Raw genomic sequence first — 114,644 nt, 5'->3', positions numbered from 1 at the left:
ATTAGAAAAACGGTAGAGCATCGATCCGTTGCGATGCGAGAACAACGCTACCGAGGCTCACCCACGAAATTCTCCAGGCGACGGAGATCCTGCTCGATTGTTGCAGTAGTTTCAGAACCGAAGGTCGAAGCGACTTCCGTTTGACGCGACAGGAACGCGTTGAAAACCGACTTCGCTTTCCAGAAATAAGACTGTGCGTGATTAGGATCGATTCGCAGAAAGTCTTCGACGTTGCAAAAACGATCGGCCAGTTTCACTACGACAGCTTCGATAGGCGTTTTCCCCTCGTCCTGAAAACTGGCCAGGTAAGCTTCCTTCGATTCCTGTTGCGGATCGAACGTCAGCACAACGACCAAATGCGTTGCATACTCACCAATCAACGGCACTAAGGAATCCGGGGTTGCTTCGGTGTCCTCGATCGCGTCATGAAACAAGGCACTCGTCCAAGTATCGCGATGTTGTCGCCGATCGATTCCCCATTCACTTAGGCGCTGCACGACCTGCAAGGGGTGAATCACATACGGCACGCCACTTTGCTTTCGGACCTGCCCGGAGTGTAGTTTGGCGACGGCAGCCGTAAGCATGCCAAAATCCTGATCCCAGTCCATGCCGAGTTCTTTCTTCAGGGTGTGTTATAGCAATTGCAAGTGTCCCGTGATTTCGTCGATCTTTTCCGCCAGGTCAGGGCCAATCGCCAGACAAGTTCGCGTAGGCTGCCCGTGAAACTCGGTTCGGCCGCTATCGGTAATCAAATGCACTTCTAGGCCAGCTGCGACTGCTTTGTCGTGTATCTCCATCAATTCGTCCTCGCTGTCGATCCGGCAACACACTTTGGCAAATGCAGCCGAAAGCCAGGTTCGTTCGACCTCAGAAAAATCGTCAAGCGAAATCGCCCCCTTTTCGCGCAGGCGATCGCTAAGGAATGCCATCGACGCATGTGCTCCCTGAGCGATCTGCTTCCCGCGTCGCATCTTCAAATCATGCCGCATACAAATGACTTGCTTAATGCGGGTCGGTCCTTCGTTGTGCATCTTGTTAGCGTCCCCTTTGATTTCAGCGGTCTCGGCAAAATCATCTGGTCATTTGTTTATCAGAAAGCGTCGAGACGCACGTTACGAATCGCTGCTTCGGATTTGGGAATATATACTCGCGCTATCGGTAACAGTAGGTCTTGCTTTCGTCCCATTTCCAGATATTCACGTTGCTGGCAGACGAACGTACTCATGTCGATAATTTCCAGGCAGGCATCATTCCCATATCTCTCAAGCAGTTCACTTCGCAGCCCCAGCTGAATGGCCCGACGTTCGCATTTGTCGCCAGTTGGGGTGTGATCCGGGTCCCATTGAAGGCGAACGTCCGATCGACGCACGGCCGCTTGCCATGCCGCGCGATCCAGATACAGCTCGCGGGAGTACGAGGAAGGAACGGCTTGTTCCAGGAGTGAGTCAAAGAACTTTCGAGTCAGTCTCACCCCTAGAACCTTTTCCTGCCCCTCGGAAGTGCCCCAACTACTGCGATACATCATCCACAGAAAATTGGGTTTGATCCAACTCATTCGGCTGTATTTAAAATCACCACCGAAATAGCCGTGGTTGATTGCAAACTCGCCAATGTCTGGACGATAGGCTTGATAGACGACAATCGATTCGTCGTCGAAGTGCGCCAAAATATGGCGTCCGGATGACGGCCATGTTGATTGCTGTTCGACGTAAGGGTTTGTTGGTAAATCCATTCAGTGTTTCATTCAAACTTTCGTTTCTCGACCTGTCCATTAGTTAAACGGCTACTCTGTCGAGAGATTCGGTCTTTCCATTAGAAAGACACGCGTTGCTACCGAGAAGTTCTCGGCGATCATTTCACCGGTAGCGCGATCGACGTAAAAGAGAGGGTGATACGACTTATTCTTGAAACTTCCTTGATTCAAGTTCGAGCACCACTCCAAGCCAGAGGTTCGCGGTAGTTTTTCCACTCAGCCGGTATTCCCTCTGGGCCAACTCGCAGTGCGACGATTCCACCAATGATGGCACAAGTGGTATCGATATCGCCGCCAACTCGCGCGGCGTTCCACATCGCTTCTTCATAGTCGTCCATGAAAGCAGCCGCCATCCACAAGCAATACGGCACCGTATCTTGACTGCTGATTTCTAGTCCGTAACCAACCTGCGAAGCAACGTTAAACGGCCACATATCCAGCGGAAACTTCGCGGCGATTTCCAAACGGCGACGCACCTCGCAGGCTTCGAGATGCGAGATCACCCATGGAATCAGTTCCTCGGCAGGTTCATCTTCCCAACGGAACGCCCAACCAGCGGCAAGTGCGACAGCAATTGCACCAATCGATGCTTCACGGTGGGCATGCGTTACTTCAGCTGAAAGGGCAGCCTGCTCGATCGTTTTTTGCACATCATCTGCGAACCATGCGCCAAGTGGAGCAACTCGCATCGCCGCTCCATTGCCGTAGGACCCGCCGCCACCGAACATCTCTCGGCTTAATTCTTGCCACGAGCCGCCGCTGGAGATGCCCGTCAATAATTGCCTCGCTCCAGCACCGTAGCCTCGATATGGTTCGGCCTCGTGACGCTCGGCGAAGTGCCGCGCGAGGACGTCCTGATCGACTGTCTCACATTCTCGTAGTGTCTGAGTCAGGGCAATCGCCATTTCCGTATCGTCGGTGTAGCCCCAAGGAGCCGGCGGAAGCTGACCAGGCCTAGCGGACGATGCGACATGGGGCATGAAGAATTGCTGCCCGAATGCATCCCCGATCGAAAGCCCTTCCAACGATAGACAAGCTCTCAAAAATCGATCTTTCGACATCCGATTCTCCTTCTGTTGCGATGCGGTTTTGCTGCCGCATTCTAGATGAGAATTGTACTCCTGTCGCAGATTGTGTCAATTTTACAATAAGTCATCACCGGGCGACTACATTTCGAAGTACAAGCATTCGGTTCGCCCCCCGCTGAAACTCATAATTTGTTGGCACGACGTCCGCTGTGCAACCAATCGATTCTGCCATTTGGACAACTTGATTTAAGTAAGGACTAAGACGCCGATCGAGCGTTAACAAAGGGAAAATACGAACTTCCTGGGCAACGCGCAACAAACTGGCCACCGATTGTCGATGAAAGTCTAAACCTAACGTGTCGTAAGGAAACAAGAAGTGAGAGCAGAGTGCCAAGTCAAAAGCACCGTCACGGAAGGGGAGGTCAGGCAACTCGGCCGCCACATACCTTCCGGCTGATCGCCCGATTGGCAGATCCTTCAGGAAAGCATCCATCGCCTGACGGCGGATTTCACCTAACGCTTCGACGCTCGGTATCGTTTCACTCCAGACGAAACCGTCGGCGTTGTTGCGCGTTTGCCTCAGAACGAGCTCAAAACACTCGTCAATCCGTGCCTGAATCTCAGTGGGCGAGTATCCGTAAAGCGGATCGCACGACATGATTTGCCCACCACGATGGGTAAGCTCGACATTAAAGGCCGCCGGTCCATCGGCACACCCCAGGATGCGCTGGCCTAGCTGCTCGTCACGCAGATCAAACATCCGTACATATTCATCATAGGACCTGCCCCAAGGGACAACCCGATTCAGTTCAAAGGGCATGACCTACAACGCCTCCTTGACCAGTTCACGCGCATCTTCATCCGCATCCCTTTCAACTTCTTCTATCAACCACTTCGGAGCCTGCTTCCGCTGGAGAAGTACTTTGGTCGCGGCATTTCGACAGATCGTGCAAGGCGTGTGAAAATAGATAACTTGACCTAGCAAGACGACATCGGCAGGCGTGTTTTCTTCAATCACGTCTAAAATGTCGATCAACAAGCCATGTCGATCATCGCTGTCAGCGGGAATCTCGATCGCATTGATGATAAGCTGCTCATCACCCGAACGAAAATTCTTGGCGAAAAGCTGCAACGAATACAGATAACTGCCTGAAGTTAGTTGCTCGATAGCAAACGTACGTACACTTGGATGCCCATTGTTTGCCGAAGCTCTAAGGGCGAGTCTTTTTATCTCTTCGTCCTCATGTTGGCATAAGTCAAGTAGCCTCGTATCAAACTCTGGCATCGCGCGTCGAGCGAATACCCACAATAATCGCCGTATCACTTCCGGATTGTCAATTTGCCACATGGCCTCGGCGACTTTCTGAACCTCGCTGTCACTGGCCTTGAATCCCCATCGCTGAATCCAGCGGCAGTTGTCCGTCGATAACAGCCCAGATCTCGCCCACTGCCATGCTCGTCCTAACCCTTTTTGCAGGGCATCGCTTTGGTCTTCTGTTGAGGGAATTGAGAGGGGGAAAAGTCGGAAAGTTCCATCCTGCTCCTTGATTCGTGGCTGCTTATCTAAGACGACGGACAGCTATTTTAGCAGGCAGGTTCACGTTCGTTCGCTATATGAATGGCGGCTTCTCAGTCCTTTTACGTTTCCACTAATTTGCGAACGAAACAATGGAGACGCACAAACTATGAAGATCGTAACATGTTGATAGACAACGCCTTAATGCCGCCAGAAAAGCAATTAGGACGCTAGGGATTCTCTCTTGTCTCAATTGCCAAACCAGAATACGATAACGAAACGGACGGACGAGTCCGTTTTATCAATAGGAGAAACCCAACGATGTGCCAGCAACCAGAACCGACGACCAAAGCCGCCAAGAAACAAAACAGCATCCTGACAAACGCCATGATGGTGTTCGCCAAGGAAGGCTTTCGTAATACCGATGTGCAAATCATCGCCGACTTGGCTGGCGTTGGGAAAGGGACGGTTTATCGGCACTTTGGGAACAAAGAGCAGTTGTTCCTCGCCACGGCTAAGTTCTGTGTCGAACGTATGAGCGATTACGCTCGCCGAAAGGTTTTGCAGGACCAAGAGATTCCCAATCTGATCGAAGCGAACGGAGTACCTCAACTGCTACGGAAAATCATGCTGGCTTGTGCCGAGTACTACCAGAAGCATCCGCAGTCGATCGAAATCATGATTCAGGAGCGTGCCGAGTTCCGCGAGTCGGTCTATCCGACTCACTTGATGTTCCGCGAAGAAAACCGCTCTGGTCTCGATGGCATCATGCAAGCCGGCATCGATCGAGGTGAGCTTCGCGCGATTAATGTGATGCAAGCTTCCGATGCGTTTACCGACCTTTTGTTTGGCTGCATGATCAGCGGCTGCCTTCAAGGGCAGAAGGGAAAGTTGGTCGAGCGAGTTGAAAGCGCGATCGATCTCTTGTTGAACGGATTGGTTGCCACTGACCAACCTTCGAAAACCTAGTTACTTTAGGAAAAGCACCATGTTGCGAAGCGGGATCGCTTTGTTTTTGATAACGGGAATGATGATCTCAGTGAACGGATGCTCGCAAGAGAATTCCGCCAGCGACGATCAATCGACTTACAAGCCGCGCGTCAAACCGACGGAAGTGGAAGTCGCCACGACGCGCTATCAGCCCATTCAAACCGAAATCAAGTTCACCGGCAGTCTGTTGCCGCGCCGCATGACGCGTGTCGGTTCTGACGTCGAAGGAGTAGTCGCCGAGATTCCCCAAATCGGGGCCAAGGTCGACGTTGTGGTTGACGGGAAGCATTACTCGGAGCAACTGGGCATTTTATACGGTCAAGCGATTGGTAAAGGGGAATTGCTCGTCCGGCTGGATACTCGCGAAGAGGAAGTGGCACTTCGAATTGCTGAAGCAAAATTACAAAAGGCGAAGGCGGATCTTACCAACCTGAAAGCCTGGGAGCGTCCCGAAGAAATCAACCGCTTAAATGCTTTACGCGAAGAGGCGATAGCGCGCCTCGAACAATCAAAGCAAAACTTTCAGCGAATGGAACAGCTTCACCAGCGGAAGGCGATTTCCAGTAGCGAATTCGAGAAAGCCGTGACCGAAGTCAGCACAGCGAAAGCAACCGTCGCCGCGGCTGACGCCGTCCTCGCCAAAGCCCAGGCAGGACCAACCCACGAAGAAATCGAGATCCAGAAAGCACTCGTTGCTCAAGCCGCTGCGGAGGTCGAACAGTGTCGTCTCGTCATCGATAAGGCACAAATTAAAGCTCCTTACGATGGTGTCGTCACCGCGTTTCATGTGGAAGTGGGTGATCGCGTGTCACCGAACGGAGATCCAGTCGCCGAGATCATGGATCTGAGATTCTTGATTGCCGAGATCGCCGTACCCGAAGCTAACATTAGCAACGTGCACCTACAAGATCGTGCGACTGTGCAAGTGGCTGGCGTGCAAAAACCCGTTACGGGGCTTGTTGTGGCGGTGAACGACATGGTCGATCCGCAAACGCGAACGTTTAGCGTGCGAATCGCTATCGACAATGAGTCGCGTAAGTATAAAGCAGGTCAATTTGCCAACGTTCATCTAATATTCGGTGATGAGAAAAGCGAACGGTTAGCCATCCCGAGTCGCGCGATCGTCCTGATTGAAGGGACACCTCACGTCTTTAGAGTCAACGGAAACCAGGTCGAGTCGACACCGATCGAACTGGGACTGGCAAACGATTCAATGACAGAAGTGGTACAGGGGCTTTCCACCGGCGATCTAATCGTCGTTGACGACCCGAACTTACTGGCCGATGAGATGATGATCTCGATCAAGAACTCCGTGGCCGACGTCGCATCGCGTTAGCACACCTATTTTTGTCGCCTGCATGGACGGACGAGTCCGTTTCCTAAATAGCGAATTAGGAAAGTCATGAAGCTTTCAGAAACAGCCATCCGTCGCCCCGTCCTTACGACGATGGGCTTTGCCGCCCTGATCGTATTCGGTTTGATCGCCTACGGCAGTATGGGAATGGCCCTCTATCCGGACGTCGACATGCCAATGGTCACTGTCACGGTCCAGTACGAAGGGGCTTCACCCACCACGGTTGAAACCGAGGTGACCGAGGTGCTCGAAGAATCACTCAGCACGATTAGCGGCATCAAATCGATGCGGAGCGAAACCAGTGAAGGAGTTTCGCAGGTCTTTCTCGAGTTCGAGCTGTCACGCGATGTCGATATCGCTGCTCAAGATGTCCGAGATAAGATCGCAGCGATTCGTGGCGAGCTTCCCAACGATTCTGAGGCACCGGTGGTCGAAAAATTCGATCCTGATGCCGCACCGATTTTAGGTATCGTGTTAGCTGGTAATGCCTCAATCCGCGATCTGACGATCTTCGCCAAAGACACCTTGAAACCACGGATCGAATCGGTCAACGGTGTGGGCGGCGTCCAGCTATCTGGGGCCCGAGAGCGAGAGATCCGGGTTTGGCTACGAGTCGACGATCTGGTCGCCCACGGAATCTCGGCGCAGGACGTAATCGATACCCTCCGAAAAAGTAACATCGAGCTTCCTGGTGGTCGTATTGAAACAGGCAAGAGCGATCTGGTCGTAAAGACGCGCGGTAAAGTGCAATCGATCGAGCAATTTCGTCGACTGGTTGTGAAAGAGTCGAATGGCAAAGTGGTTCGTTTGGAACAGGTCGCCAATATCGAAGATGGATTGGAAGATCAAAACAGCATGGCTCGGTTGAACGGGCAGCCGGCTATTGCACTGTCGGTTCGCCAACAATCAGGCACTAACATGGTAGGCGTGGCGAAGCAGGTTAAGGAAGAACTGGCCAAACTTTCCGCGGACTTGCCGGCCGGCTACGAGCTTCTGACCGTGCAGGACAACTCCAAGTTCGTTGAATCGAGCACGGAGGAAGCGCAGGGAGAACTCTTACGAGGTGGTGGCCTGGCAGTGCTGGTGATCTTGCTGTTCCTGCGAAGCTTGCGAGGATCGCTTGTCGCCGCCGTCACCATTCCGGCTACGATCATCTCGACCTACGCGTTTATGCTGGCGTTTGGATTTACCCTGAACACGATGACGTTGCTCGCCCTTACCATCTCGGTCGGCATGATCGTCGACGACTCGATCGTGGTGCTTGAAAATACATGGCGGCACATGCAGGAAGGAATGACGCGGATCGAAGCAGCCATAGCTGCGATGAACGAAATAGGCTTCGCTGTAGTTGCGACTTCGCTTTCGATCGCAGCAGTGTTCGTACCGGTCGCATTTATGGATGGCTTGATCGGACAGTTCTTCTACGAATTCGGCATGACGGTCACGTTTGCTGTAATTGTGTCAACGCTGATCGCCCTGTTCCTATCGCCGATGCTCTGCTCACAGATTCTGGTACTTAGTAATTCCGAAGGGCGATTCTACAAATTTACGGAAAGCATCCTGGTTAACCTCGAACGCGTTTACGGAAGTGTGCTCGCGTTTTCGCTTAGTCACCGGCTAATCGTTGTCGTCGCATCGATCGGCGTGTTTATCGGTAGTGCCATGCTACTTCCCTTTATTGGTAAGGAGTTTACCCCCGCGGCCGATGAAGGTCAGTTTCAAGTTCAAATCGAAGCACCTACCGGTTCGTCGCTTGGGCAGACATCAAAAATCGCCCAGGAAGTCGAGCTGGCCATGGCCGATCTTCCTGCAGTGAAGGATATCTATACGACGGTTGGTGGCCAGTACGATGGCATGACGACGGTCGCCAATGTGATGGTCAAGATGACCGACAAGTCGCAGCGAAACGTTTCGCAAGCGGAAGCGATGCAGATGGCGCGCGAAAGTCTACAGCGTTTCTCGCACATGCGAATCAGTGTCGATGCCGTTGCCCGTTTGGGTGGTGGCGGAATGCGATCGGCTCCAATCCAGTACAACTTGCGTGGGGATGACCTGGAAGTACTCGACCAGACAGCTTCCGAGATCGTCAGACGAATGAAAGAGGTCCCTGGCCTCGTCGACGTGAACACCACCATGCAATCGGGCAAGCCCGAACTTTCGATCGAAATCGACCGCAACCGAGCCGCAGACCTGGGTGTAAACATCGATGGCTTAGGGCAAGCTGTCAGCACGCTGATCGGCGGTCAAAAAGTATCGACCTATGAAGACGCCGGCGAGAACATCGATGTTCGCGTGCGGTTGGTAGGCACTCAGCGTGATCAGGCAAAGTCGCTGGCGACCCTGCCAGTTCCGATGAAGAACGCTCAATTAACCGAGCTACGCAACGTTGCTCAGGTCAACAATACATTCGGACCGGTTTCGATTGAACGTCAAGGACGCCGCCGTCAGGTGACGATCCTCGCCAACCTGGCTTCCAGCAAACCGTTAGGGGAAGCTATTGAAAACGTTGAATCGATTGCTCAGGACGTCGGACTTCCAAGCGGCGTGCATGCGGTTTTCACGGGAACGGCCGACATGATGGCAGAGACGTTCGCCAGTATTATCTTCGCGTTGGTCTTAGCAATTGTGCTGACCTATATGGTCCTGGCCGCACAGTTCGAGAACTATCTGCACCCGTTGACGATCATGTTCTCGTTACCCCTGTCCGTCGGTGGAGCATTCGCTGGCTTGGCGATTACCGGGCGCACGCTTAACATCTTCAGCATGATCGGCATGGTGATGTTAATGGGTTTGGTTACCAAGAATGCGATTCTGTTGGTCGACTACACCAATCTTCTTCGCAGCCGCGGCATCAAGCGAAATGAGGCCCTTCGCCAAGCCGGACCGACGCGACTACGACCGATTCTGATGACTGCTTTTTCGACGATCGCTGGGATGATTCCAATCACCCTTGGCCTCGGCGATGGTGCGGAAAGTCGAGCCCCGATGGGTGCTTGTGTGGTGGGCGGCATGCTGACGTCGACGATCCTGACGCTGGTTGTCATCCCCGTGGTCTACAGCTTGATCGACGACGTGAGTCTGTTTTTCGCCCGATTATTCGGGTTAACAAAGAAGGAGATCGCTTCCTCAGACGTCACGGAAAAATTGGAAAGCACGCTATCTCCGCAGGCCGGGCAACGCGATGGTGAGATGAGTCCCGCTGTAAATCCAACAGCTGCTTAACTCACCCATGTCCGTAGTGCAAATGATGCGTTAAAAAGACCTATTACAAAATGTAAGAAAGCGCAAAAAGGCGGCGGGCCGCGTCGACTTTTACCCGCGTGTTAAGAGCGTGCCGTATGAACTTTGACACTGATGATAATGAACTCGAACCGATCGGATGGGACGCAATCGACGGTGCACTTCGGCGAATCTATTGCGACCGTGAACCGAAGCATTTCGGTACTATCTTGCCGATGAGTTTAGGTGGAAACGCCCCGCTACAAGGTATTAGTGTTTACAAGAATTTAGCGCCACAGCCTCATTACCATTACGTGACTTATGGCTTTTCTGAGTTGTACGAAAAGGAAACGGACGATCCAGAATTCAGTGGATACGGCTTCGAGCTAACCTTTCGACTTGCATGTTCACTGGATGCTCCAGAAGATCCTCCGGTTTGGCCGCTCAATTTTCTCCAGAATTTGGCAAGGTATGTATTTTCCTCTGGAAACATTTTCGACGAGCGGCACCACTTACCGTTCAACGGCCCCATCGCGATGAACGAGGTCACGGATATCACGGCTGGGTTCTTCTTCCTCGACCCTGAACTGGACGTAATTGATACGCCTAATGGGCAAGTGAAGTTTCTCCAACTTGTAGGACTGGCTACCGACGAATATGACTTGGTGCAGAAAGGTTACTTCCGCCCGATTGCGGCACGCGTCACGGCTTTAACACCACTAGCGATTACCGATATTTATCGCGTTTCAATTCTGGATAACCCAGCCGTATTAGCTGCGATCACCTCAGTCGATCCCCAGAGTCAGCAGAACCAAGTATTTGGCACTCTTGCTCAGTGGCGGGAGGTTGACGGACGACTCGAAATCGAAATCGGGGCGACAGTCGTTTCTCAACTGAAAACCATGATCAACTCAGTTTTGCAGCAAGATAAGCCGGTAATCGTTTACGGTAAGAACACGGCGGTCCTTTTCACAGTAGACGAGTCACTGAAATGGGGCGTCGACGACACGAGCCTCGAAGTCACCTTGCCACCGGAATCGATAATCCGTTTGGGCCAGTCACTGCAGCCCATTCGTGGCGAGTATACAATCTCGGACTTTCCTGCGATCGTACTCAAAGTGATTCCGGTCGATATCAAGGACGGTGCGGGGAACATCATCTCCACTATTGGATAACCTTCTAAGCAGATTCTGCCATGATGGATGAACCTGATTCTTCCGACGCAATTCGTATGACCTTTGAAGAGTTGTCGCGTCGCTGGATTGACGAAAGCAAACGATACGTCAATGCGATCAACCATTATGTTCAACTCGGCGAAGAGGCTGGCTGGGAAAACTTTCAAGAACAACAACCGGAGGATACGCGGCAGTCGCTTGCCGAAGGAATACTTCAAGCAATTCGCCGAGCCAATGAAACCGACGCAACAGATAACTTAGGCCAACGTTTTCCCCGGGCACACGGGCCTTTCATCGACATGCTTGATGAAAATGGTCAAAGCTTGCCAACCGTTTTCTGCTTGGACGATGACAGAATTATCGTGCGAATCGGTGCTTCCTATGAAACTGGGAAGGTAATCATCATCGATGACAAACAGATTTCACCAGTTGCATCGGACGTGATCACGATCGGTCGATCTCCCAATCGAAACTTCTTTGCTGTTGCGCGAGAGGATGGAGTGACGATTAGTCTCGGTTGGGAAGGGACCGAAAGCGTCCACTTGCGTTGGCCAACCGGTCGGGAAGGAATTCCAGATGGTTTTGAAACTGATTCGATCGATGGGCCTCCGATAATCACGCAACTCATTCCCTTTGACACGGGCGATAGGGCATTGCTAGTAAGCCCTGACGGAGTATTCGTCATGACGGAAGACGAAACGATTAGACTGCTCCCTACGCTGGAACAGCTTGAAGAGCACTTTCAGTGGTTGCAAGAAGAGTATCCGGACGATACGCCCTCGTACGACCTTTCAATGGAACATGCCTGCCTGTCGCCAGATGGAAGATTGATAGCAGCCGGGCACCAGTCGAGCCTGCATTATGTATTTGATGCCCAGACGTACAAACTGATTTCGGAGGTTGGCCACTTAAGCGAGTACCCGCATTACGCGGTATTCAGTTCCGATGGAAATATGGTCGCGTTCAATTCGTGTCACTTCTACAACGGGATAACGATTGGCGTTCCCACCCACTTATTGCCTGGCCTTCAAACCGAGCCATATCAACCGGACAAACGCCTAACCACGCTGGAAGAGGGCTCGCGTGTTTACGCAGCGGTCGCAAGAGACGACGAGTTCATTATCGGCGATGCCAGCGGCTACTTGCGTGCTTTCGATTTGAAAGGTAACGCCAGGTGGCGACACTTCCTAGGCTCTACCATTGGCAACATGGATCTTAGTGCCGACGGGAAACAGTTGATCGTTACGACCTACGCCGGATTCCTCAGTATACTTGACCTAGACCAAGCAAGCCCGGATCCCATGGTGATCGGGAACTCAAAACACCATGAATCTCGCCGGTGGCTCTTTTGGAAGCAAGAAGAGAAACCGCTGATCTGGTAAGATACGCTGCTTGGTGGTTTACACGATGTTCGCTTTTCGCTCTTTCTGCGAACGAATCATGGACTCTAGATCTAGTCGCAAGTTCGCAACTTGCGATTACATTTCAGGATTGAACTGATGCCTCAGATGCCCCTTCTTGGTGCCCACATGTCGATCGCTGGCGGATATTATAAAGCAGTTGATGCGGCGGCCGATGTTGAGATGAATTGTGTTCAGCTGTTCTGCAAGAACAACAATCAATGGCGGGCCAAGGCGATTTCGAATAAGGATGTCGACCTGTTTCAAAACGCCTTGGCCGAACGGAAGGTGGAAGCACCGCTGTGTCACGCTTCGTACTTGATCAATCTAGCCTCGCCCAAGGACGAGTTGTGGGAGAAGTCGGTCGAAGGGCTGAAGGTCGAGATGGAGCGTTGCGAGAAGTTGGGCATCCCGAATCTTGTGTTTCATCCGGGTGCCCATGTCGAAGCGACTCTGGAAGAAGGAATCGAGCGGATCATCGTGGCGATCGATCGTCTGCACAAAGAGCTTCCCGACTGTCCAGTGACGCTGCTCTTGGAAACAACCGCGGGGCAGGGAACATGCATCGGCCACAAGTTCGAGCACTTGCAATCGATTCTACAAGGCGTGAAGGACGGAGAACGCGTGGCCGTGTGCCTCGACACCTGTCACATCTTCGCTGCGGGCTATCCAATATCCGACGAGAAGGATTTCAAAGCGACGTTCAAGGACTTCAGTAAGTTGATCGGATTCGATAAGTTGCGCGCAATCCACCTGAACGATAGCAAGAAAGACCTGGGGAGCCGGGTCGATCGGCACGATCACATTGGTGAAGGTAAGATCGGTCCGGAAGCGTTCGGCCATCTTCTAAATGATCGCCGATTTAAGAAGATTCCGATGTATCTGGAAACGCCCAAAGGGGAAGAAGACGGCGTTTCATTCGATGCAAAGAACTTGGCGACACTTCGCTCGTTGATTAAATGATCGTCAGACGACCAGAACAGGATCCACATTGCATGGATCCTGTTCGATCAATCGAATGAATTGGCACTAAACCGATTCGATGTAAACACCGCGTCGATCTCGTTCAGCCTGGCGAGCATCGTCGATCATCAGCGCGACTTTACGCACGTCCTTGATTCCGTGTAAGCGAAGCTCTGGGTGGGTACGATCGCTCGAGGTGATCTTGATAGTACCGACATTGAACATCCGGTCCATAATTCCCTGTTCAATTGTCACGTCGTCGACGTCGATAACTTCGATGCGATCAGTGGTTCGACTAATCACGCCCGATTCGTGAATGAAGCGACGATTGGTCAGCTCGTACGCCACGCCCATTTTGATCCACCAAACGCGGACCAACTGAATGATCCAGAGCACTGGGATGGCGATTAGAACGAGTGGGAAGAAAATACCACCAGCGATTAGGCCGATCGTTATCAGCCCTAAGATCATGAAGCTGCCACTTTGATCGACGGCTGAGTAACCGCCTCGCCAGATTGTTTCGTCTGGGCCACGTTCTCCCCGCTTATGGGTTGCGGAAAACTTTTCGGCGGGATTTGGCTGTCCTGCGTCTTGTCCAGGATCCGTGGCAGCATCACCGGCATCGTGTGGTTGGCTGGCGTCCATCGCTCAACTCCTTATGGTTGTTCGGGGCAGGGGTTTCGGCCCGTATGGTTGTTGATAAGATAAACTCTGCGTATCGAACTGTTCGCAAAAACGAGACCATTCTTGCCGAAAATCTTCGTGCATTATAAGGCTTGGGCGGCTGCAAAAAAGCCGCGGATCGAATGACTTTTGACGAATGGCTCGTTCGGACCGATGTACGGAAATACAGGTTATCTTCTTTGTAGTTCCATACTTAGCTTGCTCAATTCGCTAGTTCAGGCCACACTATGAAGATTCAAGCCGTTTCCTTGGTGAACGTGGCGAAAATTTCTCGGCCTGTTCTCCTGTTATCGAGTAAGCCTTATGCGATGCCCGTTTTGTCGAGCGGATCACGACCGCGTGATCGATTCTCGCGCCAGCCAAGACAGTTTCTCGATCCGCCGCCGGAGGGAATGTCTGGACTGTAAGCGTCGTTACACGACCTACGAACGGGTCGAAGAGCTTGATATCAAAATTGTCAAAAAGGATAACGTCCGCGAGCCATTCGCTCCTGAGAAAATTAAGCGAGGCTTGGCGCTGGCCTGCTGGAAACGGCCCATCAGCGAAGCTCAAATTGAAGCGATTGTGGCGGCGGTCGAAAGCGAGATTTACTCGCAGTACGAAGGGGAAGTCGAAAGTCGCCAGATCGGCGAAATGGTGATGCAGCATTTGCATGCCATCGATCAAGTTGCCTACGTCCGGTTTGCAAGCGTCTATCGTGAATTCAAAGACGTCCGTGACTTTGTCGATGAACTTCAACCGATGTTGAAGAAATACGCTCCGAGTGTGCCGAAGCCTTCCTCTTAGTCCTTTACCTCTTAAACTTGACGATTGTTAGACTGGCTCGTAACCACCACGTCTGCTTCCGACGGTAGCGCTGATTCGCCCAGATTACCTGTGCCTTCGTGGTGGATGGTCTTGGTGGCGTTCGTGGTAATTGGGTTTGCCTTTCCCACTTCCGCCTATTTTCTGGGGCATTGCCTCCTGGCAACACATACGATTCGCGTCACGACTGACTTGGCCTATTCCCTCTGGTTTCTGGTCGTCGCTGTCTGCCAATATCTGGCAGTCGTCCATCGAAGTCGATACGCAACGTTCGTCTTGACGACTCAATTGATCGTGATGGGGATCGTGGTACTCGTTGTCTGCGTACTCAACTTTGCGAACGGCTGGACAGATCTTGATGCTGAGTTGATCGTTACCTTCTCAATCGGCTTGGCAAGTTTGGCGTTCGGCCTTCTGACTTTCGTCTGGCTGCAAGGCCTTCGCCGAGCCTGGAAACAGGGCGCGATGATAACGAAGATTCGTCGGTACTCACTGATTCACATGATCGCGCTGGTGATCATTTGCGCGGGCTACGTCGGGATCGCTGCATTCCATATCCGTGCGAATACGAAAGAACGCGCGATTGGTATTAATCGCGAAGAAGCGCCGGTCACCCTACCGATAGATGCCTCCGATGTCAGTTACCAGACAATCGGCCCCAATTACTTGGACTGCGATTTCGCGACTTCCGAATCGGCATTTCGCGAGTGGTTCCATGCAGGCATGCCCGACAAACTGAAACCAACCAGCAACATCTCTTTGGACGAGATCAACGATACCGTCAAGGTCGCACGTTACTACACAAACGCACCACCCGCACCCATTGGAAAACCTCGTAGCCCAGGCCGGGGCTACGGAAGAAGGCAACAGGAGGTTTTTAATGGCCTACATGCTCAGTGGCGAATCGGAAATAACCAGTACGAAGTCACCTTCGATCGTCTAGCCGGCCGAGGCTTTTACCGCCGACAAACGGCCCATGACTAATCGGCCTCGTATCCCCGCCACATCCAAACCAGCGTATCGGCCAGGGTCAAATCGTAGACATTGCCGTCGCAATGGCGAGTCGCTTTGCTGAAGACGAAGCGATAATCGTAACCTTTCTTTTTCAATGCTTCCGCCGTGCGATAGTTGGCCATAACCCAATTGTGATAGGTCTCTTCAGGGTCTTTCGCGCGGTTGTCGTTCTCGGATACGTGCGTGAAGATGCGGAGTGGCTTTTTCTCGGAATTCTCGATCAGCTTCATGCCCGAGTGATATTCCCACGCGCCCAGTGGGTACTCGTTTTCTTCCGGTGCGTCATCATCCTGTTGATCGACAAATGTTCCAGAGTAGGTGATGATGCGGCGGAACAAATCGGGCCGGAACCAGCCTGCGGTGAGGGCCGCTGCTCCGCCGGAACTGCATCCCATGATTCCCTTGCCCCAAGGATCACTCGTGAAAGCGATGTTCGGGTAGGCAGCTTTGATTTCGGGATTGTTGAGTACGGCAGGCAATACTTCGTTGTTAATAAACCGTGCGAAACGATCTGACATGGTGTCGTATTCCAAACCGCGTTGACTTCCTTTGCTATCGTCACCGCCATTCTCAACACCAATCGCGATGAACGCAGGTAAACGGCGAGCTGGATCCTTTGAGATCGTCAGATTATCCAGGGCGTTTCGCACCAGATTCATCCGACTAGGCCCATCTAACATGACCAAGATGGGTGCTTTGGTTCCGTCTTTGTACTCAGCCGGAACGTAAACGAAGATCTTGCGTTCTGCTCGTACCTTCTTCTTGGGATTTAGCGTCGAGTCTTTCCCGTCGAAGATCTTGCTCTCGGCCAGTGGCATCGAGAACTGGAAGTACTTTCCCTTGGGATTGCCCTGATCAGTCAAAGCCGGGTCGACCTTGTATTCTGGTCCGACAACGAAGTCACCGTTGCCTTCCGGCCCAGGGTTTTCGGCCAGAGCAAATGACAAAGATCCAAACAGAAAAGTAGCGCAAATCAAGCTGAAAGCGAGAGGTTTGGCAGTGGATAGCATGGTGGGTCTCTTGCAAGGAAAAGAGGGCATGAGGGACTAATTAAAGCATAACTGACGAGGTGACCGAAACAATCAGGGACTTTCTATCCGCATTGGTAGTGGCATTCAATTCCCTCGAAACGCCCCTGTTGTAGAGCGGAGGTGTCAACGTAGAACGTCAATTCACCGCCGTCGCCCCAGGCCATCGTTGTGTTGCCATCGCTGCCGATCTGAATCAACATCCGTTTGTCAGTACCGACTAGATCCTCGGGATACTCCTGCTGGAACATCGCATAGCCCCCCACCAGCGAATGCGTGGCCAGGGCGCTTACATCATTCAGATAATGTCCCCACAGAATGCTACGAAAGTCGGCCTGCATTCTGTCGAACGTTTCCCAAGTATCATCGTCCCAGCCCAATGCTGCCACTTCGGGCTCTTCCGCATGATTCGGTAACGACAAGACCGGAATCATCTCGATCGGCGCGGGATGAAAGAGAAACAGTTCGTCCGGTGGTTCACGCCGCGACAGAGAGGATGCAGCTGGTGTGTGGAGCATGACCGTCCAGCCAGGAGCATTCTCTGGTCCCTCAGGGAACTCGGGATCGAACTCTTCCTCGGTAATCCATCCCCAAACTGAAAACAGCGAAAGCAACCCCGACTTAGGAAGGCCGGAAAACGCCTGGGGACAGTCAGCGGCTTCTGCGAGATCGAATTGTCCGAGAAACGCCAACGGCTTTTCGTCTCCTTCGAGTTCAAACGTCGGCCAATCAACGGCATCAGGCAGATCTGGCAATCCACCAAGCTTCGAGGCACCGAGAGGGATGACCTCGTCTCCTTCAACCATCCGAGATCGCAGTAAGATCGCCGGCCTTATGAGCGTCGCGATTTCTGAATTTCGCATAGACAATCCGAGACGCTCCGTCAACTCGCGGATAAGTTGATGCTGATCGCCTGGAACGGCTATCCGTTCAATAAGAAACCTTCCCCGATCATCCAACTTGTCAGACACAATTTGGTAGGCATCATCTATCCACGTTTGAATCATTTCCGCCGGAACACTCCCATCGGTCGGTACGCTCATATAGATGTGCCCATCGCGTGGTGCCCATTGAGCATCTTGAACTGTGGAAAAGGATTGAATGTGTTCGGCTAGACGCTCTTGCTTCACAGGTATTTCCAGCACGAGTCCATCGTCGGACTCTCCCACGTTCAGCACGGTTCCCCATGATACGGTTGGCAATTCAACACAGAGTTGAGCAATCACTTGGGGATACTTCTGAACCATCTCCATGGTGAGTGAGTTCATCAGAAGTGTACCTGGTTTCTGCAACGCGTATTCGGCTAATCCGAGGATCAAATCTTGCGGGGGCATGCACTTAACCTTGAAAACAAATGGGATGCTTCGTTTGGGGGAGGGCATCAAAATGACGCAGCGCACACCCGTTGTCAAATAATTCTTCACACAACTGCTTCTGCGAACGATCGTGATTGATTCCATCCGTCTTCGATGTCACTTCCCTTCGCCGATAGGCCGAGTACTATGGATGGCCTTCATCTTGCAGTAACATCTGATTAGTGTCTCACCCAAGAGCAAGGTGGCGCCCCCCGGCGAAAGATCACCCTCCACCGGAATAAGGATCCCACGCAGATGACAATCGAAAGTCAGGACGACATGAATGGGGTGCTGAATACCGGTAAGGTAGTCGCCTATGTTCGTGATGCCATGCTCAACGCGATCGAAGCTGGGATGACGACCGCCGAATTAGATCGGCTCGGTAGCGGGTTGCTGGATCGAATGGGCGCGAGATCGGCACCGCGTGTCACGTACGACTTTCCGGGGGCAACCTGTATTAGCGTGAATGAAGAAGCCGCGCATGGGATTCCTGGCGAGCGGGTCATTCAAGCGGGCGATTTCGTTAACGTCGATGTTTCCGCGGAGTTAGATGGCTACTTCGCAGACACGGGCGGAACGATCGTGGTCCCACCTATCACAGATTTTAAAGCCCGACTCTGTTACGCAACCCAGATAGCTCTTCAAGATGCCATTGTCGAAGCCAAAGCAGATGCCCCAGTCAACCGAATTGGCCAGGCAATTGAACGTATCGCGAAGCTGAATGGATTTCAAACGATTAAGAATGTCGGCGGTCACGGAATTGGACGGAGCCTGCACGAAGAACCGGAAGGAATTGCAGGCTACTTCAATCGGTACGATCAACGTCATTTGAAACTAGGCCAGGTGATCGCTATCGAGCCGTTTCTGTCTACGCGAAGCACACGACTAACCGAGGCGAAAGATGGTTGGACGTTGATCGCCCATCCAGAGAATTTGACCGCTCAGTTCGAGCATACGGTTATTGTGACACGCGGCGCACCGATTATTGCCACCCTATCGGCTAACGCTCGGTAGCATCCCGCATTAATAGCAGCGTTTGAGGACGAACTCGGCTAGTTGCCGTAATGCAGCGGTCGCGTCGTTGTCAGGCCACTGCGAAACCGCCGCTAGTGCCGTTTCGACATATCGAATCGCGGTTTCGCGGGCATAGGCGGCGCTGTCAAACTCTTCGAGCCAAGCTTGAATTTGACCGGGCGCTGGATCTTCTGACGCCAAGACAGAAAGCATTTTGGCCTTGGTCGCCACCGGTGCGACTTTCAAGGCATGAATTAACGGGAGCGTTGGCTTCCGCTGGGCCAAGTCCGTTCCCAAAGTTTTGCCAGTCTGGTCGGTGTCTCCTTCGATATCCAGTAAGTCGTCGACGATTTGGAATGCAATTCCCAGGCAACGACCGTATTCGGCAGCTTGCTTACCGGCGTCCTCCGGGCACTCGGCATAGATCGCCCCAAGCTCGCAAGCACATTCACAAAGTGCCGCGGTCTTGGCTTCGATAATCGACAGGTACTCGTCTTCGCTCAGGTCGAAGCGGCCCTTCGTCGTAATTTGACGCAGCTCTCCCTCACAAACGACGTTGGTCGCCTGACCGATCTTCCGGGCAGCGAGAGTCGTTGGAAGGGTGCTGGCCAAATAGAATGCATGCGTGAAGAGGAAGTCGCCCACGAGAACACTTGATTCAGTTCCCCAGCGATGATGGATCGTTTGCAGATGTCGCCGTGTCTCTGCGCCGTCGAGTACATCGTCGTGAATCAACGTTGCCGTGTGCACCATCTCGAGGACGGCACCGAGCTTGTGATGGTCTGATGAGACATTGCTCCATGCCTGACCGCAAAGCAGCACCAGGGCAGGGCGAAGGCGTTTGCCACCGAGCAGATAACCGTACGAGACGATATCGCTGACGGCAGGGAACTTAGAAGACATTTCCCGCTTCAGAATCGCTTCAACTTGTGCAAGATCGGATTCGATCCCGCCATAGCAACGCATCAATGCCCCGGCCTCGGGAGCAGACGAAGTTTGATTAGTAGCGGGATTCACGTTCAATTCGACTTTCGTCAAGTTATCAGTGTTCAGTTCTCAATATTCGGTAAGAAGGAAATGCTCAATTGACACCTTCTCTGATGGAAGACTGAAAACGGAAGACTTCAAACTACCTCCTAAGGTTTGACATCTCGCTGGTAGGTCCCTGACTTGCCGCCTGACTTCTTTATCAAACGGATGTGTCGAACTTCCATCCCGCGATCAATGGCCTTACACATGTCGTACACAGTTAGGGCAGCAACGGAAGCGGCCGTCATAGCTTCCATCTCGATGCCCGTCTTCGCGGTTACACGAGCCGTCGCCGTGATTCGCAAGGTTGTCGGGTCTTCGAAAGCAAAGTCGACGTCGATACTTTCCAAGGGCAGCCCGTGGCAAAGTGGGATCAGCTCGTCGGTTCGCTTTGCGGCCATGATTCCAGCTAAGCGAGCGACCTGGAGGACTTCACCCTTTTGGTTTTGATTGTCGCGGATCGCCTTGCCGGTCTCGACTTTCATGGTGACGTACGCCTCGGCCACGGCCTCACGTGCCGTGGGTTTCTTTTGTCCGACATCGACCATGCGGGCCGCGCCGGAACTATCGAGATGCGTAAAATCGGCCATGAAATGAGCGCCAATCGAAATCCGCGAAACCCTCCATATTAAGTCGATATCGCCTTTTCCAGTAGGGGCGTTATGAGGATTTCCTGCCCCACTTCAGAGACTGGCCCATCTGGGGTGTCGACAATTGTCGGTCAAGGCCTCCTTCTGTGGGGAAAAACCGCATTGAAAGTGATACCGTTAACCTGGAAATCTTGAGGCAAGCCACAAAAAAAAGACGCCGCGAAATGCATCGCGGCGTCTTTTTAAGCTCGGATTGTGGTAACCCCGAAGGCTTGGTCTTAGACCAGTTCCTTCTTAGCACCGATCAAGGTTCGTAGGCGTTCTGCCAGCAAAGCCGCGTCAAACGGCTTCTTGAACGTCTCATTGATCGTGGATCGATCGAAGCTCATCGAGCTTCCATCGTCGGGTAGCAAGGCAATCAGAATCGTTTCCGAGAAATCGGGATTCCGACGCAGATTCTGGCAAATCTGCAACGCCTCGATACGACCGATCGAGAAGTCCACGATAATGCAGTCCGGGTGAAAACCTTCGGCTTGAATTCCGGCCTCAAAACCACTCGCGGCCACGCAGACCTTGAATGCTTTTTCGAGCGGAAGTTCGCGACGCAGATTTTCCACCAATACTTGGTCCTGAGCTACGATCAGCACCTTGGCCATGGCTTCATCTTCCAGGTCACCAAGGGGCATTCCGTGTTCTTTCAGGAACTTGATCAAATATTCCCGCGGGATTCGTCGGTCCTGGGATCCAGGAATACGATACCCCTTAAGTCGGCCCGAATCGAACCACTTGCTCACAGTGCGGGGGGCCACTTTGCAGATCTTTGCGACCTGTCCTGTTGTGAAGACCTTCATCACAGGCTCTCCATTACTCTTTCGTTGAGTTGACCTCCACAGTGTTTCCGGTTCTGGCGGAAACACGAAAATCGCCCCTCATCTTCGCCTTGGACTCTTCTGGCGATCCCTCGCACGCGGCTATGGGAGAGTCTCAATTCGTCAATGTCTGGGTCAGGGCGCTACAAACGCTGCTTCTCTCGTGGCTCGTACTCAGATCCTTCTGAACCGTGCCGTTCAAGCGGAAACCAAGAGCCACTACACACGATTTGATTCATCAAGACATTCTTGCGAACGTTCCCGATTCACCTATCTCGCAGCGGTTCGGCGATACGGTGACCAGTTGGAGAACCCAAACAGAACAACTGTCGTCACGAGTGAGGTCACACCCATGGCGCAGTAATAGCTTGTTAAAGATTCCCCCCTTGGCCGGCTGTTAACTCAAGCCAACTGCAACAGGTGCTGCAACTGGCAAGTGTGTAACAGTCCTTCCGAAGGTTAATTTCGAAGTTTCGGGGGTACTTTCTTTAGCATCTTTCCGATCTGTTTGGTGCGATCTTCAAAATCACACCCAACGACCCGCGCCGATTGGAGGAGTTGTTCCGACTTTGACGGCATAACGAGGAGCTAGCGGATTATCCTTACGTTTAGAATTATTCGCGCTGGACGTACAAAAGGCCACGGTGGTTTCCGCCAGATACGACCGCGGATGTCCGAAACGGAGACGTCGAAACACCTTGCAAGCAGCCGTCGCCATTTGTGAAGTGGTCACCACAGCTATCTCGTTGGTTCGAACTCTTCGCGCTAGTTTCATTTTCCTTGCGGTTGCTAGCAGCGATCGATATTCTGACTTCATGGATGAGAAAGCTGATATCTCCGAACGACAAACTGACTTTATTGCCACTCGTCCTTCATAGTCACTTGTCGCGGTCTCGGTTCTTTCGATCGCTTTATGCTTGTGGTTTGCGGGCTGGTTGATGGCACTCGCTACCACGCTTTCAGCTCGAGAAGGTTCGGCAATCGGATTTCTGGCTGCCTTACTGGGACCAGGACTCGTAGCCGCGCAACAATATCTGGGAACCTTCCGAACGAGCATGTTTGGGGCGCGTTTCTGTACTTGGTTCTTTAGTGTCACGGCCCTGCTTGCCGGGCTGCCGATGATCACGCTGGGGAATCAGTTGTATCGTGGTCAATCGATCGGGGCGGAAGCTGTCACTGCGTTTGGGCCCTTCGTGGGCGTCTCTGTATTTGCAGCGATCTCATCTCTCTTGAACTACTGCCGCTGGAGGAAACTTGTTCAAGCCGAACGAGCATTGCTTCCCAGGCGTAAATCCCGAAGAGTCACCTTGTTGGAAGTGATGGCCATCATGCTTGGATTCGGCCTGGTTCTGGGTGGCGCCGCCTTCTTCTCGCATCAACAAGCCTCCCCCAATTAGTTGCGAATGCCATCTGAGGTAGCTAGATTGGCGACTAGCACTCATGGCCTAATCGTTGGAAGGAGCCCAATCATGGTACGACGCTGCGGATTCGTGGTCTTCGTTTTCTCTTTTCTTGTCGGTCACTTGTCGGCGGACGAAACGAATCTAAGACTCGACCTGGCAGAATGCCCAGAACGTGTTCAGGCGTCCATCCGACGCGAACTGCACGACTTAGAGATTCCCGAAGTCGAACTGATTGAAAACGAAGAGGACCAGACGTATCGAGTTGTTTACAAGATCGAGGACCGCTGGTACGAGACCAAAGTTCATGAAGACGGGATTCTGGTGAGTAAGCTTCTCCAGAAGAAGCTGCGCCAAGAAGCAATGCAGGGCGGGGCAGAATTGTACTGGGTTGAAATCACCCTCGACGGACAGCCGTACGATCTGTGCGTAAGCCAAGATGGCAAGTTCTTGAGCAAACGTCGTCGTGAGTTGCCGAAGGAAGTGGAACAAACCAATGAACAAGGTATTCCCGACGAGATCGCTCTGCCTCAGCGCATGCCTCGTCCCATCGAGCAAGTCGTCTCACGCGAATCACGTGGTGGCGAGGTCACCGGCGTACCTCTCTTAGCCGACAAGAATCCCCGTGTCCCGCACACAACGTTTAGTTTCAACTGGAGCTCCAGCACCAAGGAAGGGACGAAGTTCGATATCAAGATCGATCGAACCCCCGCTGTGAAATGACCGAGATGGAAATCAGTGAAATAGACACTCCCACAGAGATGATCGCCGCGCCGCCTCGCCCTTCGCGGCTGCTGATCTCCGTCTCACTACTTAATATGGCAATCGGCGGGATCACTGCTGGCGTCGGTGCAGTGGGGGTGGAATTGGTCTGGCCGACTTCTCCCTTCACCGCAATCTTCATCGGGACTTTCCTATTCGGCTTGGTCACCACAATCGCTCAGTATCTGGGCACCTTCCACGGAAGCCGATTCGGAGCCGGTGCCGCATTGAGTGGAGGATTCTTGTGCTGCAAATATCTTTTTATCGCAGGGGTGATCAGCCCCTTCCTGCTCGCACTGGGGGGCCCTGGACAATTTCCCGAGCCTCCATCATTTTCTCACGCTGCGGCCATCCTCGCCTTGGCAGGAATCGTTGGACTTACCATCGCAGGTTTCAATTGGTGGTGGATCTCGAAATTAAATGCGTACGTGAAAGCGTGCCCTGAGAGGCCACGTCTTTCTTTCTCACTACGAGAAATCTTGGCCTTCTGCATTCTTGTCGCGATTATCATTGCTCCCGCCACCTATCGGGCTCACACCAATCCTTCCCTCTACTTATCTGATGTCTCGGCCGCAGATGTCCCTTTATCGCTTCCCGCCGAGGCACAGCATATCGACTACCAACGAACTCGCCACGCCATCTCCCGAGCAAAATTCCAGATAGCCGAAGCACCGCTCCGTAAATGGCTAAACGCCAGCAAGCAAGGCGATGGGCTACGAATTCAAGAGTTCGCAAAGCCTGTCGATGTCGATCTTCCCGAGCGAACCCAGACGCTGCTAGGAACAACACACTCGGTTGCCAAAGGATTTCGTGCGATCTGGAATGGGGACCACGTTTACTATTTCCTGGTGTATGATCGCCCCCAGGGTACAGCTTATTATTTCGAGCTTGCCTATCTCGATGAAGATTGATGTTTGTGGACGAAATCGCATACGAACAACCGCGCCGCTTCTTCTTGATTAAAATGGCGGCATGACTTCGTCCCACGTTCAACCTCTCCCGCAACGTTCCTGGCTGCACTTTGGGCTATCGGTGATCGTCATCATCGTCAGCTTAACGTCATTCGCATTACTAATCTCGCTCTTCTTCCACGCACGATTAGCCACGGCTGTGTTGCCGTTTCCATTTCTTCTGGTGGTCATCATGCTGGGGTGGACGCAGTATAGCGCGACGTTTCTTTGCAATAGCAAGTCGGCCGAAGTCGCAATCTGGCTCTGTGGCGGCTTGGGAGCAATCAGTGGCTTGATGCTTTTCATGTCTCTTCCTCACATCGTGAGAGCGTTCGACGCTGAACCGTACCGAGTTATTCGAATAGTTCCCGTCGTTGCGTTTTGGCTGCTTACCACGTCATGTGGCATCTCAAACGTCTTCTGGTGGAAAAAGCTTACTTATTACCCGGTCGAAGAGTTCACGGTGCGTCGCCGTTTTCGCTTCTCGCTAAAAACCATGCTACTCGCGTTCACGGCGTTGACCTACGTGATTGGGATTACTTCTCTGTTTTGTCGCAGCGAGTTTCTCGCTCGTACATTTTAAAATGGCCAATTGTTAGCAAAACGCGTTACAGGTTCGTATCGTAAGAGGATGGACGGTCCACGACGAACTTACGGTCAATTAGTCAGCGCAACATTGACGATTTTGGTTGCGATCTGGTTTGCCGGTATTTTGTTAAGCTGGATTCCACGGATCAATGAGAACCCTCTTAGTATGGTTGTCGTCGCCATTATCGGGCCTGGCTTAATCGCTTTTCAGCAATATCGCTCAACGTTTCGGGCCAATCTTTCGGCAGCTCGCTTTTGCATGGTATTGACCTGCTTTAGTAGCGTTTTCGTTGCATTGATATTCGTAATCGCGATTTGCATCACGGCTTTTACCTTCCTCACGCAGCGGCAGCCGTTTCCCCTTGTTCCTATGGTGATATTCCTTGCTTCATTGACCACGCTCGGTAGTGTCGCTTCATCCAACTTGCGATGGTGGTTGGAACTTCAAACCTGGTACGAAAGAGACTGGCAACCGCCTGTCGCCCGTCAGTTCTCGCTGAGCGATACGCTTCTGTTGACGTTGGCGGTTGGCATTGCGTTTGGTGTCGCTAACCACTGGTCGACGACTTATCGATGAGCAATTTGCGAAAGCGATGTTTCTTCGAAGCGAATGAAAAAGAAAGCAACTTGGTGGAAACGAACACAATAACGACCGAGTTTCCCAAGCCACATCTCGTACATCAGCTCGCAGCAGCCGTTTCTATTCTGGTTTCGCTTGCTTTCATAGGTACGCGTATCCCAGGACTCGTCTACCTAGAACCCTGTTTTACCTTTACCTTGATTATTTTTGTTCCCTGGCCCATCTATCATGTTATTCAGCAGTACCGCGGAACCTTTCGCCGAAATGCAAAAGCGGCGACGATGGCCATTGGCTGGCCAGCATTTTGCTCAGTCATCACCGGAATCGCATTGTTCGGAATTCTGGGTAATATGCCGATCGGCCTGTTTTTCACGATCGCCTCATTTTCGCTGGCAAGTTTGCTGATCAGCATTATCAATTGGCATTGGCAGCGAAGGCTACACGCTGCCATCGCGGATGGTCTGATTTTTGTCGGCAAACGTGGTTTTACGGTGAAAGAGCTACTACTGATCGTTGCTTCGATCTCGATTGTATTGGCATCTGCAGTACCCAGTTTAAAGCCACTTCGGGGACATCTAGTATCCGCGAAAGACGCTCCCTTTTTCATTCCGGCCGGTGCCAGTGACATTACGTACAACTACATGTCGCACAGTATCCGTTACGAATGCACCATCGACGAACAGGCATTCCTCGATCATTTCGCCGAAGAAGAGGGGATCGAGCAATTTTCCGGTGGTCGCCTTGTTCAGACTTTCATCGATTGCTCGACCGTGCCCTATAAGCTTGGCGATCGCCGTGTCTTTGAAGGCTGGACCTACTCGCGGCAGGAGGAAGACCGAGGACGTTATTTCACCTACGATCGTCCGACACAGCGGCTTTACTATTATTCCCACAGCCGATAATGTTCGCGAATGAATCGAGTTGTGGCTAAACTCATCCCAAGGGCGAGGCGATCCACTCCTTAACACGAGTCCAACGCGTTACTGGCTTCCGTGACGAGAGCCAGATAACGGAATATTTTTTGGTTAGCACGGGCTGGCAGTACGACCGGAGCGATGACGTTCGCTGGATTCAAATCACGTACGACCGAGATAATAAGCGAATGTACTTTACTCGATAGACAGTTGACCATTTTACGTCAATAATTCGCGACGCGAGCAACCATTGAATACTCAAGACCCGCTGCCAACGCCCGATCATTTCGAGGTCTCGGTCTTCGTAATTGCCATCGGCCTAGTAATGACGACCGTGGGGCTACTCTCTTTACTGAGCCCTAGTTCGCTCTTACTAGGCCTCGTCATTGCCGGCTGGGGTAGCAGTGGGGTATGGCTTCAATACTTGGCCACATTCCGCCGAGACGTACGTGCTTCGCTGCTGATCAGTTGCAAGGGCAGCATATCACTTTTGGCCATGATCAGCTTGCTGGGACTCCTACTCGTATGGCAATTTCAGCAGGGCGGGATGCAAGCCGTGTTTGATGTCGCGACCTCGTTGATGTTTCTCGGAGCCATCATTTTGTACTTTCTGTGGACCACTCAGGCCAACTGGCGTTGGTATTTTCAACTTCGCAAGGCAACCCGATATGGCTTGACTTCGCCTCCTTGGCGGCAGCTTTCCGTTAGCGATCTGTTTGCCTTGGTGGTAATGATTGGCTCGGTACTAGGCATGATGAGCTTCTTGTTTCGCAACGCGGGAAAATGAGCTCTTGTTCGTCTTTGATTATCGACGTTAAGAAGCGAAAATGTTCTTCGCGGCAATCGTCATGTTTTGGTACAACTTTCGACATCGCACTCGCTCTTTTCCATTCTTGAAATCCGCATGATCCAGCAGCTCGCCATCGCCGGATATCGTTCGATCCGCTCGATTATCTTGAAGCTGGGGCAGCTGAATGTCGTCACCGGAGCCAATGGATGCGGTAAGTCGAATCTTTATCGGTCACTACGCATGCTGGCCGACGCGGCCCATGGTGAGTTGGTCCGGTCATTAGCTCGTGATGGCGGATTTTCGTCGGTTCTCTGGGCTGGGCCAGAAATGATCACGGAAGACGCCGAAGCGTTATCGGCTCCGATGAAACGTAAGAAGCCTGTTAGTCTGCGGCTTGGATTCACTTCGCACGAGTACAGCTATGCACTCGATCTCGGCGGACCGGTACCTCGCAAGTATCTCGATCCGGCCGCCGGGATGCAATTGTCGACGTTTCGAAATGATCCCGTGATGAAGCGTGAATGTTTATGGCGTGGCAATCGAATGCTGCCGAGCTATCTCTGTGCAGATCGTCGAAACGAAATGCTTCGCTGTCGTAATGCTGAGGGGGCCTGGCGCGAGGTCGGCGTTCCTCTTTCCCTTCAAGCCAGCATGCTGACCGAATACTCCGACCCCTTCGAAGGTCCCGAACTGATTGTCATGCGTGAGATCATCCGCTCGTGGCGGTTTTACGATTCGTTTCGGACCGATCCAGACGCACCGGCAAGACGCGTGAATGTCGGTACCTGGACTCCGGTACTCGGCAACGACGGCAGCGATTTGGCAGCCGCACTGCAAACCATCCGCGAGATGGGCAACGGGGGCCCGCTGGTCGAAGCAATTGATGATGCTTTTCCTGGTTCACTGCTGAACATCACGAATACACACGTCGGCTTGCAACTGACATTGGAGCAGCCCGGCATGATGCGTGAACTGACTGCCGCAGAACTATCGGATGGGACGCTTCGTTATTTGCTGCTCGTCGCCGCTCTTTTGACGCCGCAACCGCCGAAGCTGTTGGTGTTGAACGAACCGGAAATGAGTCTACACCCAGATTTGATACCAGCCTTGGCGCGTTTGATCTTATCCGCCGCTGGGCAAAGCCAAGTCATCGTGGTTACGCATAGCGAGAAACTCGCCGAACATTTGGCTGAGTGGGATTTATGCCGCCGCATTCCCCTGGAGAAATGCAGCGGCGAAACCATCTTGCAAGGAGGAGACCTCTTAGATCAAGTAGGGTGGAAATGGCCGAGCCGGTAACCCAGTATCCGATTATGTCAAATAGCGGAACGATGTGGAGCAATCTTTGTGACCGATAACGAAAGCCTTTCTCGACGAAATCGTGTCGATTCGATGGTTGACGCCGATACTGCGATCACGACGGTCGCAATCATGACGCTTGGCATTCTAATCGCAATCTTAGGCACGGCCGCGGTCAGTAAGAGTTCCGGTAGCGGAGGCGGGCTCATTCTGCTGGGCATCGGAGGAACGTTGATCGTCGGCCAATACGTTGGCGTTACGCGTCGTATCCCCTTTTACCTGGCGTTGGTGAACGGGATACTCATTGGGTTTTCATTGCTGTCAGGCCTCTTGAGTATAATACTGCCTCCGATGATTGCGATATCTGCGATTACTGCAACGATGTTATTCATGAACTGGCATCATCGTGCGACGATGGCTGAACAAGACCAGGCTGGCGTCCCCAAACCTGAATTCGGACGCGTGACGATGCGAGAAATCTTGGGAGCCTTCGTGGTATTGGCCTTGATCCTTGGCCCTGCGACTTTTGTCAGCCGCTGGCTGCAGCCATAACTCGATGATGACCAATAGAAATCGAATGCCGCGACGCTACTTTTCCTACGAAAAGCCTTCCGCTCTGTTGATCGGGTTCACCTTCCTGACGATGGGGCAGGGGATTGTCATGGCAATTATGGGTCTGGCGATCGGTTCTCGCGTCGATTCTGTCGAACCGGGATTCGCGCTGGCGTCATTTGGAATGGTGCTCATCGTTACGCAGTACGCCAGCACCTTTCGGCGAAATGTCTACTGCATGTGGCTGGCAACCGGTCAGCTAACGTTATGTAGCATCCCGTGTGGACTGGCACTGATCGTCGGTGGATGCGTCGCTGCCATTCCGTTATTCATCTCAGGAACGACGGCCTTGTTGAACCTCTACTGGGGAATCTCCGTCGTCGAACAACATTCCATCATTCCAGACGACCAATCCCCGGAACAGATTTCCTTGATCGAGATCTTCTTAGCAATCCTGATCGTCGCTTTGATTCTGGGGCCGGCGACCGTGTTCTATAGATAATTTTTCACTCGGATCTACTCACGGCCATTCTGTTCGTATTAAATTCGCCTCTTGCGGCGTCAGGACCTTCGGATCGACTTCCATCCAGTAGGTAAATACTCGTCGGCCATGTTTCTCTTCTCTCTCCAGATGGCCAGGCATTTCTTTTTGAGGCCACTGCTCGTGGAAGAAACTTAGCAATTCGTCGTAGTTCTCGATGACATCGCGGATACTTTCTACTTGCATGGGCAGAAGGTCGCCGTAATTCCCATAGCGACCGAGCTCCAACGAATCGTTACGAAATGTTTGGGGAATCATTCCTTCGGTCAAGTAGGCACCCTCATCGAAGAATCTACAGTCACCTAACTGGATGAGTTGAAGCCTATCAAGCGGTTCGTCGACGTGGCAGTCGTCAAACTCAAACTTTGAACACATCGTAATCAAGGATCCTGGCTTCCCTTTGATCGTAAAACAGACCGCTCCTACGTACCAAACTCCTTCGTAATCGTAGCCATCGATAACGACATCGGTTACGTCTTCCATCCCCTCGAACTTCAGCACAATCTGATCTCGGTCATGGTAATATGCCGCATTGTTGCTAATCGCAAATGCAATAGCGCCGGCCACGATGGGTATGAAGAACACAACCAGTACCAGACCGAATTTTAAACGGCTTATTGGAGGAAGACCTTTCGACAACTCGGCAATCATCAAAGCAACCACCGCAAGTCCGATCGGCGAAAGCATCATGAGGTAAAGAACTGGACGAGCCTCATGCCAGGCCGCCGGGAGGATGAAAAGTGTGGATGCCACCGCCAAACCAATACTCCCTTTCGCCAACCAATTTGCCATGTTGACTTGACGTAGGAAAGCCAAAAGGATCGCCAGCAATCCTCCTGAAAACCCTAGCAGCAAGCAAAATAAAATCAGGGGAACATACTCCATGCCAGGCATATTCTGGGCTAGTAGCATCAGCAGCACCTTGAAAGAAAACCGAGCGGATTCAAGGACTATTCTAAGCGACCGAGATATCGCCGTCGCCTGTTTCATTGACATCGTCGAAGCGGACGCTGACTCGTTTCGAGATGCCTGATTCCTGCATCGTCACGCCGTGCAGGGTTGTCGCAGCCGACATCGTTGCTTTCGAATGACTGACGATGACGAAGCGAGTCCAATCGAGAAAACCATTGAGCACGTCGACGAAGCGGCCAATGTTCGCCTCATCGAGCGGGCCGTCGACTTCGTCCAAAATACAGAAGGGGCTGGGACGGAATTGGAAGATCGCCAGCAGCAGCGTCACGGCGGTCAAAGCGCGTTCGCCACCGGAGAGCAGCGAGATATTGAGCGAACTCTTGCCAGGCGGCGTAGCAATCACATCGATCCCGGCCTCCAGAATGTCGACGCCTTCCTCGATGATGATATCAGCCGAACCACCACCAAACACGCGGCGGAACATCACCTGGAAGTTACTCCGAACGGTCTCCAACGTTTCCTCGAAAAGGCGACGGCTATCGACATTAATCTTGTTGATGATCTTCTCGAGCGATTCCTTCGCTTCGGTCAGGTCTTTCAGTTGCCCATCGAGCTGCTCGAAGCGAGTCTGAAACTCGTCCAACTCCTGAAGGGCCTGCATGTTTACGGAACCGATGTTGCTAATCTTGCGGCGCAAATCGGCGATCTCTTCATCGACAGCAGCTCGGTCACCAGGAAGTTCAACCGTTTCCAAATCGATCTCGACTTCGGAGATTTCGATCGCATAATCGTCACGGAGCCGACGTTCGAGCGTACTCCGCTCGTGCCGGAGGTCGGTGAAGGAAAGTTCCTTACGGTGCAACTGATCGTCGACAGTTCGCTGCTTTTGCCGAGCTTCGACCAGCTTCGAGGTATTCTCCGACTTGGCCTTTTCCAAATGCTTGCGGCTGGCACGATCGGTCGCCAAAGCATCATTCGATTCGGCCAGTTTTAGCATTGCCGATGCGTATTCGCTCGTTCCACGTAAGATCTCAAGCTGCTGGTTTTGAATCTTAGTGGAATTTTGGGCAATCGATTGCCGAACGTCGGTGATCGCCGCGCGGCGTTCGTCCAAGTTCTCTTGCAGGCGTTGGCTACTTGCCTCGTGCGACTCCACCTGCTGCTCGGCTCGGGCCAGTTCGACTTTCAGTCCGGTGATTTGCCCACGGCTATCGCTCAAGCTGGCCTCGAGCTCGCCGAGGGTTTGCGTGAGGTTATCACTTTCAACTTCTAGCTGGGCGATCGCTTCGCGCGTGGCTGCGAGCTCGACTTCCTGTTCTTTGAGCTGCTTCTCGTCACTGTCAATTCGTGCATCAATGGTTTCGCGTTGCTCGAGACGCTTTTTTAGTTCCGTGTCGGCGTCTGCGATTCGTGATTCCAGTCGCTGCTTCACCAAGCGATGCTCGGTAAGCACGGACGAAGCTTCTTGCTGCTGGCCCACTAGGTCTTCCAAGGCCTGCTTCTGCTCGGCGATCGATTGCTGCACCTCGGCTAGAACCGCTTCCTTTTTCTCGAAAGCTTGTTCAAGCTTGGTGACTTCATTACGCAGAGCACGAAGTTCACTTCGCCGCGAGATGATACCGCCGACATTCGTGGTCGGTCCGGCATATACGCGTCCATCCGCCTCCAGCAATTCACCATCGCGAGTCACAAAACGAAGTCGCTCGGAATACTTCTTCTTGAGCTCGATTGCAGAGCGCGCATTATCGACAAACCAGATATCGCCCAGAAGGAATGCTGCGACCGGCAAGAACTCCTCTTCGGCTTCGACGAAATCGAGTGCATTGCCGAGAACACCAGGTTCGTCACGAAGTCCGTCCGGCTCTTCATTCTGTGACTTCGGCAGTGACTCGATATCTAGCAAGCCGACTCGGCCTGGGAAGATAACCTCGCGTTCCAACACTTGCTGCAGAAGATCGCCGGTTTCGAGAAGCACCAGTTGGGCTGCATCGGCCAGCGAGATTTCAATCATCCGAGCATATTCAACGTCAACCCGCACGACATCTGCCACGAGCCCGATCACGGATTGAAATAGCGGTAGTCTTTCGACACGGGCCCGCGAAAGGATTTCTTTCACCCCCGAGTTCACCCCTTCGCTGGTACGCTCTAATTCATCGAGAACGGATGCTCGCTCGGCGGCTACTGCCTTACGGCGGGAGAGGGCATCGAGATCGGCCTGAATATCTGCCGCCTCTTGTTCTTGAATACGTAACGCTCCTTTAGCGTCGGTCACGTCGGCCTGAGCGGTCGAAAGGTGTTCGACCAACCCACCTTCGTCCTCGGTAAGCTGCCCCAACTCGCTGCGATGCTCTTCCAAGCGAGCTTCGTCCCGTTCGATCGCTTGCTCAATCGCAGTTAACTGATTGCGATCGCTTTCGATGCGGGCCTTAACCGCGCCGAGAGCGTTGTCGAGCGTAGACACATTCCGCAGCATTTCTAAATGCTTTTGACGGTTTGCTTCTCCCTGCTCGCGTTTCGCTTCGATCTCGGTTTGAACTTCCTCAGTGGCTGCTTCCACACTTTCCAGGTCAGCCGAGACGACATCGCGCTGTGTCATGGCTTTGGAAAGCTGCTGCTTGGCAGCGGCCAAATCCGCCGTCAGCGTTCGCAACGAGGCAATATTCCGGGCCAGATTGATCGCTTGCGACTTGGCTTCCTGCTCAAGATCCTCCAAAACGCGGAACTGCATCCCTGAGGCGGAATGGATCGTTGCCAATCTCTGCGCAACTTTCGCGTGCTGTTCCTCTTTCTGGCTCAGCAACGATTGCAACTCGAACAGCTTTGCTTCCGCGCTTTCGAGCCCTTCCTCCGCTTGAACGATGATTTGCTGAGCTTCAGCCTGCTCTTGGCGAAGGAATTCGAGTTCGCTTGAGTATTGCTCGACGCGGGTCGAAAGACTGTTCCAGTCCTGCATCCCAACAACGGTTCGCAACAGCTTCAAACGCTCGGTATATTCACGATACTTCTGTGCCTTGCCAGCCTGAGCTTTGATGCTGCGGTAACGAGAACCGACCTCTTCCACGATGTCGGATAGGCGGACCAGGTTTTGATCAACACGATCCAACCGCCGCTGTGTTTCCAGCTTCTTTGCTTTGAAGCGGCTAATCCCGGCGGCTTCTTCGAACACCGCCCGTCGATCACGCGGCGAGGCCTGCAGTAGCGTATCGACTTTACCCTGTTCGATGATGCTGTAGGCGTCCGTACCGATACCGGTACCACGACAGAGGTCTTTCACGTCGCGCAAACGGCAAGGATGCCGGTTGATCAGATATTCCCCTTCGCCACTCCGGAAGACACGTCGTGTGACGTGTACCTCTGGGGCATCGATCGGTAAGGTGCCTTCGGCGTTGTCGAACACGATGGTCGCCTCAGCGGCGTTCATCGGTTTGCGTCCATGGGCGGCCGAGCCCTTAAAGATGACGTCGGCCATTTCCTTACCACGAAGGCTCTTGGCGCTTTGTTCCCCGAGAACCCACTTGATTGCGTCGACGATGTTCGACTTTCCCGAACCATTGGGACCAACGACCACCGTGATTCCCTGCGGGAATTCCAGGCGAGTCTTATCAGCAAAACTCTTAAAGCCGTGAAGCTCTAAGGCCTTCAGCATGGTCAGCTCCGAAGGGGCGACGGATTAAAGGAACATCGTGTACAAACACTTTAGAGTCCTCTAATCGAACGTCGGGATCAAGGTACCATCCCCTGCGGTAGAGGTGGATACTTCGGAAGACTCTTCGGTTTTGGCAGATTCTCCGGTTTGGGTGAAGTTATCGGCTAGCATTTCGCTCGATTCGACGCTGTTTTCTTCCTCTCCTGAAGACTTGATGTAGCTTCGATCCGGTCGTGGCATCGCGTTCACCTCGACACGCACCGACATGTAGCCTTCGTTTCGCAGGCCGAACAGCGTTCGTACGACCTCGCCATATTTGCAGTCCATTTCTGTCAAAGTGCGGATTAACTGAACGACTTCGGTTGAGCATTCGCGAACTTCTTCTTCGCCACCAGCCGAGAACCGCATCACTTTCAACTTGCGATGACCCGAGCTACGAATCGTGAGTCCGTCCTGGCCAATGAAGATCACATCGCCCTGGAGCCGAACATCAGTACCGAAGACGGCGATTTCTGCACGGTCTTTCAGACGGAAGTGAACCATGGGAGCAGCTGCTGACCGAATCGCATGCAATTGAATACCGTTGCTCAACGTGGTGCCGGCAATCGAAGGCAACTCGCTGGAACGCTTCTTTAGTTGATCGAACGCCCCGTAACGAGCTTCAGCACTCTCGGCGTTGAGTAGGCCTTCTAAGGCATCAATCACGTCCAAGTCGTCGAACGACCCCAACGCCAATAAGGCACGGTATCGGAAACCGTTGTTGCGGCGGGCAGCATCGGCGAGCGGTTCAATACACTCAGGTTCGTTCAAGTAAGCCAATGCTTCGGCAGCACAAAAGCGGACCAACTCGTGATTGGAGTCGAGCCCTTTTTTGAGCGACTCAATCCCCTCTTTGCCAACCGCTTCCAGCTTCATCGCACCGACTTGGGTCGACTCTTGGTCTAACAGCATTGCCTCGGCTTCGGCGATGTATTCCAACCGGGCAGGCGTGGTGACCGCCATCGGAATGTGGCGAATGACTCGCATGTAGCGAGCGATGTTGTCTTTGTAGCGAGGATGAACAGCAAGTTCGATGTATTTGTCCGACTGGGGATTAGCGACCCCTTGCTTCGATCCGTCACGGAACATGTAGAATCGCTTATTGATTACCGAGCCGACACGACTACTGGCAGCGATCGAGACGTGATCTTTCACCAAACCGAGGCCCAGTGGGCGTTCTTCCAACAGCCGCGCACCACCGAGGACGTGTCCTCGCTTTTGATTCGCTTCGGTTACCGTGCCATCGACAACGCTGTCGAGAACAATCGGCCCTGCCGCGATGGCGATATCATGACCTTTCCGCATCCGACCACCAAGCATTGCCATGTCGGTCAGGCGAGTCTCAGGCATCCAGCCATATTCCAGACTGGTTGTATCGGTTTCGGGAGGAACGATGACTCGTACGTCGACAATGTCATTCTTCTGTGCGCCGGCAGGGATGACTGCTTCCGCGAAGATGACCCCGGTGTTCGTCGAGGCCAACCATTGACTTGGATTTTCGATTTGACGCGTTCGCATCTCGCCGAGCACCATATTTCGAGCTTCGCCCGGCGGGGGATCGCTTCCGGTTCCCTTAAGCATGGTAACTAGGGTAATAGCCCGAATGGTCGCAGAGTTCATCCCGACAACACCCGTTAAATCGCCCACCGTCTTGACCTCGTCCCAATCATGGGAAGGGGCGGATGCTTGGGGGTCTTTGCTAGTCCACGGGGCGATGCAGCCGAGCGTGGAAATCTGCCCTGATATAAGGAGACAGGCAACAAGAATGCGAGCCGTGTTCGAGCGTCCGTGCCGTAGCATTGGGTTGTTGATCCGCCGAAGTAGTGCCGGTTCGGTCCGAGGAACTCCCTTGCCTCTGGACCAGATCGGTCGAAACAGTAGGCAAATCTGATAGCACGATCAATAGCAATTTCTTGGCCCACCTAATCTTACGGCGGATCGAATCCACTGCGACAAAAGGGATTACAGCGTAAAATCCGCCAAATCCCACGCACAGCCCCCGAAATTGGGCCGTATTTGCGTACCGCTTGAATGAAATAATTGCTGCAAGTTGGCTGAAACCGGCACTGTTGCCCGACAATCGGGCTAAGCGTGTACTGATAACAGCGCACCAGAAAAATCATCGTTTCCGATAGCAAGGCCCGGCCGGCCTGATATAAGAAGTTCATCGCTGGCCGCCGTTTCCAGACGTAGGCTTATCGTTGCTGGCGTGATTTCTCTTCCACTTCCTGGCCGCACGGTGGGCCAGTTGCACCAAGCCGTTTTCCAATGCTCCGAAGGTCGGATGCTGCTTCGACTGGGGTAGGACGATCAGATCGAAGCCATGCGGCAACTTGCTCCGATTCAAGCGAAATGCCTCACGAAGCCGACGCTTCCACCGGTTGCGTTGGACGGCGTTTCCAATCTTCTTCTTGGAGACGACCAAGCCCATCCGCGATTCATTACCCACGTTCCGGGCAGCATAGACGACAAGCCACCCGTTTCCGGCGGAAGAACGCCGGGTAAATACCGCGTCGAATTCGCCTGGCTTCTTCAAGCGGAGAGTTGCCGGAAATCGCTGCGACTGATCGGTCACGCTGCCACCCTCATGTTTACCAACGCAGATCTTTGCGTGGGTTTTCATCTGGATGGCTCTCGGCGAACGATTGAACCGCTGCTTTTAGCTCATCCGTAGCGTTCTCAGGCAAGGCGACTTGCAGCACAACGTAAAGGTCACCCGCATCTCCCTTGTTGCTTGGTACGCCCTGACCTCGCACGCGGAGGCGTCTCCCACTGGAGCTACCTGGCGGAATCTTCATGGTGACCGTTCCTCCCGGGGTGGGGACGTCCACCGAACCGCCGAGCAATGCTTCGGCGAGCGTGACGGGCACTTGAACTTCGAGATCTTTGCCGTTGCGTTTGAAGTACTTGTGAGGCTCAATATGGATGCGAATCAGCAAGTCGCCGTTCGGACCTCCGCCTGGGCCAGGATCGCCTTGGCCACGCAGTCGGATCTTCTTGCCGTCTTCGATACCAGGAGGAATCTTGGCCGTTAGCCGATCCATCTCGCCGTTGGGTCGACGAACATTGAGATTGATCTCGCCCCCTTCCATCGCTTGTTTGAAGGGAATCTTGGTATCGTGCTGGATGTCCTGGCCACGCATCGGTTGAGCATGGCGGCGGCGCGAACCACCTCCTCCACCAAAACCGAACATATCCGAGAAGCTCTGGGCACCGCCGGCCCCGCCGCCAAAGATGTCCCCCAGATCGAATTCAAACTGCTGGCCGCCTCCTGGGCCACCCCCAGCGGATCGCCACTGGTTGAAACCACCCGGTCCACCACCAGGACCTGGACCGGCCCCCATGTTTTCGAAGTTACTGCCGAACTGGTCGTACTTCTTCCGCTTCTCTGGGTCGCCAATCACATCGTAGGCGTTTTGAATCTCTTTGAATTTGGCTTGAGCATTCTTGTCATCCGGATTGAGATCCGGGTGATGCTTCTGGGCCAACTTTTTGTAGGCCTTGCGGATCTCTTCCTGGGATGCGGAACGTTGAACACCCAAGATTTGATAGTAATCGTCAGCCATGAACTTTTCGATTTTCGTCTAATTCTTTACCTGGAAACAACTTCTGACGCACGATCTGTCTCTAGATTGTCCCTATTCGGTCCTGGGATCGTGGTAACTGCAAGCTATTCTATACTTTGAGGCCGTAAAAAGTGGAGCGGCCCCATTATCCCAAAATTTGACTACCTACGACACGCATCCATCAACGGAAATCTTCCGCCATCATGCCGTATTCCTACTTATTCGCACGAATTCTGGCTTGCTTGGCCTTGGTCGCCGTGCTGAGTATTCCTTCGTCAGTCTGGGCCGCCTACGCCAACTACGAACTTCGAGTGGTCGACGCGAAGACCAATTTGCCATGCGCCGCCAAGATCCGCATCACCGATTCGCGAGGCAATCCGAAGCGAATTAAGGGTGCGTTGATGATCAATGGAACGGCCTACATCACGGGCAGTCTTAAGATGGAACTTCGTCCAGGACAGTACCAGTTCCGTCTGGATGCCGGACCGGAATATCCCTTCATGGAAGGGAACTTCATCCTCAACTCGGGCGACTCCGATAGCCGAACCATCGAGCTGAAGCGGTTTATCGACATGACCCAGGAAGGTTGGTACCCCGGTAATGTCGCCATGTCAGGCGACACATCCGACCTGGAAACCATCATGATGGCAGACGATTTGTCTCTGGGAAACCACATCACCTGGGACAACCGATTGAATCAGTGGGCAGGTAAGCCAATTGGCGCAGCGATCGACGAATTCGGAGGCGACCGATATCTGCTTCAGCTTGGCGGAGAGGATGACCGAGCTGGAGGCAAACTGTGGTTCTCCCGTTTGACTTCGCCCCTTCCAGTTCAACGCTTATCGGATGAGTATCCGGCGGCAACCTTTTTTCAATCTGATCTGAAAAATGCCCACGTTACCGCTCGCAGCCCGCTGGAACCCGACCTGCCGCTATGGGTTTCCCAAGACCTTCTCGACTCGATCTGCATCCTCAGTCCCGAAATTGAAACTTACGAGTTTTCCGAAAAACATCCATTAGCTGAGCAAGCCAAGCAGATCCGAAAGGGAGACGTGACTGGAAACTCGCGTCTTGCTCTGAATACCTATTACAAGCTGCTTGAGACCGGCGTTCGCCTTCCTCCCGTGGCGGCTAACGGCACTGCCACGGAAGAGCAAACCTCGCGTCTCGACCGAGTTTATGCCCGTGTCGAGGGTACATTCACTCCGGACACTTGGTGGAAAGCAGTCCAAGAGGGACAGACGTTTGTCACCAACGGCCCGCTTCTACGGGCCAATGTTGAAGGAAAACCACCGGGTCACGTCTTTCCAATTAACATTGGCGAGAAACACGAATTCCAGATCGCACTGAGCCTCGCGACGCGGCAAACGATCGTTTACCTTGAAATCATTAAGAACGGCGAAAAGGACATCGAGGTCTCACTGGAAGAGTATAAAAGCCGACAGGGAGTATTGCCGGCGGTCGAGTTTACCGACTCTGGCTGGTTCTTAGTGCGAGTTGTTACCGAGGAGTCCGGCTACTTCCAGTATGCGATGACCGCACCTTTCTATGTAGAAGCCAACGGTCAGCCACGCGTCAGCAAGTCGGCCTCCGAATTCTTTCGCGACTGGGTCTTCCGACGGGCGATGAGCATCAATTTGCCGGACGGAGATCAGCGAAACGAAATCATCGACCAGCAGCGGGAGGCACGCGACTTTTGGCAGAAACGCGCCAAACAAGCAAACGCTCCGTAAACATCACGACCAAAGGTTGCCAACAGCTGCCCCATGAAACGGATTGTCTACCTCGCCTTGGCATTGATTGTGGTCACATTTGGATTGGCTTCGCGCCGGTTTCGCAGTGAGTTGCCAACCTTCGTCGGCGATTACAGCGGTGACGTCCTGTGGGCATTGATGATGTATTTGCTGGTCAGTGCAGTGTTACCGCGCATGCGAATCATCAACCGAGGATTTATAGCGCTAGGATTGGCCTATCTGGTCGAGATCAGCCAGTTGTACCACGCCCCTTGGATTGACGCGGTACGTCAGACAAGACTCGGTGGCTTGGTCTTGGGTTTCACGTTCGTTTGGTCCGACTTTGCTTGCTACACGGTCGGTGTCCTCCTTGGTACCGCGATTGAATCTGGCTCTCACTTTCTCGGCGAATCACGGAAACCACCGGAAGAATCGCAATAAACCGAGTATCTAACGAGACGTCGTAATACGCTGTCACGCCGGATCAAATCGAAGAGGCAATCATTAACGATTCTTCGTTCCCCCGCTGCCAGGCAATCTCAAAACCTCTTCCAGCAGGCTGTCGTCGTGCGGGCAAATCTATTCTTAACGGCTGGATTGATGGTTTCACCGGCGGCGGAAGAAAATCCGAGCACTTGCTGGCATTCAGTGCCAGCACTCGGTACGTGGTTTCCGATGAACTGCGAATGAGACAGGGGCAATCTTGATGACCCTTCTCACGTCATCAGGGATTTCGATGTCACACTCATTCGCAGGGAAGCATATGCCGTATGAACGTTACATTTTGCTGGACCACACTAGTCGTCGTGGTCCTCAGTTCGATCAGCAGTCTGGCCCACGCTCAGACTTATCCTTTCAACTCGGTTCAAAATCCCGCTACGAATCAGCGTCGTAACTCAGACTATTTTGCTCCGGCGGCCAAAGCTTCCTGGGCATCGTACAAGTACGACCAACCAGACCAATCTTCACCATCTGGCCTGGCTCAAGGACCTCCTTATTCTACGCCTGCCGGACCTATGGGATCTCTTCCTTCGTCCGATGCTTACAGCTTGACGGACATCAGTTGCGGCTCGGCTACTTGCGGCCCCGTACTTTGCGCCCCATGTGATTCGCGTTGCGGATGGTTCGCATCGGCAGGCGGCTTGGTGATGACTCGGGACGACGAAAACTTCCTACCGTTTAGCTATGCCACCGGTAACGAAGCCGTTCAACTGGTGACAAACCGAGACGCAGACTTTTCAGCGGCAGGTGGCGTCGAGGCACGTTTAGGTCGCTACTTTTGTTGTGGACAGTCCTCGTTGGAGTTTGTTTTCTGGGCCGTGATTCCGGGATCTCAAAGCTATCAACTGCTGGGCTCTGATGTCGTTGGTGATCTCAACGGCATCTATAACTGGGATCAATTGGATTACAACGGTGGCACTGCTGATGCGTTCGTGAACAACGCGATGGTCCATCGGATCCAACGTGACTTCGAGTTTCAGAATTACGAGATCAACTGGAACACATACTTGCTTCCGCCAGGTTGCGGAGCCTTACAGGTGCAAACAATCGCCGGCTTTCGTGTCTTCCGTTTCGGTGAAACGATCGACTTCGGAGCCGATACGGCCGACACCGTATTCACCGGTGCTGCGGACGAAATCCATTACAACATCAACGTCGACAACCGCTTGTACGGCTTTCAACTGGGAACGCGCAACGAGTACCGCTTCTCGCAACGCTGGTCGTTTACGGCTCGGATTCTAGCAGGTATTTTTGCCAACGACGTTTATCACCAATCGCGAATTGGTGGCGCTGCTGGCGACGCAGTGGTGAACAATGGCCCGAACAACGGGCAAGCGTTCAATGTTTCTGGTAGCGGCACGAATCTTTCGCTTTTAGGAGAACTCGATTTCGGCTTGATGTTCCGTCCGACTTACAACTGGCAGATTAGTGGCGGTTACCGAGCGATGGGAGTCAGCGGATTAGCCCTGGCCTCGAATCAGCTATACCACGATCTACGTGGCGTTAATGACGTGCAAGACATTGAAGTCAACGGCGACTTGATCCTGCACGGTGGTTATTTCCAGCTATCGTATAACTACTAACAACTTGGGTCTGCAGCTTTGATCGAATCGGTAAAGGCCAGGGCATCGATTGAACGTGCCCTGGCCTTCTTGTTTTGAAATCCGTCCGATTCGCGACGTGCGAACGCGATGGACTCTGATCGTCGTTTTGCAACAATTTGACGAGTTGCCAGATGTGACGAATATTTTGACAGTCAATCTTCCATCGTCGTTCGATCCCCACCGGCGAGAAACAAGGCTTCATTCACTTCGGAGAATTGAACCATGGCGATACTCAACGCGATCCTGGGGGCTATCCTGCTATTTTTCGGCCGAAAGTTATATTGGCTATTCGTCGGAATTGCTGGCTTCTTAATCGGCATGCAACTGACAGAGATGTTTCTGGCTGAGCAAACAGCGGTGATTCGCTTGGCGGTAGCACTTGTGGCGGGATTGATTGGTGCACTCCTGGCGGTCGTCGCTCAACGTGTCGCGTTCGCTCTCGGAGGATTTTACGCTGGCGGCTACCTCGCACTTTCATTCGGACCGCCGCTAATACCCAATAGCCCACCAATCGTGTGGTTGTTGATCGGAGGCATTATCGGGGCGATACTCGCAGCCGCATTAATGGACTGGGCGATTATCGCGTTATCGAGCTTGGTAGGTGCCGGAGCGATCGTCGGCGCGTTTGTCGTTGCTCCGGCTATTGAGGTCGTTCTGTTCCTGGTATTGTTTGCCATGGGCTTTGCTTTCCAGGCCCGACAGTTGACGCCGGTGGTTGTGGACGACACGGAATAGGTTGAGCCTCAAAAACCTGGCGCGGAATTAATCGCACTAGGCCCCACGAAGAAAGCGTTTGATGATCTTCAAGTGGTTGAAAAACCGGCGAAGACGCCGAATTCGGGAAGAAGCGTTTCCTACAACGTGGCTCGAAATCCTCGAAGGGAATGTGGCGTTCTATCACTTTCTGACAGAGACGCAACAGAAGAAGCTGCGCGCCGATATCCAGGTCTTTGTTGCTGAAAAAAACTGGGAGGGATGTGGTGGCTTGACGATGACCGACGAGGTCCGCGTCACGGTAGCAGCCCTCGCTTGTATCTTGACGTTATCTTTTAAAGACAACTATTACGACCTGGTTCAATCGGTCCTTGTATATCCCGATGCGTATGTCGCTCCAAACCAAACGATCACCAAAGGTGGGATCGTTTTTGAAGGAGAATCAAATCGAGAAGGAGAGGCTTGGTATCGCGGTCCTGTGATTCTTTCCTGGGCCGATGCCCAAGCAGGTGCTCGTGGCGAATCAGGGGGACATAACCTTGTGTTCCATGAATTTGCTCACCAACTCGACATGCAAAACGGCCGCGATGTCGATGGAACGCCCGTGCTGCCGAGTACCGAGCGTTACCAACAATGGGGACAGGTTATCCCCCGTGAATTCCAGCAATTGCAGATGCAATGCAGTCATGGAATGCCAACACTGTTGGACTGCTACGGAGCCACGAATATTAGCGAGTTCTTCGCGGTTGCGACTGAGTGTTTCTTTGTCCAGCCGCGAGCGATGCAACAGCACCATGCGGAGCTCTATCAGCAGTTCCGCAACTTCTATCAGCAAGATCCGGCCAACTGGCGATAAGCCGAACGTGACGCCAGAGTGGCCGCTATTCAATGTCTCACTTGTCGCCACTCTTGTTCGTTCGACGACGCGTTGCGCCAACACCAACTAAGCTTGCGCCAAGACCGAGAAGTGCGAACGTGGATGGTTCGGGAACCGTGGCAACGTTGTTGGTCACCATGAGGTTGTCGATGGCCCACAGGTCAAACCCCATGCCATTACTTGCTCCTTGTTGGAACATAAACTGCGTTGTGGAAGTTTGTGCCCCGAGTGGAATCGCCAGATCAAAATGATTCCAAACCGTAGGACGTTCGCCGAGATCCATCTGCGTACTTAACAGTTCTAGTTCCGTGAAGTTCAAACCACCATCGGTCGTGTAATACAAACGAACCCACTCATTAACACCTTCGCTGTTCTCCCAATACGTCTCACCATCGACGACTTCGTTTCCCCCGCGAAAGTCAAACGAGATCGATCCGCCGGTCGTGAGGTCAAGCATATTCGTCGTGGCTTCGCGATCCAGACCATCGACCGTGCCAAAATGCAAAGCATTGCCAGATAGAAAACCTCCGAGGCCATCCCCCAGCGCGGCACCGTTTTGCACTGATTCGAACGTTCCTGAGTCGATACCAGGATCGAAGTCATCATAAAGCAGAATCGCCGCTTGCGATGGTCCTTCAAGAAAGACCAACATGGCCAAGCTGGTCGCCAATATCAGAAGATTCCATTTCATCTTTGGTGTCACTCTCATTTTCTGTTCTGGAACTCAATTGGTCCCGTTGTGGCTACAGGTTGAGCCTTGCCCACGAAAACTTACGAGCGGATAGCCGCCACTCGTTGGTGGCAATCTACTGCAGATCTAAAGTTGCTATCAAGAGACAAATCCGAATTCTAAACCACTAATCGGCGCTGCCCGATCCATTTCTATTTATCGCCCCTAAGCCAACCATTGGACGTGCGGTAAGGCGCGAGTTCTATTATCTCCCTCTACCTATTTATTCCAAGAAAATCGCCGGGCGTTCACGGAGATGAATTGCCAAGAGAAAACAGAAGCCACCCTATTCCACCTGAATTACGCAGCTAGATATTGACCAAGATTTCTATTAGCATCCGCCTAAGACTTTCGTTCTACGAAGAAGCCACCCGAAACCCGGCACTTGCCGACAAAGTAAGGCGTCTAGTGAAACAGGACTAAACCGGTAAACTAAGGGTTTCGATTTCTTAGCGAGACTCAGCCAATACCATGACACCGTCGGCCGACTGGCGCAAGCTGTACCCCTTTTCGTCGAACTATCTGACCTTGCCCGAGGCGCGGTATCACTACGTCGACGAGGGAAATGGCGAGCCGTTGTTAATGGTACATGGCAACCCGACATGGTCGTTCTATTGGCGAAACATTATTAACGCCTTCCGAGACGAACACCGTACGATCGCGGTCGATCACGTCGGGTGCGGGCTCAGTGATAAGCCTCAGAATTACGAATATCGACTTTCTCGACACGTCGAAAATCTGGTCACTCTGATCGATACACTAAACCTCCGTGACATCACCTTGCTGGTGCATGACTGGGGCGGGGCAATTGGCCTGGGGGCAGCTGTGGCCCGACCAGATCGCTTTAAGCGGTTGGTTCTGTTCAACACGGCCGCATTTCCCCCACCTTACTGTCCGCTGCGAATTCGAGCGTGTCGAATTCCGCTACTCGGCCCTTGGATGGTACGTCAATTCAATGCCTTTGCTCGGCCAGCATTAACAATGGCCACCGAGAAGCCTGATCGCTTCACGCCGGAAGTTTGTGCCGGCCTGATCGCTCCTTACGATAATTACCACAATCGCATTGCAACGGCTCGCTTCGTGCAAGATATCCCGCTCTCACGCAGTCATCCAACCTACGCGGTCTTAAAAGATATCGAGCAAAAACTGCCGACATTGTCGCATCTCCCAATTCAACTGATCTGGGGCGGCAAAGATTGGTGCTTCCGACTCGAGTGCCTAGAGCGTTTCCAACAGATTTGGCCTGATGCCAAAGCAACTATCTTCGACGATGCCGGTCACTACGTGGTGGAAGATGCCATCGAGCGAATCGAACCACTGCTTCGCGACTTTCTGAAAACTGAGCCGACGCCCGCAACCGTAGGGTCGCCGCAATGAGCGGAGCAGGGGATCTCTCGCTCGGCCAATTGGCAACATTGGCCTGTACGCTGGAAGTCTGTGCCCCGAAGCCTGGCAACGTGCATCGCAGCGCCGATTTCGAGGACGTAACGTTACAAGATTTTCTCGCCAGCGCGATTGCGATCGGTCCGGTCTTCGATCAAGCAGCCACCTTGTCGCTTGGCCAGTTGGTCCTTGAAGGTGTTCAAGCCACGGCCCAGGTTTGCCATACGAATACCAACCTCGGCATGCTACTACTGTTTGCGCCGCTGGCGAAAGCTTCTGTCGAAACCGATATGCAAGCAAACGTCAAACTGGTGATTGAAGAATCGACTTCCGATGACGCGAAAGCAATTTACGAGGCAATCCGCTTGGCGCAACCAGGTGGCCTCCAAAATGCTGACCAGCACGATGTCGCTGGCCAAGCTCCTGCTCATATCTTGAACGCGATGCAGTTAGCGTCCGAACGAGACTTCATCGCTCGGCAATATGCCTCGGGTTTCTCTGACTTATTCGACACAGTGCTGCCGCTGCTAACCGAGCCGACCAGGACGTCGCTAAGCTTGAGCCATCGGATCGTTCACGCCCATGTTTCGCTCATGGCAACCTTTCCTGATACGCTGATCGCGCGTAAAAATGGAGAGGAACTGGCAATGCAAAGCAGCACAATTGCCAGGCGCGTCCTCGACGCCGGTCAGCCCTTCGACGAAGACTACCTCCAACAATTGTCCAACCTCGACTTCTGGTTGCGTTGCAATGGGCATAAGCGTAACCCCGGGACGACGGCAGACATGATCGCCGCCGGCCTGCTGGTTTGCTTGCGACAGAAGTCAATCGTCGCCCCGTTTGTTTAAGCCCCGGAATCTTGTCGCCATGCCTAAACGCCATTGGGTCCGCCTGACCAAGGACCATCTCGTCTTCAGTGCCGGACACTTCATCACGTTCGGTGGAAACATTTGCGAGAGAATCCATGGTCACAATTACCGGGTCGAAGTCGAACTGCATGGCCCTTTGGACGAAAATCACTACGTGGTTGATTTCATCGCCCTACGGGACTCCCTACAAGCGATCGTTAATGGACTCGATCATCGGATGCTGCTCCCCACAAAGCACCCTAGCATCCGAGTGCATCTGGATGAAAAGGAAGTCACTGCCTCTTTCGAAGACCGCCGCTGGGTCTTCCCACGGGAAGAATGCATCTTGCTGGACATCCCGAATACGACGACCGAATTACTGGCCGAGTGGATCGGCGAGCGTCTTTTAGAGGCCTTAGACGAGCGACTTCGGTGGAAACCCGAAGCAATGAAAGTCGGTGTTGACGAAAATCATGGTCAGTGGGGTTATTGCGAATTTTCGTAGCACCACGCTCCGATACGAAGCGTTTCTCTAGCTCGCGAAGCTGTCACAATCGGAACCATCGGTACAGTCGCAGCTGCCGGGCGATTTGCGAGATGCCCGCAACATGCGGATTTCTCTCTCCCACGCGACTGCTATGTGTTCGCCATAGATTCAGCCAGGATTTTCGTTTGACCCGCACTCCCTGCGGCCTATTTTTGGGAGACTTCCCAGTCAGAAGAGCTTTCGCCAGGGGCCGAAGCCGCAATGAATGAAGTCATGCGTAGCATCAACGTGGTAAACCCCAAAATCGGTGTCCAACATGCAGGTCGAATACATCAACCCGTTCATCCGTTCTACGACCAACACATTCGATACAATGTTGGGCTGTCCGATTAAACGTGACAAGCTTTGCATGGCCGATCAGGTCAAAGAAAAGTACGAAGTGAGCGGTGTCATCGGACTGTCTGGCCGTGCTCAAGGCTCGGTCATCGTGAGCCTTTCTCACGAAGTCGCCATCCAAGCGGCGGCTGCCATGCTGATGATGGATCCCAGCGAGTTCGACGGCCTGTCTGACGACGTGATCGATGCCGTCGGTGAAATCGCCAACATGGTCGCTGGTTCCGCCAAAGCCGAGCTGGAAGAATACAATCTCTCGATCAGCCTACCGAACGTCGTTGTCGGTCACCCTCCAGACATTCGCTTCCCTTCGGAAGTGAAGCCCATCGTGGTTACCTTCAGCTGCCCATGGGGCCCAATGGCTCTGAAAGTCGGCTTCACGCCACTTCCCGTGCTGGCTTAACCCGCTAGCACCCGCGGCAGCTGGTCAATTTTCGCTAATCGTCAAACTCGAACCTGTCGATCAATAACGATACACGGTCGAATTTGTCACGATGTCGCCGACTAGCCGAGCCATGGCCAAACCACGCGATCCCAGCCAACACTTCTCGAATCCAGCCTTACGGAAGGCGGCCATCATCTTGATGTCCCTTCCCGAGGATGAAGCTGCCCAGTTGATGGGCAAGCTTTCCCCCAAGCAGGTCGAAGCGGTCTGTATCGAGATCGCCCAGCTCGACAATCTCAGCGGCCCCGAGCAAGAAGCAGCCATTCTCGCGTTCGCCGAACAAAACCCCAATCAGCTTGGCGGGGGTGGCGGTGGTATCGGACTGGCGAAATCGCTGGTCACCAAAGCGCTTGGCAAGAATGCGGGCGAAACACTCGACAACGTTCGCCAATCGGTCGAATCAGTTCCCTTCGGTTTTCTGCGGAAGGTCGATAGTCAGAATCTTTTGACCTTTATTGTTGATGAACATCCGCAGACGATTGCCTTGATCCTATCCCACTTGCCGGCCTCATACGGGGCGGAGCTGATTGCCGGGTTGCCAGCCGAGCGACAGCTATCCGTGATCCGCCGTATCGCCAACATGGGTCAAACTAACCCGGAAGTGATCCGCGAGGTCGAACGTGGCCTCGAATCGCGGATGGCCAGCGTGATGAGCCAATCGTTCGAGAATGCGGGCGGTGTGCCTAGTGTGGCTGAAATCTTGAACGTCACCGACCGAACCACCGGCAAGGCCTTGCTTGAGAACCTGGCCCAGGAAGACCCCGACCTAGTCGAAGAAATCCGCCGCTTGATGTTCGTGTTCGACGACATCCAAAAGCTGATGGACAAAGACATTCAAGCCGTGCTCAAGAACGTCGAGACCTCGCAATGGGCCATGGCTCTCAAGGGTGCCAGCCAAGATCTGCGCGACAAGATCGTCGGCAACATGTCCAAACGGGCCGGCGAAATGTTACTGGAAGAAATGGACTTCCTCGGCTCGGTCAAGCTATCGGAAGTCGAAGCGGTGCAACAACAAATCGTCGATATCGTCCGCCGCCTGGAAGACGCCGGCGAAATCCAGCTTACGGCATCGGACGAAGAAGAGATGATGATTCAGTAACGAATCGATGCATCGATTCAACGAAAGCTGTAAATCACTGTGAAAGCGACCGCGATCACGACGGGCAGCAGCATGTAGCCCCATCGTAGAAACAGTTTTCCCGTCGATGGTCCCATGATTCTGGCGGCCACTTCGCGATGCGTCAGCAGAATAACGCAATCTTGCAGGCCGAACAGCATAATCATCCACGCGCTCCATACACCTCCATCTGCAGGAGCCAGGACCAGTGCAATGAAGAGCTGCCACACAATTAAGCAGATGACGAGCGTGCGATATTGATTGACCGTCCAAGCGACCGCGAATGTTGCGGAAAAGGTTACGATGACGAGCAAGACCAAAAACGACAGCACCCAGTAGGTCCTTTCAATTCTTATGCTTTTCGGGCTTTCCAACCATAGTCATGGTAACCGAAATCAAGCCTGTTTGCCTGACAGTCGATCACCACAAAACACTCTGGCTCGTCGAACAGACGACCACGCCACCAGCCACCACTGACTGCACCAGATTGCAGATAAGTGACGCCACGGATGTCGATTCGTTCCCGGTTATGGCCGTGGCCGGAAAGGACGAGCTGCACGTTGTAAGGCTCCAACAGCTTCCGAACCTCGTTCGCGTTGGTGATCAGACTTCCATTGCCAATAACCGTCTGCGGACCAGACATGGTCTGAAAGACGGTCGTGAAAAACGGAATGTGGGTCACAATAACCGTTGGCGTTTCGCGGCCTGTCTTCTCCATATCGCCGCGGAGCCAATCGAGCTGCGCTTCGTCGATCACACCGAAGTATCCGCTGCCGGGCTCGTTGGCATCCGCCTTCCCAATCGAATCGAGAATCACGAAGTGCCATCCTTTATGGTCGAAGCTGCGGTAGGTTGCCCCTCGGCCATAGTGATCGGCGAATAGATCTTTGCCGAAGCGGGCGTCACCGGTCGAAAGCTTCGACTTCGGACTCCAGCCACCGATATCGTGATTGCCGATGGTGTGATGCACGGGAACAGCGAGCTCTTTCGCTCCTTCGTCGAATAATTTCCATTCCAAATCAATCCGATCCGCATCCGGCACCAAAGCGTCCATGATCAAGTCGCCACCAGTGATCACGAAGTCTGGCTGGGGATCCAACTGATTTACCCTCTCGACACACTGCCGCCAACCTTCTGCGCCACCCAGTTCTGGCTGGGTGTGAATGTCCGTCAAATGCACAAACCGAAAGCTGGGCGTCGCCATCGGATCGTCCGACCGCGCGGTAGCTGCACCCCAATTCACCAGGCCCGCCGCTGCGAACGCACCACCCGCTTGCAAGAATCGACGACGGGCTAGGGAAGATGAGTCATGGGACATGGAACGACCTTTAGCAGGAGGGAGAATCGGAGTCGCTTCAATCTAAGCTCACGGAAGCTTTGATCGTGCCGCCGAATTCTAGCGAGCAAGCATCCCGCCCGAAACAATAGGATCACGCTTAGTACGGGCAAGTCGTCCAGTCCTAACCGAACCTTCACGAAATGGCCATCAGGTGCGCACCAGATTAGGCATCCTTAAACCCCGACCTTACCCGTCAATTCGCTCCGCCAAGATGCGAAATAACGCGTGATGCCCGTGATAGGTATTGGTGTGAAAGGATGTCTGACCATACTTACGCAGGGCGATGACCTCACCACACTGATAGATCTCGCCAGCAACCAGCGGAAGATTTAATTCAGGCATCTCCCAGATTTTGGCGAACTCGTCTCGATGCTCTTCGAAATAATCATTAAACACGTTTGTCCCAAAATCATCGGCCGGGCTTTGCATCAGCGAAACCAAGAGCACGTGGGAAACCAAATAGTCAGCCAGCTTGAACTCAATCTTAGTTCGCGGGTCTTCCAAGTCGCAAAGTGAATCAGGACAACCATCCCAGACCCCACGAATCCAGACGGGCGGATTCGCCGCACCGGGCTTGGTGAGCATCGTCCAGTCCCCTTGATACTCTTGATAGAATTCCAAATACCCATCGTCTGTCCACCGCAACTGATCGACATCTAACAAGTGATGGTAGCCACCTTCGCAGTAAATCCAATCTGACGCATACCGCGGCTCACGCTTCGGCCAACGTCCGGCGAACTGGTAGAAGCGTTCCAGCGGCTTCGGCAAATCGAGCGAAGCCAAGCTCTTTTCTGGTTCACCATATTCGTTTCGACGGCGTCCATGCCAGAACTGAAGAAACTTCTCTAACAGTTCCATTCGCTTGCCGGGCGACTTCGCTGACAGAAAATCGAATACCTTCGTCACAAGATCAACTATCCTTTGCCCTGATTCACGTAGGAAAAATCATCCGCTTCGATCCATTGAACTTGCGGGAGCCGTTCGTTTTCCAAAATGGCTTTCACCAACTGAAACCCGAGATTTCTGGGCATGTGGAAACGACTGGGGTACCAGCCGACCCCGACACCACAACACGGACAACCTTGACCTACGTGGCGTTCGCGATCGACTTGCTGGCGAAGGCTGTCGGATGAATAGGCGAAGAACAGGCCCAGTTTGAGGTCGGAATAATCGCAGACGGTGTAGAACTCGTTGAAGGTGAAGTTCAACCGTTTCTGTTCCCCATCGACCAGGTAGCCTTCGCCATTTGGCATTTCAGCCGCCGAGGCTAGCACGGATGAAGGAGAATCGGCTGAGCGATCTGAGTAGTAGTCCGGCTCCAGCTTCCAAGCGGCAGACAAAAGTCCCAGTGCGTTCGATTCACGCGCCGTCTTTCGTTCGTCTTCGTTCAAGGTGAAGACCTCGCCGGTGCGAAGCCTTCGATCATATTCGCGCTGAGCGCGGCGAAGCTCCTCAGGAATACGAACACACGTGGCGCACAATCCATCGTTCTCGGCAAATGTCACCGGCAAGATCATTGCGCCACAATCGCGGCAAGGGACTCGATCGACCATTATCTAATCTATTCCAGATTTCACTTGTTTGTCTCAACTTCCTTCTTCTGATACGCGTCCCACCAGGCTTGGGCTTTTGCTTTGCAATCGGCCGCGCTGCCATCGTAGGTGGGGTAGCTGGTGGTTGTCTTGCGGCGATAAATTTTCTCGCCGGATACGTGTTCGAAGATCTGCTGACAGCAATCTCCGTAACGCAAAATGAAACGAGCTTCAGACGAGTTCCAACGCCAGTGCCCTTGGCAACGTGTGGGACGAAGATCGTCCATATGCTCAATCAACGCCGGAATCACAGCAGTCCCCAGCTTGGCAAGTTCTTCGGCGGGATTTGGTTTTTCCTCGCCCCGAACTACATTGTTGACAAAAACATCACACTCGCCAGGGCTACCGATCTGACCGTAGTTGTGATCGCGTAAATGATAGAACCAATAATCGATTTGCTGCGGTACGCTGAACTTCGCGAGTTCTTCCTTGGTGGGCTCTTCCCATTTGGTGTCCTCGTCAATGAGTTGCTGATACCCTTCGACCATCTGCTGCGCTTCTTCGCTGTACTTGTTGCGTGGCATTGCGGCGACTTCCTGCCAGGCCTGCAAAAGCTTCCCTCGTGCCTCGCCGTGGTGCGCATCGTAAACCGCTCTATTCCTAGTTGATTCTGCGATTTGATGAGTAGCAAATCGAAGCACATCGCTCAACTCTCGCGGTTCCGCCACAAAGCTCGACATAAATTCGCGGTGACGCTCTTCGGCGTATCGAAAAAGTTCGATCGCGTGCTCCTTACGTCCTCGTACATAGGCTGCATAGGCGAAGCGGGCTGCGGACATAACCTGATTTATGCCGTTAGACTTCCGCCGATTGAACCAATTGATACCGCGAAAGATGTTATCCTTGTCACCTCCATCCTCTTCTTCCATTCTTGGCGGACCATCATCGAGAAACTTCTGACTCTTGGTGTCGAAGTCCTTCTCCTTAATGTCCCACACGATGGTATTGTCGGCGTCTTCCAAATCTTCACCACGAATCCCACCTTCGAGCGTCGTTGGCAAGACTTGGCGTTTTTCATCGGCGGCCGGCTTACGCATGGGATGTTGATTGCCATAAAAGTCGAGAAGCAAAACCCGATCAGGATTCTCCTCAATCAGCCAACCTTCGATCGTCTGCATGTAATTGATCGGTCCTGTTTCAATCGCCACCCATTTCTTGCCGGCAATGCTGGGCGTGTTGGCTGGGGCGAAAACCGTTCCGAGTTTCTTAATCTTCGCTTCGATCTCGGAATCAACTTCATCAGCCCATGAGGCTTGGGCAATCAAGACGATTAAACAACCCCAAGTCAAAAAGATTGGCAGAAACGCACGCACGAGAAGACCTCACTCAATAACTGAACGGCGATGATCATGACCACCTTTATAGGGGTTCGCGACAATTGATTCGAGTAATTGCTTCGCGGTTAACGCCTGGCGATTCGCAAACTGGGGCGCATCGGACCAATTTGCCAATAGTTTGCGCCCAAAAATTTTTCCAAATCGGTCGTGACACAGCTCCATCATTTTCGTATTTACTCCCCCGTCGTTGGTGAAAACCACGAGCGGCACATCACAGGAAACGGACATCGGAAGTCCTTTGTAGTTTGGTAGTTTGCGGGAACTGCCTGCCCCCCCTCCTGGGTTGAAGCTCATGCTTGTCAAGAACATATGGCTACTGGGTCGGCCATCTTGACAAGTGCTTCACAGAGGTCTTCCGGTCAGGCCTCTGGAGCTTGGGTCATTTGCTCCAGAGGTCGCCTCCACCGACGGGGCGAGCGATTCCATCACGGAATCGCTCGCCCCGTTTTTTTGCTTGCCTCTATCGCACTTCCGACTCGTTGACAGCATCCTGGGTGCTGCCTAGCTTGAAGACTCTCTTTCATTCGCTGAACACTTCACCGAGAGTCGCTTTCCATGTCGAAACGTGTCGCCATTGTCACTGGCAGTTCCCGAGGTATTGGCCGAGCGATCGCCGAGACGCTAGCAGCAGACGGATTCTGTGTGACGGTCAATTACAACTCCAGCCCTGATGCTGCCAACGAGGTCGTTTCGCAAATCGAAAGGGCAGGGGGCGAAGCAATCGCAGTCCAAGGGAACGTCGGTTCACCTGAAGGACGTGCCGCGTTGATGGACGCCACACTCGGCAGGTGGAATCGCTTGGACTTGCTGGTTAACAATGCTGGGATCACTTCACCTGGCCGACTCGACATCCTGGAAGCGACGCCTGAGAACTGGGACCTGGTTCTCGATACTAACTTGAAGGGACCATTCTTTCTGTCGCAAGCGGCGGCGAACGCGATGCTAGCCCAGATCGAAGCAGGCACGATCCCGGCTGGAAAGATCATCAATCTTTCGTCCCTGTCTTCTTACGCCAGCTCGCCCAATCGCGGCGATTACTGCGTGGCGAAGGCAGGCCTGGCGATGATGACCCAGTTGTTCGCCGACCGTCTCGGAAAAGAAAACATCCAGGTCTTCGAGGTCTGCCCGGGCGTGATCGCTACTGACATGACCGGTCCGGTGAAAGAGAAGTACGACAAGCAAATCGAAGCTGGCCTCACGCCAATTCATCGTTGGGGTCAACCGGAGGACGTCGCCAAGGCAGTCTCGGCCATCTGCGCTGACTACTTTCCGTTCAGCACGGGGGAACGCTTCAATGTCGATGGTGGGTTTCATCTTCGTCGTCTGTAACCGTTCGCTTGCTATCACTTGACGAACTGGCAGACTTTGCCGGTTACGCAAAAGATTCCGCTGGCAAACTCCGATAGATGAGAATGTGCTTCCTAATGTTGGGTGGCACCATAATCATCGACGTATGCCAGGGGGTGGCCTCCGCGATGCGTTTGGACTGCAAAATCGTCCGTGTTCTCGCCGTAGCACTTCTGCTTCAAGCAGGATGTGTCTCGGTGCGATACGACGATGCGCATCGTCACATGGCCTCTCAGCCCACGCCTGCGGCTCAACCGCAGAAAGTTCCAATACTGGCCGAGCAGCTACCCGACCTGGAACCACCACCGACCGAAGAAGTCGAGCCGCTCGCAACGTTGGAACCCGAAGTCACCTCAATGGCTCCACTGCCGGAACCGACACAGGAGGAAGTGTGTGACGCACCTTCTGCGGATCTAATGGTCAGCAACGCCGAAATTTGTGTGCCTCATGCCTCGATGTTGGCGAACTTGCGCGGGAGGCTCCATGGCCTGTTTCATTGGCCTCGTCGTGAACCGGTTGTTGCGCCAAAGATTCCTCCGCGCCCTAAGTTCCATCCAGTGCCTACACGTCCGGTGTTTGCTCAGCCGGTAGTTTACGACGAGGATGCACCAGGAATGTTGCCAAGCCGGAGCGGTCAGCCCATGCCGGTTCCTCCGCCGGCCGACATCCAACCAGGCGTTTCTGATAAAGAGGCTGGGGCTCCAGCTCCACTGCCTGATGACATTCGCATCGCACGTCCTCTTTCCACGAATTCGCCGATGCGAATCAATGTCACTGCCGAGCCTATAGTCTCGCCGACGGCGGACTACCACTTCTCGATCGAAATTGGTCCCTAGGATCTTGGGAACTTACCTCGCTCTGTCCGCCTGCTTCGAACGAACAGTTAAGTAGGCGTTGATTCAACCAGCGATGCTGTCATCGCCATCTTTCCATAACCCGCATAGTTAGCGCATGAAGCAGCTACTTCATGTCAATTTAGGTTGACTCTGCGGCCCAACCCGGGAGGGATGAAGCGACCATGCCAAGAGTTCCGATGACACCTTTCGGCCCGCTGATCCATCTCTCTGCCAATCGCATACTTTGATTGGAGCCGCGGTGCTATCGAATAAAGTATCGACGACGCTCCGGGTTGCCGAAAGACGAGAGATCTATGCGTTCACCCTCCTTGAGTATCCTCGCCCTTCGTCTTTGCTGGCTTTGGCTTGTGATGACGATGTGCTTCTGTACTGCCATCCCTGGCAGTACGGCTACGGCATCCGAACTCCGTATGACACCAATTGTCAAAGCGGTTCAGTCGGTGAAGGACTCCATCGTCAACATCCACGGTCACAAGACGGTCTCCACCGTTAGTGCTGTTGGAGGCGATACGCCCCGTCAAGTTAATGGCATGGGAACCGGCGTGGTCATCGACCATCGCGGCTTCATTGTCACAAACCATCATGTGGTCGACGGCGTTCGCCGTATCCAGGTAACATTCTCCAACGGCGAGACGATGATCGCTCGCCTGATCGCCCACGACCTGACGACTGACTTGGCCGTCATCAAAGTCGATGCCAGCAAAGATCTGCCATGCATCAACATTGGTCGCTCGACCGACCTTATGCCAGGCGAAACAGTAATCGCTGTTGGAAATGCCTATGGCTATGAGAACTCAGTAACTCGCGGCATCATCAGTGCCTTGCATCGCAGCGTTCAGGTGACCGAAAACCAGAAGTATGATGATCTGATCCAAACCGATGCCAGCATCAACCCAGGCAATTCTGGGGGCCCATTGCTGAACATCGATGGTCAGATGATTGGTATCAATGTGGCGGTTCGCGTTGGTGCTCAGGGCATCGGCTTCGCCATTCCGGTTGATACGGTGATGGAGATCTCGGCTCGCATGATGTCAACGGAGCGAATGAGCGATCAGTTTCACGGCATTCGCGGCAAAACCGTCTACGAAGGTGAGACGCCGATCTTTAAGATCACTGGCATCGAGAAAGACAGCCCCGCAGACGCCGCCGGCCTACGAATTGGCGATACTCTCACCTCAATCGGCACTCAGAAGATCGAACGTCAACTCGACGTTGAATTGGCTCTGCTAAATCGATCGCTCGGGGAAGAGATTTCGCTGGAAGTCGATCGCACAGACGAACTCGGCAAACAGCTTGCTCTAGTCACTAAGAGCCTTAGCGGAGCGACCAACGTTTCAGACCTGGCCTGGCGAACGATGGGCGTGCGTGTCAAGTCGATGCCAGAACAAGAATTCGCTCAACTGGCCAGCCGCTACCGTGGTGGCCTGCAAGTGGTCGCCGTTCGTGCTGGCAGCCCGGCCGAAACCGAAGGCATCCAGATCGGCGACATCCTGGTCGGGATGCACGACTGGGAAACGATCTCGTATGAGAATCTTGACTATATCCTCAAGAACAAGTCGGTCACCCAGCGTGGTGCAATTCGCTTCTACATCTTGCGAGAACGCGACACGCTTTACGGCGACATCAGCTTAGCCGCGACCCAACAGATTACACAACGATAAACCTTCTTTGCTGTTAGCAGCAAATTTCTCTGCGAAGAGCCGCCTTTCCTAAGGGCGGCTTTTCGTATTTCGAAACGGCGCGTCGATAGGCAGTTCCGCTTTGGCTTGCTAAGGTTGAGGTAAGCCCAAATTGGCTTCCCATGTCAATCTCCTTTGCCCTCACATCTGGCCTCGCAATTTCGAGATACGATTCCATGGAGCAAGCGTTCCTTCAATTTCTTGCCAATCAGAAACAGACTTTGCCGACCGATGGCCTGGGGATCGGTGACGATGCAGCCGTGCTTGCTTGGCCAGCCGATTCCAAGCTGGTTGTCTGCACTGATCTTATTTCCGACGAGACAGATTTTCATCTCGCTGAGGTCACGCCACAGCAGATCGGCCGTAAGGCCCTGGCGATCAATCTGAGCGACATCGCGGCGATGGCCTGCCAACCTGTCGGCGCGCTACTAACACTGCTTCTGCCAGGTGGTGAGGCTTCGCTCGAGCTCGCTCAGGGCATCTACCAAGGCGCAGCCAAACTCGGCGAGCAGTTCAATTGCCCGATCATTGGGGGTGATACCAATAGCTGGCCCGGCAAAGTGGCGGTCAGTATTACCGTCCTAGGCCGATGTCCCTTCGCTAAACCGTTGCTGCGGCAAGGAGCCCAGCCAGGGGACGCGATATTTGTGACCGGCAGCCTAGGAGGAAGCATCCTGGGGCATCACCTTGACTTCATACCCCGCGTTGACGAGGCCCTCGCCCTGACACAAACTTGCGGTCTGACCGCAGGCATGGACATCAGTGATGGCATTTCAATCGACCTGCCTCGACTATGCAAGCAGAGTAGTGTGGGAGCCGAAATCGATGTTCGCCAACTCCCACTGACTGCGGCGGCGCAGCAATTAAGCCAGAAGTCCGGGAAACCGGTCTGGTGGCACGGTCTTAACGATGGGGAAGACTTTGAGTTATTGTTTACTGTTCCGGCAGCTGATGCCGACCAACTGCTGGCCCAGTGGACGAACGCGACACCAATTACGAGAATTGGCACAATTCGCCCTGAGCGCGAGCTAACTATGCTCGGTGACGATGGCACACGGCAGCCGCTTTTGCCGGAAGGTTTCTCTCACTAATAGATCGATCTTGTAGCAAGCAATGAGCACAATTACCTGGGAAGCAACCAGCGAACAAGAGACCCAAAAACTGGGGGAAGTCCTGGCAGGTATCATTCCGCCAGGGACGGTCGTATCGTTGAACGGAACGCTAGGTGCAGGCAAGACACGCTTGGTGAAAGCGATGGCCAGTGCCTTGGGTATTCCGGCAGAAGACGTCATTAGCCCGACCTTTGTGATCATGCAGCGGTATTTTGGCGGCAAAACACTCTACCACTTCGACGTTTATCGCATCAAAGATGATGACGAGTTTTTAGAACTTGGCCCGGAAGAGTATTTCGACTCTGACGGAATCACGCTATTGGAATGGGCTGATCGCGTCGCCAATTGTTTGCCACGCGATCACCTTCGCGTCGACATCGAAGTCTTGGGGGAAACCTGCCGCCAATTCACCGTCACTTCGGTTGGCAAGCAATTGGAAACGGTACCCACCCAAATCCAAGACGCGATCCAGAAAACTTGACGGCACTGACGTCCGCTCAAAGCCCCCAGCGGGGCTTCGGCTAATCAGGACGGAAAGCAACAACTCAGCGTACTGCAAACAGTCTCATCGCTGAAAACTGCAAACACAATTACAGAATAAACCGGCTGAGATCTTCATCCTTGCTGACATCGTCGAGTCGCTGCTTGACGTAGCTTGCGTTGACTTCGACCGTGGCGTACTTCATCTCAGGTGCCTCGAAGCTCAGTTCTTCCAGTAACCGCTCCATGATCGTGTACAGACGCCGCGCCCCAATGTTTTGAGTCGTCTGATTGACTTGATACGCGTACGAGGCGATCTCTTCCAAGGCATCATCGGTGAAGTTGACTAGCACTTCCTCCGTCTTCATTAATTCGACGTACTGCCGCGTCAAAGAAGACTTGGGCTCAGTCAATATGCGTACGAAGTCTTCCTTCGTCAAATCGGTTAGCTCGACGCGAATCGGGAAACGACCTTGCAATTCCGGCATCAAGTCACTGGGACTCACTTTGTGAAACGCCCCTGCTGCAATGAACATGATATGATCTGTGTTCACGTAGCCATATTTCGTTTGGACCATTGTCCCTTCTACGATCGGCAGCAAGTCGCGTTGCACCCCTTGCCGGGAAACATCCGCGCCCCCTTTGCCTTCGTTGGCCACAATTTTGTCGATCTCGTCCAGGAAGATCATCCCCAAGTTCTCGGCCAACTGAATCGCGGCGTCGTGGATGCGTTCTTTGTCGAGCAGCGATTCGGTCTCTTGCTCGATCATTACCTTGCGAGCATCGGCCACCGTCATTTCGCGACGAGTCGAGTTCTTCGGCATGATCTTCTCAAGCATTCCTTGGAAGTCCATGTCCATTTGCTCGAGCCCCATCCCCCCCAGCATTACCGGCGAGGATTTTTGCTCGATGGTTAGTTCGACCTTGCGGTCTTCCAACTGTCCCGCTTCCAGCATCTCTTTCATTCGCTGACGCGAGCGCTCGTGCTTTTCCTGCTCTTCAGGTTCGGTAGCCGTATGCGGAGGGCGGGGGGAGATCAGTTGATCAAGCAGACGTTTCTCGGCACGAGTTTTCGCTTCCGCTTCGACCTTTTCCTTCTCGGTCTCACGGACGATTCCAATGGCATTGTCGACCAGTTCACGAATCATGCTCTCGACGTCACGGCCATAGTAGCCGACTTCGGTAAACTTGGTCGCCTCGATCTTGATGAAAGGAGCCCCCGTTAATTTGGCTAGGCGTCGGGCAATCTCGGTCTTACCGACCCCGGTCGGACCGATCATCAAAATGTTCTTCGGTGAAACTTCGTGCTGAAGTTCTTCCGGCAAGTGCTTTCGACGCCAACGATTCCGAACCGCAATCGCAACGGCTCGTTTGGCATCGTTTTGCCCAACAATATCGGCATCAAGCATTCTTACGACTTCGCGTGGCGTCAGTTCCTGATGAGCTTTCGGCATTAGTCATTCTCCACGCGGTGAATTTTGATGTTGTCGTTGGTGTAAATATCAATCGCAGCAGCAATCTTCAAGCTCTCGCCGACGATCTCTTCCGCGGATAGCTGACTGTGTTTGACCAAGGCCTTGGCCGCCGCCGTCGCATAGTTGCCGCCCGATCCGATACCAAGAATTCCATCGGTCGGCTGAATCACATCACCCGTTCCTGAAAGCAATAGTGTTTGTTGTGCATCGACCACAACCATTAGTGCTTCCAGGCGACGCATAGCCCGATCGGTCCGCCACTGCTTGGCAAGTTCGGTCGCTGCCTTAGGAACGTTACCGGGATAGTCCTTCAGCATCGACTCGAAACGTTCCATTAGGGCGAATGCATCGGCCGTCGAGCCTGCGAAGCCGCACCATACTTTACCACCCATCAATGGGCGAATCTTTGAGGCGTCCGATTTCATCACACTGGTGTTCATGGTAACTTGACCATCGCCGCCAATCGCAACTTCGCCGTTATGGCGAACGGCTAGAATGGTGGTCGAACGAATTCTCATGCGGGATGCCTCGCGTGCGTGATTTCGATAACAATTACGAGTTGATGTCTTCGCCGTGTATTGTGTCGCAAAATGGGCTCAGCGGCTAGGAGCATCTCACAACTCACGTTTGTCTTGCGTTACCTATCATGCCCGACCCAATGAATAATCCGCTGCTGATGACCCCGTTGAACACGGCCCTATTGGTCATCGACATGCAGGAAAAGCTCCTTCCTTCGATCGACACTTGCGGACCTGTCTTGTGGAACACGAGGCGTCTATTGGATGGGGCGGCGATCCTCAAAGTGCCCGTACTCGGAACCGAGCAGTATCCGAAAGGACTGGGATCGACGGTGCCGGAACTGGCCGAGCGAATGGGAACGCTACCCGAGAAACTCGAGTTCAGTAGCTGCGCTTGCCTTTCAGATCAGCTAGCAAAATTGCAGCGGCCGAAGATTTTGATTGCTGGCATCGAGGCTCACGTCTGCGTGCAACAAACGGCGCTCGATCTCGTGGCGCTCGGTTACGATGTTTTGCTTGTGGTAGACGCGATTGGCTCGCGATTCCGACAAGATAAACGGATTGCTTTGCGCCGCATGGAATCGAGCGGAGTCACGCTAACAACCACTGAAGCCGTGCTGTTCGAGTGGTGCCGAGTCGCGGGCACGCCTGAGTTCAAGCAGATCAGCCAGCTGGTTCGTGAAAATCCGCCAACCTGATTTGGCGATTGTGTTTTGTGAACTACGCTTCGGCAACCGGCATCCCGAGGCCACCCAAGTAGCGATCGAAGAGGTGCTTTAGTTCCATAGCACGCTCGTGGGTCCACCATTCTCGAAATGCGTCTGCTTTGCAGTCGAACTGAGCCTGCTCTTGTTTAACCATCCGCAAGAGCGCGTCGGGAAATTTCTTGGCTGATGTTTCAGCCTGCCACCCACGGATCTTTTCGATCGCTGTGTGATGATCGTTGATCACGCCCAGTCTTGATTGCACCTCCTCAAATGCGGGGTACAGTTCCTTACGGAAGCTTGGGGGAAAACCACCTTCGACCAGTTCCATGGCGTAGCGAGCCTTCTTACCCTCGATACGCATTTGATGGAGCGACTCCGGCGATTCGTTCAACTGTTGCGAAAAATGGAAGAATCGGACCAGCATCGGCTCGAGTAATGTGGGAGCAATCGTTTCCACCGACTCCTCATCCGCCACTTCACGCCACCGAATATGTTTCACCAGCTTCTGAAACTTCTTCGCTAGTTGCTCATCTTCCGCCCAATGATTCGCTTCCACAATCTTCGCTTGGGCTCGTTTACGCAGCTTGCTGAGGAAGCCCAAGACTTCCTCCCGTTCTCCATCCTTAAAATCGAACTTCGACTTGCGAATTCGCTTGATGAAAACATCCAGGTCGCGGGCACTGCCGCCCGCTTTTCGGAGATGTTGCGTTGCCTTCCGCAAACTAGTCGAACGCTTCATCGGAAGAAGCGATGCGAACAATTGGAGTGCCGATTGCGTCCGCCGCGACCACGTTCTTAGATGATGGACGTACTCGACATCGTCCTTCCATTTCTTAGCCGCCAACGGCAGGATCTCGAGCATCCTCGAAGACCGGGTCGAAATCGCTTCGCGCGCGACATCCGAAATGGAATGCCCTGGCTCAACGTCTCCCAACCACTTGCCGTTCTTTGACATGGAAATCAACTCAGTTCGCTGGATACGCTACTCGCTGCTGGGCGGCGAAGTCCGAAACGGATATCCGTATCGAATGCCTTGCCGAATAGCTCGGTTCGCGATCGGGCCGCCCACAAATCGACTTCTGGATCGCCGGTGGCCTCGACCGTCACAAAGATATGATCTGGGTGAGCAACTACCTCCACCTTGGAAACCTGCTGCCGATGGCTCCGATCGAGCGCCCCGGCAATTCGCAGGATGGCGGCCAATTGCTTCACTCGTAACTGATCATTGTCGCTCAAACGGGTGAAGTTTCCATGCTTCTTTTTCGGATTTGCTCCACGATGGTACCGAGCGACGTTGGCCACAATTTCCAACGCATGCCGCGAAAAACCGGGGAGTTGGCTATTCAAGATTAAGCTATAGCTGTGCTTATGGTGCTTTTCGTAGTTGATCAGGTATCCGACGTCCTGCAACATAGCCGAGGCAAAGATCGTCTCGTCGTCCGATTCTTTGAGATCAAAAATAGGGGCAAGTTGCTGAAACAACTTCACTGCCAGGTTCGCCACATGCCGGGTATGGATCATGTCGACGCCGCAGCTACGCGAGAATGCTTCCATCGCCTCGAGTCGACGCAGTTCCTCAGCGGCTGCTTTTTCCGTTCCCAATCCCGGCTGAAGATCCTCGATCATCGAGAGCATCAAACCGTCGCGGATACCTCGATCGTGAATCCGCAACATGTTGACGTCCATTCGATGCATTAAGCGATCGATAATCGCGATACCGGCCACAATAATATCGGCTCGATCAGCACTTAGCCCAGGCAGGGACTTACGCTGCTTAAGTGTCATTTTGCTGAGTTGATCGAGCATGTGACTCACGTCCGCTCGATGGACACGATAACCCCATTCTACTTGGCCGACTTCCCCACGCTGCATCATCAACATGCTGGCCAACGTGGTGAAGGTCCCGCCGGTACCGAACAATACCTGCGGCACGAACGGTCGCTTCTTCACCAGCGGTTTTAGTTCCTTATCGATTCCGGTAATCAGCCGCTTCAAGCTGTCGGGCGTAGTGAAAAGCTCGTCATTAATACCGAACTCTTCAGTCACTCGCACACAACCCAGATGGGTCGGAAAGATCTCTTCGACGTGACCGCCGCAAGCATACACGACTTCCGTGCTCCCGCCGCCGATGTCGGCGATCGCGACGTTCATATCACGAATGTCAAACGCTTGGGCAACGCTCTTGAACGCCAGTTGGCCTTCCATCTCCGAAGAAATGACTTCGATCTGGATGCCCTCTTCCTCCTGGGCACGACGGCAAAACTCTTCCCCGTTGCTCGCTTCCCGCACCGCACACGTGGCAATCGTACGAATGTCGTAAACACCAAATCCTTCGGCAATTTTTTTGAAACGCCTCAGAGCCGCGAGCGAAAGTTCGATCGCCCCTTCATCAAGTTTTCCATTAACTGCCAAGCTGTGAGCAAGGCGGGTCGACTCACGTTCTTCGTCCAACACTCGGTAGTCGAAGCCGGGCAAAATCTGCGCGACGACTAACCGCATGCTGTTTGATCCGATATCAATCGCAGCAACGCGAGCTTGCTCGTCACCGCTTTCTTGCGGGGTTCCCAAAGATTCGGTCGTTGCTTCAGAAGGGTGCTGACTCATGTTGATTCCATCCTCGCGTCAAAAGTTCGACGGGGCACATACCCCTAGGCGATACAAAGGGGCACAATAAAGGATCGGGCTGGCTGACATCGCGAATGTTTCGTGATGGGAACTACACAAGGTCGCTGACCTATCGCTTCCCGGCAAGCCGGCCCAATCAAGACCAGAAAGTCCCACGCATGAAACGAATGATCCTGATGCGGCACGCCAAGAGTTCTTGGGAAGATGATGTAGCCGATTTTGATCGCCCCTTAAATCGCCGAGGGTTGCGCGACGCCCCACGCATTGCTGCGGCCATCGCCAGTCTAGGTTGGAACCCCGATATTGTGGTTCACTCGGCGGCCCTGAGAACCACCCAAACCTGGGAGTTGATGGCAAGCACCTTCTCCGATGTTCGCCAGGTGGTTTCCTCGAAATCTCTTTATCATGGATCGCCCGCCGACATCCAGGCTGCGATCGAAAACTTGCCGGAAGATTGCCAGACTTCCTTGATCATCGGTCACAATCCTGGTTGGGAATTAGCGGTTAGTCAATTGTCGAATCAAAACTTACGCATGACAACCGCCAACGCCGCGTTATTCCAAAACGAAACTTCGGATTGGCGCAACTTGCTGCACGCCAATCAGTCGTGGCAGTTCGTCACCATCCTACGCCCCAAAGAACTCGCCGAGTGAAATCAGCCGAATCGCATGGGATTGCTTGGCAGGCGTTCACGAGACCTGCTTCGTGTTGGTGAGAAGTTTTTTAGTTTCCATTGGAAATCGCCAAGGAGGCGTAACGGTAATCGCGGTGCCGCAATGCTTCACCTTGGGGCGTATTGCCAAACGTTTCGATTCGCCACTTTACAACTCGCCGAGGAAGCTTCCAAACATGGCCTCGACTTCCCGAGCAGGCTCCCTATCTTAAATGGGAGAAGCGGCTTACAACGCGACCAGTAATTTCGATTCACGTTTCTTACTGGCGCGTCGATCCATCCATCCTCGGAACATCTTGGAGTAATTTCATGACACATCAGGTTTGCCTGCTTTCCGGAGATGGCATCGGACCAGAAATAACCAACGCCGTACGCGAGATCATCGCGGCAGCGGGCGTCGGTATCGAATGGATTCCCTGCGCTGCCGGGCTGAGCTCTTACGAGAAGCACGGCGATCCGCTTCCTCAGGAAACACTCGACAACATTCGTCAAACCAAATTGGCCCTCAAAGGCCCCTTGGCGACCGCCAGTGGAACGGGTTTCCGTAGCGTAAATGTATCGCTGCGAAAAGAACTGCAACTGTACGCGAACTACCGCCCTGCTAAGACGCTGAAAGGGGTGCCCGCTCCATTCGAGGACGTCGACTTGATTGTCGTTCGCGAGAACACCGAAGGCCTCTACAGTGGTCTGGAACATACCGTCGTTCCAGGCGTAGTCGAGAGTTTACGGGTCGTCACTGAAACGGGTTCGCGGCGAATCGCCAAGTTTGCCTTTGAGACCGCACGTAGCCTGGGCCGTAAGAAAGTGACCTGTATCCATAAGGCCAATATTCTGAAGCTGAGCGATGGGCTCTTTCTGAAGACTTGCGGCGAAGTCGCCCAGGATTACCCCGATGTCGAGTACGACGAGTGCATTGTGGATGCGGCCGCGATGAAGATGGTGATGAACCCACATCAATTCGACGTGCTGGTCATGGAAAACCTGTTCGGTGACATCCTCTCGGACTTGGCCAGCGGTTTAGTTGGCGGACTGGGAGTTACGCCGAGCGGTAACCTAGGAGAAGACGCCGCCGTGTTCGAGGCCGTTCATGGCACGGCTCCTGACATTGCAGGCAAAAACCTTGCGAATCCAACCGCGCTGCTGCTAAGCGGCACGATGATGCTGAAACACATGGGCGAGACTGAGGCCGCCAAGAAGATCGAGGCATCGCTATTCAGCGTGCTTGAGGAAGGAAAGACTCTGACCGGCGACATGAAGGGTACCGCCTCGACGACGGAATTCGCCGATGCCATCATCGCCAAGCTTGATAGCGTCTCGGTCTGAGCCACGAAGTAGCTATTTCGTTCCTAAATTCACAAGGCCCCACCACTTACGGTCGGGGCCTTTTTTTTGTGATAACCCCCGCCGCCGGGTAGAATTCAGGTGTTAAAGCCCCTTCATCCAAGCGGTTGAAGCCGAGTGGAGGACTTTTTGGGGAATGATTGGCATGTTTACATTTCGCAGCAAAATTCCGGTGACCGTCGATCAGGCTTTTCGCTGGCACGAGCGTCCAGGGGCGCTTGATAGGCTCATTCCGCCTTGGGAGAACGTGCGAATCCTCAAGCGTGCCAATTCCATTGAACCTGGTAGTCGTGTTGTTATGCGAATGCGATTGGGCGGCATTCCGATCAACTGGGTCGCCGAACACACCGAACTACACCACAACGATTATTTCCGCGATCGCCAGGTTTCCGGCCCATTCGCTCGCTGGGAACATACGCACCGCTTCTCACCGGTCGACGGCGATCATTGCGTGTTGGAAGACGAAGTCGACTACCGAATTCCCGGGGGATCACTAGGCGAGCGTTTCGGGAAATCGCAAGTGGAACAGATGTTGCTGCAAATGTTTCGCTATCGCCACGACACAACCACCTTCGATTTGATGGCGCACGCAAAGTACCAGGAACATCCCACCATGAAGATTGCCATCACCGGTGCGTCCGGGCTGGTCGGTTCCCAACTCGCTCCGTTTCTTTCCACTGGCGGCCATGAAGTGGTCAAGGTTTCGCGAAGCGACGGCCCGAACACCATTCGCTGGGACATCAAAAATCATGAAATCGACGTCGCTGCTCTGGAAGGGATCGATGCGGTCATCCATTTGGCAGGCGAAAGCATCGTGGGGCGATGGACGGACAGCAAGAAACAAGCGATCCGCCAATCTCGCATAGAAGGAACAAAACTACTGAGTGAGACGCTGGCGAAACTTCAAAACCCGCCCAAGGCGTTGGTCTGTGCTTCCGCGATGGGGTTCTACGGCGACCGTGGCGATGAGATCCTCACAGAGAATTCGCCGGCAGGGGAGGGCTTTCTCCCGGATGTTTGTCAAGAGTGGGAAGCGGCGGCCAATCCAGCCCGCGACGCGGGTATTCGTGTCGCTCACGCACGGCTGGGCATGGTGCTCAGCCCGAAGGGTGGAGCCCTCGCGCAGATGCTGACCCCGTTCAAGTTTGCTGTCGGCGGCCGTGTTGGTAGCGGCAAACAGTATTGGAGTTGGATTTCGCTCGACGACGTGATTGGCGGATTGCATCACATTTTAATGAACGATTCAATCCACGGCCCAGTGAATCTCAGTTCTCCCAAACCAGTCACCAATTGCGAGTTCACCCAGATCCTAGGCAAAGTGCTATCGCGTCCTACGCCATTCCCCGTTCCAGAATTCGCTCTTCATTTGCTGCTCGGAGAAATGGCAGACGATCTCCTCCTTGCCAGTTGCCGCATGGAACCGACAGTCCTCGAAACAAGCGACTACCACTTCCGCGATCCCCAGCTAGAACGTTGCTTGCGACGAATCCTCGGTAGGCTGTAGTGTGCACCATTACTCGTCGTCGTCCCAGGCATCCGAATCTTCGTCGCCGTAAGTTCGAATCCAGATATCAGCAGCGATCGGTTCCGTGACGGAGGACTGGAATTCCCATTGGTCGGTAGACTCCCCATTGCCGATTTCGACCAAGTTACGGAACACCTGTTGTGGAGGTCCCTGCTGCAAGGCGGCTCGCAACTCACGCAGACGCTTTTCCCACTCGGCCCGCATTTCAAGTTCTTCCTCGTCGAGGTCCTCGTCATCCGATTCGCCAGGTGAGGTCGGGTAGTACTCCTCGTCGAAGATTTCCAGCAACTCTTCGGCCCGCATCTTGTCGTGTACGACGACACCGTAATTCTGGAGATGGTCCCATTGAAACGAGTTGAGCTCGGCTGATTTGCGATATCGCTTGAGAACGCGTTCCTTCTGAAACTCTGAGATCGCCATACGCCATTGCGTTTGAATCTGTTGGACTTGTTCGTCAGTGCACTCGTCATCGTTCATTTGGGCAATCCGACGGATCTCTTCTTCCGTAGGTCCATCGCGTGAGATTCGCCAATCCATTTCCTCGGCGTAGGCCTTTTCGAACAGGGCAGGAAAATCCTCCTTAGTGGCGAGGATCGCGTCTTCTCTGGGAGCTTCCTCTTTGAACTTGGTCACCACTTCGGTCAAAGATTCGTCAGGAAAGAATCGGTGCGTCGATTTTGGATGAATGTCCATGCCGTGGTATTTGGTCGTTCCGAACGTCCAGCCTGTTCCATCCTCATACTTCCGGACCACATCACACCAGACTTTGATCAGCGGATGACTGTAGACAATGCCGTAAGTGCATGTTTTCTCGTCCACGAAGACCCGCATTTGGGTCATGATCTCGTCGACGTGGTAATCCTCGAGCTTAGTAAAGCCAAGGCTCTCGAATTCAGCAGATCGCGCCTTGAAGGCCTCGATGTTTTCATCGTCCAGCCAATCATCTTCGTCCTCCTCCTCATCTCGCTCTCGCTTCCGGAGGTGAATGCGGAACGGAGGAACACCGCCTGCGGCTGCCTCTTTCAAAGCATCGGCAAACTTATCAATCCAGCGACGAAACTTCCAGCGAATGAAAAAGAAGCCGACGACCAGCAACAGTACAAAGGCGATGAAGAAACCAGCGACAATTTTCAGGAAGAGCATCATGATTCGCGGCCATCATTTGGAGGAGTAAAGCGAGGTTTTCGCGAGGTGAGGGCAAATTAACAACCGTCGAACCTTTTTTCCAGCGTTTTTCAGAAATTCGGTCGATATTCCAGCGACTCGCAGTTAACCCCCTCGGGATTGTTGCGGTTTATATCAGTTAATCCTTTGATTAAAATCCCCTGGAAAAGGAATCCATCATGTCGGCCGAGTTGTGGCAACTTCGCATCCGCGAGATCAATCAAGCCGAAGTCTGTGACGACGGCAAGTACATCTTGTATTGGATGATCGCCAATCGGCGTACCGACTGGAATTTTTCGCTTCAAAGGGCCGCGTGGTGGGCGGAGAGGTTGAAGCGACCGTTGGTGATTTTCGAGGCGCTGCGTGTCGGTTACGAGTGGGCCAGCGATCGTTTGCATACCTTTGTGTTGCAAGGGATGCGTGACAACCGAGCTGCGATGTCCGATGCCCCCGTCATCTACTATCCCTATGTCGAGCCGAAGAAAGATGCAGCGAAAGGCCTGTTGAAATCACTCGCTGATGACGCTTGCGTTGTGGTGACCGACGACTTCCCTTGCTTCTTCCTGCCGAGGATGGTCGAAGCAGTTGGTAAGAAGCTAAAGGTCAAACTCGAAGCGATCGACGGCAATGGCCTCTTACCGATGCGGGCAGCCGATCGCGACTTTCCTCGGGCACATAGCTTTCGACGCTTCCTGCAAAAAGAACTCCCTAAACATTTGGAGAATGCCCCAAAGGCAAATCCACTCTCAGGCAAGTCGTTCCCGGCCGCCGACAACAAACTGATTGCGGACATTCAGAAGAAATGGCCTGCCATCGACACTGATACATTAGAAGATCCGAGCAAATTCATCGCCGAATTGCCAATCGATCACGAGGTACCTGCCGTAGAAACCATGGGTGGTGCGAAGGCTGCGCGAAAGCAAATGAAGTGGTTCCTGCAAGAAGGGCTCAAGCGATACGCAGAGCAGCGCAACGACGTCGAAAGCGAATGCGTCAGCCAGTTGTCGCCCTATCTTCATTTCGGTCATCTTTCGGTTCACGAAGTCTTCCACGAGTTAACCCAACAAGAAAAATGGGAGCCTTCACAGCTGAGTGAAAAAGTGACCGGCTCTCGCGATGGCTGGTGGAACATGAGCGACGGAGCCGAATCGTTCCTCGACGAGATCATCACCTGGCGAGAACTGGGTTACAACATGTGCCACCTGCGTGGTGACTACGACCAATACCGCTCGCTGCCGGATTGGGCACGGCAAACCTTGGAAGAGCATAAAGAAGACGAGCGTGAGCATGTATACACGCTCGAGGAGTTCGAGCACGCGAAGACACACGACCCTCTCTGGAATGCTGCACAAAGGCAATTAGTGCGAGATGGACGCATTCACAATTATTTGCGGATGCTATGGGGCAAAAAGATCCTACACTGGACCAACACGCCGCAATACGCCGCGAAGGTGATGATCCACTTGAACAATAAGTACGCCCTCGACGGCCGCAATCCCAACAGTTACAGCGGCATTTTTTGGTGTCTTGGTCGTTACGATCGAGCCTGGGGCCCGGAACGGGAGATCTTCGGTAAGATCCGCTACATGACCAGCGACAGTGCGATGCGAAAACTAAGCTTGAAGGGATACATCAAAGAGTATGCCGAGGGCCAACTATTCGACTAACGGCCTGCCGTAGGGGGAAAAACCGGCCCAAAATCAACGCATTTAGCCCATTTTGACCAAAGTTTACCCAAGAAAGGCCATTCCTGGGGGCGATTTTTCCTAAATGGACTAGATGCACCGCTGGCCCGGGCGGTATATTACCTGCTTGCCTTTAAGTTCATGCAGCGTCCTGTGTGACGCGCGTTTTTCAATACACGATTTTTTCCGGCGGCCTGGGCTGCACGCCGAACTATCAATCCATAAGGAAGTCTTTAGGTAACCAATGGTTAAGGTACTCGTTCGCGACAGGGAATCGATTCAAGAAGCAGTTCGTCGGTTTGGTAAGTTGGTCATGCGTAGCGGTCTCAAGAAAGAGATGCGTCGTCGCAAGTATTACGAAAAGCCGAGCGACTTGAAGCGCCGAGCCCGTCTGCGTGCGGAACGCCGCTCCTTGAAAGAAAAGCTGTTGGTTCAAGACTAGTCGCCGTTTTATCGCGACTTGGCTTCCTAAGCCCAAAGCAAATCAAACAAAAGACGCCTGATTCAACCGATCAGGCGTCTTTTGTTTCTTGAGTATCATCGCTCGACCTTCTAAAGCGAGGCATATCGGAGGTGGATCTCCTCGTCCGTTTCTGCCCGACAGACATATAGCACTCCAAAACTATCATCATCCTGCTTTGGTCCGATGACCATCTGAAGCGATTGGGCTTCGTCATCAGTCAACGGCTCCGCTCTTCCAAACAGTTCGCATGGTCGTGCAGCTTGGGGATAAATGGTCGGAATGGTCGCTAAGACCGTCAGCCCATCCCAATCGCCGTCACAAACCGAGTGGGCAGGTAGGAAGGGGGTCGGCCCAATGCTCAGCCCCAGCGGCGTTAGATACATAGGCAGATTCAATAGCTGTCGATCCGGGAAGTTCTCTTCACATTCGAGCTGCGTGTCTTCGTCAAGCTCGAAATACCCGTATCCACTCGGATACGTGCTAATCTCGATCGGTTGGTCCCCGAATAAACGCGCCTCGTTGAGCTCCGGGCCTGTTTCCCAGACTTGAAGTTGATTGACCCAGCGATATGCAAACTCGCATTGCCGGTTGCCAAACACTTGAATCGCAACATGGCAGCCACGATATCCATAAGCATCGCGGAGATCAATTTGCGCAACAAACGGCATCAGTTCGCCATCGCTTGCCTTCGGCCAAGGGGAGATTCCCTGATGGACTTCTCCCCCGCCAATGTAGGTGACGCACGCATTCTTGTCGCTTGGCTCAAACGCCAGGGGAAAGATGGCCAGCGGCGTCGTGGGTGCCTGGAGCAGTACGCGCGGCAATCGACGACGCACTTCCGACAACATCAGAAAGTCGTAAGGGCCGACAACGGAACTAAGCGCGAGATAATGGGACGCGGCGATATGGCATTTTACCTCAGCTTCGTTCGGTTCAGAAAGTCCTAGCCGTATCCGCTGCACTGCCATATTCCGTTAGTTTGCCAGATGTGGCTCAAGTTCTTTCGCCCAGATCACGTAACCTTCGTCGGTCATATGCAGGCCATCGTTCTTGAACAGTTCTTTTCGCGGCTTGCCATCTTCGCCTAGCATTGGGGCATCGATGTCGATGAATTCACAGTGATCGGTCTTGGCACATTCAGCAGCGATCAGCTTATTGGTCGCTCGCACTTCCTCGATCATCTTCCAACGAGACAGACTAGGTTTCACCGCGATGTATAAGATCTCTGTCTCTGGGAGTTCCTTGTGGACCTTCGCTTCAAACTCCTGAAAATCTTCGAGGATCTGCTCTGGGGTGTACTTCGCCGCGATATCATTATCGCCAGCGTAAACGACGACAGTCTTCGGCTTGTAAGGAAGAATAATCTGATCGGCGTAGTAAACTGAGTCTTCAAGTCGCGAACCACCAAAGCCACGATTCACCGCGTCCAGCTCCGGGAACGACTTTTTCAAGTCCCACATCCGGATACTGCTGCTACCAACGAATACCACGCCGCCTGGCATCACTGGGTTCTTCTTGTCCGCGGCGGCGAACTTGTCCATGTCTTTCTTCCAGCGAGCGATGCTTTCAGGCACTTTGGCATCTTCGGCAAATGACATCGTTGTAAACACAGCAACCAGCGAGAGACATACGAGCGAGCGAAGCATGATAGGGAGTTTCCTCATTGTGGCAGGAAGTCAAAGCGGATCTTAACAGTCTGTTGATTTTCTGCTTCGTTAGCGAGTCATTGAGATCGGGGCGAGGGCAAGGCGTGAGTCCGCAGGCATATCCACTAGATATGTCGAGGAATTCACAACGCCGCAATCGCCCCAATCTCAATTACGTAGCCGATCTGAGAAATTCAACAGACTGCTAACGGCGAGTTGTTTGATTATAGCCAAAAAGAAAGGCGGGACCGAATTGATCCCGCCTTCCTGGTTGGTCTTAAAACCACCGATCAGCCAAGCACGTACGGAGCACGATGAGCCCGGTGAGTCATCGCGGCGGCTTCTTCATCACCAGAAATCTTTTCCGAAACCGGATCCCAAACGATCTTACGCTGCAAGCGACAAGAGATGTTGCCCAGATGGCAAGCGGTCGCGGTGCGGTGACCGATCTCGACATCGCAGATCGGCTTTTCGCGCGACACGATGCACTCGAGGAAATCCTTCTGGTGATTTCGGCTCTTGTAAAGCTGAACGTCGGAGTCCTTCAGCTGGATCGCGCCGATCTCTTCCGACGACGGCTTGAACACGCCACGGTTGACGTAGATCTCGCCCTTGTCACCGATGAAACGGGTTCCCATTTTAATGTCTTTTTGACCTTGGCCGACAATCATGGTCACGCCCTCACCGTAGTCGTACGTAATACGACAAGCTTCAGGCACTTCGTGATAGCCTTCCGGATGGAACTCGACTTGTTCCGCATGAACCGACAACGGGCCGCTATCGTCCTTGCCAAGTCCCCAGTGGGCGATATCGATGTGGTGAGCACCCCAGTTAGTCATCTGACCGCCTGAGTAATCCCACCAGAAGCGGAAGTTGTAGTGAACTCGCTTTTCGTTGTAGGGACGCTCAGGAGCTGGGCCGAGCCAGTAATCGTAGTTCAATTCTTCCGGCGGCTTGCTGTCGGCCGGGAGCTTACCTGGGTCATTTGCATTGGCCAGTCCAACATGTACGGTGTGGACCTTACCAATATATCCGTTGCGGACCAGTTCGCAGGCTCGGTGGAATTCGTTGGACGAACGCTGCATCGAACCCGTCTGCACAACGCGTTTGTTGGCGCGGGCAGCTTCGACCATCTTGCGACCTTCATTGATGGTCAGCGAAAGTGGCTTTTCGCAGTAAACATCTTTGCCGGCTTCGCATGCATGAATGGTTGGAATCGCGTGCCAATGATCTGGAGTACAAATCACGACGGCATCGATATCTTTGCGATCAAGGACTTCGCGGTAGTCACCATAGACATCGCACTTGCCCTTCTTGTCTCGAACCATCTTCGCGGCTTGTTCGGCATGCTTGGAATCGACGTCACACACAGCCACGGCGTTGTTGATGAACTTACCGAGGTTACCGCGTCCCATGCCACCAACACCAATGTGCCCGGTCTGAATACGTTCGTTGGCACCAAAAGCGGTCGCTGGAATGAAGAGGGGAGCCGTCGCCAGACCAGCTACCACACTCGAAGTCTTGAGAAACTGACGTCGCGAGACGCGATTACGAGCACTCATGCATTTTCCTCGTAGGGTATGGAATCCAAATGGAATATTCTTCGCAAAAATCCAGGTCGGCAGGGTGGTCCTGGACGTAGAGACAAGCATCTAATGATACCTGAAATTGGTTTCGAGGCAAAGTGACAGAACGCCCCGCTAACAGCCGGTTATTGGGAATCAGTCCATTTCTTCCCAAACCGTGTGATAGCCATCGACCGCCTCGGTGTACTGTAAGAACCGCTCATAGAACAAGTTACCACCGATCGTCGAACTATCTCCCACCACAATCAGTTTGCGGCGAGCTCGGGTCAACGCGACGTTCATACGACGCGTATCGAGCAAGAAACCGATTTCCCCGTTCGTATTCGACCGGACAAGCGAAATGATTACGGCTTCGTTCTCGCGGCCCTGAAAACCATCGACCGTATCCGCCTCGACCCCCGCTGGAAGTAAGTTCCGAAGTCGTTGGACCTGCGCCGCGTACGGCGAGATCACCGAAATTGCTTCCGGCTCCATACCCGCTTCGATCAACTGCTGGGCCTTTTTGGCGACAAATCGGGCCTCGGCATCGTTCACTCGACTCGACGTTGCGTCGTCTTCCTCTTCCTGAAAGTCAGCGCCAGCCGTGTCGAAGTACTGCCAAGGCTTCACGTCGACATAAGCTCCGTCCCCCAGCAGCGGTTGCAAGTCGTGCGTGGCAACGGCGTCGTCCGCCTCCAACAGGCAGTCGTAAAACTCCTGACTGCTGAAATCCATGATCGAGGCGTGCATCCGATATTGCCGTTGCAGAAGCTTAGCCACATCGGGCGTCTGCCGCACGACCCGCTCTTGCATGCTTTCAGCAAACCCTTCGGCGGCCGCTTCCTGAGAGAGGATCGTCGGCGGAAGCTGGCAGTGGTCGCCGGCCAGGATCACGCGGTCGGCTCGAGAAAGGGGAATCCAACAAGCCGGCTCGACCGCTTGGCAAGCTTCGTCAATCACCACGGTTTCGAACCGCCTTCCCGCGAGAAGATCGTCGTCGATCCCGGTAAGGGTCGTACATAAGACATCCGCGCCGGAAAGTATCTGGTCGAGCGTTTGTCGCTGAAGTCGCTGCGCATCATCGAACAAACTGCGTGCTTCCTCACGCAACGCGGCACGCTCACCGGGAGCTGGCTTGGCCCGCGTGTAACGACCGGCACTCCGCATCTTCGCTTGCCCTTCGCGAATCAGCTTCTCCGCCAATTTGGCATCGGTATGCGAGCGGGCCAGATAGTCGAGCGTTGCATCGTGGAGCTGTTCCGACACGCGGGCTGGATGTCCCAGCCGGACCGCCTTGACGCCTTGTGCGAGTAGACGCAGCATCAAGTTGTCGACGGCCAGGTTGCTCGGAGCACACGCCAGAACGCGTTCACCGCGATCGACCAACGCTCGAATCAAATGGGATAGGGTCACCGTTTTTCCGGTCCCCGGCGGGCCATGAATCACGGCGACATCGTTTGCCCGAAGTGCGTTTTGTACGGCCTCCCACTGCGAATCATTCAGCTCCCGTGATCGCTGAGGCAAGGTGGCGGACAAATCGAACGTTGGTATCGCTTCCCCAAGTAATACGTCGCGTAGCTCGGCCAGTCGATTTCCCTGCGCACTGGCGGCCCGCTTGATGGCGAACTCCATCCGTCGCCGTGTGACTTCGTCGTTACTGGGAATCAGGGAGTAAAGATCGTCGTCGTTTTCCAGGAAGTCTTGCGTGACAACTTCGATAGAACCATCACGTACCGAAGCGACCAGGCCGCGAATCTGGTTATTTTCGACATCCTTTAACAGAACAGGCGATCCGCTGCGAAAGCGATGAGGTGGCAGCGAGGTCCCTTGAGTCTTGGGTCGAAACTTACAGATCACCCGTCCCGCAAGCGCCGACCACTGTTCGTGCAGCTTCAGTCCTTTGAGCGTTCCCTCTTTCTGGACACCTTCGGCAAGCCGTTGCGACTCTTCGTTCGCTTCCCACTGCATCCAGCGCCGAAACTTTTCAAATAATTGCGGCCACTCAATCTGGTCCGGCTCGGAGAAGGCGTCGACCTCCGGCATCAATTCGCGCAAGGTCTTGACCGCGCGACGAGCTCGATCCTCGTCCAGTTCTACGGTCGCTTGACGGCGGATCAGATCGATCGCGCCGATCTCTTTGCCAGGGACGTCTGCCTGCTCAATCAGCAGCTTGAACAACTGGTTGCGGTTGGTTCCCGGAGGGAGGCCCCGTAAATGGAGACGTGCCATGGTTTACGTTAGGAAGATTCGATTGCGAATGAGGGTCGGCGATTTCTTTGCGTTCAGCCGGGGGCGTCGCAAAGAAGCATGCTACAGCCTGAACCAGGAACATGGTAGCAAACAACCACAGCACTTTATCGTAGTTGCCCAAAAGTTCTTTCCCTTGGGTCATCAGAAATGGCCCAGCGGCACTTCCCGCAACGATCGACATCATCTGGAAACCTTTAATTTTCCCAAGATGAGCCCGACCGTAATAACGTGCCAGCAGGGAATTCGAGCCAGCACTGGAAACCCCTTGCGCCATACCGAAGGTTAGTCCGTAGACGCCAGCCATGATCACTGAGTCGATCGCCAAATAGGTTAAGACCCCGATCCCCAGCATGATCGATCCGATTGCCAGCAAGTAGTTCAACTGGAATCGATCGGCCAGGATGCCACCGAAAAACTGGCAAGTCGCCATGCTGACGGCCATGGTCAAAAAGACAACCTGAGCGTCATCTTCCGTCAAACCACGTGACTCGATGTATGGCACCACCATGAACATGAGGGCCGTTCCGACCATTGCCCACATCGTCATAAAGGACAGCACAATCCAGAACGAGTGGGTCATCATCGCGTCCCCCAAGCCCAATTGCGGCAATAAGAACATCTTGCCAGGATCGTGCTTCTGACCATCTTCGCGGACGACGTGCTTGTCGCCATCGGGAAGTTGGCCTATTTCTTCCGGCTGATTTCGATAAATGAAAATCAGGATCGGGAACATGATCAGCCACACGCCCAGTCCCAGCGCTATGTATGCCTGCTGCCATCCCAGGGTGTTGATCAGGAAGATCGTAATTATGGGAAAGGTACCAAACGCAATTGGAGCGGAAAGGTTTCGAATACCGTTCGCGAAGCCCAGCTTCCGCTGAAACCACATATCGGCCGTGTTGGTCGCCAGGAGTGTGAGAGAGCCTTGCCCCAAAGTTCGGATCGCCAGGAACCCGATGAACAGCGTGTAGAACCCTTGCACCTGCGACATGAACATACAAGCCACACCGAACAAAGCCACAATCGCCGCGATCGTCTTTCGAAGACCCCATCGGTCGGCAAGTGCTCCGATCCAGGGCACCGGAAACGCGGCCAAGATCGTCCCCCACAGATAGGCGGTGGTTACCGTCACCATCTCGGCGTCGATCAGTTCTTTAGAAAGCACGACCGCTTCACCGGGATGTGCTTGTTGAAAAGTGGCGGTCGCCAACGTAGTGGCAATGTATTTGTTAAATAAGGCCACACCGTAGGTCTGACCAGGGCTAGTACAATACTGGGTGAACATCGCCACACCAAGCATTACCCAGCCATAGAAAAATGGAGTCGCTTGAACGATCGGGTCGCGACGGACAGAAGCTGCCTCTAGCGAGGCGGCGTCAGTGGCCATGATGGACGGTTGCCTGAATCTATTCCACGAAGCAAAGGCAGGCAGCAAACGGCCTGCGCGGAGTCATATACTATCAACGGCTCCCCAGTCAGGAAACATCTAATGGCGTTTCGGTTCGCCGTATTTTCTAGCACAAATTATCACCCCCGTAAGCCGATTTAGCAGCGGCATTCTCGCCACCCCGCTTGGGCCAATTGCAAGGGTCACCGCTTACCGATACGTTGGAACGTCTTAGACACCCCGTTAGGTGGAAACAAGCACGTCTCCAACTCGAATTCAGAGTGAAGTGAATGGGCCGTATCGGTTTAGCTTTCAAGCTCTTTTTCCAAATCATGTTCAATGCCGACGTCGCCAAACGAGCGGAAACGCTATCGTTGCCGGCTCCTCCCAAAGAGGAAACCAAGCCTGCGACGCCACCACCTCCCCCTAAGCCGAAGCCAGTGGCACCGCAAGGGATCGACGCCCTCGTTCTATTGGCAACGCTGCAACGCGAGGCCCGCTTTCTTGATTTATTTCAGGAAGACCTCTCGGAATACGAAGACGCCCAGATTGGTGCCGCCGTGCGTGACGTGCAGCGCGACACCAAAGCGACGCTCAACCGCTTGTTCGCCATCCAACCCGTTCGCGATGAGGAAGAAGGGAATCGAATCGAGTTGCCTGAAAGCATCGATGCCGTAGAGATCCGCCTGGTAGGAAACGTGCAAAACCAGAAACCTTCCGGCGGTACGCTGGTCCATCGAGGATGGAAAGCCACCAAGTGCGATGTTCCAAAATTCAACGGCACCTTGGCCCAAGCCCAAGTGTTGAACCCGGCTGAAGTGGAGGTTTAGTCGATGAGCGCAAAGTATGTCGTCGGCATCGACCTCGGTACCACCAACAGCGTGATCGCTCAAGCCGACCTCGAAGCGGAAGCCCCAGTGGTCGAATTGCTAGAGATCCCGCAGTTGGTCGCCCCCAGTACGATCGAAAGCCGCAAATCGCTTCCCTCTTTCTTGTACTTGGCTACGGAAGCCGACCAGGAAGGGGGTAAGCTCGAACTTCCTTGGTCCGCGGATCAAAACTATGCGATCGGCGAGTGGGCTCGACGTCAATCGGCTGATACGCCCGATCGAACCGTCGGTGGAGCAAAGAGTTGGCTGTCGCATCACAAAGCGGATCGCCAAGGCGATATCCTTCCCTGGAACGCACCAGAAGAAGTCGGCAAGGTTTCCCCAGTTGAGGCTTCCCGTCGCTACCTGCAACACGTGGTCGCCGCGTGGAACGACGCTCATCCCGATCACCCTCTGGCCGATCAGGAAGTGGTGCTGACGGTACCCGCCTCGTTCGATGCCAGCGCTCGAGAGCTGACGCGCGAAGCGGCCGTCGGGGCGGGTCTGCCGGAAGATTTCACGCTACTGGAGGAACCACAAGCAGCCGTCTACTCATGGCTCGGCCATATGGGTGACAGTTGGCGAAAGGCCCTGAAGGTCGGCGATAAGCTGTTGGTCTGCGACGTGGGTGGCGGTACGACCGACCTCACGCTGATCACTGTTGAAGAAGAGCAGGGCGAGCTAATCCTCAAACGGATGGCGGTCGGTAATCACTTGTTGGTGGGCGGCGACAACATGGACCTGGCACTCGCCTTCCATGTGGCGGAACTCTTCAAAGAAAAGAACGTCACCCTCGATCCTTGGCAATCGGTCTCGCTCTGGCACTCATGCCGAGCCGCAAAGGAAGATCTTCTCCGCGAGGAAGGCCCGGACAAGCATCCGGTCAGCATCCTCGGACGCGGTAGTAAGCTGATCGCCAAGACGATCTCGGTCGACGTCGAGCGCGAGCCAATCAAAGCCATGCTGCTGGAAGGTTTCTTCCCGCAGTGTGCCGGTGCCGACAAGCCGCAGCGTGGGTTCGTTTCTGGGTTCCAGGAATTAGGCCTACCATTCGAGTCTGATCCAGCCGTCACACGGCATCTAGCGGAGTTTCTGGCCGTGCACGCCGAAAAGGCTGGCAGTGCGATCAATCCGACGCATGTTTTGTTCAACGGCGGTGTGTTTAAGAGCCAGCCGTTCCAGACGCGTCTGATGGAAACACTCGCTTCGTGGCAACCCGATCAACCACCGCAGCGTTTGGAAGGTCCCCACGACCTCGATTACGCGGTGGCGCGTGGTGCGGCATTCTACGGATGGGCGAAAGAGAAGGGGGGCATCCGCATCCGTGGCGGAACGGCCCAAGCCTATTACGTTGGCATTCAAACTTCCGGCCTTGCGATCCCAGGCGCCCCGCGCCCTTTGCATCTGCTGAACGTGGTTCCGATCGGTATGGAAGAAGGAACCGAAACCGACGTTCCCAGTGCGGAAGTCGGTCTGGTGGTTGGCGAGACCACGAAGTTCCGCTTCTTCTCGTCTCCAATCCGTAAGGACGACAAGCCAGGCCAAATGCTCCAGCGTTGGGACGAGTCCGAGATCAGCGAAACAGATAGCATGGAAGCCAATCTCCCCCGCGACGATAAGATCAACGAGCCCTACGTGCCGGTCACCTTCCACAGCAAAGTCACCGAACTGGGTATGCTCGAGCTTTGGTGCGTCAGCTCGAAGACGAACGGCCGTTGGAAACTGGAATTCAACGTCCGCGAAGAAGATTAGCTCCAACAATAAGCTTCTTTCCTTTGCCAATCCCCTCGCCTCTGAGTGGAGCAGGCTAGGGTGAAAAGCTCTAGAAACCGACCCAACATGTCCATCGTTCAAGCAAGCTCGGTCGCACAGCCAGGACTCGAAGAAGAACTCCCCAGCCGATACATCGTGGGGATCGACCTTGGCACCACGAACTCGGCGGTCACCTTCCTCGACACACGTCAGGAAGGGACCGTGATCGAGACGTTTCTCATCCCTCAGGTCGTCGCTCCTGGCCAAGTTGAAGCCCGCCCCACGTTACCCTCGTTCCACTATCAAACCGCCCAGAACGAGTTTCCGCCGAATTCGCTGAAACTCCCCTGGAGCAAGGGGGAAGAATCAAATACGGTGGGCGTGTTTGCCCGCGATCACGGTACCAGCGTCCCTGGCCGCATGATCAACTCGGCCAAAAGCTGGCTTTCTCATTCAGGCGTCGATCGAACGGCGGCACTGTTACCTTGGCACGGCAGCGCCGATGTCGAGAAGCTTTCACCGTTCGAAGTCAGCAGCCGCTACTTGAAGCATGTCCGTGCAGCGTGGAATGCTCGCTACAAGCAAGAACCGCTCGAGAAGCAAGACATCGTTCTGACACTGCCGGCCTCGTTCGATGAAATTGCGCGCGAGCTGACCGTTGAAGCGGCCAAGCAAGCCGGGCTAAAACGCGTTGTCCTAATTGAGGAACCACAGGCCGCGTTCTATGACTGGTTAGCTAAACATGCGGAAACCTGGCAAGACAAAGTTTCGCCAGGACAAACTATCCTGGTCTGCGATATCGGCGGCGGCACGAGCGACTTTACCTTAATTCGCGCCCGCGCTGGCGATGAAGACCTGGTTCAGTTTCATCGTGTGGCGGTGGGCGAGCATTTGATTCTGGGTGGTGACAATCTCGACCTTGCGCTCGCTCATTACCTGGAAGGCAAGCTTTCGCCAAAAGACAAGCTGCCAGCTGATCGCTGGTCGGTCCTGGTTCGCCGCTGTCGTCAGATCAAGGAGATCTTTCTCGGCCCAGATGCTCCCGAGTCGCAATCGATCAGTTTGCCGGCGGTCGGCTCCAAGCTAATCGGCGGAGCCCTCCAGTGCGAAGTCACTCGAGACGAAGTGCATCAGGTGCTCGTCGAAGGCTTCCTTCCAGAAAACGGCCTGGACGAAACGCCCGAGATGCGTTCGTCTGGTTTTCAAGAATTCGGCCTGCCGTACGCCCCCGATGCTGCAATCTCGAAATGGCTGGCCTACTTTCTACGAACCCATCACGAAGTAATCGAAGAGGAAAGTCGGCATCCCAGCGGGGCCGTTCGTCCCGACTTGGTGCTGTTCAACGGTGGTTTCTTCGAGTCTCCCGTCTTGAAGCAGCGTTTGCTCGACGTGTTGAGCAGTTGGTTTCAAAAAGAGGATCCCGCCTGGAAGCCGACGCTGCTCGAAAACGCCCACCTCGACTTGGCAGTCGCTCGCGGTGCTGCCTATTACGGTCAGGTTCGTCGTGGCACCGGGGTAAAGATCACTGCCAACCTGGCTCGAACGTACTACATCGGGGTCGGCGCTGACGATTCCGGTGAAGCGGAAGCGATGTGTCTTTTGCCGGCCACCACCGAGCCAGGCCAAGAGATCGACCTGCAGCACAGCTTTCAACTGCGCGTCTCCGAACCGGTTGAGTTTCCGCTGTTCGTTTCCAGCACGCGCCTGATCGACACGCCAGGCCAACTGGTTCCGATCGATCCACAGCAGATCAAAGCTTTGCCCCCTATTCGAACCGTCCTCCGTGCGCGACGTCGTAGTGAGGCAGAGACAATTCCCGTTCACTTGCATGCCAAGTTAACCGAGATTGGCACGATCGAACTTTGGTGTGGAGAAACCGATTCCGACCGTACTTGGCGACTCCAATTCGATATCCGTAGTGCCACGCAAACCGATGTCGCCGCCCATGAGTCGGCTCGCGAATCGGAAGGAATGCTGGACGAATCGCTATGGAACGAAGCCGCTGAACTGCTGAACGAAACCTTCGGTGACAACGCATCACGCAAACCGCAGCCGCTTATCAAGGATTTGGAAGCGTCCTTAGAAATGAAGCGAGATGCCTGGCCGACATCGCTTTTGCGAAGGATGTGGGAACACCTGATGGATCTTGAATCAGGTCGCAGCAAAAGTCCCACGCACGAATCGCGATGGCTGAATCTCACCGGCTATTGCTTGCGACCAGGGTATGGTTTGGCGTTGGATGATTGGCGCGTCTCCGAAACCTGGAAACTGCTGCAAGGCAAAGTGCTGCACAACGATGATAACTGTCGTAATCAATCGCTCATCTTGTGGCGACGAATCGCTGGTGGCCTCAATCGCGGACAGCAGCTGGCCATCGCGGAGCCTCTTCTGCTGGCAACGCGCGTGATGCACAAGCGCATGACCAGCGGAGGTGGCGGTACCTCGACCGCTACGTTCACGCCGCAGCAAGCCATCGAAGCTTGGCGTTTGCTGGGAAGCCTCGAACTGTTGGGCGCACAAGAGAAGACCGAGATCGGCCGCATGCTGGTCGATTTGCTGGGGAAGAAGAAGTTAGAACCAGCCCGTGGCGCGATGGGCTGGACGATCGGTCGCCTCGGCACCCGCGTGCCCGTTTACGGCCCGCTCAATACGCTTGTCCCCAAAGAGATTGTCACCAAGTGGTTGGCCACATTCCAGCAGCAGAAAACGACCGATCTAGCCGATCAATTGGCCGTTATGCAATTGGCCCGCAAAACGGGAGACCGCTACCGCGATCTGACCGAATCAACTCGCACCGAAGCCGCCCAGTGGCTTGAAGGGGAGAAAGCCCCAGAGCACTTGGTACGAATCGTTCGCGAGGGAGGCCAATTGGACGAAGAAGAGCAATCGCAAATCTTTGGCGAGAGCTTACCCACGGGCCTCACGCTAGTGCGATAGACTTCGTGCGAGGCGTTTGATCAAACAGTCGGAAGCGCATCGATATAGATATACGTGGCGCTCAGATCGGCATCTAACAACTCTTTGCATTGGACATAGTCCGGCAAAAAGTGCCACGCAAATGTTGTCTTACCGGCACCGTGTGGACCGGCGATCACATAGAGTTTTGGCGAAATCTCTACGTCTCCGAGCGATCAATCCAACGGGGGTTTTTCGTTGGATGCGCTTCGCCTAGAAGTTGTAAAATCTCGCTCGGATCGTTCGCTGTGAGGAGTAGCTCGCGGTTACCTTGGTAAAGGAACGCTTCGTTATTGGCGTGATCGAGCATTGCAAGCAAGGCATCGAAGAAGCCTTCTACATTTAACAAGCCACACGGTTTGTTGTGGAACCCAAGCTGAGCCCAGGTGACCACCTCAAACAATTCTTCCAACGTGCCGAATCCGCCTGGCAAGGCCAAAAAAGCGTCGGATAGCTCGGCCATCTTGGCTTTCCGTTGATGCATCGACTCGACGACGATCAGTTCGTTTACACCATGGTGAGCAAGTTCGCGGTCAACTAAGGCGCCAGGTATCACGCCGATCACTTCGCCGCCAGCGGCTAGAGCGGCGTCAGCCACGGCTCCCATCATGCCGACTTTGCCACCACCGTAGACTAGACGTATCTTACGCTCGGCCAGCAGACGGCCCAGCTGAGAAGCAACTTCCGTGTAGGCAGGTCGGCTTCCAGAGGCCGACCCGCAAAATACGCACAAAGTTTCCATCATGGGTGCCGTTCGGTTAGGGCGCCCAAGCAATGCTTACTTCGCCGACAAAGCGAAGTCGCCTCGCATATCGCGCCACACGCAGTGAATGTGATTGGCCGGGTTGCCTGAGACGTCCGGCTGAGCGTTGACGAACTCAATTAAAAACGTTCTGCCTTGGATGCGGTAGTAATGCGGAACACCTTTCTTCAGTCCACCGGCCCAGGCAAAGTGGATGCATTCCCAGCCAGCTTCCTTCAGGTCGGCATAACGCTTGGCGGCAACATCTTGCGGCATTGCCGTGATATAGGTGTCGATCAACGTCGTCAGCGTTGCCATTTCGTTTTTATTGAGGTCTCCCCAAGCGATGCCTTCCGGAGCAGTTTGCGGCGGGTGAGGTTCGCCCGCGTTACGAATTTCGGCTGGGCACTTTTCTGAGATGATCGCCACTTCACGCTGGGCTGGGGCCATCATGTTGATTAAGTGGAATCCAAGCTCTTCTTCCTTCTTCAAGATCTCCATCCCCTCGGGGAAGCCATCGAAGTTGTAATCTTCTTTCAGCTCGGCTGGGTTGGTCGCGAAGAACTGTGGCGTAGCCGAGATAACATTATCCCCTTCGACCACGAAGTTCAACGAAAGGTGATGCCCTTCAAAACTCAACGCCCAGCGTTCGCCTTGCTTCGGTTCGCCAAAGATCGAAACGTAGTAGCGAAGCGGATCACGAATCGGGCCCGACTTTTGGACGTGCTTCAGCAATGATTCGTTTTCCATAATCTTGTCGGTCTTCTCGTAACCGATTTGGCTTAATGCAACTTGCAGCAACGCGTGCGTTTTGGCTCGCTGCTCGTCGGTCATGTCCCGCATCATCAACCCCTTGCGTTGGTCTTTGGGGATGAAGTGCCAACCGAGGCGTTCTTTGCTGTCGTACGGATAAAGCACCACTTTTCGTTGATCTTCGTCCAGCGAATCGACAAACAACGCGGCAGCGCCGGTCATCTTCGTTCCAGTTCCGGCAAGACGGTAGTAAGTGTAAGCGGAGGTAACGCTCGCCAGAGCAACGATCAGCGTGACAGCTGCAAGCAGACTTTTTCGCACGGCAAATCCTTTAGCAGGGGAAGCAAGGAAGGTAGGATTGGTGGGACAGGTTTGTCGCGACTTTGTGAAATCGCTAGATTATCAGTCGGTTGAGTTTCGGATTCGGACGCGAGTTATTGAGATCTGGCCGATCTGAGGAATTCAACTGGCTGTTAAATAAGTTACCATGAGAATTGGCCATTTGCATCCCGCAACCCCCGATTGCGTCGAACTTTGACACCTACCTTGTTACCTGCCATCCGGAGACCATCATGCGAAAGTATCTGCTTCTGGGGTTTTTAGCCGTCATGTTCACCTCTTCGTCGTTGCTCGCGGCCGATCCTGCTAAAGAGCCTCTCTGGCCCGAGGGAGCCCCTGGCGCAAAAGGGACGGAAGAGAAAGACATCCCCACAATTACTGCCTATTTGCCAGCTTCTGAAATTAACACTGGCTGCGCTGTCGTGGTTTGCCCAGGGGGTGGTTACGGTCATTTAGCCACCGGACATGAAGGGGTTGAAATCGGAGAATTCTGGAACAAGCAAGGTGTCGCGGCCTTCGTCGTCGAGTATCGTCATTCCGGCCGTGGCTACAAGCATCCCGCTCCACTACAAGATGCCCAGCGTGCCGTACGAACCGTGCGTGCTCGAGCAGAAGAATACAATCTCGATCCCAACCGCATTGGCATCATGGGATTCTCGGCCGGTGGTCACTTGGCCTCATCGGTCGGAACTCACTTTGACGCAGGTAATCCCGATGCGAAAGACCCCGTCGAGCGCGTCAGTTCGCGGCCGGACTTCATGATCTTGTGCTATCCTGTGATCGCTTTCGACAAGCCTTACACGCACAAGGGATCGCAAAGAAATCTGCTAGGGGATGACGCTCCGGCAGAGTTGATCGAGAAAATGTCGAGCGAGCTGCAAGTCACCAAGGACACTCCACCAACCTTCTTGTTCCACACGACCGAAGATACGGGTGTGCCGCCGCAAAACAGCATCGTGTTTTACATGGCATTGAAGGAGAAGGGAGTTCCTGCCGAAATGCATGTCTTCGAGAAGGGACGTCACGGTATCGGCCTGGGTAAGAACGTCCCTGGTTCATCCGCATGGCCTCGTTTGTGCGTTATGTGGCTCAAGAACCAAGGAATGATCCCAGATAAGAAATAACCCCCATTTCTGGTTCCATCAGCCGGTTATCTTGGCGGACCGGCCCCGGTTAATATCATGCCCACGCGTGGCAGATCAACATCGGCCGAGCGCGGCGGACTCCACATCCGTCGATGCTCGCCGATAGCAGCCGGCCAAGCAAATACCTCTTCGGCGTCATCTCACGCCCTACAGCCGGCATAATCCAGACAGACACTCCAACAAAGTCTCAATACCGGTGTGGTCCAAACCGCACGAAAGCGGGCTAAACCGTAGACTTTCACAGGCATTACCTTGCCAGAAAAGCCTATTGGGACAGAACGATATCATGATCGTCAGTGAAACGTTTCTTAGCCACGGCCTCGAGTCGTTGGTTACCTTTAATCCAATTTGCATCCGGCCTGAGACACAGTTGGACGAGCTGTTGGAACGCCTTTACTCCACCGGCTTCCACCACTGGCCGGTCGTTGATCTGGACAAGAAACTAATTGGCATCATCTCCGATCAAGATATCGTGCGGGCCGCTTCCGAACGAGAAGCAGCTTCCGAAACGTTTCAAATGCCGCGAGAATCGCTGCGTTTGTCGGTCTCTGAATTCATGCAGAAGCGAGTCGTGACGATCGATTCCCAAGAAAAAGGTTTCACCGCGTTATCCCGTTTCCTGCAACATGGCTTTCATTCGCTGCCAGTGATCAAGGAAGAAAGAATCCTGGGAATGATCACGACCAGTGACTTCATTCGAGAGTTCTCGTTGAGCGCCCATCCCGCCAAAGAACTTCCCGTTACTGAGGTTTATGACAAGACCCCCGTATTGTTCGACTCGGAAGCCACTCTTGACGACATGCGGGTCGAGTTATTGTGCGAACGAGCCAAATACTGCATCGTCACCCAAGGAGACTGTGCTCTAGGGGTTCTTTCCGATCGTGATCTTCGCCGCTACAAATGCCGCGAGATCGCTCAGACCCTTTTCTCCCAAACTCAGACGAAAGCCACACGCGCGATCGACATGATTTGCTCAACGCATCATGTCCCGAGTTGTGCGACACTCGGCAGCGTTGCCCAGTGGATGCAGGAAGAGCAAGCGACGGTGGTGATGGTTCGTGGTCGCGACGCCTTAGAGACCGGCGTGATCTCGCAAGAACACATCCTGGCTTACCTAGCGGAATACGAAGCGAACCTCAACTGATGGAAAGCTCACTTGCCCAGCAAAGTGAGCCGTTCGACTTCCAGAGGAAAGTCAGCGTACGTTCGAAGACTGCTGGCCTTCGCTGAAAGCACTCGCACCTTAGCCGTATTGCCGACCGCGGGTCGGTTGTTACGGCGTGCTTCCAAATCGACTCGCTTCTCAGCACGATCCAAATCTTGCTTTCGATCGTTGTTCTGTTTGATCTCAGCCTCGAACTGTTGCTGCGTTTGCAGGCGACGCGTACGCAATACATCACGACCGGAGGTCAACCGTCGCCCCTCGGCTTGGACCAGAGTCAGATCGCGCTCGTAGTTGTTCACCAAACGTTCCAAACGGAAGATCTCGCGTTGTAGCCGATCCCGCCGCGTCGGTTCTTTTGTTTTATTCAGCTCTTCATTAAGGCGAAAGATATCGTCGACCAGGAGCGACAATTCGCGTCGGATGACGCGCTGTTGAGCTTCAAGCTGCCCGATCGACACATTAAGCGGGGCTTCTGCCTGATCGAACTTCTGTTGTTCTTGCGCCCAGTCGCTGCGCAATTGATCGATCCGATCCGAAGCTTGTTGTTTATCAATTTCGATCTGCTTGCGTCGAATCGCGATCTCCTGTTCCGTTTGCATCTTCTGCATCTGCTCCTTCTGCAACGCGTCGTCCTTGGCGTCTTGTTGCTCGGATGTCGAGGCAGTGAACAGGGTGGTTACGTCCTGAAAGTTGTTGTCAAACTCGACCTGACGTTTGCCCACCAGGGCCGGGGTGATCGCATCGCGTGCTCGCTGAACCAAGGCGGATGAAACATCGCCAGAGCGAGGCCCTTCATAAAAGCCAAACAGTCGTCCGAGCATGCGGATTGTCTCGACCACTTCGGTTTCGTCCGTTCCGTTCAATTCAGACGTAGGCATCCCTTTACCCAGCCGCATCACTTGGACAAGCGCCGTATCAAACTTCTCTTGTAGCGTTCGCACCCAAATTAGGCCGCGCCAACTTGGATAGTGCTTGTCGTCAACTTCAATCGCTGCGGCAAATGCTGCGGCCGCTTCGTCGTATTGATGATGTCGTAAGAAAGCTAAGCCGGTCGCATAAAAGACATCCGGGTCGCGCAATTGCTGGGCGGTTACTTTACCCCGCCGAACCACATCCATTCCGTCGGGTCCGACTTGCCAACCATCTTTGAGAAGCAATTCAACCAATGCATGGGCATCGTTTGCTTCCGCGACTTGCGACGCACCGGGCACACCAAGAGCAAGACAACAAGCAAAAGCCGCTGTCCACGAGAGAATCCTTGGGGTTTTCAATATCACGAACCACTCCCCGCGCCTGCGAACATCAAGAAAAGCGTCTTACGGGCCTAACAGAACAGCCCACCGTATCGTAGGAACGTTCTGCAAAATTGACAAGAAACTTTTCATCGAGCGGCGTTGGAAGCCTAGGTCGAGCCGATCGAACTCGGATCAAATAGAAGAGGGAAGAACTGACCTTCCATCTTTTGTCCTTGAGCAATCGGTGGTACGCCGGTCAGCAGTTCTTCATTCTTGTCGCTGACGACCCCGTCGCGGAAGGCGTTCACCACGACAGCGCGGCGTGGGCGATCAATGCGATTTTCGAATGAACCGTGCACGGTCAAGGCATGATGGAACGTCGCTTCGCCAGTTTTCAGCTCAGCAGCTACCGGATGCTGAAATTGTTCCCACTGCTCGTCATTCAACACTTCGCGAATTGCTTCCATGTTGCCCGCCAAGCCGGTGATCGGCAGCAAGTCCCACTTGTGACTTCCCGGGATGTACTGCACGCAGCCGTTCTCATTGGTCGCATCGTCCAAACCGATCCAACAAGTGAGGTGAGCGATCGGTTTGGTGCGCGTCCAATACGAGTAATCTTGGTGCCAGGCCACCACGCCACCATGCTTAGCGGGCTTACAAAAAAGCTGATCGTGCCAAAATCGGACGGAACCACCCAATAACTGGCTGGCCGCCATCACGAAGCCCGGTGCCCACAACACGTCATGAAATGCGGGCCGAAGTCGCCACGCCCCCAGCGCGTGAAAGAGAACTGTTTCCGGAATGGTCGACTCGTTGGTGTGATACTCGTACCACAGCTCTTGCCCCTCGTGATCCGCCTCGAAGAACTCTGCCAGTTCCGACTTCAGTGCTTCGATCTGCTCATCATTCAAGATCTTCACGCCGGCGAGAAAACCTTGCTCGTGGAAGGTATCGATCTGATCTTTCGATAATCGATACGGCTCCCAACCGGCGGCATCGGTCGGCCAGGAAAACAAATCGGTGGCAAGCTCATGAAGTTCAGACCAGTCTCGGGCCATGGGGAGATTCTCACTGCGGAAGAGGGCGGGGCGGGTAATCAGAAGCAGGCTTGTTTATCGCAAGCCTGCGTTGGGAAATCAAGTCATCGAGCCGAGCGACCATGCTTTGCTTGGCCCAGGTTAATGGGAATGGTCGTGGCTATGATCGTGGTCGTGCGAGTGATCATGCCCATCGTCATGAGAATGGTCATGCGAATGATCTGCCTGGCTGCCGGCCGGATGCAGGTCATTGAAGTGAATGTGCAACTTGGGACGCGTTTTGACGAGTTCCGACATCCCATCGTCGGTCAACTGGGTACCATCTGCATAGAATGACTGCAGTTGCTCGATTTTGGCCAACGAAGGCACAGCCGCATCCGTGATCGGGCTATCGATCAGATGCAAGTAGAGGATCGTCTTACTTTCGCTAATCTTTTCGATTGCCGCATCCGTTAATTGGGGTGATCCGACTCGTAATAGTTCCAACTTCGGCAGTGCGGCGATTTTGGCGAGTCCCTCATCGGTCAATGCACTAGCCGGCAAGTTGACGATCTCCAGGCTTTCGATCTGGGCGATGGTTTCCGCTTCAGCATCGGTTACCGCGGTTTGATCGAGTCGCAGTTCGCGAAGCGTCTTGGCCTTCGACAACGCTTGTAATTGTTCGAGAGGAACCTCGGATTTTACGACGTGAATGCTATCGGTAACGCCAGTCTCAACATCTTGCAACTGACTCTCAAAGCTTGACTCACCAGCTTTCTGCTCCTCCTGACTCGGAGGCTTCACGAAGCAACCAGAAAGCAGCAGGATCAGTGATAAAAGGAAAAAGGAACGCATCAGTCTCTCATTCAGAAAGGGGTGTGAGCCGTCACTTAGCCACATCGGGGGCATCGTATTCGATAGCGAGTCAGTCCACCGCCGCGCGAAGTGCCGGATGTCATGATCTCGCCACATTTCGGGCAATAGTCGGGCATCGTGTCATCTTCGCCGTCGTCATCTTTTTGCTGACAAGCAACGCAAATCTTCGTGTCCGGAAAGATCTCTAACCGCTCGGCAGGAATCGTCTTTCGGCATTGCTCGCAAACGCGACCATCCCCCCAATCTTCTTCGTCGTCTCGCGGGTAATCGATCCGCAGCCCAACTCGGCCACATTCGCCGCAAACGAGCTTGCTGCCGTTCCGCTCAAATAATTCTTCAATGATTGCCGAATCAGGATTTTCTTCCCGGCGCAGCATTCCAACCTGGTGCAAAAGCCGTAGTTTCTCCCCCGTGGCGACCAAGCGGTGCCAGTGACAATCAGGGCAACTAATTTCTCTCAGCATGAAATATCGGGGCAATCAACCGCCGTGCAGTTAGGCTATCGTTTTCAGACCGGGGGCAAGTTAAGATAGAAAATCCCACAACCACCCGTCCTCTCCCCCATTATGGGGCGAGCGGATCCAAAAGTAGATGGCGGATCCATCTTGGCGAATCAACCGTCCACTTCATCCCGTATTGTTGCAAAAATCCCCTCCCTCGGAGAGCACCATTCATGTCGACACGTATTTTTCTGTCTTTGGCTTGTTGCCTTGGTTTGGCTTCGTTTGCCCACGCTCAGGAATTCCTCAGCGGAATCGAATGGCCCGAACCACAAGTCGTGACCCCTGGCGAAAAGCCATCCGATGCACCTTCCGATGCGACGGTATTGATCGGTACCGACGGTATGTCGGCTTGGAAGGGTGGCGATCAGTGGAAGTTTGAAGACGGTGTCGCCACGGCTGCCAAAGGGGGGATCGAAACCAAAGAGAAGTTTGGTGACGTGCAAGTTCACCTGGAATGGGCCGCCCCTGAAGAAGTGAAGGGAAAAGGTCAGGGCCGCGGTAACAGCGGGCTCTTCTTCATGGGCAAGTACGAGATCCAGATTCTCGACTCGTACGACAACGCCACTTACTTTGACGGCCAAGCCGGTGCTGTCTACAAGCAATCGCCTCCGATGGTCAATGCGATGAAGAAGCCAGGCGAGTGGAACACGTATGACATCATCTTTAATCGTCCGGTGCGAGACGAAAAAGGGGATGTGATCGCTCCGGCTCATGTCACCGTGATCCATAATGGTGTCGTGCTGCAGAACAGCTATCCGGTCCGCGGAAGCACCAACTGGCACAAGCCACCAGCTTATGAACCGCACGGTGAAAAAGGGAGCCTCAGCCTCCAGTTCCATGGCAACCCTGTGAAGTTCCGCAACATGTGGGTTCGGGAAATCAAGCCAATCGAGCCGACCTTCGTTCCTGAAGACACGGAGATGGTTCGCTACAAGGCCGACTGGCACACAGAGAAAATGAAAGCCGCCCCCGCGGAAGAAACCTCGGCCACCCCAGAAGAAAAGTCGGAAGTGCCAGCCGAGACGAAAGACGAAGCAAAAACCGATGGCGAAACGAAGCCAGAAAAAGCTACCAAGGAAGAGAAGTAACGCCTCAGTAGTTCTCGTAAGAAGCAGCAAACCAACACGCGACGCACTCGGAACGGGTGCGTCGCTTTTTTTAAGCAGGATAATCTTTCATGCTTGTTCGTGTCCTTGTTTTGGTAATTTGCTCATTTTCGGTCTGCGTCTCCCCGGTTCTAGGCGATGAATCAAACACGCAACTAGATGAAGCGTTTCGTCCAAAGGCGTTGTGAATGACCCCTCCGCTACTTACGACAGGTAAAGAATTTAGGAAGTACGTGGGAAAGTTAGTTGCGATTCGCGGCAAAGTCTCCAATACAAAAATACCGGATATACTCGGTGTGGCGATCGCCTATCCGCCGGGGGAACTTCGCGGGCAGGAAGCTTATGCTGTCGGGATTCTCGGCGAATGGACGGTCACCAAAGAGCAAATGGAGGAAACTCTTCGTAAGAACGGCCCCATTGCCACCCGCGGTCCCGGAACGCACTACACGCTCTACAGCGACCTGTCATTTACGCCCTCAGAAGCAAAGCCGTGGCCCATTAAGCAACCAGCCAAAGGGGATCGCTAGCTCTGCATTCCCCCCAAATGCCGCAAAAACCCCCACCTTGAGGCAGTCTGCAAGCCTGGGTCAGGGGCTGTAACTCGTGTGATAGGCCGCATTTACATAACTATTACACAGCTTCGACACGCCGTTTACCCTAGCCGAGACGATTCCTCTTACAATTCTCGCATCAGAGCAACTCTTCAGCCGGACTGCTAAAGGATGCTCTTTGTTACTCTCCCCCGCACTGATCGAGATTGAAGGAATACCCATGTCGATCGTAACTGAAAAAGATGATCCATCGCTGTTGGGCGAAAGCAATCTCGCCGAGAAGCGTAAACCTCGTAATATTAAGAACCGCAAGAACCAGCCGAACCGCCCGCGACAATCCAAGCCGATGTCGCAGCGTTTCCGCCACGGTGGAGCCTGGCCTACGATCATTTGGATCGCCCTGATCCATGTTGGCGCCTTGGCCGCTCCATTCTGCTTTACGTGGTCTGGCTTGTTCACTGGTATCTTCCTGTACTACTTCACTGGTTGTGTCGGCGTGACGCTCGGTCTGCACCGCTACCTGACGCACGCTGGTTTTAAGACCACCAAGCCGGTTCGCTGGGCGTTGGCGTTCATCGGTCAGTTGTCAGGCGAAGGTTCGGCCCTGGACTGGGTTGCTACTCACCGTAAACATCACGCCCATAGCGACAAAGAAGACGATCCTCATTCGCCGCTTGATGGTGCCTGGTGGGCTCATATCATCTGGCTCTTCCCACACCACACCGGTCCACAAAAAGACGAACTGCACATGCGTTGGGGACCTGACCTTCGCAAAGACAAGGTCATCTGGTTCTTCCACAAGACCTTCATCGTCTGGCACTTGCTATTGGGTGCTGCTTTGCTTGGCATCGGCTACGCGATTGGTGGTTGGTACACCGGCATCTCGATGGTTGTCTACGGCATGTTCCTCCGCTTGACGGTCCTGCTGCACGTCACCTGGTTCGTGAACTCGGCCACGCACATGTGGGGCTACCGCAACTACGAAACGACCGACAAAAGCACCAATCTCTGGTGGGTTGGCTTGGCTGCCTTCGGCGAAGGCTGGCACAACAACCACCATGCTTATCCCCGCATGGCTGTGCATGGCCACAAGTGGTGGGAATTCGATCTTACCTGGAATGTTATCCGCGTCATGCGAATGACGGGCATGGTCTGGGATGTGGTCGACTACAAGCAAAAGACCAAGGATGGGGCGTTGAAGGTCTAAGTTCGCCTCGCATCTGATGGACAATTAAGATGGCTGCACCACACAAAGGTGACAGCCATCTTTTTTGCGCTCATATAAATCCCAATGATTGAAGCTCTCCATCGGCTGTTGCCGTCCGCCCAACGAATCATTCCGACAGCGTTTCATGTGACGGTAGATAACGTCATCCAAGCACTGGAAGAATCCGACGTTTCCTTCGTTATCCATCGCTTAGGCAAAACCGATTGGGAATTGGAAAGCTCAGAGATGGATGACATTGAGATTCTGGCCTTGCTCAACATGCACGAGGTTGGCCATCAAGGGTTGCTGCTGATCGAGACCGAAGCTTGCTCGACGCACGGCATTTCCTATCTGTCGTGTCCCGCCGAGCGACTCGGCGAGTTCGTCAGCGCCTATCCGGCAAATCTCGAATTAGACGATAAGACAGTCGGCACCTTCTTCGATAGCGACGTCATTATGCTTGGCGAGACCAGCCGTACGCTGACAATCTATCATCACGGCGGGGTTTACTGTCACGTGAGATTACCGGCCCTCTAAAGTTCCGTTTGCCCGACTGGCGGCTTCAAGACCGTTTTCAGAAATTCGAAGTACTTTGGATCTTCGTCAGCAAACAAATCTCGGCCCTCTGCCATGTAAGCCCGGGCAAGTTGATCGCCAGCTTGCTTATTGTCTCCTAGTTCATACGCACACTGCCCCAAACGCAAATGTATGAACGCATTCCCTAGCCCCCCAGGACAATGCATCGCGTCAGCAAATGAAGTGATTGCGTTATTAAATTTCTGCAATTTAAAGTAAGCATCGCCCATAGAAGCCAATATCCAGGTTGAAGCTTCCCAACGTTCTCTCGGCTCGGGGACAAGCTGCCAGGCTTGATTGAAGGCGACAAGTGCTCCTTCACAATCGTCTCCCTCAAGCATCATGTTGCCATCGTCACAATGATTTTGAATTCGATAAAACGTTCCTCGATCCATTTCCATGAATCGCACTCCAGTCGATTTCGGGTTAGTTATGTTGAGCCATCGTCTTGGGGCTCGACGTCAAGAGAATCCTTCTCCTCCTCATCCCCGTTAGGAATGAACTGATAGCCTGCATCGCGAATCGTGATGAAGTACTTTGGCTTCGACTTGTCCTTTTCAAACATCTTTCGCAGCCGGGCTATGAACTGGTCAGGCGCGCGGGTTGAAACGTTGGCTGGCATCTCCCATACTTCCCGCAACAATTCCTGCTTGGGGATAATCCTTTGCGGGTGGGTGACGAAGTAGTGCAGCAGTTTCGATTCAAGTTGTGTCAGGCGAATCGGTTTGCCACCAACGAACGCTTGAAAGCTGTCGAAGTCGATCTCGACGTCACCAAAGCTGTATTGATGAATCAGCTCGGCTTCCGGATCTTTCTGCGGTTGCCGACGACGTCGTAACGCCAGCAGGTTTTTGACCCGACTGAGAAACTCGTCCAGATCGAACGGTTTCATCATGTACTGGTCGGCTCCCACATCGAAGCCGCGCGTGCGATCCTCGGAAAGCGTGCGAGCACTGAGGATCAAGATCGGCATGTCCTCGCCGTTACTTCGCAAGGTCTCGCAGACGGCATAACCGCTCATGCCGGGCAACATGAGGTCAAGGATCACTAGGTCAATGTGGCCGGTGTTATCATCTACGATGCGCAGCGCCGCCCGACCATCTTCCGCGACCGATACCTGGTAGCCTTCCGCTTCCAAATTATATCGAATCCCGATCGCGAGATGCTCTTCATCTTCGACCACCAGAATGTGCGTGTCAGCGTTCGATTTCATCTTCTACCCAAGTTCCTACTTGTGTCCGCTATCTCTCTTTGGCAGCGGCTTCCTCCATGGCCTCTTCGTTAGCACGGGACTCGACCAGCGTTTTTGCCCCCGGTAAGGTCACCACGAACATCGTCCCACTTCCCTTAGGCGAATCTTTGACCCGAACTTCGCCCCGCATTCGCCGCACCAGGGTGCGAACCAAGTACAAACCCAGGCCGGTACCGGGCTTCTCGCGCTGAAGCTCTAACCCCAAACGCACAAAACGGCCGAAAATCTTACGCCGCTGCGAAATGGGGATACCTGGTCCATTATCGATAACTTCAACGACCGCTTCGTCATTGTATTTTACCCGCAGCTGCACTCTTACTTCGGGATCTTTCCCCGAATATTTTACCGCGTTGTCAATTAAGTTTCGAAAGATGATCTCAATATCGCCATGCAGGCCATGCATCGTGCAAGGAACGGTCTTCACCTTGATAGTATCCGGCGGCAGCCGGTAGAGCAGGGCGACCGATTGGGCACAGCCTGCCAGCACCTTATCAAGCCGCACCTCACCTTCCTCGGCATCATCACGGCGTCGATCGAGTCGCCCCGCTTCAAGCAGATGATTGATCAGGTGATCCAACCGCTCGACATCTTCCAGCATCGTTTCGTAAAACGCCCCCACCTTTTCCGGCGGAATCGAGCGACGATTGAGTGTCTGCAGGTAGAGCTTCAATGAAGCGATTGGGCTCTTCAGTTCGTGCGTCACGCTATCGATGAAATTTGCTTGTCTCTGATTGAGATTGATCGCCTTGATCGAGAGAATCATGTAAAACACAACCCCCGCCAGAATCACTGCCAGAAAGGTCGCCCCGATCGGCAGAAACGTGAAGTAGAAGGTGGCCGAGTTTGGATCTTCTTTGGCCGCAAAGACCGTGATAATGACCCAGCCGACGATCATCGCGATCAACAGCACGATCATGATCACGGCGATCGTGACGAGCAAACCTAACGGACGGCGACTAGACATGGTGGGGCAGTGGATCTCTCAAAGAAGCGTTCAGCAGTGTCAGCAGTCTGTTGATTTTCTGCTTCGTTAGCGAGTCATTTAGATTGGGGCGAGGGCAAGGCGTGAGTCCGCAGGCATATCCACTAGATATGTCGAGGAATTCACAACGCCGCAATCGCCCCAATCTCAATGATGTAGCCGATCTGAGAAATTCAACAGGCTGTTACCTGCTTGATTATACCCAGATTCGTCAATTCGCCGAGGCGGACATTACTTGTCCGCCTTATCACCCCAATCAGGCGTCAGCATTCCAATCCGCCAAGAGAACGCCCCATATGATTTGTCCTGCTTATCCTTATCCCACATACCCTGAAAAACAAATCGCAAGTCGTGCGGATCGATGGTCAGGGTCTGGTCATTATTCGCCCGCACGAGTTCACCATGGCTGACATTGTCCGTCCAAGCCGTTACGCCATCGGCTGGGCGAATGTTGGTATCGGCCGCGAACGGTTGTTGACGCGTTACGGCAAGCGGCTGCCAGGTGCCGTCGAGACGATCGGCCAGAAACGCCTTGAAATAGCGTCGACCATTCTCTTCGATAATTGTCAGGTACTTATTCATCCCCGCCAGCCGATAGGTGTGGCTGGCCTCGAAAATCTTAGCTTCCAAGGCCAGCTCGCAATGGTCCATCCCCTTGGGGAATTGCTCGAGCGAGGTCCACATCCGCCACATTTTGCCGTTGAGCGATGTAAAGAAGAGGTAGGCTCGGTCATCGTCACAGATCACCCAAAAGTCAAGGCCACCGACAGTGCGCGGATCATTAGGCCCGCCATCGAGCATCGGCGCGGCCTTGGTCCAGCTCTTCGGGTCGGCGATATCGGTCGTCGTGGAATACGCCACCATCATCTTCTTGTTGCCCGGTACGCCGACCTGGTAAACGAGATACCACTTTTGATGCGGCGTGAAGAATAAGACCTGCGGCGCACAGTAGTAGTCGCTATCACTAACATCCAAGATCGTTCGCGCTGATTTGTCCGCTTCTTCCCAATTGGCGAATGAACAATACTCAATTACAGAACGTCCCTCTAACTTCGCTGTCATGAAGACGTGCCACCTGCCGTCGTGAAAAACAACCGTCGGGTCCTTTTGGGCGTGGCTCGGATCTTTTGTGCGCTGTTCGGGGCTAATCAGTGGCGCACTACAAATCCATTGGCTTGGCAGGCGAAACTCAGTCGATTCTTCAGCCTGGACGACGCAAGGAAATAATACGACCACAACCAACAAAAGCCGCAGCATGGGGAATCTCACTGAATCGCGGACAAGAGGGAAGCAGGAAGATCAACTCACGATATCATAGAAGTGATCTCTGTTCGAGTATTTCGGCCGTCATCCCATGAATCGCCTCGCACCTTACTTGTTTGTCGTTTGTATCCTCGGCCTTTGCTGGCAGGGTATGATGGGGCTGCACGAATTGGGGCACGTGATCGCCGGGCTGGCAACCGGCGGGTCAGTCGAAAAGGTCGTTTTGCATCCGTTGGCAATCTCGCGCACGGATGTCTCCCCCAATCCGCATCCAACCATCGTCGTGTGGGGAGGCCCACTTGCTGGTGTCATTCTGCCCATACTCGTCTGGTTGGCGATTCCGGGACGCTCGGGCTGGAGTAAGGGAATCGCTCAGTTCTTTGCTGGTTTCTGTTTAGTTGCCAACGGAGCGTACATTGGCCTCGGTTCATTCGCACGGATCGGGGATACCGGCGAGATGCTGAAGCATGGCTCGCCGATTTGGCTGCTCTGGCTGTTCGGCCTCGTTACCTTGCCGCTTGGCTTCTGGCTATGGCATCGCCAGGGTGAACCGAGGCAACTTTTCACAGTCGAAGCGGTTCCGGCGAAAGCTGCTTGGATTGCGCTGGCGTGTCTGACGGTGGTCGTCGCGACAGCGTCTATTCTGTCTCCTGCATAACCAAATTGTTTTGCAGAGGTTCTCAAAATGTTACTCTGAATGGATCCACTGGAGTTACTTTCCATGATTCAGCTAACACCGAAATCTGGTTTCCCTTGCTTTCTCGTCGCCGGACTTTTGCTGGCAACATATATGCAACTGAACTGGGCATTGATCATATTATGGGGAATGGGGTTCGGACTCTTCGGTGCCTGGGGATCGCTGCTGATACTGGATCGTGAAAGAAGAATGCAGCCACTTCGCCAGCCCGTTCTCATCTACTTAGTAGTGGTGCTACGTATTGTGGGAATGTTAACCGGTTTTGGGCTGCTGTTCGCCAGTGTCGCGTTGACAGGAGAAGGTGAAAACGAGAGTGATCCGCTCACGTCGCTTTCGATCACGTTCCTCTTTGGCTGTGTCGTCGCAATCGCTTTGGTTGGGCTAATCGCCGTCATTCTTGACTTGGCTGGCTACATTAAGCTACAGCCAAACGAAAGCAGATGAGAAGGCGATTGGATCTGATGAAACCGAAATACACGTTTCTGTTGACGCTACCTCTAGGATTAGCGATCGGAATCTATTTTGGTTCAGCGTTGGAAGATACGACGTGGTGGACACCGCTAACGATGATGATCGTCGTCAGCCTGTTTGCGGCCTACATCAATTGGCTCAGCTTCTACGACCATCTGTGTTGGAATCAGACGATGTTTCCACCGAATTTCAAGGCGTTCATCCATGTACCAACCATGATTATGTCGATTGGTGGAACCTTCTCAGGTGCTTTCTTCTTCGCCATTATTCGCTACTCAGGTCCATTCGAAGACTTACTAGCGATGGCGTTAATTGCGATCGTTGTCGTCACCTTCCTGGGAATCGCTGCCAATCTACTTTTAGGGGCGTTAGCCGTGATCCTTGATGTAGCCGGCTACTTCGCCCCTCAAGCAAGCGAAACAGGTTCGCCCACGTAACTAGATACTCTCCACATCCCCGGTAAACTCAGCCGGGTTGGCAAAACAATCTTGGTAAAGCTCGTAGCACGACGCAATCGACTCTGCCATTTCCCCGGCGGCTTCCAAGGTATCTTCGTAAGCTTCGCCATCTTCGATCAGAAAGTATTCGATAAAGAACTTCAGCGTGCGACCAAGCTGGATATCGTACGCTTTCGGCGGAAGCGCCATCGGTCGCATTTGGATTTCGCGCCCGCTGCGTGCCCAGTCCCGAACCCACCACGCTAGAAACTCGATGCTGAGCCACGCTTCAGCCGAACGATCGAAGATCACTTCGGTCTGAATCATCACTTCATTCTCGCGACCACCTTCGGTGCGCATGATCGCTACTTGCGGCAGATCACCGAACTCGCCGGGTAGTGACAGATCGCTGACATCGATCCCGGCCAAAGGCTTTGGACTGCAGAAACATCCAGCAACGCCAGGCAAAGCAGAAATGGCGTCCACGAGTGCTTGAACTGGGGGAGGTAGTTCCATGGATTTCGACTTTCGATAAGGCATGAAGGGTGATTAGAAACGCCAACATACCATGATCCCATTTCGGAATCTCCTCAAAAATCGACCGCCAAATGCCAAGGGATCTTTTCCTGGGAAGCCTTGTTGAGCACCCTAATCCAATCTTCTAATTCTTCCACGATGCGATCCGTATCGGGCATCGTCGCTGGATGGGCGAGCAGATGATCACGTAGCGTTTGAACGGTTTGAAGTCCCTGCAGCGACGAGAACCAGGTTTCCTCTGGCAACTCGACTTCGCTCGGATCGACGCCCAGATCTTCCAGAAATCCTGCTCCTTCTTCGGGATCTTGGCTAAAGAACTCCATCAACGGCACGACATCGATCGTCTTCGCGAGGCGTGTGAGAAGCGGTTCTCGCTCCGACAGCATCCGCCCGTTAACCTGAGAGTCAAACCCAGGGATCTCGCGATGTAGCACGATGAAAAGCTCTGGCATCCATCCGCCTCAGTTCGAAGGACCGATTATTGCAGGGAATCCGATAGCTTCATCAGTGTATCAACGATCTTTACGGTTGCCTTCTCTTCGACATAATTTGTTCCCAGCCAAGTCTCGTAGCCCCCTAATCGGTGCTGTTCCGGGGTTGGCAAATAGCCAAACGAACCGTTGGCCAGCTCAATTGTGAACGCATCCTTAAAGGGGCTGCGGCTTTTAATTTCCAGTCCCGTCTCGGTGAACGTTTCAAACGGAATCGCGGTGATCCCCAGATCACCGATCCGCAGCACTTGCAAAGGAACGTCAACGGAATCTGGGGCATCCTTCAAATTGTCGATCCGTTCGGCATAGATCATCTCGCGACGGTGCTGGGTGGGTTCCCCTTCCGCCTTGGCTTTGACAGCGGCAAAATGCTTCTTCATTTCTTTCGTCGGCTTGCGAACTTGCAGGGGTAACGCGGTCGCGGCTGCCGCCAGGGGAACCCATTCGTGAAACGTGATCTTCTCGTTAGCAGCCGCAACCTTCGTGGCGACCTTATCGGCGACTTCCTGCATTTTCTCGTAGGGACCGTATCGCTTTGGATTCTTGTCTTGGAAGTTGATGTTGTTGACGTCGCCGCTGGTCCCGTTAGATAGCATGCCGACGAACGCTGGAGACTGGTCGCCCGCGCCGAGCTTCTCTTCAATGAACTTGCCGAAGTAGGCAAAGTAGTCGCCTGAGACCTCTCCGTTAGGCACCCCGCCAACATAATGCAGCGAGTAGTTCGCCAGCAGAGCGATTGGTTTCCCTTCGGTGCTTTGGACCGTGATAAAGCTGACTTCCGGATCGGTCGGGCCGGCTGGCCGATCCAACGCCGCGCTACCGCGAGGAGGATTCATCCGCACGCGATCGACACCGCCGAATGGGTTCGTCGTGTGCGCCGAGTCCTTCATGTACCAGCGGCGATTAAACACTTCGCTCGGTTCTTCTGCCGAACCCCAGCCAATCATCGCTGGCTCCAACTGATTGGTCGCTCGCCGCACACCGTCGGCAATTCGCTGCACGATAAACTTCTGATAATCGGTGAGTTCGGCTTGGGCGAGCATCTTCGATTTTCCGCGAGCCGTGGTTGCCGAATGCGTATGCGTTGCCGCCATCAACTGATGCGATGCTGGGATACCGGTCGCTTCCTCCACTTTGGCCTTCGCCTCGTCGAATACTTGCTGCGGAATGCCTACGTTATCGCACAGCACAATCGCGAGCTTCGTTGCGCCGTCGTCTAGCACCAAGCAGCGGGCAAACAGTTCATCGTGAATATGTTGTGCCGGAACAGGCACCCAGTTTCCCACGATCAATTCGCCCAGCGGAGGTGTAATGTTGCTGGTCGCCGCGCCAGCTTGAAATACTTTGTCGGCCGCACGAAGCGGAGCCGTGCCGAGAAGCAGAACACCAACAGCAAGAACGAAGATCGCGAGCAAAGATCGAAGCATAAGTCCGTCCAAGTCAATGAAGGGAGGTGAGGCGGGTGGGCATCGCAGGGTGGGATCGCTTCAAACTATCCGATCCCGAACCGATGTCAAGAAAATGTTTTCTACCTCAAGTGGGGCGTCGGCAACGAAGCACGATGCTTCGCCGCAATTGAACGATCACCTAGCTTCGCGCAAAATAATATCCAGCACCCCACCATAACTCTCCCACCTAACCACAGCCTGCCTAAGCATGACCCATTCACTCGATCGTCGTATGTTTCTCTCCGGTCTGGCAGGCTTGCCGCTAGTCGCCGGAACCACTCACTTGATGGCGACAGAGACAACGCCGCTTCACTTGCCGACCGATCCGAGTCGCGGCATTCGCGAAGGATGGACCATCGCTGTTTTTCCCGATACGCAGAACTACGCCAAGTATGGGAAGAACCAAGTCAACTTCGAGCGGATGTGCCAGTGGGTGGCTGAGCATCTCGATGCCTGGCGGATCAGCTTGGTGATGCACGAAGGGGACTTCGTCGAACAGAATAATATTGCTGAAGGAGGTGGCCGCGGCTGGGGAGACCAGCATTCTGAGTCGCAGTGGGAAAGTGCCAAGCGAGCACTTAGCAAGCTGGAAGACAAAGTCCCTGTTGTCTTCGCTACTGGAAATCATGATTACGGGTTCCGCAATGCCGAAACCCGTGAAACCCAAGTCAACGATTACTTTCCCTTGAACGGCAACAAGCTAGTTTCGGACGGGCAGGGGGGTGGCATTCTGATCGAGACCGGTAAAAACGGACTCGGCCAGCACAGTCTAGAGAATGCTGCCTACGAAGTCGCGTTACCCGATGGCCGTAAGCTATTGGTCATTGCTCTCGAATGGGGACCACGCCGCGAGGCAGTTGCCTGGGCAAAGGAATTAGTCCATCGCGAAGCGTATCGCAATCATACAGGCATGTTACTGGTGCACGACTTCGTCACACCAGAATCGAAACGTGACGGACAAGATGGAAACCGCAAGCGAAGTGGTAACCCACATACCTACCCAACAGGGAAACAAGGGAACACGCACGACGGGGAAGATCTGTGGCAATCGCTCGTCCACGATGCTCCACAGTTTCAATTGGTGCTCAACGGGCACGAGATGGGAAGCCACGTCGGTCGGCGTGTCGATCCGAACGCCTTTGGAACACCGGTCCATCAAATGTTGTTCAACGCCCAAGGACTTGGTGGCGGATCTGCCGAGAAAGGGAACGGTGGCGATGGCTGGATGCGATTGCTAACGTTTGAACCAGATGGTGTGACGTTAACCGTGCGGACCTTCTCGCCCCTTAAGATGGATGCCGGAAAGTCCCCTTGGTGGAATCATCCGTCATGGTGCTTCACGCTGCCGCTGAAGCCGGCCTAGGGATTACCTAATGACCCATCCAGCAGGCACAACATGCCTCGACGCATCGAGGCATGCTGTGGTTCTGGTGGTTAACTTAGTGCGTGAACGCGAGCTGTTCTTCTGTCGGAGCGTCGAACTTACCGGCATGCTTCTGACAGTACTCGATCGCCCGCTGCATGTCTTCCAGCAACAAGGTCGCCAGATCGCGGCTTACTCCGTGGCGAACTAAAATTCGCTGGATCGCCAAGTCTTCACGATTTGCTGGTAGCGAATAGGCAGGGACCTGCCAGCCACGAGCCCGCAAACGATCGGCCACGTCGTACAGCGTGAAACCATGTTCTTGATCTTCGGTCAGCTTCCAACAAATCGCCGGAATTCCGGCGTGGGCACTGCCGTCAAAAATAACTTCAAACGGGCCAAGCTTGCCGATTTCATCTGCCAGGTAACTGGCCGTCTCGTAGCAAGCCGATTGAATCTTGCGATAGCCTTCCTTGCCAAGGCGTAGGAAGTTGTAGTACTGGCATACAACCTGACCACCGGGACGCGAGAAGTTCAGCGCGATGTCTCGCATGTTCCCACCCAGATAGTTAACCCAGAAGATCAGGTCTTCCGGCAGGTCCGCCGACTCTCGCCAAATCACCCAGCCAACTCCCAGAGGCGCCAAACCAAACTTGTGACCGGACGTGTTAATCGATTTCACGCGTGGTAAGCGGAAATCCCACTTCACTTCGGGTGCACAGAACGGGGCGAGGAAGCCACCACTAGCCGCATCGACGTGAATCGGAATATCGTGGCCGACCGCATCTTCGTACTCGTCCAATGCCTTGGCGATAGCTTCGACCGGTTCGTACTGACATGTAAACGTCACGCCCAATGTGGGGACGACACCAATCGTGTTTTCATCGCAACGTTTCAGCACTTCGTCCGGCGTGAGGATCAAGCGATCCCCTTCCATCGGCACTTCGCGGAGCTCGATATTCCAATAGCGGGCAAACTTGTGCCAGCAGATTTGAACCGGGCCAGTAATCAGATTGGGACGTTCGGCCAGCTTACCTTGTTTCTTGCATTTAGCTTGCCAACGACGCAGCATCGCCAAGCCGCCTAGCATGGCCGCTTCGCTGGAACCGGTAGTCGAACAACCAATAGTGTTGGCTTCCTCCGGCGAGTTCCACAGATCGCCCAGCATGTGGACACAGCGTGCTTCAATCTCAGCCGTTTGTGGGTACTCGTCCTTATCGACAATATTCTTGTCGAGGCATTCATCCATCAACTTATGAACTTCCGGCTCCATCCAAGTTTGGCAGAACGTGGCCAGATTCTGACGCGAGTTGCCATCGAGCATCAGTTCGTCATGGACGACACTGTAAGCGTGGCGAGGATCTTGCTCGTGCTTAGGAAAGCGATACTTGGGAACGCTCACCGATAAGTTGACCGAAGCGTAAACGTCGTCCTCGATCTTCCCGCGAATCGAGTTCTTGTCGTGCAGAGCCATTATCGTCCTCTCAATTGTTATAAACGGTTTCACCGAAACCGCTGTCTGCGTTGCTGCCTGGCCGCAGGGCCGAAAACCACGATGAATCTCCTGGGCAAACGTAGCTCCCAGGTAACCGCCGGACCGAGAAAACGTGACAAAGTTTTTGATGCCTCGAAACGAGGCGTGCGTATGAGCCCCTTTCGAAGCACACGGTGATACGGCTCATGATTCCTTCAGCTTCGCTATCTACACTTATCCTGTAGCGAATTCATGTCCGATCCGTCCAGCAAATCGTTCTTACTCATGACGGTTGTTCGTAACGATCCGCTTTGCTTCTGCCTCCGCCATTGATTCTCGGTCGGCAATGCGGTGCTGACTGTGTAGTGCCAAGCGTCAGTGCCAACATTCAGCGCCGCAGTGAGAGCTGTCGACGAGCATCGTGTTGGGCTGGAGCATGATTGGTGAATTAGTATTGACGATTACTCTGTCAACGATCGCGGCGATCATTTCATTCTGGCGAGTCGCCTCAATACACCATGTGCTGACCAAGGGTAACCGCTTAGAAGCGACGATCACCCACGGCGAACTCCGCAAATATGGGGTACGGGTTCAACTGGCATACGAATAACTGAATCGAACCTACACGTCTGACTTTTGTTGACCACGACGGAAGCCAGCGAAGCACTTCGGGTCGCGGTGAAGATGGAAGTAGCCGTTGCTTCACACAATCCTCGTCGGGCGTTTGTCGTGAAACCATTTACAACCTGAGTCGGTTCGAGATGATAGCGTACTTACGGCTTTCGCTTTGGCAAGCTATTTTTTAACTTCTGTATTCCATGCGACGTCGCCTTGGTTTTGATAAGCCACAACTCCTTCAGGCGAGGCATATTGAACAGATACTTGAGGCCTTCGTCACCAAACGATGTATTCGCCGCTTTAAACGTGGATAGGCTCTGCAATTTGGCAACCGACTTAAGCGACTCATCACTCAGTTGCGGACAGTCCGAGACATCAAGTGATTCAAGATTTTGTAGCGACTCTAACTGTGCCATACCATCGTCTGTAATCATGTTCTCGCTAAGATCAAGCCGTTTTAGATTCCCCAACAGTGACAATGATTTCAGATGCTCGTCGGTGATTCCAGTCGCCGTCAATTGAAGCGACCACAGATCCTTCGCATTCACTAAAGCAGTCAAGCCAGAGGGGGATACTCTCTGCAGGCCCGATAATTTGAGTTCCATTAGTTGTGGTAGCTGAACAATTCCTTCTAGTGCCTCATCGTCGATCTGACAGGGAGTGCGATGCATTTTCTCTTCCAGCTCATGGCCTTCAAAATCATAATACTTTTGCTCTTTTCTATCCGATCCAACAACAACGGTTTGCATATGGGGACAAAACTCCAGGAGCTTCCAATCGTCTTCCTGAAACCGATCGTCCCACGAAATCTCAGGCCCATGCATCGTTTCACGCAATGCGAAAGACGCGTTACGATCTTGATACGCTTGTTCAATCACGGAAAGTTGACGCGCATGAACACCGTAGATTGCAAATAAACTTGAAGTGGTCATACGTGTGCCATGCAGACTCATCGATTTGAGTCGCGTTAACTTTTCTGGAGCGACAAGTCCGGCATCGCTTACCAGCACCTCGGTCAAATACAGATGGGTCAATCGATTGGCAAGTAGCATTTTACGGAGTTGATCGTCCTGCATGGCACTTCGATAAACCGCAAGGTGAGTGATCGTAGGATGATCCCAAAGGAAATCGGCCCAGGCATCTCCTTGTAGTTCGATCAGCGTAAGCTTGTTTCCGGTAAAGCGATCTCGAATCCACTGAAGACTTTCCTGTGATAAGCCTTTGCAACGCAGCGACTTCGTTTCATAACTGGGCAGTGTGGAAAGATGGTCGATCCCCGTATCGGTCAGCTCAAACGGGCCTTTCCAATAGGCATCAGTATTGACGCGCAAATCTGTGAGATTCGGCATTCCTCGCAAATACAAAAGCCCGTCTTCAGTAATCTGCGTACTCTGAATGTTTAGCGATTCCAGCTTACGAAGATTTCCCACATACTTCAGGCACTCATTGGTTACATTCGTCCCTTCAATTCTTAGCTCGCGAATCCTTGGCAGTTCGTACAAGACGATAAACCCACGATCGGTGACCGCGGAAGTCGAAAGATTAAGCTCCTCGAGAGAAGAAATCTCGCGCAGCAATTTCAGATCATCATCTTCGATATGACGGTGATTCATATTCACTTCGATGATTGATCGGAAGTAGAAACTGCCAAACGCCGTATTCAACCAATCAGGTCCCCAGTTCTCCCAGCGAACGCTTCCGTTTCTTTCGACGATTTGATTCGCTAACTGATGCTGCCGGTATGAAGCGCTCACTCGCCAGCGAATAAGCCCGAAGCAAATCGCTGCCAATGTGCAAAACAGCAGCAAGGTGCGAAGTCGGTACTGGCGAAAACAGCTAGGCAAAAAAGAGATCCTAATCTACTTCAAGCGGTGGCTAGACAATACAAAGAATTATCGATCTCGGACACAACTACTTCGCAGTAACGGGATTGTTTACGACCGGAAGCGAGTTCCTTAAATCGCGTATACCTTTCGTGGTGATGCCGGGGCCGCGAAAATCGACGGTGACCAGGGCAGGCATTCCGTGCAGATGTCTCAGACCTTCGTCGCCGAGTGGCGTGAGTTTTGCCGTGATTGTTTTTAAGCTGGTCATCTCGCGAATCGATTTGCCCGCTTCGCTGTCCAGTCTCAAGCAGACCGACAGTTCTATGTTCTCAAGTTTGGTAAGAGACGTTAGATGCTGCATGCCCTTAGAGGAAAAGCCGTTGCCAGAGAGGTTCAATCTCTGCAGTTGGGTCAGGGAGCCGATCGGCGCGATATCTTTGTCGGTGAGGCCTGCGGAAGTAATTGTCAACGCGCGAAGCTGCTTAGCATTGGCTAGGGCGGTAAGCCCCTTTGCCGAGAAGTCTTGCACACCAAGGATTTGCAGATCGCTCAGCGCCGGCAGTTGAGTCAATCGCGACAAGCTTGCATCATCAAGCTGAAGTTCCGGTCCTCCATCCATTTCTTCGTTGACGACCTTGGCCTCAGCGAAAACACCGCGAGCACCGGTTGGCGATTGAATGTAGAACTTCTCCATGTTGGGCACATGCTCGACGAGCGTCAGATCTTGGGAGTCAAGCTTTCCGATCCACTCGACGCTGGGGCCAACGATGGGCCGATTGAAGTAGATACTCGTTCGATCATGAACGTTGTTCGAATAGATACTGACTTCACGTGCTTGCGATCCGTAGATTTCAAAGACGCCAGCAGGGGTAACCTTCGTGACGGCAAGATGTAGTGATTTCATGTTAGTCAATTGCTTCGCCGCAATCAGTCCCTCATCGCTGACCGGCGTATTGCTAATGGACAGATATTGCAGACGATTGGACAGCATCAACTCACGAAGCTGCGCATCGCTCATCTCCGCGTGGACAATGTACAAAGACTCCAAGGTAGGATGATCCACCAGGAATTCCGCCCAACGATCGCCGTAGGGACGTTCGATCCGCAACTCTTTCACATCGATTCGTTCATGAATTAACGAAACCGTGGCATCCGTCAGGCCAAGCGTTATGAGGCTTTTGAAGCTGAGTCGAGGGATCGTAGCAAGATGTTCGATGCCTTCATCATTGAGCCACATCGAGAGTAACAATCTTCGCAGCCTAGTCATCTCCCGGAGATGAACTAAACCTTTGTTAGTGAACTGGCTATGCTTGATATCGAGTACTTCAAGATTTCGCAGTTTCCCAACACTGGCCAACCCATCATCGGAGACACGAGTGCTCCATAACGAAAGCTTCCGTACTCGCGGCAACCGCTCCAAGACTTTGATTCCGCGATCGGTAATCGGATTGCCGGCGATGTAGACCTCTTCGAGCGTCGAGATTTCGCCCAGCAGCTTAATGTCGTCGTCCGAAACGTTGTCGTGCTCCCAATGGACGGTAACAATCTCCGAAAAATACCGACTTCCAAAGGTTTCATGAAGCCACGCTGGCCCCCAGGTAGACCAACTAACATCTCCCCGTTTCTCGGCGATCTGTTCTGCTAATTGATACTGCAAGTCGATCCAAGTCATATGCCATCGCCACAGCCCGAAACAGACGGCTGTCAGAGTGCAGAACAGCAGTAGTGTACGAAGGCCGAATTGACGTAAGAAGCGTGGCATTGATGTTAGGGGGCTGAACTCAAGCTGGGTAACGACCGGAGCAATTTTGCCTTTCCATCATCCGTGCAGTCGGTATTGTCACAAAACACCTGGGTTAGGGCAGGCATTCTATGGAGGTGTTCTAATCCTTCATCATCAATCTGCAATTCGACTAAATAGAGAGACTGTACAGCACGAAGTTTACTTATCCAGTGAAGTGTCTCATTGGTAAGACGCGTACAGCCAGAGATCTTGAGCCAGGTTAAAGCTTGAAGCGATTGAAGCGACTTGGCACCTTCATCACGGATGAGGTGACTCGACATCGATAAACTAACGAGATTCGTCATTTTGCCAATCACCACGAGATGCTCATCGGTTAGTGGCATCGCCCCGAAGTCCATCCCTTCAAGACGATTCGTCTCTGCCAAAGGAAGAAGCCCTTGCGGGGTAATCTTGAGTTGGCCATTAAGCGTCAAGTTCTTCAGTTCTGGGAGCGATGCCAAGATCCGCATAACATTGTCATCAATCTCGCAAGACATTGGTGGCTTGTTCTTGGCTAAAGTCCGCTCGAATACATCTTGATTATCCCATCGATGGATCTCCAGTCCACTCAACCTGGTCAGGTACGTCAATGCCTGCCAATCGTCAGCTTCGAACGATCCAGTCCAGATAGAAATCAGGCCATTTGGTGCGCAACGAATCGCGATCAATGCTTCATCCGTTCGTGTCTCCAAGCGGATGCCACCATAGATTGCATCGGCTCCATAAATCTTAAACAGTCCTTGCGGTGTCACGTTGGTTCGATTCAAATCAAGTCGACTCATATTCTTAAGACTGAGTGAAGAGACGAAAGCCGCATCACCGATGGGGACGTCACTTAGAATCAGCTCTTTCAGGTGATTTCCGCGCAGGACGTTGCGTAATTGTTCGTCCGTTATTTTTCCCCCGGTAACGATCAGTGCTTCTAAAGTAGGAATCTCCAGCAAATCGCCGTCTGCCTGATCTGCTTGCGGCTGGATCAACTCGAGCCTCTTGACGGGCCACCTTTCTTTAATCTGTCGGATGCCTTCCGCCGAGATATTCTTGCATCGCAGCTTATCGCATTTCAGATTTGGAATGCTTGCTAAATGAGAAATCCCAGCGTCCGAGATTGGCATCCCGCATTCCAATGCCTTTAGCTTTGGCAAGCCACGGAGGAACTTCAAACCCTCTTCGGTCATCCGCGTATCATCGATTTTCAAGACCTCCAGATTCTTGAGGCCGCCGCCGACATATTCTAGAGTCGTGTCGGTCGTGGGCGTATCGGAGATCGAAAGCTTGCGTAAGCGGGGGAGTGCGAGCAACGCTTTCATGCCGACATCCGTGATTCGATTGCCGGAAGCATCCAATTCTTCCAGCGTTGGAATTGCCCTGACCATCATCAGGTCTTCGATGTTGATACGTCTTTGATTCCAATCGACCGCAACGATCGATTGGAAGTAATGACTGCCAAACGTACGATGCAACCACTCTGGGCCCCAGGTCTTCCAGCTTACGTCACCCCGTCGATGCGAAATCCTTTCCGCCAATTCGTGCTGTGAGTCGACCCAAGTCATATGCCATCTGACCGTACCGAAGCAGACGGCTGCCAGAGTGCAGAACAGCAGCAGCGTACGAAGGCCGAATTGACGTAAGAAGCGTGGCACTGGTGTCTGATCGTGAAGTTGACGGTTAATTGATCGGAATGGCGCCGTTGATGACGCGAGCCGGCTGCGTGGGGCGTTGCCAAATCATATTATTATTAGCTTGGTGATTCATCATATAAAGATTCGGATTGGCCTTTTCCAATTCGGGACTTATCGCCCCAATCTTGGTTCCCGAAACATCGAGATACTTGAGGTTCTTCAAGGGAATCAGCCACGCCATGGCTTCGTCGTCGACTTCGTGGCAGTCGGTCAAATCCAAATGGGTTAGCCTCGTCAGGACGGCGAGCTTCCGAATTCCTGCACTCGTGATGCGATTGCCGGTCAGGTCCAATTGTTCCAAAGACTTCAGCTTGCCGATTGTGTTCAGATGCTCGTCTGTGAGCTTCGTCGATCGCAGTTCCAACGTAGTGAGGCTCGTGAGCTGATCAATTGGACGCAGACCTTTTACCGAAAGCCGATCCGTGCCGGTGATCCGTAGCGACTCCAAACCACGCATCTGGGCGATCATCTTCATGTAGTCATCATCGACCTTGCAGCAAAGATCGTACTTCCGGCGAGCCTCGGTATCGTCGCCAAAGTCCAGACGAGGATTCGGAAGCCGTAAGCCAGTGATCGCTAACTGTTTGATTTCCCCGCAGTTATCCAGGTGCTGTAAGTCGGCTGGATCGAACGAACCCATCCAATAGCAATCGGGGCCGTACGCAGCGCCCGTCAGGCTGACTTTAACAACTGGCTGGAACGGATCGACGGCGACGGAAACAAATTGCGAACCTGGCCCCAAGTTCTCCAGAATCGCTTGCGCACTGATCTTCGTTCCAAAGACGGTGAAACGCGTCATATGCATTCCTTCGAGACGAGGAAAAAGTGCGGCATCGCCGACTGGTACATCCTCGAGATGCAGACTATCGAGTCGATTGGACAGCAGTAGCTTTCGCAGTTGCGAATCGCTCATTTTGCCCTGATAAACCTGAAGTGCACAGATCGTCGGATGATTCAGAAGGTAAGATGCCCATTGGTCACCGGTCGGTCGCCGTACGATCAGGTTTTCGACATGAATATGCTGTTGAATTCGTTCAAAGCTTGCGTCGGATAAATCATTGGCTCGAATGGTGTGCATTTCGACACTCGGCAGCGACGCGATCCCTTCGATCCCAGCATCGTCGAAAACCCAATCGTGCAGCAGCCTTTTAAGCTTTGGTGATCCATTCAGCAGATTAATTCCGGCTGGGGTCATTTTGGTTAGAGAGAGATCGAGGACTTCGAGATCTCGCAGTTTGGCGACCGACTTCAGTGTTTCGTTGCTTAACTTTGTGTTCCAGATTGCTAATTTGCGAATCCGTGGCAAGTGCTCCAGAACTTTCATCCCTTCATCCGTAATCTTGTGATTCCCCGGAACGTACAGCTCTTCCAGCGTTGGGATCTCGCGCAGCAACTGCAGGTCTTGATCGCGCAGATTCTTGTGCGAAAGGTCGACCGCGATGATCTGTTGAAAATAGTAGCTAGTAAACGCATCGTGCGCCCAGCCTGGCCCCCAAGTTCTCCAACGAACATTTCCATTACGGTCCGCAATCTGCTTCGCAATTACATGTTGCTGATCGACCCAAGTCATATGCCATCGCCACAGCCCAAAGCAAACCGCCGCAAACGTGCAGAATAGCAGCAGCGTCCGCAGACCGAACTGGCGAAGAAAACGAGGCATTACTTTTCCTTTTGGAAACAACTGGGATGAGGATCAGTACGGAACATCACCAGAAGCTACCACCTTTGCTGGGCAAGGAATCTCGGAGGGCATTCAGCGCTGCCCGAGTATGGCGTGATCCAGAGATGTTCACATTGAGCAGTCCAGGCATTCCATGTAAATGCTTGAGTCCTTCGTCGCCAATCTTGCTACCTCGGCACTTCAATGTTTGCAGTTTCTCCAGCTTGGCGACCCAGCGCATCGCCTCATCGGTAAGCTGCTCGCATCGGTCGAGTTCTAAGAAAGTCAGCCTTCTTAACGAAGTAATCGCCCGGAGGCCGTCGTCGGTGATCGGATTGTCGTAAAAACGCAAGCTGGTCAAATCTTTCAGCTTGCCGATCTCCATCAGTTCGTCATCGTCAACCCCACCTTGCACGATGAAAAGACTTTCCAGATCTTCGCAATCCGCCAGGTGCGCGTAGCCAGCAGGCGAGATATTCTGTTCCCCAGAAAGGATCAACGATTTGAGCTTCGGTAACTGCCCGAGTGCCTTCATCCCGCGGTCATCAATTGGGCAATGAAACGTGACGTTCTCTAACGCTTTCATCGAACCAAGGAAATCAGGATCGACATCCTTCGGCAGCCATACGTCGCATGTGAACGATGTTGCCAGTTGACATTCCGCGAAATACGGCCACATCTCGCTCGTCACATGACCATGCCACCCGAAGCGTGCGCCTGTGGCACCATCTTTCACGACAATCGACGTCGGATCGATCGACACCTGCGAGGCGTTCGATCCTAGTTTTTTCAAGAACGCACGTGGGGTAATTTCCGTCTGGTAAAGGTTTAATCCTCGTAATTTTCCTCCGCCAACCGGCAAAGCCAGGCCTTCGTCGGTGACCGGCACACGATGGATATTTACATAGGAGAGCGTATTGGCCAGCAACAAATTCCGCAGCTGTTCGTCGGTCATCGCGGCAAAACCGACATCAAGCGACTGTAAGAAGGGATGCCCGATGAACCTTTCCGCCCATGCTTCTCCCTTCGGATGCATCACATGCAGGCCAATTAGCTTTCGCTGGTTTGCCACCCACTGCAAACACGCGTCAGAGAGTCCGCGGCACTTGACTCCTTCGAGTTCAATATTCGGAATCGTTGCCAGATGGCCGACTCCTTCATCGGTAAGCTCCAAGCTGTGCCGAAACAACTTCAGCTTTGGTAGACCACGTAAATGACGAAAGCCTTTCTCGGTCACTTCGGTTGCATGGATATCGAGCGCTTCGAGATTCTTTAGTTTCCCGATCGTCTCCAGGCCACGATCGGTGAGTTTCGTTCGCCAGACCGCCAATCGCTTGAGTCTCGGCAAGTCGGCCACCACCTCGATACCTGCGTTCGAGATGCGTGTGCCTGGCACGTACAGTTCCTCCAGCGTGGTAACCTCGCGGAGGAGTTGCATATCCTCGTCATGAATTTTTTTGTGATGCCAATCGACCGTAATGACATGCGTGAAGTAATGGCTTCCGAACAGGTCATGCACCCAAGCCGGCCCCCAAGTCGCCCAGCGAACATTTCCTTTGCGATCCGCAATTTGCTGCGCGATCTGGTACTGGTGATCGACCCAGGTCATGTGCGATCGCCACAGACCAAAGCAGACGGCCGCCAGCGTGCAAAATAATAGCAGCGTCCGCAGACCAAACTGGCGAAGAAAGCGAGGCATCGCGCCGCTCATGAAAGAGAATTGGGTGGAGAAGGGATCGGATAGTTTCGACCGTATCAAATGCACCCAGCCATAGCAAACAATTGACTACGGATCTTATTTCTGCCGCTATACTACCTTCTATCTCAAGCGGACTTTCACACTTGGCAACGCCTCCTGCAGCCGCAGCAAATCGGAAGGCGAACGACTGGTATGACGAATACCAAGCTCGGTTAGATTCGGCATTTTCCGCAAATAGCTAATCCCCT

110 protein-coding genes (2 of these 110 running past the window's edge) are annotated in these 114,644 nt (G+C 53.5%); 55 read left to right on the top strand and 55 right to left on the bottom strand.

The annotated features are described in order from the left end of the window. Positions 1–16, top strand: the end of a protein-coding gene (locus tag C5Y83_RS05100; protein ID WP_146117638.1) for a DUF4262 domain-containing protein. The gene continues 725 nt to the left of window position 1, outside the view; the window shows 16 of its 741 coding nt (coding positions 726–741); the start codon falls outside the window, past its left edge; it ends in the stop codon at positions 14–16. A gap of 31 nt (positions 17–47) precedes the next feature. Here the strand turns inward: C5Y83_RS05100 and C5Y83_RS05095 are convergent, their stop codons facing one another. The 6 genes from C5Y83_RS05095 to C5Y83_RS05070 all read right to left on the bottom strand — a co-directional run bounded on the left by C5Y83_RS05095 (position 48) and on the right by C5Y83_RS05070 (position 4,066). After that, the gene (locus C5Y83_RS05095) at positions 48–608 is read right to left on the bottom strand and encodes an HD domain-containing protein (protein ID WP_105328576.1); all 561 of its coding nucleotides are present in this window, start codon (positions 606–608) and stop codon (positions 48–50) included. A gap of 24 nt (positions 609–632) precedes the next feature. Then, positions 633–1,031, bottom strand: coding sequence for an aminoacyl-tRNA hydrolase (gene pth2, locus C5Y83_RS05090; RefSeq protein ID WP_199194989.1), 399 nt, complete (start codon positions 1,029–1,031; stop codon positions 633–635). Between the two features lie 59 nt (positions 1,032–1,090). Continuing rightward, a complete protein-coding gene (locus C5Y83_RS05085) occupies positions 1,091–1,732 on the bottom strand; it encodes a DUF4291 domain-containing protein (RefSeq protein WP_105328575.1) in 642 nt (213 codons plus the stop codon). A 188-nt stretch (positions 1,733–1,920) separates the two neighbouring features. Beyond that, complete coding sequence (locus tag C5Y83_RS05080; protein ID WP_105328574.1) at positions 1,921–2,814, bottom strand: ADP-ribosylglycohydrolase family protein; 894 nt, start codon at positions 2,812–2,814, stop codon at positions 1,921–1,923. 94 nt (positions 2,815–2,908) lie between these two features. Further along, positions 2,909–3,601, bottom strand: coding sequence for an SAM-dependent methyltransferase (locus C5Y83_RS05075; protein ID WP_105328573.1), 693 nt, complete (start codon positions 3,599–3,601; stop codon positions 2,909–2,911). 3 nt (positions 3,602–3,604) lie between these two features. Beyond that, positions 3,605–4,066 (bottom strand): hypothetical protein, encoded by a 462-nt coding sequence (locus C5Y83_RS05070; RefSeq protein ID WP_146117637.1) that lies wholly within the window; start codon positions 4,064–4,066, stop codon positions 3,605–3,607. Between the two features lie 552 nt (positions 4,067–4,618). Between C5Y83_RS05070 and C5Y83_RS05065 the strand changes: the two genes are divergently transcribed. From C5Y83_RS05065 to C5Y83_RS05040, 6 genes are all read left to right on the top strand, one after another. Beyond that, positions 4,619–5,266, top strand: coding sequence for a TetR/AcrR family transcriptional regulator (locus C5Y83_RS05065; RefSeq protein ID WP_105328571.1), 648 nt, complete (start codon positions 4,619–4,621; stop codon positions 5,264–5,266). Positions 5,267–5,285: 19 nt separating this feature from the next. Then, positions 5,286–6,623 carry an efflux RND transporter periplasmic adaptor subunit gene (locus tag C5Y83_RS05060; protein ID WP_105328570.1) on the top strand — a complete coding sequence of 446 codons (1,338 nt, stop codon included), beginning with the start codon at positions 5,286–5,288 and terminating at the stop codon, positions 6,621–6,623. 66 nt (positions 6,624–6,689) lie between these two features. Continuing rightward, on the top strand, positions 6,690–9,863 hold the full coding sequence (locus C5Y83_RS05055) for an efflux RND transporter permease subunit (RefSeq protein ID WP_105328569.1): 3,174 nt from the start codon (positions 6,690–6,692) through the stop codon (positions 9,861–9,863). 116 nt (positions 9,864–9,979) lie between these two features. Beyond that, complete coding sequence (locus C5Y83_RS05050; RefSeq protein ID WP_105328568.1) at positions 9,980–11,035, top strand: suppressor of fused domain protein; 1,056 nt, start codon at positions 9,980–9,982, stop codon at positions 11,033–11,035. Between the two features lie 20 nt (positions 11,036–11,055). Then, the gene (locus tag C5Y83_RS05045; protein WP_105328567.1) at positions 11,056–12,417 is read left to right on the top strand and encodes a WD40 repeat domain-containing protein; all 1,362 of its coding nucleotides are present in this window, start codon (positions 11,056–11,058) and stop codon (positions 12,415–12,417) included. Positions 12,418–12,534: 117 nt separating this feature from the next. After that, complete coding sequence (locus C5Y83_RS05040; RefSeq protein ID WP_233207108.1) at positions 12,535–13,398, top strand: deoxyribonuclease IV; 864 nt, start codon at positions 12,535–12,537, stop codon at positions 13,396–13,398. Positions 13,399–13,464: 66 nt separating this feature from the next. Here the strand turns inward: C5Y83_RS05040 and C5Y83_RS05035 are convergent, their stop codons facing one another. Continuing rightward, positions 13,465–14,043: a PH domain-containing protein gene (locus tag C5Y83_RS05035; RefSeq protein ID WP_105328566.1), complete on the bottom strand. Its 579-nt coding sequence runs from the start codon at positions 14,041–14,043 to the stop codon at positions 13,465–13,467. 342 nt (positions 14,044–14,385) lie between these two features. Here C5Y83_RS05035 and nrdR point away from each other — a divergent pair, with 342 nt between their 5' ends. Next, complete coding sequence (gene nrdR / locus C5Y83_RS05030; RefSeq protein ID WP_105328565.1) at positions 14,386–14,868, top strand: transcriptional regulator NrdR; 483 nt, start codon at positions 14,386–14,388, stop codon at positions 14,866–14,868. Between the two features lie 114 nt (positions 14,869–14,982). After that, positions 14,983–15,870, top strand: coding sequence for a hypothetical protein (locus C5Y83_RS05025; RefSeq protein WP_146117636.1), 888 nt, complete (start codon positions 14,983–14,985; stop codon positions 15,868–15,870). Here C5Y83_RS05025 and C5Y83_RS05020 read toward each other — a convergent pair. Both C5Y83_RS05020 and C5Y83_RS05015 read right to left on the bottom strand, forming a co-directional pair. After that, on the bottom strand, positions 15,867–16,910 hold the full coding sequence (locus C5Y83_RS05020; protein ID WP_105328563.1) for an alpha/beta hydrolase: 1,044 nt from the start codon (positions 16,908–16,910) through the stop codon (positions 15,867–15,869). The genes C5Y83_RS05025 and C5Y83_RS05020 overlap by 4 nt on opposite strands. 83 nt (positions 16,911–16,993) lie before the next feature. After that, positions 16,994–18,262, bottom strand: a complete 1,269-nt coding sequence (locus C5Y83_RS05015) for a YwqG family protein (protein WP_158262235.1) — start codon at positions 18,260–18,262, stop codon at positions 16,994–16,996. Positions 18,263–18,538: 276 nt separating this feature from the next. On the opposite strand from C5Y83_RS05015, the gene map reads away from it, so the two are divergent. Next, positions 18,539–19,297 (top strand): type I methionyl aminopeptidase, encoded by a 759-nt coding sequence (map, locus tag C5Y83_RS05010; RefSeq protein ID WP_105328561.1) that lies wholly within the window; start codon positions 18,539–18,541, stop codon positions 19,295–19,297. Positions 19,298–19,306: 9 nt separating this feature from the next. On the opposite strand, the gene C5Y83_RS05005 is transcribed toward map, so the two are convergent. From C5Y83_RS05005 to C5Y83_RS04995, 3 genes are all read right to left on the bottom strand, one after another. Beyond that, complete coding sequence (locus C5Y83_RS05005) at positions 19,307–20,314, bottom strand: polyprenyl synthetase family protein (protein ID WP_233207105.1); 1,008 nt, start codon at positions 20,312–20,314, stop codon at positions 19,307–19,309. A gap of 119 nt (positions 20,315–20,433) precedes the next feature. Further along, complete coding sequence (moaC, locus tag C5Y83_RS05000; protein WP_105328560.1) at positions 20,434–20,916, bottom strand: cyclic pyranopterin monophosphate synthase MoaC; 483 nt, start codon at positions 20,914–20,916, stop codon at positions 20,434–20,436. A gap of 278 nt (positions 20,917–21,194) precedes the next feature. Continuing rightward, positions 21,195–21,767 carry a helix-turn-helix domain-containing protein gene (locus C5Y83_RS04995; RefSeq protein WP_105328559.1) on the bottom strand — a complete coding sequence of 191 codons (573 nt, stop codon included), beginning with the start codon at positions 21,765–21,767 and terminating at the stop codon, positions 21,195–21,197. A 956-nt stretch (positions 21,768–22,723) separates the two neighbouring features. Between C5Y83_RS04995 and C5Y83_RS04985 the strand changes: the two genes are divergently transcribed. The 10 genes from C5Y83_RS04985 to C5Y83_RS04940 all read left to right on the top strand — a co-directional run bounded on the left by C5Y83_RS04985 (position 22,724) and on the right by C5Y83_RS04940 (position 30,122). Beyond that, the gene (locus tag C5Y83_RS04985) at positions 22,724–23,182 is read left to right on the top strand and encodes a hypothetical protein (RefSeq protein ID WP_146117635.1); all 459 of its coding nucleotides are present in this window, start codon (positions 22,724–22,726) and stop codon (positions 23,180–23,182) included. A 72-nt stretch (positions 23,183–23,254) separates the two neighbouring features. Next, complete coding sequence (locus C5Y83_RS04980; RefSeq protein ID WP_105328556.1) at positions 23,255–23,908, top strand: hypothetical protein; 654 nt, start codon at positions 23,255–23,257, stop codon at positions 23,906–23,908. A 5-nt stretch (positions 23,909–23,913) separates the two neighbouring features. Continuing rightward, complete coding sequence (locus tag C5Y83_RS04975) at positions 23,914–24,858, top strand: hypothetical protein (protein WP_158262234.1); 945 nt, start codon at positions 23,914–23,916, stop codon at positions 24,856–24,858. Between the two features lie 61 nt (positions 24,859–24,919). Beyond that, positions 24,920–25,480: a hypothetical protein gene (locus C5Y83_RS04970; protein ID WP_105328554.1), complete on the top strand. Its 561-nt coding sequence runs from the start codon at positions 24,920–24,922 to the stop codon at positions 25,478–25,480. Positions 25,481–25,528: 48 nt separating this feature from the next. Continuing rightward, positions 25,529–26,062 (top strand): hypothetical protein, encoded by a 534-nt coding sequence (locus C5Y83_RS04965; RefSeq protein WP_105328553.1) that lies wholly within the window; start codon positions 25,529–25,531, stop codon positions 26,060–26,062. Further along, a complete protein-coding gene (locus C5Y83_RS04960; protein ID WP_105328552.1) occupies positions 26,059–26,967 on the top strand; it encodes a hypothetical protein in 909 nt (302 codons plus the stop codon). Before C5Y83_RS04965 ends, C5Y83_RS04960 begins: the two co-directional genes overlap by 4 nt. 262 nt (positions 26,968–27,229) lie before the next feature. Beyond that, entirely contained in the window at positions 27,230–27,766 is a 537-nt protein-coding gene (locus tag C5Y83_RS04955; RefSeq protein WP_105328551.1) for a hypothetical protein, read from the top strand. 117 nt (positions 27,767–27,883) lie between these two features. Beyond that, complete coding sequence (locus C5Y83_RS04950) at positions 27,884–29,068, top strand: AAA family ATPase (RefSeq protein WP_105328550.1); 1,185 nt, start codon at positions 27,884–27,886, stop codon at positions 29,066–29,068. Positions 29,069–29,116: 48 nt separating this feature from the next. Next, complete coding sequence (locus tag C5Y83_RS04945) at positions 29,117–29,620, top strand: hypothetical protein (protein ID WP_105328549.1); 504 nt, start codon at positions 29,117–29,119, stop codon at positions 29,618–29,620. A 25-nt stretch (positions 29,621–29,645) separates the two neighbouring features. Then, entirely contained in the window at positions 29,646–30,122 is a 477-nt protein-coding gene (locus tag C5Y83_RS04940) for a hypothetical protein (protein ID WP_105328548.1), read from the top strand. A gap of 18 nt (positions 30,123–30,140) precedes the next feature. On the opposite strand, the gene C5Y83_RS04935 is transcribed toward C5Y83_RS04940, so the two are convergent. The 6 genes from C5Y83_RS04935 to C5Y83_RS04910 form a co-directional block, all read right to left on the bottom strand. Then, positions 30,141–31,073, bottom strand: a complete 933-nt coding sequence (locus C5Y83_RS04935; protein ID WP_146117634.1) for a hypothetical protein — start codon at positions 31,071–31,073, stop codon at positions 30,141–30,143. Positions 31,074–31,116: 43 nt separating this feature from the next. Continuing rightward, positions 31,117–34,719: a chromosome segregation protein SMC gene (gene smc, locus C5Y83_RS04930; RefSeq protein WP_105328546.1), complete on the bottom strand. Its 3,603-nt coding sequence runs from the start codon at positions 34,717–34,719 to the stop codon at positions 31,117–31,119. A 60-nt stretch (positions 34,720–34,779) separates the two neighbouring features. Then, entirely contained in the window at positions 34,780–36,558 is a 1,779-nt protein-coding gene (locus tag C5Y83_RS04925; RefSeq protein WP_105328545.1) for a HEAT repeat domain-containing protein, read from the bottom strand. 128 nt (positions 36,559–36,686) lie between these two features. After that, complete coding sequence (gene yidD, locus C5Y83_RS04920; protein WP_233207139.1) at positions 36,687–36,881, bottom strand: membrane protein insertion efficiency factor YidD; 195 nt, start codon at positions 36,879–36,881, stop codon at positions 36,687–36,689. Positions 36,882–36,922: 41 nt separating this feature from the next. After that, positions 36,923–37,381, bottom strand: a complete 459-nt coding sequence (gene rnpA / locus C5Y83_RS04915) for a ribonuclease P protein component (RefSeq protein WP_105328543.1) — start codon at positions 37,379–37,381, stop codon at positions 36,923–36,925. Further along, on the bottom strand, positions 37,350–38,324 hold the full coding sequence (locus C5Y83_RS04910) for a DnaJ C-terminal domain-containing protein (protein ID WP_105328542.1): 975 nt from the start codon (positions 38,322–38,324) through the stop codon (positions 37,350–37,352). Before C5Y83_RS04910 ends, rnpA begins: the two co-directional genes overlap by 32 nt. Positions 38,325–38,527: 203 nt before the next feature. Here C5Y83_RS04910 and C5Y83_RS04905 point away from each other — a divergent pair, with 203 nt between their 5' ends. The 5 genes from C5Y83_RS04905 (at position 38,528) to C5Y83_RS04885 (ending at position 43,732) form a co-directional block, all read left to right on the top strand. Then, on the top strand, positions 38,528–40,057 hold the full coding sequence (locus C5Y83_RS04905) for a hypothetical protein (protein WP_105328541.1): 1,530 nt from the start codon (positions 38,528–38,530) through the stop codon (positions 40,055–40,057). Between the two features lie 33 nt (positions 40,058–40,090). After that, positions 40,091–40,498: a DUF2809 domain-containing protein gene (locus tag C5Y83_RS04900; RefSeq protein ID WP_105328540.1), complete on the top strand. Its 408-nt coding sequence runs from the start codon at positions 40,091–40,093 to the stop codon at positions 40,496–40,498. 329 nt (positions 40,499–40,827) lie between these two features. Further along, complete coding sequence (locus C5Y83_RS04895; protein ID WP_105328539.1) at positions 40,828–42,141, top strand: BBP7 family outer membrane beta-barrel protein; 1,314 nt, start codon at positions 40,828–40,830, stop codon at positions 42,139–42,141. Positions 42,142–42,384: 243 nt separating this feature from the next. Next, positions 42,385–42,897, top strand: a complete 513-nt coding sequence (locus tag C5Y83_RS04890; protein ID WP_105328538.1) for a DUF4203 domain-containing protein — start codon at positions 42,385–42,387, stop codon at positions 42,895–42,897. A 61-nt stretch (positions 42,898–42,958) separates the two neighbouring features. Next, complete coding sequence (locus C5Y83_RS04885) at positions 42,959–43,732, top strand: zinc-dependent peptidase (RefSeq protein WP_105328537.1); 774 nt, start codon at positions 42,959–42,961, stop codon at positions 43,730–43,732. 37 nt (positions 43,733–43,769) lie between these two features. Here the strand turns inward: C5Y83_RS04885 and C5Y83_RS04880 are convergent, their stop codons facing one another. After that, a complete protein-coding gene (locus C5Y83_RS04880) occupies positions 43,770–44,444 on the bottom strand; it encodes a PEP-CTERM sorting domain-containing protein (RefSeq protein WP_199194988.1) in 675 nt (224 codons plus the stop codon). A gap of 510 nt (positions 44,445–44,954) precedes the next feature. On the opposite strand from C5Y83_RS04880, the gene C5Y83_RS04875 reads away from it, so the two are divergent. From C5Y83_RS04875 to fliG, 5 genes are all read left to right on the top strand, one after another. Then, positions 44,955–45,860, top strand: coding sequence for an alpha/beta fold hydrolase (locus tag C5Y83_RS04875; RefSeq protein ID WP_105328535.1), 906 nt, complete (start codon positions 44,955–44,957; stop codon positions 45,858–45,860). Next, positions 45,857–46,714, top strand: coding sequence for a triphosphoribosyl-dephospho-CoA synthase (locus tag C5Y83_RS04870; RefSeq protein WP_105328534.1), 858 nt, complete (start codon positions 45,857–45,859; stop codon positions 46,712–46,714). The genes C5Y83_RS04875 and C5Y83_RS04870 overlap by 4 nt, the downstream gene beginning before the upstream one ends. A 19-nt stretch (positions 46,715–46,733) precedes the next feature. Beyond that, the gene (locus tag C5Y83_RS04865; protein WP_105328533.1) at positions 46,734–47,219 is read left to right on the top strand and encodes a 6-pyruvoyl trahydropterin synthase family protein; all 486 of its coding nucleotides are present in this window, start codon (positions 46,734–46,736) and stop codon (positions 47,217–47,219) included. A gap of 298 nt (positions 47,220–47,517) precedes the next feature. Further along, the gene (locus C5Y83_RS04860) at positions 47,518–47,997 is read left to right on the top strand and encodes a chemotaxis protein CheX (protein WP_105328532.1); all 480 of its coding nucleotides are present in this window, start codon (positions 47,518–47,520) and stop codon (positions 47,995–47,997) included. A gap of 91 nt (positions 47,998–48,088) precedes the next feature. After that, the gene (gene fliG, locus C5Y83_RS04855) at positions 48,089–49,138 is read left to right on the top strand and encodes a flagellar motor switch protein FliG (RefSeq protein ID WP_315850484.1); all 1,050 of its coding nucleotides are present in this window, start codon (positions 48,089–48,091) and stop codon (positions 49,136–49,138) included. A gap of 17 nt (positions 49,139–49,155) precedes the next feature. On the opposite strand, the gene C5Y83_RS04850 is transcribed toward fliG, so the two are convergent. From C5Y83_RS04850 to C5Y83_RS29075, 6 genes are all read right to left on the bottom strand, one after another. After that, a complete protein-coding gene (locus C5Y83_RS04850; protein WP_105328531.1) occupies positions 49,156–49,488 on the bottom strand; it encodes a hypothetical protein in 333 nt (110 codons plus the stop codon). A gap of 20 nt (positions 49,489–49,508) precedes the next feature. Then, positions 49,509–50,474, bottom strand: coding sequence for a metallophosphoesterase family protein (locus tag C5Y83_RS04845; protein WP_105328530.1), 966 nt, complete (start codon positions 50,472–50,474; stop codon positions 49,509–49,511). Between the two features lie 207 nt (positions 50,475–50,681). Then, the gene (locus C5Y83_RS04840; RefSeq protein WP_105328529.1) at positions 50,682–51,401 is read right to left on the bottom strand and encodes a hypothetical protein; all 720 of its coding nucleotides are present in this window, start codon (positions 51,399–51,401) and stop codon (positions 50,682–50,684) included. A gap of 8 nt (positions 51,402–51,409) precedes the next feature. Continuing rightward, positions 51,410–52,048, bottom strand: a complete 639-nt coding sequence (locus tag C5Y83_RS04835; protein ID WP_105328528.1) for a hypothetical protein — start codon at positions 52,046–52,048, stop codon at positions 51,410–51,412. A gap of 20 nt (positions 52,049–52,068) precedes the next feature. After that, positions 52,069–53,400: a hypothetical protein gene (locus C5Y83_RS04830; protein WP_105328527.1), complete on the bottom strand. Its 1,332-nt coding sequence runs from the start codon at positions 53,398–53,400 to the stop codon at positions 52,069–52,071. A gap of 9 nt (positions 53,401–53,409) precedes the next feature. Then, the gene (locus C5Y83_RS29075) at positions 53,410–53,652 is read right to left on the bottom strand and encodes a hypothetical protein (protein WP_146117633.1); all 243 of its coding nucleotides are present in this window, start codon (positions 53,650–53,652) and stop codon (positions 53,410–53,412) included. A gap of 327 nt (positions 53,653–53,979) precedes the next feature. Between C5Y83_RS29075 and C5Y83_RS04825 the strand changes: the two genes are divergently transcribed. The 5 genes from C5Y83_RS04825 to tsaE all read left to right on the top strand — a co-directional run bounded on the left by C5Y83_RS04825 (position 53,980) and on the right by tsaE (position 58,900). Further along, positions 53,980–54,753, top strand: a complete 774-nt coding sequence (locus C5Y83_RS04825; RefSeq protein WP_105328526.1) for a 3-ketoacyl-ACP reductase — start codon at positions 53,980–53,982, stop codon at positions 54,751–54,753. 146 nt (positions 54,754–54,899) lie between these two features. Beyond that, positions 54,900–55,607 carry a hypothetical protein gene (locus C5Y83_RS04820; RefSeq protein ID WP_146117632.1) on the top strand — a complete coding sequence of 236 codons (708 nt, stop codon included), beginning with the start codon at positions 54,900–54,902 and terminating at the stop codon, positions 55,605–55,607. A 314-nt stretch (positions 55,608–55,921) separates the two neighbouring features. Further along, complete coding sequence (locus C5Y83_RS04815; RefSeq protein WP_233207103.1) at positions 55,922–57,289, top strand: trypsin-like peptidase domain-containing protein; 1,368 nt, start codon at positions 55,922–55,924, stop codon at positions 57,287–57,289. 194 nt (positions 57,290–57,483) lie between these two features. Then, positions 57,484–58,398 (top strand): thiamine-phosphate kinase, encoded by a 915-nt coding sequence (locus tag C5Y83_RS04810; RefSeq protein ID WP_158262233.1) that lies wholly within the window; start codon positions 57,484–57,486, stop codon positions 58,396–58,398. Between the two features lie 22 nt (positions 58,399–58,420). Continuing rightward, positions 58,421–58,900: a tRNA (adenosine(37)-N6)-threonylcarbamoyltransferase complex ATPase subunit type 1 TsaE gene (gene tsaE, locus C5Y83_RS04805; RefSeq protein WP_105328522.1), complete on the top strand. Its 480-nt coding sequence runs from the start codon at positions 58,421–58,423 to the stop codon at positions 58,898–58,900. Positions 58,901–59,009: 109 nt separating this feature from the next. On the opposite strand, the gene hslU is transcribed toward tsaE, so the two are convergent. Next, positions 59,010–60,353, bottom strand: coding sequence for an ATP-dependent protease ATPase subunit HslU (gene hslU, locus C5Y83_RS04800; RefSeq protein ID WP_105328521.1), 1,344 nt, complete (start codon positions 60,351–60,353; stop codon positions 59,010–59,012). After that, positions 60,353–60,892, bottom strand: a complete 540-nt coding sequence (hslV, locus tag C5Y83_RS04795) for an ATP-dependent protease subunit HslV (protein WP_105328520.1) — start codon at positions 60,890–60,892, stop codon at positions 60,353–60,355. The genes hslU and hslV overlap by 1 nt, the downstream gene beginning before the upstream one ends. Positions 60,893–61,020: 128 nt before the next feature. On the opposite strand from hslV, the gene C5Y83_RS04790 reads away from it, so the two are divergent. Beyond that, complete coding sequence (locus C5Y83_RS04790; RefSeq protein ID WP_199194987.1) at positions 61,021–61,590, top strand: hydrolase; 570 nt, start codon at positions 61,021–61,023, stop codon at positions 61,588–61,590. A gap of 22 nt (positions 61,591–61,612) precedes the next feature. Here the strand turns inward: C5Y83_RS04790 and C5Y83_RS04785 are convergent, their stop codons facing one another. Both C5Y83_RS04785 and C5Y83_RS04780 read right to left on the bottom strand, forming a co-directional pair. Further along, positions 61,613–62,554: a CHAD domain-containing protein gene (locus C5Y83_RS04785; protein WP_105328519.1), complete on the bottom strand. Its 942-nt coding sequence runs from the start codon at positions 62,552–62,554 to the stop codon at positions 61,613–61,615. Between the two features lie 5 nt (positions 62,555–62,559). Beyond that, positions 62,560–64,203: a Ppx/GppA phosphatase family protein gene (locus C5Y83_RS04780; protein ID WP_105328518.1), complete on the bottom strand. Its 1,644-nt coding sequence runs from the start codon at positions 64,201–64,203 to the stop codon at positions 62,560–62,562. A 179-nt stretch (positions 64,204–64,382) separates the two neighbouring features. Here C5Y83_RS04780 and C5Y83_RS04775 point away from each other — a divergent pair, with 179 nt between their 5' ends. The 3 genes from C5Y83_RS04775 to C5Y83_RS04765 all read left to right on the top strand — a co-directional run bounded on the left by C5Y83_RS04775 (position 64,383) and on the right by C5Y83_RS04765 (position 67,742). Continuing rightward, entirely contained in the window at positions 64,383–64,877 is a 495-nt protein-coding gene (locus tag C5Y83_RS04775) for a SixA phosphatase family protein (protein WP_158262232.1), read from the top strand. Positions 64,878–65,206: 329 nt separating this feature from the next. Further along, positions 65,207–66,220, top strand: coding sequence for an isocitrate/isopropylmalate dehydrogenase family protein (locus tag C5Y83_RS04770; RefSeq protein WP_105328516.1), 1,014 nt, complete (start codon positions 65,207–65,209; stop codon positions 66,218–66,220). A 163-nt stretch (positions 66,221–66,383) separates the two neighbouring features. Then, on the top strand, positions 66,384–67,742 hold the full coding sequence (locus tag C5Y83_RS04765; protein ID WP_233207101.1) for a TIGR01777 family oxidoreductase: 1,359 nt from the start codon (positions 66,384–66,386) through the stop codon (positions 67,740–67,742). 9 nt (positions 67,743–67,751) lie between these two features. Here C5Y83_RS04765 and C5Y83_RS04760 read toward each other — a convergent pair whose 3' ends face one another. Beyond that, the gene (locus C5Y83_RS04760; protein WP_146117631.1) at positions 67,752–68,909 is read right to left on the bottom strand and encodes a hypothetical protein; all 1,158 of its coding nucleotides are present in this window, start codon (positions 68,907–68,909) and stop codon (positions 67,752–67,754) included. Positions 68,910–69,106: 197 nt separating this feature from the next. On the opposite strand from C5Y83_RS04760, the gene C5Y83_RS04755 reads away from it, so the two are divergent. Both C5Y83_RS04755 and rpsU read left to right on the top strand, forming a co-directional pair. Further along, a complete protein-coding gene (locus C5Y83_RS04755) occupies positions 69,107–70,594 on the top strand; it encodes a deoxyribodipyrimidine photolyase (RefSeq protein ID WP_105328513.1) in 1,488 nt (495 codons plus the stop codon). A 262-nt stretch (positions 70,595–70,856) separates the two neighbouring features. Beyond that, a complete protein-coding gene (gene rpsU, locus C5Y83_RS04750) occupies positions 70,857–71,054 on the top strand; it encodes a 30S ribosomal protein S21 (protein WP_105328512.1) in 198 nt (65 codons plus the stop codon). Positions 71,055–71,164: 110 nt separating this feature from the next. On the opposite strand, the gene C5Y83_RS04745 is transcribed toward rpsU, so the two are convergent. From C5Y83_RS04745 to C5Y83_RS04725, 5 genes are all read right to left on the bottom strand, one after another. Continuing rightward, complete coding sequence (locus C5Y83_RS04745) at positions 71,165–72,037, bottom strand: hypothetical protein (protein WP_146117630.1); 873 nt, start codon at positions 72,035–72,037, stop codon at positions 71,165–71,167. Between the two features lie 12 nt (positions 72,038–72,049). Continuing rightward, entirely contained in the window at positions 72,050–72,721 is a 672-nt protein-coding gene (locus C5Y83_RS04740; RefSeq protein ID WP_105328510.1) for an SGNH/GDSL hydrolase family protein, read from the bottom strand. 290 nt (positions 72,722–73,011) lie between these two features. Further along, complete coding sequence (locus C5Y83_RS04735; RefSeq protein WP_105328509.1) at positions 73,012–74,283, bottom strand: Gfo/Idh/MocA family oxidoreductase; 1,272 nt, start codon at positions 74,281–74,283, stop codon at positions 73,012–73,014. 159 nt (positions 74,284–74,442) lie between these two features. Further along, a complete protein-coding gene (locus tag C5Y83_RS04730) occupies positions 74,443–76,515 on the bottom strand; it encodes an AAA domain-containing protein (protein ID WP_105328508.1) in 2,073 nt (690 codons plus the stop codon). Further along, positions 76,445–77,923 (bottom strand): MFS transporter, encoded by a 1,479-nt coding sequence (locus tag C5Y83_RS04725; protein ID WP_105328507.1) that lies wholly within the window; start codon positions 77,921–77,923, stop codon positions 76,445–76,447. Before C5Y83_RS04725 ends, C5Y83_RS04730 begins: the two co-directional genes overlap by 71 nt. 290 nt (positions 77,924–78,213) lie before the next feature. On the opposite strand from C5Y83_RS04725, the gene C5Y83_RS04720 reads away from it, so the two are divergent. The 3 genes from C5Y83_RS04720 (at position 78,214) to C5Y83_RS04710 (ending at position 83,481) form a co-directional block, all read left to right on the top strand. Next, complete coding sequence (locus C5Y83_RS04720) at positions 78,214–78,753, top strand: DUF2760 domain-containing protein (RefSeq protein ID WP_105328506.1); 540 nt, start codon at positions 78,214–78,216, stop codon at positions 78,751–78,753. A gap of 3 nt (positions 78,754–78,756) precedes the next feature. Further along, complete coding sequence (locus C5Y83_RS04715; protein ID WP_105328505.1) at positions 78,757–80,544, top strand: Hsp70 family protein; 1,788 nt, start codon at positions 78,757–78,759, stop codon at positions 80,542–80,544. An 87-nt stretch (positions 80,545–80,631) separates the two neighbouring features. Continuing rightward, positions 80,632–83,481, top strand: a complete 2,850-nt coding sequence (locus tag C5Y83_RS04710) for an Hsp70 family protein (RefSeq protein ID WP_233207099.1) — start codon at positions 80,632–80,634, stop codon at positions 83,479–83,481. 178 nt (positions 83,482–83,659) lie between these two features. On the opposite strand, the gene C5Y83_RS04705 is transcribed toward C5Y83_RS04710, so the two are convergent. Continuing rightward, entirely contained in the window at positions 83,660–84,244 is a 585-nt protein-coding gene (locus C5Y83_RS04705; RefSeq protein WP_199194986.1) for a TIGR00730 family Rossman fold protein, read from the bottom strand. Positions 84,245–84,277: 33 nt separating this feature from the next. Next, a complete protein-coding gene (locus C5Y83_RS04700) occupies positions 84,278–85,315 on the bottom strand; it encodes a DUF3500 domain-containing protein (protein WP_105328504.1) in 1,038 nt (345 codons plus the stop codon). A gap of 251 nt (positions 85,316–85,566) precedes the next feature. On the opposite strand from C5Y83_RS04700, the gene C5Y83_RS04695 reads away from it, so the two are divergent. Together C5Y83_RS04695 and C5Y83_RS04690 are read left to right on the top strand one after the other, a co-directional pair. Continuing rightward, positions 85,567–86,457 carry an alpha/beta hydrolase gene (locus C5Y83_RS04695; RefSeq protein WP_105328503.1) on the top strand — a complete coding sequence of 297 codons (891 nt, stop codon included), beginning with the start codon at positions 85,567–85,569 and terminating at the stop codon, positions 86,455–86,457. 307 nt (positions 86,458–86,764) lie between these two features. After that, positions 86,765–87,622 carry a CBS domain-containing protein gene (locus tag C5Y83_RS04690; protein ID WP_146117629.1) on the top strand — a complete coding sequence of 286 codons (858 nt, stop codon included), beginning with the start codon at positions 86,765–86,767 and terminating at the stop codon, positions 87,620–87,622. An 8-nt stretch (positions 87,623–87,630) separates the two neighbouring features. Here C5Y83_RS04690 and C5Y83_RS04685 read toward each other — a convergent pair whose 3' ends face one another. The 4 genes from C5Y83_RS04685 to C5Y83_RS04670 all read right to left on the bottom strand — a co-directional run bounded on the left by C5Y83_RS04685 (position 87,631) and on the right by C5Y83_RS04670 (position 91,234). Then, on the bottom strand, positions 87,631–88,920 hold the full coding sequence (locus C5Y83_RS04685) for a hypothetical protein (protein WP_146117628.1): 1,290 nt from the start codon (positions 88,918–88,920) through the stop codon (positions 87,631–87,633). A 125-nt stretch (positions 88,921–89,045) separates the two neighbouring features. Continuing rightward, positions 89,046–89,936, bottom strand: a complete 891-nt coding sequence (locus C5Y83_RS04680; protein ID WP_105328500.1) for a phytanoyl-CoA dioxygenase family protein — start codon at positions 89,934–89,936, stop codon at positions 89,046–89,048. 120 nt (positions 89,937–90,056) lie between these two features. After that, positions 90,057–90,749: a hypothetical protein gene (locus tag C5Y83_RS29555; RefSeq protein WP_199194985.1), complete on the bottom strand. Its 693-nt coding sequence runs from the start codon at positions 90,747–90,749 to the stop codon at positions 90,057–90,059. Between the two features lie 35 nt (positions 90,750–90,784). Further along, positions 90,785–91,234, bottom strand: coding sequence for a TraR/DksA C4-type zinc finger protein (locus C5Y83_RS04670; RefSeq protein ID WP_105328499.1), 450 nt, complete (start codon positions 91,232–91,234; stop codon positions 90,785–90,787). A gap of 209 nt (positions 91,235–91,443) precedes the next feature. Here C5Y83_RS04670 and C5Y83_RS04665 point away from each other — a divergent pair, with 209 nt between their 5' ends. The 4 genes from C5Y83_RS04665 (at position 91,444) to C5Y83_RS04650 (ending at position 94,674) form a co-directional block, all read left to right on the top strand. After that, positions 91,444–92,361 (top strand): DUF1080 domain-containing protein, encoded by a 918-nt coding sequence (locus C5Y83_RS04665; protein ID WP_105328498.1) that lies wholly within the window; start codon positions 91,444–91,446, stop codon positions 92,359–92,361. A gap of 206 nt (positions 92,362–92,567) precedes the next feature. Then, on the top strand, positions 92,568–92,906 hold the full coding sequence (locus C5Y83_RS04660; RefSeq protein WP_105328497.1) for a hypothetical protein: 339 nt from the start codon (positions 92,568–92,570) through the stop codon (positions 92,904–92,906). A 244-nt stretch (positions 92,907–93,150) separates the two neighbouring features. After that, positions 93,151–94,137: an acyl-CoA desaturase gene (locus tag C5Y83_RS04655; protein WP_105328496.1), complete on the top strand. Its 987-nt coding sequence runs from the start codon at positions 93,151–93,153 to the stop codon at positions 94,135–94,137. A gap of 84 nt (positions 94,138–94,221) precedes the next feature. Further along, positions 94,222–94,674 carry a hypothetical protein gene (locus tag C5Y83_RS04650; protein WP_105328495.1) on the top strand — a complete coding sequence of 151 codons (453 nt, stop codon included), beginning with the start codon at positions 94,222–94,224 and terminating at the stop codon, positions 94,672–94,674. On the opposite strand, the gene C5Y83_RS04645 is transcribed toward C5Y83_RS04650, so the two are convergent. The 4 genes from C5Y83_RS04645 to C5Y83_RS04630 all read right to left on the bottom strand — a co-directional run bounded on the left by C5Y83_RS04645 (position 94,671) and on the right by C5Y83_RS04630 (position 98,204). Continuing rightward, a complete protein-coding gene (locus tag C5Y83_RS04645; protein WP_105328494.1) occupies positions 94,671–95,114 on the bottom strand; it encodes a tetratricopeptide repeat protein in 444 nt (147 codons plus the stop codon). The genes C5Y83_RS04650 and C5Y83_RS04645 overlap by 4 nt on opposite strands. 29 nt (positions 95,115–95,143) lie before the next feature. Next, the gene (locus C5Y83_RS04640; protein ID WP_105328493.1) at positions 95,144–95,926 is read right to left on the bottom strand and encodes a response regulator transcription factor; all 783 of its coding nucleotides are present in this window, start codon (positions 95,924–95,926) and stop codon (positions 95,144–95,146) included. Positions 95,927–95,954: 28 nt separating this feature from the next. Next, positions 95,955–96,929 carry a sensor histidine kinase gene (locus tag C5Y83_RS04635; protein WP_105328492.1) on the bottom strand — a complete coding sequence of 325 codons (975 nt, stop codon included), beginning with the start codon at positions 96,927–96,929 and terminating at the stop codon, positions 95,955–95,957. 249 nt (positions 96,930–97,178) lie between these two features. After that, positions 97,179–98,204: a non-reducing end alpha-L-arabinofuranosidase family hydrolase gene (locus C5Y83_RS04630; protein WP_105328491.1), complete on the bottom strand. Its 1,026-nt coding sequence runs from the start codon at positions 98,202–98,204 to the stop codon at positions 97,179–97,181. A gap of 97 nt (positions 98,205–98,301) precedes the next feature. Here C5Y83_RS04630 and C5Y83_RS04625 point away from each other — a divergent pair, with 97 nt between their 5' ends. The 3 genes from C5Y83_RS04625 to C5Y83_RS04615 all read left to right on the top strand — a co-directional run bounded on the left by C5Y83_RS04625 (position 98,302) and on the right by C5Y83_RS04615 (position 99,815). Then, positions 98,302–98,868, top strand: coding sequence for a hypothetical protein (locus C5Y83_RS04625; RefSeq protein ID WP_105328490.1), 567 nt, complete (start codon positions 98,302–98,304; stop codon positions 98,866–98,868). Between the two features lie 63 nt (positions 98,869–98,931). Continuing rightward, on the top strand, positions 98,932–99,351 hold the full coding sequence (locus C5Y83_RS04620) for a hypothetical protein (protein ID WP_105328489.1): 420 nt from the start codon (positions 98,932–98,934) through the stop codon (positions 99,349–99,351). Beyond that, positions 99,348–99,815, top strand: coding sequence for a hypothetical protein (locus C5Y83_RS04615; protein WP_146117626.1), 468 nt, complete (start codon positions 99,348–99,350; stop codon positions 99,813–99,815). The genes C5Y83_RS04620 and C5Y83_RS04615 overlap by 4 nt, the downstream gene beginning before the upstream one ends. Here the strand turns inward: C5Y83_RS04615 and C5Y83_RS04610 are convergent, their stop codons facing one another. From C5Y83_RS04610 to C5Y83_RS04600, 3 genes are all read right to left on the bottom strand, one after another. Then, complete coding sequence (locus C5Y83_RS04610; protein ID WP_105328487.1) at positions 99,816–100,331, bottom strand: hypothetical protein; 516 nt, start codon at positions 100,329–100,331, stop codon at positions 99,816–99,818. A 74-nt stretch (positions 100,332–100,405) separates the two neighbouring features. Next, entirely contained in the window at positions 100,406–100,804 is a 399-nt protein-coding gene (locus C5Y83_RS04605) for a hypothetical protein (RefSeq protein ID WP_105328486.1), read from the bottom strand. Positions 100,805–100,830: 26 nt separating this feature from the next. After that, entirely contained in the window at positions 100,831–102,270 is a 1,440-nt protein-coding gene (locus C5Y83_RS04600) for a neutral/alkaline non-lysosomal ceramidase N-terminal domain-containing protein (RefSeq protein WP_105328485.1), read from the bottom strand. Positions 102,271–102,499: 229 nt separating this feature from the next. Here C5Y83_RS04600 and C5Y83_RS04595 point away from each other — a divergent pair, with 229 nt between their 5' ends. Then, on the top strand, positions 102,500–103,654 hold the full coding sequence (locus C5Y83_RS04595; RefSeq protein ID WP_114304671.1) for a metallophosphoesterase: 1,155 nt from the start codon (positions 102,500–102,502) through the stop codon (positions 103,652–103,654). A gap of 76 nt (positions 103,655–103,730) precedes the next feature. Here the strand turns inward: C5Y83_RS04595 and C5Y83_RS04590 are convergent, their stop codons facing one another. Beyond that, a complete protein-coding gene (locus tag C5Y83_RS04590) occupies positions 103,731–105,128 on the bottom strand; it encodes a glutamate decarboxylase (protein WP_105328483.1) in 1,398 nt (465 codons plus the stop codon). 436 nt (positions 105,129–105,564) lie between these two features. Between C5Y83_RS04590 and C5Y83_RS29315 the strand changes: the two genes are divergently transcribed. Further along, positions 105,565–105,738 (top strand): hypothetical protein, encoded by a 174-nt coding sequence (locus tag C5Y83_RS29315; protein ID WP_158262231.1) that lies wholly within the window; start codon positions 105,565–105,567, stop codon positions 105,736–105,738. A 163-nt stretch (positions 105,739–105,901) separates the two neighbouring features. On the opposite strand, the gene C5Y83_RS04585 is transcribed toward C5Y83_RS29315, so the two are convergent. From C5Y83_RS04585 to C5Y83_RS04560, 6 genes are all read right to left on the bottom strand, one after another. Beyond that, on the bottom strand, positions 105,902–107,590 hold the full coding sequence (locus tag C5Y83_RS04585) for a leucine-rich repeat domain-containing protein (protein ID WP_105328482.1): 1,689 nt from the start codon (positions 107,588–107,590) through the stop codon (positions 105,902–105,904). Positions 107,591–107,657: 67 nt separating this feature from the next. After that, positions 107,658–109,244, bottom strand: a complete 1,587-nt coding sequence (locus tag C5Y83_RS04580; RefSeq protein ID WP_105328481.1) for a hypothetical protein — start codon at positions 109,242–109,244, stop codon at positions 107,658–107,660. A gap of 95 nt (positions 109,245–109,339) precedes the next feature. Next, entirely contained in the window at positions 109,340–110,998 is a 1,659-nt protein-coding gene (locus C5Y83_RS04575) for a hypothetical protein (protein WP_105328480.1), read from the bottom strand. A gap of 25 nt (positions 110,999–111,023) precedes the next feature. After that, a complete protein-coding gene (locus tag C5Y83_RS04570; RefSeq protein ID WP_105328479.1) occupies positions 111,024–112,697 on the bottom strand; it encodes a leucine-rich repeat domain-containing protein in 1,674 nt (557 codons plus the stop codon). A 46-nt stretch (positions 112,698–112,743) separates the two neighbouring features. Beyond that, positions 112,744–114,396 carry a leucine-rich repeat domain-containing protein gene (locus tag C5Y83_RS04565; RefSeq protein ID WP_158262230.1) on the bottom strand — a complete coding sequence of 551 codons (1,653 nt, stop codon included), beginning with the start codon at positions 114,394–114,396 and terminating at the stop codon, positions 112,744–112,746. 120 nt (positions 114,397–114,516) lie between these two features. Beyond that, on the bottom strand, positions 114,517–114,644 hold the final stretch of the coding sequence (locus tag C5Y83_RS04560) for a hypothetical protein (RefSeq protein WP_105328477.1). It continues 1,534 nt past the right edge of the window; only the last 128 of its 1,662 coding nucleotides appear in the window; its start codon lies beyond the right edge, outside the window; it ends in the stop codon at positions 114,517–114,519.

The sequence above is a fragment of the Blastopirellula marina genome, from assembly GCF_002967765.1.
GTDB classification, from domain to species: Bacteria; Planctomycetota; Planctomycetia; order Pirellulales; family Pirellulaceae; genus Bremerella; species Bremerella marina_A.
Note: the sequence above shows the minus strand (reverse complement) of the source record. Positions and strands in the feature narration are given on the sequence as shown.

Coding starts and splice junctions, on each gene's coding strand:
- C5Y83_RS05095 (WP_105328576.1), bottom strand. CDS start 608: ATGGACTGGGATCAGGATTTTGGCATGCTTACGGCTGCCGTCGCCAAA.
- pth2 (WP_199194989.1), bottom strand. CDS start 1,031: ATGCACAACGAAGGACCGACCCGCATTAAGCAAGTCATTTGTATGCGG.
- C5Y83_RS05085 (WP_105328575.1), bottom strand. CDS start 1,732: ATGGATTTACCAACAAACCCTTACGTCGAACAGCAATCAACATGGCCG.
- C5Y83_RS05080 (WP_105328574.1), bottom strand. CDS start 2,814: ATGTCGAAAGATCGATTTTTGAGAGCTTGTCTATCGTTGGAAGGGCTT.
- C5Y83_RS05075 (WP_105328573.1), bottom strand. CDS start 3,601: ATGCCCTTTGAACTGAATCGGGTTGTCCCTTGGGGCAGGTCCTATGAT.
- C5Y83_RS05070 (WP_146117637.1), bottom strand. CDS start 4,066: ATGCCAGAGTTTGATACGAGGCTACTTGACTTATGCCAACATGAGGAC.
- C5Y83_RS05065 (WP_105328571.1), top strand. CDS start 4,619: ATGTGCCAGCAACCAGAACCGACGACCAAAGCCGCCAAGAAACAAAAC.
- C5Y83_RS05060 (WP_105328570.1), top strand. CDS start 5,286: ATGTTGCGAAGCGGGATCGCTTTGTTTTTGATAACGGGAATGATGATC.
- C5Y83_RS05055 (WP_105328569.1), top strand. CDS start 6,690: ATGAAGCTTTCAGAAACAGCCATCCGTCGCCCCGTCCTTACGACGATG.
- C5Y83_RS05050 (WP_105328568.1), top strand. CDS start 9,980: ATGAACTTTGACACTGATGATAATGAACTCGAACCGATCGGATGGGAC.
- C5Y83_RS05045 (WP_105328567.1), top strand. CDS start 11,056: ATGATGGATGAACCTGATTCTTCCGACGCAATTCGTATGACCTTTGAA.
- C5Y83_RS05040 (WP_233207108.1), top strand. CDS start 12,535: ATGCCTCAGATGCCCCTTCTTGGTGCCCACATGTCGATCGCTGGCGGA.
- C5Y83_RS05035 (WP_105328566.1), bottom strand. CDS start 14,043: ATGGACGCCAGCCAACCACACGATGCCGGTGATGCTGCCACGGATCCT.
- nrdR (WP_105328565.1), top strand. CDS start 14,386: ATGCGATGCCCGTTTTGTCGAGCGGATCACGACCGCGTGATCGATTCT.
- C5Y83_RS05020 (WP_105328563.1), bottom strand. CDS start 16,910: ATGCTATCCACTGCCAAACCTCTCGCTTTCAGCTTGATTTGCGCTACT.
- C5Y83_RS05015 (WP_158262235.1), bottom strand. CDS start 18,262: ATGCCCCCGCAAGATTTGATCCTCGGATTAGCCGAATACGCGTTGCAG.
- map (WP_105328561.1), top strand. CDS start 18,539: ATGACAATCGAAAGTCAGGACGACATGAATGGGGTGCTGAATACCGGT.
- moaC (WP_105328560.1), bottom strand. CDS start 20,916: ATGGCCGATTTTACGCATCTCGATAGTTCCGGCGCGGCCCGCATGGTC.
- C5Y83_RS04995 (WP_105328559.1), bottom strand. CDS start 21,767: ATGAAGGTCTTCACAACAGGACAGGTCGCAAAGATCTGCAAAGTGGCC.
- C5Y83_RS04985 (WP_146117635.1), top strand. CDS start 22,724: ATGGCACTCGCTACCACGCTTTCAGCTCGAGAAGGTTCGGCAATCGGA.
- C5Y83_RS04980 (WP_105328556.1), top strand. CDS start 23,255: ATGGTACGACGCTGCGGATTCGTGGTCTTCGTTTTCTCTTTTCTTGTC.
- C5Y83_RS04975 (WP_158262234.1), top strand. CDS start 23,914: ATGGAAATCAGTGAAATAGACACTCCCACAGAGATGATCGCCGCGCCG.
- C5Y83_RS04970 (WP_105328554.1), top strand. CDS start 24,920: ATGACTTCGTCCCACGTTCAACCTCTCCCGCAACGTTCCTGGCTGCAC.
- C5Y83_RS04965 (WP_105328553.1), top strand. CDS start 25,529: ATGGACGGTCCACGACGAACTTACGGTCAATTAGTCAGCGCAACATTG.
- C5Y83_RS04960 (WP_105328552.1), top strand. CDS start 26,059: ATGAGCAATTTGCGAAAGCGATGTTTCTTCGAAGCGAATGAAAAAGAA.
- C5Y83_RS04950 (WP_105328550.1), top strand. CDS start 27,884: ATGATCCAGCAGCTCGCCATCGCCGGATATCGTTCGATCCGCTCGATT.
- C5Y83_RS04940 (WP_105328548.1), top strand. CDS start 29,646: ATGCCGCGACGCTACTTTTCCTACGAAAAGCCTTCCGCTCTGTTGATC.
- C5Y83_RS04935 (WP_146117634.1), bottom strand. CDS start 31,073: ATGCTACTAGCCCAGAATATGCCTGGCATGGAGTATGTTCCCCTGATT.
- smc (WP_105328546.1), bottom strand. CDS start 34,719: ATGCTGAAGGCCTTAGAGCTTCACGGCTTTAAGAGTTTTGCTGATAAG.
- C5Y83_RS04925 (WP_105328545.1), bottom strand. CDS start 36,558: ATGCTACGGCACGGACGCTCGAACACGGCTCGCATTCTTGTTGCCTGT.
- yidD (WP_233207139.1), bottom strand. CDS start 36,881: ATGATTTTTCTGGTGCGCTGTTATCAGTACACGCTTAGCCCGATTGTC.
- rnpA (WP_105328543.1), bottom strand. CDS start 37,381: ATGAAAACCCACGCAAAGATCTGCGTTGGTAAACATGAGGGTGGCAGC.
- C5Y83_RS04910 (WP_105328542.1), bottom strand. CDS start 38,324: ATGGCTGACGATTACTATCAAATCTTGGGTGTTCAACGTTCCGCATCC.
- C5Y83_RS04905 (WP_105328541.1), top strand. CDS start 38,528: ATGCCGTATTCCTACTTATTCGCACGAATTCTGGCTTGCTTGGCCTTG.
- C5Y83_RS04900 (WP_105328540.1), top strand. CDS start 40,091: ATGAAACGGATTGTCTACCTCGCCTTGGCATTGATTGTGGTCACATTT.
- C5Y83_RS04895 (WP_105328539.1), top strand. CDS start 40,828: ATGAACGTTACATTTTGCTGGACCACACTAGTCGTCGTGGTCCTCAGT.
- C5Y83_RS04890 (WP_105328538.1), top strand. CDS start 42,385: ATGGCGATACTCAACGCGATCCTGGGGGCTATCCTGCTATTTTTCGGC.
- C5Y83_RS04885 (WP_105328537.1), top strand. CDS start 42,959: ATGATCTTCAAGTGGTTGAAAAACCGGCGAAGACGCCGAATTCGGGAA.
- C5Y83_RS04880 (WP_199194988.1), bottom strand. CDS start 44,444: ATGAAATGGAATCTTCTGATATTGGCGACCAGCTTGGCCATGTTGGTC.
- C5Y83_RS04875 (WP_105328535.1), top strand. CDS start 44,955: ATGACACCGTCGGCCGACTGGCGCAAGCTGTACCCCTTTTCGTCGAAC.
- C5Y83_RS04870 (WP_105328534.1), top strand. CDS start 45,857: ATGAGCGGAGCAGGGGATCTCTCGCTCGGCCAATTGGCAACATTGGCC.
- C5Y83_RS04865 (WP_105328533.1), top strand. CDS start 46,734: ATGCCTAAACGCCATTGGGTCCGCCTGACCAAGGACCATCTCGTCTTC.
- C5Y83_RS04860 (WP_105328532.1), top strand. CDS start 47,518: ATGCAGGTCGAATACATCAACCCGTTCATCCGTTCTACGACCAACACA.
- fliG (WP_315850484.1), top strand. CDS start 48,089: ATGTCGCCGACTAGCCGAGCCATGGCCAAACCACGCGATCCCAGCCAA.
- C5Y83_RS04845 (WP_105328530.1), bottom strand. CDS start 50,474: ATGTCCCATGACTCATCTTCCCTAGCCCGTCGTCGATTCTTGCAAGCG.
- C5Y83_RS04835 (WP_105328528.1), bottom strand. CDS start 52,048: ATGGTCGATCGAGTCCCTTGCCGCGATTGTGGCGCAATGATCTTGCCG.
- C5Y83_RS29075 (WP_146117633.1), bottom strand. CDS start 53,652: ATGTCCGTTTCCTGTGATGTGCCGCTCGTGGTTTTCACCAACGACGGG.
- C5Y83_RS04825 (WP_105328526.1), top strand. CDS start 53,980: ATGTCGAAACGTGTCGCCATTGTCACTGGCAGTTCCCGAGGTATTGGC.
- C5Y83_RS04820 (WP_146117632.1), top strand. CDS start 54,900: ATGCGTTTGGACTGCAAAATCGTCCGTGTTCTCGCCGTAGCACTTCTG.
- C5Y83_RS04815 (WP_233207103.1), top strand. CDS start 55,922: ATGCGTTCACCCTCCTTGAGTATCCTCGCCCTTCGTCTTTGCTGGCTT.
- C5Y83_RS04810 (WP_158262233.1), top strand. CDS start 57,484: ATGGAGCAAGCGTTCCTTCAATTTCTTGCCAATCAGAAACAGACTTTG.
- tsaE (WP_105328522.1), top strand. CDS start 58,421: ATGAGCACAATTACCTGGGAAGCAACCAGCGAACAAGAGACCCAAAAA.
- hslU (WP_105328521.1), bottom strand. CDS start 60,353: ATGCCGAAAGCTCATCAGGAACTGACGCCACGCGAAGTCGTAAGAATG.
- hslV (WP_105328520.1), bottom strand. CDS start 60,892: ATGAGAATTCGTTCGACCACCATTCTAGCCGTTCGCCATAACGGCGAA.
- C5Y83_RS04790 (WP_199194987.1), top strand. CDS start 61,021: ATGCCCGACCCAATGAATAATCCGCTGCTGATGACCCCGTTGAACACG.
- C5Y83_RS04785 (WP_105328519.1), bottom strand. CDS start 62,554: ATGTCAAAGAACGGCAAGTGGTTGGGAGACGTTGAGCCAGGGCATTCC.
- C5Y83_RS04780 (WP_105328518.1), bottom strand. CDS start 64,203: ATGAGTCAGCACCCTTCTGAAGCAACGACCGAATCTTTGGGAACCCCG.
- C5Y83_RS04775 (WP_158262232.1), top strand. CDS start 64,383: ATGAAACGAATGATCCTGATGCGGCACGCCAAGAGTTCTTGGGAAGAT.
- C5Y83_RS04770 (WP_105328516.1), top strand. CDS start 65,207: ATGACACATCAGGTTTGCCTGCTTTCCGGAGATGGCATCGGACCAGAA.
- C5Y83_RS04765 (WP_233207101.1), top strand. CDS start 66,384: ATGTTTACATTTCGCAGCAAAATTCCGGTGACCGTCGATCAGGCTTTT.
- C5Y83_RS04760 (WP_146117631.1), bottom strand. CDS start 68,909: ATGATGCTCTTCCTGAAAATTGTCGCTGGTTTCTTCATCGCCTTTGTA.
- C5Y83_RS04755 (WP_105328513.1), top strand. CDS start 69,107: ATGTCGGCCGAGTTGTGGCAACTTCGCATCCGCGAGATCAATCAAGCC.
- rpsU (WP_105328512.1), top strand. CDS start 70,857: ATGGTTAAGGTACTCGTTCGCGACAGGGAATCGATTCAAGAAGCAGTT.
- C5Y83_RS04740 (WP_105328510.1), bottom strand. CDS start 72,721: ATGCTTCGCTCGCTCGTATGTCTCTCGCTGGTTGCTGTGTTTACAACG.
- C5Y83_RS04735 (WP_105328509.1), bottom strand. CDS start 74,283: ATGAGTGCTCGTAATCGCGTCTCGCGACGTCAGTTTCTCAAGACTTCG.
- C5Y83_RS04730 (WP_105328508.1), bottom strand. CDS start 76,515: ATGGCACGTCTCCATTTACGGGGCCTCCCTCCGGGAACCAACCGCAAC.
- C5Y83_RS04725 (WP_105328507.1), bottom strand. CDS start 77,923: ATGGCCACTGACGCCGCCTCGCTAGAGGCAGCTTCTGTCCGTCGCGAC.
- C5Y83_RS04720 (WP_105328506.1), top strand. CDS start 78,214: ATGGGCCGTATCGGTTTAGCTTTCAAGCTCTTTTTCCAAATCATGTTC.
- C5Y83_RS04715 (WP_105328505.1), top strand. CDS start 78,757: ATGAGCGCAAAGTATGTCGTCGGCATCGACCTCGGTACCACCAACAGC.
- C5Y83_RS04710 (WP_233207099.1), top strand. CDS start 80,632: ATGTCCATCGTTCAAGCAAGCTCGGTCGCACAGCCAGGACTCGAAGAA.
- C5Y83_RS04705 (WP_199194986.1), bottom strand. CDS start 84,244: ATGATGGAAACTTTGTGCGTATTTTGCGGGTCGGCCTCTGGAAGCCGA.
- C5Y83_RS04695 (WP_105328503.1), top strand. CDS start 85,567: ATGCGAAAGTATCTGCTTCTGGGGTTTTTAGCCGTCATGTTCACCTCT.
- C5Y83_RS04690 (WP_146117629.1), top strand. CDS start 86,765: ATGATCGTCAGTGAAACGTTTCTTAGCCACGGCCTCGAGTCGTTGGTT.
- C5Y83_RS04680 (WP_105328500.1), bottom strand. CDS start 89,936: ATGGCCCGAGACTGGTCTGAACTTCATGAGCTTGCCACCGATTTGTTT.
- C5Y83_RS29555 (WP_199194985.1), bottom strand. CDS start 90,749: ATGCGTTCCTTTTTCCTTTTATCACTGATCCTGCTGCTTTCTGGTTGC.
- C5Y83_RS04670 (WP_105328499.1), bottom strand. CDS start 91,234: ATGCTGAGAGAAATTAGTTGCCCTGATTGTCACTGGCACCGCTTGGTC.
- C5Y83_RS04665 (WP_105328498.1), top strand. CDS start 91,444: ATGTCGACACGTATTTTTCTGTCTTTGGCTTGTTGCCTTGGTTTGGCT.
- C5Y83_RS04660 (WP_105328497.1), top strand. CDS start 92,568: ATGACCCCTCCGCTACTTACGACAGGTAAAGAATTTAGGAAGTACGTG.
- C5Y83_RS04655 (WP_105328496.1), top strand. CDS start 93,151: ATGTCGATCGTAACTGAAAAAGATGATCCATCGCTGTTGGGCGAAAGC.
- C5Y83_RS04650 (WP_105328495.1), top strand. CDS start 94,222: ATGATTGAAGCTCTCCATCGGCTGTTGCCGTCCGCCCAACGAATCATT.
- C5Y83_RS04645 (WP_105328494.1), bottom strand. CDS start 95,114: ATGGAAATGGATCGAGGAACGTTTTATCGAATTCAAAATCATTGTGAC.
- C5Y83_RS04640 (WP_105328493.1), bottom strand. CDS start 95,926: ATGAAATCGAACGCTGACACGCACATTCTGGTGGTCGAAGATGAAGAG.
- C5Y83_RS04635 (WP_105328492.1), bottom strand. CDS start 96,929: ATGTCTAGTCGCCGTCCGTTAGGTTTGCTCGTCACGATCGCCGTGATC.
- C5Y83_RS04630 (WP_105328491.1), bottom strand. CDS start 98,204: ATGCTGCGGCTTTTGTTGGTTGTGGTCGTATTATTTCCTTGCGTCGTC.
- C5Y83_RS04625 (WP_105328490.1), top strand. CDS start 98,302: ATGAATCGCCTCGCACCTTACTTGTTTGTCGTTTGTATCCTCGGCCTT.
- C5Y83_RS04620 (WP_105328489.1), top strand. CDS start 98,932: ATGATTCAGCTAACACCGAAATCTGGTTTCCCTTGCTTTCTCGTCGCC.
- C5Y83_RS04615 (WP_146117626.1), top strand. CDS start 99,348: ATGAGAAGGCGATTGGATCTGATGAAACCGAAATACACGTTTCTGTTG.
- C5Y83_RS04610 (WP_105328487.1), bottom strand. CDS start 100,331: ATGGAACTACCTCCCCCAGTTCAAGCACTCGTGGACGCCATTTCTGCT.
- C5Y83_RS04605 (WP_105328486.1), bottom strand. CDS start 100,804: ATGCCAGAGCTTTTCATCGTGCTACATCGCGAGATCCCTGGGTTTGAC.
- C5Y83_RS04600 (WP_105328485.1), bottom strand. CDS start 102,270: ATGCTTCGATCTTTGCTCGCGATCTTCGTTCTTGCTGTTGGTGTTCTG.
- C5Y83_RS04595 (WP_114304671.1), top strand. CDS start 102,500: ATGACCCATTCACTCGATCGTCGTATGTTTCTCTCCGGTCTGGCAGGC.
- C5Y83_RS04590 (WP_105328483.1), bottom strand. CDS start 105,128: ATGGCTCTGCACGACAAGAACTCGATTCGCGGGAAGATCGAGGACGAC.
- C5Y83_RS29315 (WP_158262231.1), top strand. CDS start 105,565: ATGATTGGTGAATTAGTATTGACGATTACTCTGTCAACGATCGCGGCG.
- C5Y83_RS04580 (WP_105328481.1), bottom strand. CDS start 109,244: ATGACTTGGATCGACTTGCAGTATCAATTAGCAGAACAGATCGCCGAG.
- C5Y83_RS04570 (WP_105328479.1), bottom strand. CDS start 112,697: ATGCCTCGTTTTCTTCGCCAGTTCGGTCTGCGGACGCTGCTGCTATTC.
- C5Y83_RS04565 (WP_158262230.1), bottom strand. CDS start 114,396: ATGCCTCGCTTTCTTCGCCAGTTTGGTCTGCGGACGCTGCTATTATTT.